The sequence below is a fragment of the Aeromonas sp. A600620 genome (genome assembly GCF_029479985.1).
Lineage (GTDB): Bacteria > Pseudomonadota > Gammaproteobacteria > Enterobacterales > Aeromonadaceae > Aeromonas > Aeromonas veronii_A.
Window position 1 is genome coordinate 1 of record NZ_JAAKXB010000001.1, and the last position, 114,719, is coordinate 114,719.

The window sequence follows — 114,719 nt, forward strand, 5'->3', positions numbered from 1 at the left end:
GAAGGATTCGAACCTTCGAAGGCAGAGCCGTCAGATTTACAGTCTGATCCCTTTGGCCGCTCGGGAACCCCTCCACAAGTGCGAGGCGCATACTAACAGATCTTCCGGTTTTGTGAACCCCCAAGCAGGATTTTTCCATTAAAAGAATTGGATTTGTGGCCGATAACCAGTGAAATCGCCATTTTCGAGAGTTATCTCATGCTGCCCAGTTCAATCCGTAATCACCTGCTCGTCGATGAGGGCCAGTTGGGGCAGCGCCTCAACCGTGACCTGCAACATGGCGATCGGGCGGATTTCCGGTTGCATCTGGCCCTGCTGACCGACGCGGTGGAGGAGCAGCCCTGGTTTGATGCCAAACCGGCGGCGACTTCCCAGAGCCGTGACTGGCGTATGCACTTTGACCTGAGACCGGCAGAGGTGCTGGTGGCTGAAGGGGCTGGGAGTGACTGCAGTGCCATCAATGAGCGGTTGCAAAAGGGGGGAAGCATGGTGGATGTGCGGCTCTGGCTGGCGCTGCAAACACCGCCGCTGGCGGTCAAACAACCGCTGCTGGATGAGGCTGTCTACGACAACCTGTCACCGCTGGCGCGGGAGCGGTTGCAAGGAAAGCTGGCCGATGTGCCGAGGCAGGAGGATCCGCTGGTATTGCTGCCGATCCTCGATCGTTTGCAAGAGGGGGTGGATACCCGGTTGCACTGGCTCAGTTGATGGCGCCTGTTCACTGGTGTAACGCGATGCTTGTCGGAAAATCACAGGCAACAAAAAGGCGGGTAACCCCGCCTTTATGCTCTTTGGAATTTTTAGCCTTGCGGCATGCTATCAAGCGTCAGCTTCATCCGGTTGCGGCTGTTCTTTGAGCGCGGCATTGGCACGACGGGCAATCGGCTTTTCGGTGTGACGGTTGAGTTGGCGCTCCAGTTTTTGCCCCAGTTCGTTGATGGCGGCGTAGAGATCCTCATGCTCTGCCTGGGCAAACAGTTTGCCGTTGGGGATGCCAGCACTGGCTTCGACAGTGAACATCAGACGCTCTTTGGAAACAATCACATGGGGTGTGATGAGAGGCACCTGAAGACGTTCGAGCTTTTCAAAACGGGATTCGATGCGCTCGCGGATAGCCGGGGTGATGTCGATGATTTTGCTGGTAATTTCGATTTTCATATTGGCCCCCTTCGGGTCGTCTTGCTTGTGTCTTCACCTTCAGATTACTCATTGGTAAAGATTGAAATGTGATCCATGTCACATAACACTCCCTTGGCTATTCAGCAACTTATAAATTGTGATCTTTTCCGGTTTCGTGCCAAAAACAGCTTGAGCTCCATGAAACTGGCAGGCAGTATGACGGGAATAGGATCGTTTCTGTCCCTTCTTGGCAGCACTTCGTGTCGACCTCATGTCCGGTTTCCACTGCTTGATATCGCATGTTTGTACTCTTCCCTCGCAACCTCTGATCTCATGAGCGGATGCAGGGGGCGTTGCTATGCCTGATTGGACATCAAACGTGGTTGGTTGTTGTGTTGGAGTGGTAAATGAAGCAGCAGGCCACGCAAGTCATGTGGTTTTTCGATCGGCAACATGATCAGTGGAGTCTCTCTGATCAGGGGGCCTACCAGCAGTGGCAAGGGGAGGGCAATCATCCCTGGGCCGCTCGCCTGTTACCGGAAGATGAGGCAGGCTTTGCCGACTTTCTTGTCCGGCTTCATGAATCACATCTGCCTGAACAGTTCATCGGTCATCTGAAAGATGATCAGGGGCAGCTCAACCATGTGCTCTGGAGTGGCCAGTTTGTGCCCACCCAGCAGATCTGCTGTGGCTGGCTGGCCCCTCTTGATACCGCCAACAGTGCTGTCTCCTCCCTCAATCTCTCTTTGCCATTGCTGCAAACCACCCTGCTCACCCAGTTGGCGCAGGCGCTCTCTGCCCGCACCGGGCTCGATTTCTTCAATACCCTGGCCAGCCAGCTGGCCCATATCCTCAAGGTGGATGCGGTCTGGGTGGGTGAGTTGTGCGGTGCCGACCGGGTCAAAGTGCTGGCCGCCGACGGGCTGGCGCAGAAGGACTATCCGCTGGCGGGATCCCCCTGTCAGGAGCTCTACAAGCAAGGGGCCATCTGTTTCGAGGTGATCGACGAGTCGCAGGAGTATCAACCCTGGCTGGCGGCCGGGCAGACTTACTACGGTCAGCCGCTGTTTGATGCCAGAGGCCAACTTCTGGGCCATCTGGCGCTGCTCTATTCGGCTCCGGCAGATACCAGCAACCTCACCTCGGTACTCAATACCTTTTCGGTACGGATGGTGGCCGAGCTGGAGCGCCTGCAATCAGATGCCCAGATGCGCCTCTCTGCCGTTGCATTCGAGACCCACGAAGGGATCATCATCACGGATCCGGGGTTCAAGATCCTGCGGGTCAACAACGCCTTCAGCCAGATCACCGGCTTTGACAGCCAGTCGGTGCTGGGCCTGCATCTGGAAGAGGATCTCTGGCCCAATCTGGGGGGGCTCGGCTACGAGCTCAATACCCTCAGCCGCTGGCAGGGGGAGACCCAGCGTCGCCATGTCGATGGTCACACCTATCCCCAGTGGGAGATAGTGACGCCGGTGCAGGACGAGAAGGGGGTGATCAGCCACTTTGTCATCTGTTTTGAGGATATCTCCGAGCGCAAGGCGGCCGAGCGGCGCATTCAGGATCTCGCCTATTACGACGAGCTGACCGGATTGCCCAATCGCCGTCAGCTCCACGAGACTCTGGTGCAGGCCTTCAACGAGGCGACCCGCGATGGCTTGATTGGCGCGCTGCTCTTTATCGATCTCGATCACTTCAAGACCATCAACGACTCCCTCGGCCACGCCACCGGTGACTGGCTGCTCAAGGAGGTCGCCGCCCGTCTCAAACGGTTGGTGCGACAGGGGGATTGTCTGGCCCGCCTCGGTGGTGACGAGTTTGTTCTGTTGCTGCCATCGCTCTCGGCCAGCCCGCCCCAGGCGGAGATGCAGGCCGATATCATTGCCGAGCGGCTCATCACCGAGATTGCCGCTCCTTATACCTATGTGGGGCAGGTGCTGCACATCGGTGCCAGCGTCGGCATTACCCTGTTTCCGGATCGGGAGCAGGGGGTCGATGATCTGCTCAAGCAGGCGGATACCGCCATGTATCAGGCCAAGTCCGCTGGCCGCAAGACCCGTCGCTTCTTCGATGCCTCGATGCAGCAGCAGGCGGATCGCCGTCTGCTCATTCACAACGAATTGCGCAACGCCCTCAGCCAGCAAGAGCTGACCCTCTACTATCAGCCCCAGCATATGGTCGATGGCGGCGATATCATTGGTGTCGAGGCGCTCATTCGCTGGCAGCCAGCCGGTCGCTCGCTGGTCTCGCCGGCCGAATTTATTCCCATTGCCGAGGAGACGGACCTGATTGTCGATATCGGCAACTGGGTGCTGCACGAGGCGTGCGCCCAGTATGTGCTGTGGGAGGAAAACGGCATCCACATTCCGCAGATCTCGGTCAACGTCAGTGCCAAGCAGTTCCATGCCACCGATTTTGTCGAGCGGATCCACGATGTGTTGGCGCAAACCGGCATGGATCCGGCCTGCCTCAATCTGGAGATCACCGAGTCCGTGGTGCTGGGTCATGCCGAGGACACCATCAGCAAGATGACCGAGCTCAAGGAGCTCGGCATCAGCTTTGCCATCGACGATTTTGGCGCCGGTTACTCCTCCCTGAGCTACCTCAAGCGGCTGCCTGCCGATGAGCTCAAGATCGACCGCTCCTTCATTCAGGACATCCCGAAAGATGGCGACAACATGGCCATCGTCGAGGCGGTGATCGCCATGGCTCGACATATGGGGTTCAACGTCACGGCGGAAGGGGTGGAATCCCGCCAGCAACTGGAGTTTCTCAAGGCGCAGGGGTGCAGTTTCTATCAGGGCTATCTCGCCTCCAAGCCGCTGCCGGTGCCCTATCTGGAGAAATATGTACAGCGGCTGACCAGACCGGAGCAACTGCGTGAAATGCAGCTGAGCGAGGCAGAAAAATAGTCCTTGCTCCCCGCTGTAGCGCTGCCCGGCAACGGGTAGAATGAGAGGCAGTAGACCCACCGCCAGCGGGCGGTGTATTGCCCTCAATGGAGATGCTCAGTGAAAGCTGTATGGGGAATTGTTTTGTCGGCGCTGTTCGTGCCGACCCTGATGGCGCAGACTGCCGACCAGACGCTCTACCGTCAGGCGTATGACGCCGTACGGGCCAATGATCAGGCCCGTTTCCAGCAAATTCGTGCCCGGTTGACCCATTACCCCCTGCTCCCTTACCTCGATTACTATCAGCTCGCCTTTCGTCCGGGGGCGGCGGATTACAACGATGTGACCCGCTTTATCCGCCAGCATGGAGATACCCCCCAGTCCAACCGGCTGGAGCGCAGCTATCTGACCTATCTGGCCCAGAGCCAGCAGTGGTCGCAGTTCCTGCGCTTCTATCCGGCCAAGCCGAGCTCCACCGATCTGCTCTGCATGCACTATCAGGCGCTCTATTACACCGGCAAGCCGAAAGAGGCGTTGCAGGGGGCGGGCAAGATCTGGATGAGCGGTCAATCCCGTCCCGATGCCTGCTCCCCGCTGTTCCAGCTGTGGCAGGCATCCGGTCAGCGAACCCAGGAGAAGATCTGGCAGCGGATGACGCTGGCGTTCGAGGCGGAAAACCCCAACCTGATCCGCCACCTTGGCGCAACCCTGGGTAGCGGCTTGCAAAGCTATGGCGATCAGATGGTGACCCTGTTCGAGCAGCCTGCCAAGGCGATGAACCCGGCCTATTTCAGCAGCAATCCTTATTCTCGCAAGCTGCTCTCCCTCGGTTTGACCCGCTATGCCAATCAGGAGCCGGAGTCGGTGCTGCGCCAGCTTGCGCTGTTTCGCAGCCGTTTCGGCCTGACCCAGGCCGAGGTGAAACCGGTAGAACGTGCCATTGCCCGCCGCCTGCTGCTGGATCGCTCCATTGCCCAGCGTAGCTGGGTCGACAGCACGGTGAAAAAGCTGGCGGATCCCGACATTACCGAGCTGCGGGCGCGACTGGCCATCTGGGAGCAGGATTGGCGTGGCCTCTCCGGCTGGGTGAAGATGATGCCGATGGCCCGTCAGAAAGAGGATCGCTGGCGCTACTGGATGGCGCGCTCCCTTGAGGTGCAGGGGCAGCAAAAACCGGCGCGGGATCTCTATCTGGAGACCGCCAACCTGCGCGGTTTCTACGGCTTTATGGCCGCCCAGCGCACCGGCGTGCCCTATCGCATCAAGAACCAGAGCGTCAAGCATGTACCGGACTGGCGCACGGCCAGCCAGCGCTGGCCCTTCCTGTTGCGGGTGCGCGAATTGCTCTCGATGAACGAGATTGCGGCGGCCCGCTCGGAGTGGATCCACAACATGGATCGCAATCCGGTGGCCCAGCGCATCGAGTTTGGTCATATCGCCCTCAATCAGGGGTGGCACGAGCTGGCCATTCTCGCCAGCATTCGCGCCGAAGCGTGGGATGCCCTCGACCTGCGCTTCCCGCTGCCGCTCAAACGCACCTTCTCCCAGATGGCGCAAGAGCGCACCATGAACACCAGTTTGCTCTATGCCATCTCCCGTCAGGAGAGTGCCCTCTATCCGCTGGCCCAGTCGCCGGTGGGGGCGCGCGGTCTGATGCAACTGATGCCTGCTACTGCCAAAGAGACTGCCGGCAAGCTGGGGGTGCCCTATCGCAACGAGCAGCAACTGTTTGATCCGACGATGAATATTCGTCTGGGGAGCGCTTATCTCAAGCGCTTGCTGGATGTCTATGATGGCAACCGGATCCTGGCGGCGGCCGCCTACAACGCCGGGCCGGGACGGGTAAAACGCTGGCGAGAGCAGAGTGACAACAAGCCGATGGACGTGTGGGTCGAGAGTATCCCCTACAAGGAGACCCGCAACTACGTACAAAACGTGTTGTCGTTCGATCTCATTTATCAGCACAAGCTGCAGCAGCCGCTGCGCTTCATGTCGGAGCGGGAGCTCAATCACGCCTATTGAGTCGGGGGCCGCCAGCCGGCCCCTGTTTTCAAATTTCCTTGCTGCCGGGTATCATCGGGTAAGGTTTTGTTACCAAAGGAAACATGCCTGGTGACCTGGCTCCGGGAATTGCATCAGGCCGCAGGGTATACTCAGGCGTCGGCACCGACAGGTTCCCCCACAATAAAGGAATGGATAGTGGCAACGATTAAAGACGTTTCTCAGCTGGCAAATGTGTCTATCTCCACCGTGTCGCGGGTTATCAATAACACGGCACAGGTAGCACCGGAAAAGCGTGAGGCCGTACTGGCGGCCATGAAGGAACTGAATTTTCGACCCAACAGTTTTGCCCAGGCACTGGTCAGCAAGCGTTCCAACTGCATTGGCGTGCTGGTTGGCGACCTCTGCGGCGGCCCCTTCTTTGCCCAGATGATGCGTGGCATCGAAACCATGGTCGATCAGGCCAACAAGTTCACCATCGTCATGTCTGGCAACCACGATATCGCGCGCGAGCGTCATGCCATTCAGGCGCTGCTGCAGCGCCAGTGCGATGCGCTGATCCTCCACAGCAAGGCGCTCCCGGACGAGGAGCTGAGCGAGCTGGCGGCAGGCTCTACCCCCATCGTGTTTATCAACCGTCAGGTGCCGGGCTTTGAGGATCGCTGCGTCTGGCTCGATAACCAGGCGGGGATCACCACCGCGTGCCAGCACTTGCTGGATGCCGGTCATCGCAACATCGCCTTTATCACCTCCGATGATGAAGAGTTTGTCGATGGTCAGCAGCGGATGGCCGGTTACACCCAGACCCTGGCCAGAGCCGGGATCGCCTTTGATCCTGCACTCGTCAGCCGCGCCTTTGCCGACGAAAATGGCGGCTATGTGGCGATGAGTGAACTGCTGGCCCGTGGTGTCGAGTTCACGGCCGTGCTCGGTTTCAACGACGGCATGGTGGCGGGGGCGATCTCTTGCCTGCTGGAGCGGGGTTACAAGATCCCGCAGCAGGTGTCGGTGGTGGGGTTCGACGATATCCCCTACGCCCGCTACATCTATCCCAAGCTCACCACGGTGCGCTACCCCATCGAGGAGATGGGCAGCCGCGCTGCCGAACTGGCGCTGCGCCTGCTCGATCACAAGCCGGTAGACGGCCTGGCGCTCAAGTTTGAAGCCCAGCTGGTGGAGCGTGAGTCAGTCGCCTGACGTGCGTCAAACAGTGAACAACAGTGTGGCCCCATCGGGGCCACACTGTTTTCTGAGTTATCTCTCTAATCCGCCATTTATCCCGCCAGGGCGATCCGCTGCTGGCGGCGTGCCTCCACCCCTTCTGCCACCATATCGAGCAGCCGCCTTGTCTGTTCCCAGCCGATACAGCTATCGGTGATCGACTGGCCGTAGCGCAGCGGTTTGCTGCCGATATCCTGACGCCCTTCGCAGATAAAACTTTCCACCATGATGGCGGCGATGGCATGGCTACCAGCACCCAGCTGGTCGGCAATGTCACGGGCAACCAGCAGCTGGCGGGCATGCTGCTTCTGGCTGTTGCCGTGGCTGCAATCGATCATCAGCCGGGGTGACAGATGATGCTGGCGCAGCAGTTCGCCAGCCTCTGTCACATGATTGCTCTGATAGTTGGGCTGGCGGCCACCTCGCAGGATCAGGTGGCAGTCGGGGTTGCCATGGCTGCGCACCAGTGCCAGCTGGCCATCACCGGAAGGTTGGGTATAGAGGTGGGCCGCCCGGCTGGCGAGGATCGCCTCGACCGCGATCCGGATATTGCCGTCGGTGCCGTTTTTAAAACCAATGGGGCAGGGGAGGGCCGAGGCCAGTTGGCGGTGGAGCTGGGATTCGGTGGTGCGGGCACCGATAGCGCCCCAGCTGATGAGATCCCCCAGATAGAGCATGCTGGTGAGATCGAGAAATTCGGTGGCACAGGCGAGCCCTTCCTGTCCAAGGGCCAGAAGTAACTCCCGGGCCAGCGATAGGCCCTTTTCCAGCCGATCGCTGCCATCGAGGTCGGGATCGAAGATAAATCCTTTCCAGCCGAGCGTCGTGCGCGGCTTTTCGAAATAGGTACGCATCACCAGTTGCAGCTGCTCCCCGTATTGGCCCTGTAGTTCAGCCAGCCGGCCACCATTGTCGCGGGCGGCTGCCGGATCGTGAATGGAGCAGGGGCCGATCACCAGCAGCAGGCGATCATCCTCTCCCTGCAGAATATGGCGGGCTTGCTGGCGGCTGCGTGCGATCTGGCGAGCGAGCCGTGCCGGACAGGGTCTGGCCTTTAACATCTCGTCAGGGGTGGGCAGGGTGGCAAGGGGTGAAGCATTCAGAAGTGAGGTGAACATGAGCGATCCTGATGAAAATGGAAATCTGCATGCTCTTTGCTGTCCAGTGGGGATCTTCCCCTTATTCTCTTGGTTAACAGAGCGCGGGCATGAGCCCGCGCTCTGTTATATCGGCCTTGGCTACTTTAGAAGCGGGCTGAGCCGCTGACGTAGTAGCTGCGACCCGGTTCGACGTTCTGGAAGAGGGTATCTTTCTCTTGCAGGCGCACGTCGGTCAGGTTGTTGATCCCCAGTCGCAGGTCAAAGTTCTCGGTGACCTTGAAGCCGGTGCCGAGATCGAAGGTTTGATAGCTGGGCAGTTTGTGCAGTACGACAACCTTGTTGACGGTCTGCTCGGCAAACTGGGTGCCGGTGTAGGTGGTGCCGACAAAGGCATTTACCCGCTCGGTGGCCTGCCAGGTGATCTTGGCGTTGGCCTTGTGCTCCGGCCGCTCGGGCAGAGCCTGACCCTGATCGCCTTCCGCCTTGAGGTAGGTGTAGTTGGCGCCAAGGTTGATATCGTCGGTCAGATCGAGCTTGCCGGTCAGCTCCAGCCCCTTGGTGGTGGCCTTCTCCAGGTTGTACCAGGTGCGGTCAGTGGAGTTCGGCAACTGCTTGAAGGTGAGCATGTCGTCGATGTCGGAGTAGAAGAGGGTGGCGCTGGTTTCCCAGATCCCTTCTCCTGCGATGACACCCAGCTCGTAGTTGGTGCTGGTTTCCGGCTTGACCTTGTCGCTGCCATAGATGCGGCAGCTGCCGCCGCAGCTCTCGATGCTGTAACCGTTGGAGTACTGGTGCGGCGCCGGTGCCTTGAAGGCCTGGCTGACACCGCCTTTCACTGTCACCACATCGTTCATCTCATAGACCAGATAGCCGCGCGGGGTGAAGTGGCTGCCGTAGATCTCGTGGTGATCGTAACGGCCGCCCAGCGTGAAGGTCAGGCTGTCGGTCAGGCCGATCTCGTCCTGAGCGAACAGCGCCTCCTGGGAGTGACTCTCTTTGCCGCCGATATCCTTGTAGCTCACCGCATCCACCAGCTCCCGATCCAGATATTCACCACCCAGGGTCAGGTAGTGGTTGGCCAGCGCCAGGTTGGTATAGCCCTTGAGGGTCAGGGTGTTCTCTTCCAGCTCCCGCTGTTGCGGGGCAGAGTAGCTGGTGTTGAAGTCGTCGATCTGGGAGCTTTCATAGTTGGCCATGACGGTGGTGTCACCCCAGCTCCAGTTCCCCTTGTGGGTCAGACCAAACAGGTTGCGATCGTTTTGCTGCTGGCGGCTGTGCACCTTGTTGCCGGTTTTGCGGAAGATATCGAGAGGCCGCTCATCCTGGTTGTAGAGGTAATCCAGCTCGAAGCGTTGTTGCTCATCCACCAGCCAGCTCAGGGTAGAGGCGAAGTTGCGGGTCTGTTTGGCTTCGATAAGGGGGATGCCGTCAGCAGCTTCGGTGGGGGTCCAGGCTTGACGGTCATACACCTCGCCGTTCATCCGGATCAGCAGGTTGTCGGTCAGGGGGCCGGTAAAGCCCAGGTTGGTCCTGTGCTGATCGCCGCCATCCTTGCCCTCGATGGCCTTGAAGTCGGCACCAGCCGCCCCTTGCCAGGTTTTGCCCGGCTGTTTGGTGATGATATTGATGACACCACCGATGGCATCGGAGCCGTAAAGTGCTGACATGGGACCACGGATCACCTCGACCCGCTGGATCATGCCAAGGGGGACCGGGGTGTTGTCGAAGTTGCCGCCGCGCCACAGGGCATTGGAGGAGGAGAGGCGTTTGCCATCCACCAGTACCAGGGTGTACTTGCCGGACATGCCACGAATACCGATATCGCTGCGGCCATTGGTGTCCGCTTCAGCCTGAATGCCCACTTCGTGGCGCAGCAGGTCGGCAAGGTCATTGACCGGCGCTGCGGCGATCTGTTCGGCCGTGATGACAGAGATAGAGGCCGGTGCCGAGCGGGTATTGTGCGCCGTGGTGGTGACGGTGATCACCTCATCGGCTTGAGGGGCGTTGCTGGCGGCGATCGCTTGCTGGGTCAGCAGAGTGACGATGGTGGTGGCCAGCAGGCTGGGAGCAATAAAACGGGAGGTTGAGGATTTCATTATTTACATCTTCCATAATATACAAATGATAAGCGTTATCATTATCAAATTGAATTTGCTCCGATCGCAACCCTTTTTTATCGGCGAAGCTCAGTTTCGTTCGTCACTCTCTTTTGACTAAAAAGAAGTTAATGAAATTGATTCTCATTTGTATTGATCGTTTTTTCGCTCCTTGTTAGGATGCCGTTCACCCTGATATCTGGTGAGTCAAATGACTCACCTTAAGTCGTGTCAGGCAGTGATTCATTCCAAGGAGTAGCACCGTCATGTGTGACCATGCACTGGAAGGAGAGTGGCCCGCCACAGCGGTCGGGTTGGATAAAGTGTGCTGTTTTGCCAGCGGTGACAGGGTACTTGTCGCCTCCGGTATCCACGACAGTTTTACCGGCATCCAGCCGGAGACGCTGCTCGCCCATCTGCGTCAGTTGCGCCAGCAGGGGATGATCAATCCCATCGCCATCGGCGCCATTCCGTTTGATACCCAATCCCCCTGGCATCTGGTGATCCCGGCGCAATCGCAGTGGGTCGCAAGGGATGCGATGTTGCCCGCCCGCTGTTGCCAGCTCCATGGCGAGGTGAGTGAAGTGACCGGCTCAGCCCACTATCAGGGGGCGGTGCGGGCAGCGCTGCAGCAGTTTAGCGAGGGTCAGCTTGAGAAGGTGGTGCTGTCGCGCGCCATCGACGTGCAGAGCGCAGAGCAGACCTCCCCTGCACACGCCTTTGGCTCTCTGCTGGCTCAGAATCCGGGTGCCTATGTGTTCCAGATCCCGCTGCCGGAGGGGGAGACCCTGCTTGGTGCCAGCCCCGAGCTGCTGGTATCACGCAACGAGATGGCGGTGGTGAGCAATCCGCTGGCGGGCTCCCGTCCGCGCCTCGCTTTTCCCGATCAAGATGCAGCCAGTGACGAGCTGCTGGGGGCGCAGAAGGATCGCTATGAACATGCGCTGGTGGCCGATGCGGTCGCTGAGGCCCTCGCTCCCTTCTGCCGCGAGCTGGACGTCCCCCCGGAGCCGCAGGTGATCGCCACTCCTATCATGTGGCACCTCTCGACCCGCATCGCCGGGCGGCTCCATGAGCCATCTCCCGTGCTGGCTCTGGCGCTGGCGCTACACCCGACACCGGCGGTGTGCGGCACGCCGCTCTCGGCAGCGCGTCAGGCCATCGCCCGGCTCGAGGGGTACGATCGCCGCTTCTACTGTGGCGCCGTCGGCTGGATGGATGCCGATGGCAATGGCGAGTGGGTTGTCACCATCCGCTGTGGCGTGCTGGCCGGCAGGCAACTGCGACTCTATGCTGGTGCCGGGGTGGTGGTGGGCTCTTCGCCCGAAGCAGAGTGGCAAGAGACCGCTGCCAAGCTTGGCACCATGTTGCGCGCCTTTGGCCTCGAGAGCCGGGAGCCGGAGGTGACAACATGAAGCCGCTGGTACCCTTTACCCCCTGGCCCGCCGAGCTGGCAGCCCACTACCGGGCACAAGGGTGGTGGCGCGGACAACCGCTCACCGCCCTGCTAGATGACTCTGCCGAACGTTATTCCGAGCGCACGGCCCTGATCTGCGGCGAGCGAACCCTCAGTTATGGCCAGTTAAAGCGTGAGGTCGATGCACTGGCGGCGCGGCTGGCCGCGCGCGGGCTGGGTCATGGCGATACCGCGCTGGTGCAGTTGCCCAACTGCGCCGAGTTCTATATCTGCTGGTTTGCCCTGATCCGCTGCGGCGTGGTGGCGGTGCATGCCCTCTACAGCCATCAACGGCGCGAGCTGGTGGCCTTTGCCCGCCAGATTGAGCCCGCCTTGCTGGTACTCAGCCCCTCCCATCCCGGCTTTGCCGGTGAAGCGGGAAGCCTCGTGGCCCTTGATGAACTGGTATCTCCTTCCTGCCAGACACTGCTGTTCGAGCAGGCTGAAGGCTCCGATCTTCAGTCGGGATTTGCATGGCATCAGCCTGACCCCATAGCCCGTGCTGATGGTTCGCCGCCGGCGGCCACTGCACCAACCCCTACACCGACTCCAGCCGATCAGGTCGCTTTTTTCCAGCTCTCCGGCGGCAGCACCGGCACCCCCAAACTGATCCCCCGTACCCACGATGACTATGGCTACAGCGTGCGCCAGAGCGTAGAGGTGTGCGGCTGGGATGAGCGGGTGATCTATCTCTGCGCTCTGCCAGCGCCCCACAACTTTCCCCTGAGCTCCCCCGGGGCACTCGGGGTGTTTTATGCCGGTGGCTGCGTGGTGCTGGCAAAGGATCCTTCCGCCGCAACCTGTCTGCCGCTGGTGCAGCGCCATCAGGTCAACTGGGCGGCGCTGGTGCCACCGGCTCTGGCGCTCTGGCTGGAGGCGGCCAGCCACTATCCGCAGACCTCCCTGGAGTGTGTGCAGGTGGGCGGCGCGCGCCTCAGCCCGGCTCATGCCGAGGCGGTAGCGAGCCGCCTTGGCTGCCGCTTGCAGCAGGTGTTCGGCATGGCCGAGGGGCTGGTCAACTACACCCGCATCGAGGATGACCAGTGGCACATCGTCAATACCCAGGGCCGCCCGATGAGCCCGGGCGACGAGGTCGAGGTGCGGGATAGCGACGGACGCCCCTTGCCAGATGGCGAGTGCGGCGAGCTCTGGACGCGTGGCCCCTACACCTTTCGCGGCTACTTCAAAGCTGATGCCCACAATCAGCGTGCCTTCGACCGGGACGGTTTCTACTGCACCGGCGATCTGGTCTGCCGCTTGCACAGTGGTCATTTGATAGTGGTGGGGCGCAACAAGGATCAGATCAACCGGGGCGGGGAGAAGATCGACGCCCTCGAGATTGAAGAGTTGTTGCTGACCCACCCGGAGGTGCGGCAGGCAGCGCTGGTCGCCATGCCTGATCCCATGCTCGGGGAGCGCAGCTGCGCCTTTCTGATGTGCCGCGAGCCCCTCAATTTGCCCCGCTTGCGCCGTTTCCTGCGCGAGCAGGGGGTGGCCGATTACAAACTGCCCGATCGCCTGGTGCTGGTGGAGCAACTGCCCCACACCCCGGTCGGCAAGATAGACAAACAGACGCTGCGCGAGCAGCTCGCCAAGGAGTGTGCATGACCATTCAATCCCTCGCCGCCTATCCGCTGCCTACCGCCGAGGAGCTGCCCACCGGGCGGGTGAACTGGCCCTTCGAACCGGGCCGCGCAGCCTTGCTGGTCCACGATATGCAGCACTATTTCGTCGACTTCTACGGGCCGGACAATCCGCTGATCAATCAGGTCATCGACCATATCGCCACCCTGATCCGTCAGGCGCGAGCTCTTGGCATGCCGGTGGTCTATACCGCCCAGCCCGCCGAGCAGAGTCAGGCCGATCGGGCGCTGCTCAACGACATGTGGGGGCCCGGGTTGACCCAGGCGCCGGAGCGCCAACCAATCGTTCCGGCGCTGGCACCCGAGCCGCAGGATACGGTGCTGACCAAGTGGCGCTACAGCGCTTTTTGCCGTTCACCGCTGGCCGAGCTGATGGCCGAATGGGGGCGGGATCAGCTGGTGATCTGCGGCATCTACGGCCATATCGGGGTGATGCAGACGGCGGTCGATGCTTTTATGCGCGATATTCGCCCCTTCCTGGTGGCTGATGCCATCGCCGACTTTTCCCGCGAAGATCATCTGCTGGCGCTCTCCTACGTCAGCCGCAATGCAGGTCGGGTGATTACCGTGGCCGAGGTGATGGCGGCCAGCAAACGCCCCCTGACTCGGGAGTCGCTGCGTGCTCAGGTGTTGGCGCGGCTACCCGCCGAGATGCAGCATGAGCAGCCCACCGAGGATGACAACCTGCTCGACTATGGTCTCGATTCGCTGGCTGTGATGGGGCTGGTGGAGGAGTGGCGCCAGCAGGGAGTGGTGGTGGAGCTGGCCGAGCTGGCCCGCACGCCGACCCTGGCCCATTGGTGGGCGCTCCTCTCCCGTCAGCTGAATGTCAGTCAGGACACGGCTTATCAGGTCAACGAAGAGCACGTCAGCGAACCGGAGTGCACCCCATGAGCGAGTGGCAAGGCAGAACCGTCTGGGTAACCGGTGCGGCACAGGGAATTGGCCATGCGGTGGCGCGCACCTTTGCCGAGGCAGGGGCCAGCGTGGTGGCGTTCGATTTGCAACTGGTCGAGGCGCTGCCCGGCAACGTGAAGGGAGTGGTGATCGATGTCAGCGACAGCGAGGCCGTGACCCGCTGCTGCGAACAGCTGCTGGACGAAGGGCTGGGGCCCGATGTGCTGGTCAATGTCGCGGGCGTACTGGCGACCGGCAGGATCGATGAGGTGGATGACGCTCTTTTGCAGCGCACCTTCGCCATCAACACTTTCGCCCCCTTCTACCTGATGCGGGCCCTGACCCCCTGGTTTCAGAGACGGCGCAGGGGCGCCATCGTCAATGTCTCCTCCAATGCCGGTCGGGTGCCACGAGTGGGGATGGGCATCTATGGCGCCTCCAAGGCGGCGCTGACCAGCCTCACCCAAACGGCGGGGTTGGAGCTTGCTCCCTACGGCGTGCGCTGCAATCTGGTGTCGCCGGGCTCGACCCGCACCCCCATGCTGTACGGCATGTGGCAGGAGGGGGAGGCGGCGCAGCAGGAAGGAGAGCTGCGTACCATCGCGGGCCTGCCCGGGCAGTTCAAGCTGGGGATCCCTCTTGGCAAGCTCGGGACACCCGACGAGGTGGCTGCCTGCGTGCTGTTTCTCGCCTCCGATGCCGCCAGCCATATCACCCTGCAGGATCTGGTGGTCGATGGCGGTGCCACCCTGGGGGTCTAGCCCGCGCGCTGCCGATCTGGCAGGCGTGACACTCTCTTTATGGAGGAGGCCAGGCCTCCTCGCTTTTCAGCCATGCGGGCAGGAGCAAGCCGCTGCCCGCTCGATGTTTGCGCAAGGACATTCCCATGGAACAGACAATGGCGATGCGCGCCACCCACCAGCGTGGTGAGCACCCGCGCTGGCCGCTTACCACTGCTCAGGCGGGCATCTGGTTTGCCCAGCAAAAATACCCGCAGAGCCCCGCCTGCAATACCGGCGAGTACTGGCTGCTGGAGGGGGCGCTGGCTCCCCATCACTTCACCCGTGCGGTGCGCCAGACCATCGACGAGATCCCCGGTCTGCACTGCGCTTTTGTTGCCACTGCCGATGGCCCGCAGATGGTGGCCAACCCCGCCTGCTGGCAGCTGGCAGAGCGGGATCTGCGCAGCGAAGCCGACCCGCTTGCGGCCGCGCAGGTCGAGATGCGTGCGCAGCTGGCCGTCCCCTTCAATCTGGCCGGGGGGCCGCTGTTTGCCACCACCCTCTATCGCCTTGGTGAGGGGCGGTGGGCCTGGTTTATCGCCGTGCACCATATCGCCATCGATGGCTTTGGCCTGAGCCTGCTCTGCCAGCGGGTGGCCAATTGGTATGAGGCGCTCTGCGTCGGCGAGCAGCCAGCACCCTGCCACTATGCGACCCAGCAGGAGTTGCTGGCCGAGGAGGTGGCCTATCAGGATTCGCCGCGCGCAGAGCGGGATCGCGATTTCTTCGTGCAGCAGCTGGCCGGGGTGGAGAATCCGGCGTCGCTCTCCCGCCGTCCGGCGCAAGGGCCGGGCCCCACATATCGTCTTGAGCAGCGGCTGGCTGGTCGCCAGTGGCAGGCATTGGTGGCACGGGCGAGTCGTTCGGCCTGTCACCCCTACAGCCTGCTGCTGGCGGCGGTGGCCAGCTATGTGCAGCGGATGAGCGGCGCTGGCGAGGTGGTGCTGGGTATTCCGCTGATGGGGCGGCTGGGCTCAGCAGCGGCCGATACCCCCTGCATGAAGGTCAATGTGGTGCCCCTGCGCATCGAGCTGAGCGGCACCAGCCGGGTAGGGGCGTTGCTGGCACAGGTCGAGCGGCAATTTGCCGCCCTGCGCCGTCATCAGGGCTGCCGTCAGGAGTGGTTGCAACAGCGTCAGCCGGGCCAGCCGCTGTTTGGCCCTCAGGTCAACCTGATGCCCTTTGCCCGTACCCTCAGCGTTGGTGAAGGGCACAACCAGGTTCGTGGCGAGGTGCAGGTGCTGGCGGCAGGGCCGGTGGAGGAATGCGCCTTCTACTTTGCCGAGGAGGCAGGCGCGATGACCCTGACCCTCGAAGCACATCAGGGGCGCTTCAGCCAACAGGAGAGTGAACGTCATCTGGCCCGACTGGTAGCCTATCTGGCCGCCTGGAGTGAGGCGGCTGACGAGACCCCGGCGGTGCGCTTGCCGCTGTTGCTGCCCTGCGAGCAGGCTGAGCTGACGTGCTGGAACCAAACCGACCATCCGTTGCCGACCACTACCCTGAGCGCACTGCTGGCCGAGGGGCTGGCGGCGGCAGATCAGAGCGCCATCGCGCTGGAGTGTGGTGCCGAGCGCTGGAGTGTGGCCGAGCTGCGTCAGCGTACCCGTCAGTTGGCCAGCTATCTGGCGGGAAAGGGCGTGGGCCCCGGTTGTCGGGTGGCGGTAGTGATCCCGCGCTCTCCCGAGCTTATTCTCGCCCAGCAGGCCATCATGGCGGTGGGAGCGGTCTACGTGCCCGTGGATCCGGACTATCCGGCGGAGCGGATCGGCTACATTCTCGCCAGCAGCGATCCTGCGCTGGTGCTGACTAGTCGCACATTGCGGATGCCGCTCGACGTGGCCGCACCACTTGTCTGCCTAGATGCCCCCGGTGTGGCAGAGCAGCTGGCGACGATAGACGTGGTGGCGATAACACCTTGTGATCTGCCAGCCCCCAAACCGGAAGATGCGGCCTACATCATCTACACCTCAGGTTCGACCGGTCGGCCCAAAGGGGTGGTGGTGAGCCACGGCGCCATCGTCAACCGGCTGCTCTGGATGCAGCACATGTATCCCATCGGCCCGGCGGATCGGGTGCTGCAAAAGACCCCGGCCGGTTTCGATGTCTCCATCTGGGAGTTCTTCTGGCCCTTTATGACTGGGGCGCGGCTGGTGCTCGCCAAACCGGGTGGCCACAAGGATCCCGCCTACCTTACCGAGCTAATTGAGCAGGCCGGGGTCACCACCTTGCACTTTGTCCCCTCCATGCTGCAGATCTTTGTCACTCAGGCCGAGCCTGCGCGTTGCAGGGCACTGCGGCAGGTATTCTGCTCCGGCGAGGCGCTGCCCGCGGATCTGGTGCAGCGCTGGTATGGGGCATTTTCAGCCCCCCTGCACAACCTCTATGGCCCGACCGAAGCAGCGGTGGATGTCACCTGGTATCCCTGCCGGGCAGACGAGGCGGTGACCAGCGTGCCCATCGGCTATCCGGTCTGGAATACCAGCATCCACATTCTCGACCCCTGGTTGCAGCCGGTGCCGCCCGGTGTCGCGGGTGAGCTCTGGATCGGCGGCGTGCAGGTGGCGGAGGGCTACTTTGGCCAGCCCGAGCTCACCGCCGAGCGCTTTATTGCCAACCCCTTCGGAGCGGGACGGCTCTATCGCAGCGGCGATCTGGCCGCCTGGCGCGAGGATGGCGCCATCGAGTATCTGGGGCGCCTCGATTTTCAGGTGAAGATCCGTGGCCAGCGCATCGAACTGGAGGAGATCGAGCAGGTGCTGCTGCGCCATCCCCGGGTGGCGCAGGCGGTGGTGCTGGCCCCCGAATTTGCCCCCGGCGATCGTCGTCTGGTGGCCTATGTGGTGGCCGCAGATAGCAGAGATCTGACGCTGGCCGAGCTTACACCTGCCCTTGGCGCCGTGCTGCCCGACTATATGGTGCCGGGGCTCCTGGTAAACCTGGCCGAGCTGCCGCTCACTCCCAATGGCAAGCTGGATCGCAAGGGGCTGCCGCTGCCCGACATGGCGTCGGCGGTGGGTCAGTCACTGCCGAAAACCTTGCTGGAGGAGCGCCTCTGTCGCCTCTTCGCCGAGATACTGGGGCTGGCGCGGGTCGGCGCCGACGATAACTTCTTTGCGCTCGGTGGCCATTCCCTGCTGGCGGCGCAGCTGGTGGTGCGTATTGAAGAGTCGACCGGACAGGCGCTCACTTTGGCCAGTCTGTTCGAAGCGCCGAGCCCAGCCCAGCTGGCGCGTCGTCTTGGCGGCGAGCGGGAGGCGATGCCTATGCTGTTGCCTCTGCGGGCGCATGGTACGCAGTCTGGCACATCGTGCCCCACCCTCTTTTGCGTCCACCCCGCAGGGGGCCTCGGCTGGTGTTATGCGCCACTGGTGCCCCATCTGCCGACCGACATGGCGGTCTATGCCCTGCAGGCGCGGGCGCTCTGTCAGCCGGATGCGCCGCTGCCCGCCAGTTTCGACGAGCTGGCGCTCGATTATGTGACCGAGCTGCGTCGTCAACAGAGCGAGGGGCCCTACTGGCTGCTCGGCTGGTCCCTCGGGGGCATGCTGGTGCACCGGATGGCCGCCATGCTGCAAGAGCAGGGACAGGAGGTGGCCATGGTGCTGCTGCTCGATGCCTACCCGTGCCAGCAGTGGCAGACCCAGCCGTTGCCCGACGAGCAGCGGATGCTCGATGCGCTGCTGCGGATGGGGGGCATTGCGGTTGCGGACGAGGCGCTCGACTCCCTCACTCGCGACGAGGTAGTGGCCCGATTGGGGGCGGAGGGGAGTGCGCTGGCTATGCTCGACGAGCAGGTGGTGATCGCCATGATTGAACTGGTGGGCCACAACAACCGGCTCATCCGTGAGCCGGTCGACTACTGCTACCACGGGGAGGTGATCTTTATCGAGGCGTCAGCCTCTCGCCAGCCCTGGCTGGATGGACGCGGTTGGGAGTCGCTGACAAAAGGGGAGACCCGCTATGAGCGCTTCCCCTGTCTGCATCAGGAGATGGTGCATCCCGACTGGCTGGCAAAGATCGGCGCCCTTATTGGTGAGCGGGTCGATGGGGTCGGGCAGCAACCGCACATCCGGCAGGAAGGGGATGCATGACCCCGGTTGCCGCCATCCGGGAAGCCTTGCAGGCGGGCAAGCTGGTGGGGCTGGGGGAGCCGCACTGGCACCCGGATTTTATCCGGCGCCAGCACGCCTGGCTGTGTGATCCGGCGCTCTGGGGAATCATGACCGATCTGGTGCTGGAGTGCGGCAACCGCCGCCATCAAGGCTTGCTCGATGCCTGGCTGGCGGGTGAGGTGCGCTGGCAAGGGGAGCCGCTGACGCTGGCGCGGCTCTATCCGGTCTGGCTCGACTCCTGTGCCTTTCCCGCTTGGATGGCCCCCGAGTTTCCGGCTCTCTTTTCCGCTCTGCGCCAGAGCAATCTGGCGCGCCCTGCACATATGCGGCTGCGGGTGCATCTCTGCGAGCCCTCGTTCGAGTGGCAGGAGATGAGCCCGGAGCGATGGCAGCAGCACAACAGGGGGCGGGATCAGGCGCTGGCCGACTATCTTCTTGCACTTCCCGCCCGCGGCGTGGTGGTGTTGGCTGGGGCGCGCCATCTGCTCAAAGCCGCAGGGGATCCCCACTTTGCGCAGCCGACGCTGGGTCAGTTGCTGGAGGCGGCAAGGCCGGGTTGGCTGCAGGTGCTTCACCCCTGGCCAATGGTTGCTGGGAAGGGAGATGAGGAAGAGGAGCTGGTGTGCGAGTTGGCCGATATCACAACTGTCGAGCTGTATCCCCACTGGTCGGCGCATCCGCCGCTGGAAACTCTTGTCGACAGGTTGGTGCGCGTGGCTGACCGGGGACGGGAGATGCGAATTTGCCCCACCTTGCTGGCCGAGCCTTGGCGCAGCCGCTTGTTGAGTCGCGCTCACTTGCTGCCAGCTGGCATGGCCCGCCAGCTGCAACATTGGCTGGCGTAACTGCTGGTTGGCGTAACCGCTAACTTGAGTAACAGAAGGGGGAGTAGGCTCCCCTTTTCAATATTTGGCATCCTGCATTCAGTGCTGCAAAGTTGCACCATTTACGGCATACCTTGCCACTCATCGCCGAAAATTCAGCTCCTTCGCTACTTTAAAGAAGTTTCTACTGGTCTTACCTGAGTAAATTCTTTTGCTTTTTATTTAACAAGGCATTTACATCTAAGTGTCACCAGCATCGGTGACGCCTACAACGGCAAGGAGCCAGTTATGACCCATGTCGACATCCCTTTCCTTCGTTACCTCGATGCGGAAGGGTGCCCGGTCGCCACCTTACCGACCTGGCTGGACAAGGCGATACTGCACACCTTTTACCGCAATATGGTGATGGTGCGCAGCTATGACAAAAAAGCGATAGCGCTGCAACGAACCGGCAAACTCGGTACTTTTCCCTCCCATCTCGGCGCAGAAGCCGTGGGGATTGGCATTGGTCTCGCCATGCAGCCGCAGGATGTCTACGTTCCCTACTATCGAGACATGCCCACCCTCTATGTGCGGGGCGTGCCGATGGAGAAAAACCTGCAATATTGGGGGGGGGACGAGCGGGGCAGTTATTTTCTCAAACCCGATGGGACTCCCTCTGAAGATCTCCCCATCTGCGTCCCCATCGCTACCCAGATCACCCACGCCTGCGGTATTGCCTCGGCCTTCAAACTGCGTAATCAACCGCGGGTTGCCGTAGTCACCATCGGCGATGGCGGTACCTCCAAGGGGGATTTTCTGGAGGGGCTCAACTGCGCCGGTGTCTGGCACCTGCCGATGGTCATCATCGTCAACAACAACCAGTGGGCCATCTCGGTGCCACGCAAACTGCAATCGAGCGCTCCTACGCTGGCCCAGAAGGGGATTGGCGCCGGGGTGCGCAGTCTGCAGGTGGATGGCAATGATGTGGTGGCGGTCTACGATGCCGCCCGCAGTGCCGTCGAACGGGCCCGCAGCGGCAAGGGGCCGACCCTGATAGAAGCGGTCAGTTATCGCCTCGGCGATCACACCACGGCCGACGATGCCACTCGTTATCGCGATGGGGCCGAGGTCGAGGCCGCCTGGGCGAAAGAGCCGGTCAAGCGGCTACGCCAGTTTATGCATAGCAAAGGGTGGTGGGATGAGGAGCAGGAGCAGAGCCTGCTGGCGGAGGCTACCCGAGAGGTAGAGCAGGCGGTCGCCCGTTATGAGGCGATGGCGCCCCAGCCGCCGGAGGCGATGCTCGATTATCACTACGCCAGCCTGCCCGCCGAACTCGTGCCCCAGCGCGAGCGAGTGATTGCCAAGGGGATGAAGCAGGAGGTTGGCCATGAGTGAGATCAGTTTGCTGGAAGCGGTCAACATGGCCCTTCACTACGAGATGGAGCACGACCCGGATGTGGTGGTGCTCGGCGAGGATGTGGGGGTCAACGGCGGGGTGTTTCGCGCCACCGTGGGCCTGCGCGACAAGTTCGGTTTCAAGCGGGTGATCGACACGCCGCTGGCCGAGGGATTAATCGCCGGGGTGGCGGTCGGCATGGCCACCCAGGGGCTCAAGCCGGTGGCTGAGTTCCAGTTTCAGGGCTTCATCTTTCCCGGGATGGAGCAGATCATCTGTCAGGCGGCGCGGATGCGAAACCGCACCCGTGGCCGCCTCTCCTGTCCCCTCGTCTATCGCTCCCCGTATGGCGCGGGCATTCATTCGCCTGAACATCACAGCGAGAGCGTCGAGGCGCTGTTTGCCCATATCCCTGGGCTAAGGGTAGTGATCCCCTCCAGCCCGAGACGCGCCTATGGCCTGCTGCTCTCGGCCATCCGCGATCCGGATCCCGTGATGTTTTTCGAACCGGACCGCATCTATCGCTCGATGAAATCCGAGGTGGTGGATGACGGTGTCGGCCTGCCGCTGGATGTCTGCTTCACCCTGCGCCCGGGCCGGGATATCACGGTAGTGGCCTGGGGGGCCTGCATCCAGGAGGTGATGCGGGCGGCGAACCTGCTGGCCGAGCAGGATATCCAGTGCGAGGTGCTGGATCTGGCCACCATCAAGCCGCTGGATATGGAGACCATCCTCACCTCGGTACGCAAGACCGGCCGGTTACTGGTGGTGCATGAGGCGTGTGGCAGCTTCGGGGTCGGGGCCGAAATCGTTGCGCGGGTGACCGAGCAGGCACTTCCCAGCCTCAAGGCGCCACCCAAACGATTGACCGGGGTGGATGCCGCCGTCCCCTACTATCGCAACGAGGCGTATTACCTCATCACCGAGCAGGATATCGCCGATGCCGCTCATCAGCTGATGGAGAACCAGTGGCTATGAAATTTTTCAAATTACCGGATCTGGGTGAAGGGTTGGCCGAAGCCGAGATCGTCGAATGGAAGGTGAGTGCCGGTGATACCGTTGCGGTCGATCAGGTGCTCTTGTCGGTGGAAACGGCCAAAGCGCTGGTGGATGTGCCCTCTCCGGTGGCCGGGGTGATTGCCCGTCTCTGCGGCGCCGAGGGGGATATCCTCCATATCGGTGCGCCGCTGGTGGAGTTCGAGGGGGGCGAAGATGATGGCACCGTGGTGGGCAAGGTGAGCGCCCATCAGCAACATATCGAGGATCACTTCGTGGTGGGGGCCATTGCCCCGGGTGGCGCGCTGGTGCAAGCCATGCCTGCCGTGCGCCTGCTGGCACAAAAACTGGGTCTGGATATCGACCGGATCAAGGGAAGTGGCAGCGGCGGCATGGTGACCGAGCTGGATGTGCAGCAGGCATTCGAGTCACAGCAGAGCAGCGGCAACGAGTTCCTCAAAGGGTCGCGGCGTGCCATGGCCAAGGCGATGGAGCTCTCTCATCAGACTGTGGTGCCGGTCAGCATCACCGATGAGGTGGATTTGCGTCACTGGCGGCCTGATGAGGATGTGACGGTGCGCCTTATCAAGGCCATTGGCGTGGCGTGCCGCGCCGAGCCCTCGATGAACGCCTGGTTTGATGGCGACACCCTTTCACGGCGTCTGTTCAAAGAGGTCAATGTAGCCATCGCGGTGGATTCAAAGCATGGCCTTTATGTGCCGGTGATGGAGAACGTGGCCGAGCGGGAGGGGGCGGATATCCGGCAGGGGCTGGATCGGATGATCGCCGATGTGAAGGCGCGCGCCGTGCCGCGCGAGATGTTGCAGGGGGCGACCATTACGCTCACCAACTTCGGCGCCATCGCAGGCCGCTATGCCAGCCCCATCGTGACGCCGCCGCAGGTGGCCATCATAGGGGCAGGCAAACTGTTCGAAAAAGTGGTGTTCATCCATGGTGAAGCGCGTCCCGTCAGAGCATTGCCGCTGTCGATGACATTTGACCACAGAGCCTGTACTGGCGGGGAGGCGGCTCGTTTTCTCAAAGCGCTGGTCGAAGCGTTGGAAGCAGCGACCTTATAACAGTTTGTGCCCTGCCGTTGGCAGGGCACAAATTTGTTTGCGTAATCTACAAAGCCACGTATAATCCAAACCAGCTTGAAAGGGCGATAGTTATGTCAATGAATACGATGTTTCACATCTTGTCCTGTTGTTCATAAGTTAATCCCGTTTTTTGAGCTTTACCCGCTGAAAAGCATAAGTAATTATTTTGAATACAGGTTTAAAAGATATGTCTAACATGATCACCGGTACCGTTAAGTTTTTCAACGAAACCAAAGGTTTTGGCTTCATCCAGCAAGAAAACGGCCCGGACGTTTTCGTTCACTTCAGCGCCATTCAAGGTAACGGTTTCCGTACCCTGGCTGAAGGTCAGCGCGTACAGTTCTCTGTGACCCAAGGTCAGAAAGGCCCGCAGGCTGAGAACGTAACCGCTCTGTAATTCTTACAGAATTTAAGAAAGCCGTGGTACCTCTGGTGCCACGGCTTTTTGTTTATCTGGCTTCTGCTACTGACTCCCATGTGCTGAATCATGCTGTTATCGCTCCTGCTTGCTGCCACCTTGACTCTGACGTCCGATGCGCCGGTACCGGTTCAATCCGCGATGGAAGCGCAGGTGATCTGCCAGCAATTCGTCCAGGTCCGGATGGGCACTGCACAGCAACCCGATGAGCTGAATGCGCGACTGGTGCCTGAAAGGGAGGGGGAGTGGCTGGTGGATGGCAAAGTAAAAGGACCCGAAGGTCCTTTGCTGTTTGCCTGTCATCTTCACCAAGGGGAGCGCTGGGAGCTACTCAACTTTTCGCTCTGGGCACCACAGCCGGTCAAAGCGGTTTGAGTGCAACCAGCAGATGTTGCAGGTGTTCAACCATGGTCATGCCAAACGGGGTGAGATAGCCGCCATCTTCTGCGCTGATGAGCCCCTGTTGGTGCAGACGGGCTGCCGCCTGGCACAACTCTTCAGACATATCGCTGCGTAATTTAATCCCTAGGCTCATGTTGGCCGGATCAAAGCATGCCAGTATTTTCAAATCGTTCACGAATTCGTTAGAAACCTGGTCGATCCCAATCATGGATTTACTCCTTACGCTAAAGATGTATGCAAACTAGCATCCCCGGATCCACTTTAGTGGGCGCTGGCTCAAATTATTGATCTTTGGCTGGATGCTGCGTTTCAAATGCTGTTTTTTTCGGCGTAATCAGATGGTTGGCTGACAGCTTCGCCAAGGGCCGAGCCGGACCAAACGTGGTAGGATAGGGGAATTCTTTATATCGGACGGTCCATTGGCGGCTGTTCGCCCAGTCCAAGGTATTGCTCATGGTCAAGATCACGCTGGTATCCCTGCTGCATTCACACACCGCCACTTTCCCTGTTTACCCAGTCTCCTTGCTGACCTCCTTGTTGGAGGGCCATGAGGGAGAGGTGTGGCTACCTGCCCGCAAGGGGGGCGACATTACCCATCTTCGCAAACATGCTAAAGGGGCTCGCGCCCGCGAGCTGGCAAATCTCGATGCCGGTTGGTGCGATTTTATATCTGGTCAGGAAGGGGCGACTGCGGAGCTGGATGCGCTGGCCAACTACGACACCGAGATGATGGACAACTTGCAGATGTACTGGCATAGCGCGGGCAAGATCAACAGCCCGATCACAGATAATTTGTTCGAACTTCGTCGCGAAGTGGTGGATGAGGCCCATGGCGAAAAGCTTGCCGCTCTCTGGGAGCAACAACAACAGCAGCGATTTGAGCAGTTGATGAAAAGTGCGGCTGACGGTCGGGATCAACTCTGTTTCGTCGAAGTAGAGTCTGCCTACTGGCTGCGACAGAAGTTGAGCGAGCAACCTGATGTAGAGCTGATCACCCCGACCTTTTAATCCGGTCTGGAAGGTGGGTGAAACGTTTTATTCGCCGCCCTGCTCTATCCTTATGAGCGTTGCTGTTTCCCCGACGGGAGTCAGGAGGCGGCAAGCTGGACAAGCTGACCACAAGATGTGAACATGGCGCCCTTTATCGAGAGAGAGACTTGGCCAATGAGCTATGAACTGAGCGACACCGAGCGCAATGCCGCGCTGCAACTGAACGCTGACTACCGTTACGATCACTTCATCAGCAAGCTGGTCGAGCATGAAGAGCTGTTCGTCCTGACTGACGAGCATGGCGTCATGATGCTGACCACCGACGATGAAGATTGCATCCCGGTATGGCCGCACCCGGAGTACGCCAAGGCGTGGGCCGAAGGCGAGTGGGCCGATTGCAAACCACAGTCCATCACCCTCAAGGTGTGGCTGGAGCGGTGGATTGACGGCATGGAGCAGGACGAGCTGTGTGTTGCCGTGTTCCCGACCCCGGATCAGGAAGGCATCGTACTGGAGCCGGCTGACGTGGCTGACGCCATTGCCGAGAAGCAGGCCAAACGCGGCTGATCACCGAGCTATTCGCAACACCGGTTGCCAACAAAGACCCCGCTATCTGGCGGGGTCTTTGTTTTAGGTCTGTTTGCCAAACGAGTTGTGGCTATCAGGGCTGGCGATAGGTGGTGTCGATGATGGGCTCGGCCGGGAAAGTCTTGCCACTCTTGATGGCTGCCCTGGTCTCGGATTTTAGCTCTTCATCGATCCACAGCAGACCGCCATAGCTGTAACCGCTGTTGTCGCCACCGAGTGGCCAATAGAGCTGCTCGCTCTTGGGCGTTGCTGGTACTTTTGGCAGTTTGATCCAGCGCCATGCCCCTTCCCGGGTGTAGGGCACCTGATACGCAGGCACGAAGCTGGCCAGCTCATAGAGCCGCTGCTGGATCTGCCGTGACAGGGCCGCTTTTTTGGCAAAGTCGAACTCCTTGTCATACTGCTCCACCAAGGCTGTGATGGCGTCGTCATCGATGTTCATGATGTTGTTGGTCTGGGGCTTGTTGGCGTTGACCTTGTGGAAGAACTCCCAATAGGCGGGATAGCGGCTACCCGCCCAGGCCATCCAGGCGCTCTGGTGCTTTTTCTCCAGCATCGATTTGAAACCGGCCGATGCATCCATCAGGTTGAGCTCCAGATTAAGCCCCGCCTTTTTGGCCTCTTCCCGCAGCAGTGTGAGCCGCTGGGCGTGCTCTGCGGTGGTGTAGGTGATGGCGAGGGTCAGTGACTGCCCCTTGTCGTTTTGAAAAATCCCCTGCGGCCCCACTTTGTTAAAGCCTGCCTTGGAAAAGTATTCCCGTGCCAGTTTGGGAGCGAACGGACGGGCCTTGATCTCGCTGTTGGTAAACTCCCCCTGACCTGAGCCATAGCTGTTGAGGCGTTGGTAATCCCCCCGCAGCAGGGTAGCGAGCATTCTGTCGAAATTGAGGGCATGCTGGATGCCGAGGCGAACATCGAGATTGCGCAGCAGCGGATCGGCGGTGTTGAGATAGAGCCCCATCGGCGGTTGCGGGGTCTGGTTGTAGAACCAGCGCCGCTCGATATACCCCTTCTCGAACTCGGCGGTGTTGGTCTTGTCGTGCCACCAGTTGGGGATCACCAGCGGGAAGCTGTCGAGATCGCCGCGCAGGAAGTGCTGCCAGGCGATGTTCAGATCCCTGAGCACCTTGATCTCGATCCGCGCAGGATTGAAGCGATGCTGGAAGTAGCGCTCGTCATCCCCCCACCAGTTTTCAATCCGCTTGAAGGTGACCGATTTGCCCTTTTTCACCTGATCGATCTGATAGGGACCGGTGACCGGCAACACCTTCCAGTTGTACTCCTTGACCCAGTTGGCGGTGAGCTTGATGGCATGGCTCGGCTCCGGGCTGATGGGCAGCGATTCGAGCAGATCCTGGCGGCTCTTTTCGGTGCCGCTGGTGATGGCCAGGGTGTGATCATCAAACTTGGTGATGTCTGCTATCTGGGTGCTGTAGTAGTTGTTGTACCAGGGGTCGTTGATCTCCTTGCTGCGCATCATCTTGAGGGTAAAGAGCCAGTCATCGGCGGTGACCGGCTGGCCGTCTGACCAGCGTGCCTTGGGATTGATGCGAAAATAGAGGGTCTTGTTGTCGGCGCCGAAGGCCCACTCGTTTGCCAGCATTGGCATGGGGTTGCCGGTGACGGGATGAGTGCTCAGCAGTGGCAGGTTGGTTTCCCGCACGTAACCGGCAAAGCCGCCGTTGGAGTCGGGGCCATATTTGCGCAGGGTCAGGGGGAAGCTGGTCATAAAGGTGCGAAAGGTGCCGCCGCGTTTGGCGGCCGGATCGGCATAGAGAGGGTCCTGGTTGTTGCTCTCCCACTTCAAGTCAGCGGGCAGTGTGGCACTCCAGCCAAACGGGCTCCAGCACAGGGTCAGGGTGATGGCGGTGGCGCGAATGATAGGGGGGAGGCGGCGCCCCCCGGCGGTGATGGTCGATGGCATGTCCTTACTCTCCTGAAGTCTGCTTCCTGCAGATCACACACTGGTGATGTCAGTCCCGATGGGGACTGGCTCATCATGAAAATTTTATCCTGTCAGGTCAATGAAATAGCGTAAATGGGCAGGCGCTCATCATGTCGCTCTCTGTGGTTTGAACCAGCGCAGTCGGCTACCCAGCAGATGGACCACAAAGCCGAGCAGCACCAGAGCTGAGCCCAGCCACTGCAAGGGTGTTGGATGTTCATCGAGCAGCAGCGCTGCCGTGACCATGCCGACACAGGGGATCAGCAGGGAGAGCGGTGCCACCTGCGCCACCGGATAGTGCATCAGCAGTCGTCCCCACAGGCCGTAACCCAGCCAGGTCGCGACATACGAGAGATAGAGCACGCACAGCAATCCCTGCCAGCTGAAGTCGCGCAGGCTGCTGGCCATCAGCTCCGGCCCTTCGAACAGCCAGGAGAGGGCGAAAAATGGCAGGATGGGCACCAGACCGCCCCAGGCGATCAGGCTCGGCAGCGTGGTCTGGTAGCGCAGACCAATCTGGCGATTGATGACGTTGCCAAGGCCCCAACAGGCGGCGGCACACAGCGTCAGGATAAACCCGAGCAAGGTCAGGTTGCCTTCACCGTGAGTGGCGATGAGATAGAGGCCGAATCCCGCCAAGGGCAGCGCCACCCAGTGGTGGGATTGCCAGCGCTCCCCCAGCCAGATCATTGCAAAAAGCAGGGTGAACACCACCTGGGATTGCAGCACCAGCGAGGCCATACCTGCGGGCATGCCGAATTTCATGGCACTGAACAAAAATGCGAATTGACCGAGGCTGATGGCGCCGCCATAGGCCAGCAGCCAGCGCCAGGGCATGGCGGGTTTGGGTACCAGCAAGATGGCGGGGAAGACCACGCCGATAAAGCGCAGCGCACCCAGCAGCAGTGGGGGGATCCCCTCCAGCCCCCACTTGATGGCCACGAAGTTAAGCCCCCAGCAGAGGATGACCAGAGCGGCCAGAAACTTGTCTTTGGTGTGCATGCGGTGTCCTTCGGTCTGTGGCCTCTGCCATGAGAGGCCAAAAGAGGACGAGCATACCCCCGCCAGGGTGGGCGCCGTCAAGCCGACCGGCGGGGGAGCAACCCGGCAACGGGGGCCAGGTGCGATTCAGGCAGAGACGCAGTGCACTGTGATGCCGCGTGCGGCCAGGGTGGCCCGCATGGGGGCGGGCAGGGCATCGTCGGTAACCAGCACGTTGATCTGGCCCGGCGCGCCAAGCTGGCTCGGGTGGATGGCGCCAAATTTGCTGCTGTCGGTGATCACCACATTGGTCATCCCCTTGGCCAGCACGCTGTTGACCACGTCGGCCCGCATCATGTCGCGGCCGGTAAAGCCCATCTCGGGATGAAAACCGTCGACCCCGATAAAGGCCTTGGAGAAGTGCACCTGCTCGATGCAGAGGCGCGTGAGCGGCCCCACCACGCTCTCGCTCTGATGCTGGAACAGCCCGCCGAGCAGCACCACCTGAGCCGGGGTATCTTTGAGCAGATGGGCGATATAGCTGCTGATGGTGATGATGGTGACCCGTTTGTGCAGGGCCAGATGGCGCGCCAGCAGGGCGTTGGCGCTGCCCCCCTCGATAAAGACCGTCTCGCCATCCTCCACCAGCTGGGCGGCCCGCTCGGCGAGGCGCTCCTTGAGCAGGTAGTTGATATTCATTCGGGCATCTTGGTCGTCGCTCTCCAGCGCCATGGCCGAGCCGTGCACCCGCTTGAGCAGCCCCTGCTTTTCGAGAGAGGTCAGGTCGTTGCGCACCGTCACCTCCGAGACCCCGGTACGTTGGGATAGCTCGCTCACGCTCATCTTGCGGGCCTGATGGACCAGAGTGAGGATCAGTTGGTGGCGTGGGTTCATTGGACCTCGCTGGTTGACAGTGGATAGCGGCAAGCCACCCCGCGGGTGGCTTGCCGGTCATATAAGGGGCACAGCTGCCCCTGGTGGGGCCCGTCAGAGACTGTGCTCGGTGCGGGCGATGATATCATCTTGCGCATCCGGGGATAAGGCGGTGAAGAAGGCTGAATAGCCCGCCACCCGTACCACCAGATCCCGGTATTGATCCGGATTGGCCTTGGCTGCCAGCAGGGTTTCCCGCGAGACGATGTTGTACTGCACGTGCCACCCCTTGTGCACCTCGAAGAAGGTGCGCAGCAGACTCATCAGCTTGGCCTTGTCCCGCTCGCTCTCGAGGCTGGCCGGGCTCAGCTTCTGGTTGAGCAGCACCCCGCCGAGAATGGCCGCCGTGGGCAGCTTGCCGATGGAGTTGAATACCGCTGTCGGGCCGAGACGATCCGAACCCGACGAGGGGCTGGCCCCTTCTGCCAGCGGCGTGCGGGCATGTCGACCATCCGGGGTGGCCATGGTGGCGGCACCGAACGGCACGTTGGCGGAGATGGAGGAGGTGCCGGCATAGTAGGTACCGCCGATGGGGCCACGGCCGAAGCGGGTGTTGTGCAGCTCCTTGAGCTCGTCGATGTAGCTCTGGTAGGCCTGCACCAGCAGCAGGTCAACCTCGTCCAGATCGTTGCCATATTTGGGGGCTGCATTGGTGAGGCGCTGGCGCAGCTGCTCCCCCTCCAGTCCTGAAAAATCTTGCTCGAGTGCTTCGGCCAGCTCTTGCTGATCCACTATCCCCTGTTCGAACACCAGTTTCTTCAGGGCAGCCAGACTGTTGCCGAGGTTGGCGATCCCCACCTGCAGACCTGAGACCCAGTCATAGACGGCGCCCCCCTCCTTGATGGTCTTGCCGCGCTCGATGCAGTCATCCACCAGGGCGCTGCAGAGGATGTCATGGGCTTGGGCCTCCAGCACGCTGTCGACCACGCAGTCGATCTCGATGGATTTGCGGGTGAAGTAGCGCACCTGCTCATCCCAGCGGGCCATCACCTCGTCAAAGTTGCCAAAGCTCCCTTCCCGCAGTGACTGGGGTTGGGGCAGGAATACCTTGCCGGTGGTGGCATCGCGGCCACCATCGAGGGAGGCCAGCAGGATACGGGCGAAGTTGATAAAGCTCATGCCGGTGCAGCGGTAACCCCACTTGCCGGGCACGGCGGTCTCGATGCAGCCGATGGCGGCGTAATGGTGGGCATCCTCCACGCTTACCCCGAGCTTGATGAACTCGGGGATCACCACTTCGTCGTTGTTGAAGGCGGGCATGCCGAAGCCGCAGCGGATCACCTGAATGCAGGCATCGAGGAAATCCTCGCTCATCCCGGCGTGGTAGCGTACCGAGAGGTTGGGCTGGGTGGATCTCAGCTGGCCGCAGGACTCCAGAATCGCGTAGGAGAGGCCGTTGACCGCGTCATGGGCCGCGCCATCGCGCCAGTTCTGGCCGCCAATGGTGACGTTCTGATAGAGGGGGCTGCCGGCAGAGGCCTTGGAGTGGGTGCCGGAGCGGATCTTGTTCACCTCCAGCAGTTTCAGCCAGCACCCTTGCAGCATCTCGATGGCGCGGGGGCGTGACAGGGATTCTGACAGCTCCACCTCGCGGCGATACCAAGGATAGAGGTACTGATCCATCCGGCCAAACGACACCGAGTGACCGTTGGATTCGATCTGCAGGATGAGCTGGATAAAGTAGCAGAGCTGTAGCGCCTGCCAGAAGGTCTCGGGGGGCTGGTGGGCGATGTGGGCGCAGTTGAGCGCGATGGTCTCAAGCTCGTTTCGGCGCTCGGGGCGAGATTCTTGTGCTGCCATATCATGGGCAAGTGCGGCGTAGCGCGAGATGTGAGCGCTGACAGCATCCAGAGTGATGGCGACGGCGTGCAGGAACTGCTCGCGCTGCAGATCGGCCCAATCCGCCAAATCCAGCCGACTGCGCCGCTCGGCCACCTTGGCCTTGAAGCCATCGAGACCCAGAGTGAGCAGCTCCTCGTAGTTGACCGCGAGGTGGGCATCCCCCGAGGTCATGTTGCCCTCCGCCTTGATGATGCCGCTCTCCAGCAGCGCTTTCTGCTCGTCGGTAAACAGGCCGAAGCAGCGGTCCTGCACCGTCTGGCCGCGCCAGAAGGGGGTGAGGGTGTGGATGATCGCCTTGTCGGTTTCGCTGACCGCAAAACCGGCGCCGGGGCGGTCGGCCAGTTCGTCGATCTCCTTCTCAATCCAGCTCACCGTGTACTCAGGAAACAGTGGCGCCGCCCGCACCTGACTGGCCTGATTGCCGACGATCAGCTCGTCGTGCTTGATCCAGATGGTGCGCTCCTTGAGGTGATGAGCCAGCGCCAGGGCGCGGCGCACCGGCAGCGGCCGGGCGAGATGAGCCTGATAGGCCTCGGTGTAGTGGCGGGCACGCTCGGTGCAGACCGGTGGCTGAACGATGTGGATCAGGCTCTCTTTGTGGGCGCGGATCCGCGGGCTGAGGGTATTGAGGTCGAGCTGGGTCATGATCTTATCCTCTGGTCACAGGGGTCAGCCCCTGACGTTGGGCGTATGCGTGGGCAAAGTGGAGTAAATCGGGGTCGTCGAGCGGTGTCTCCGGCGACTGATAGGGCAGATCCAGCAGGGCATATTTGCCCACGCCTAAGGTGTGGTAGGGGAGGAAGTGGATCTCCTGCACCGTGCCGAGACTGGCTGCGGTGTCGGTGATAGCTTCGATCGATGCACGGTCGGCATTGAAGCCGGGAATGAGCGGCACCCGGATCTGCATCGGCACGCCGTGCTCGGCGAGGCGTTTGAGGTTCGCGATGGGCAGCTCCACCTTGCCGCGGGTCCAGTGGAAGAAACGTTCTTTATCCACGTGTTTGAGGTCCGCCAGCAGCAGATCCAGTGAGGGAAGGCTTTGCTCAATCTGGTGCCAGGGCACATGCAGGCAGCTCTCGACCGCGGTGTGCAGCCCTTCGGCCTTGCAGCGGGCCAGCAGGTTGGCAGCAAATTCGGGCTGCATAAACGGTTCGCCACCTGAGAGGGTGACGCCACCGCCGCTGCGCTCGAAGAAGGGGCGATCCCGCAAGATGGTGTCCATCAGGGTATCCAGGGTTTCATCGCGGCCGCACACCTGCAGCGCTTCGCTTGGGCAGAGGCCGCGCAGCCGTTCCATATCATCGGCCTTGAGGGCAGAACGGCTGAGCTGGATGCCCTCGCTGTCACGCAAGATTGCCGGACAAGCCTGGCTGCAGAGCTGGCATCCCTCGATGCACTGGCGCCGGTCGAGTAGTATGTCCGGCTTGGGAGAGCGGCTTTCCGGGTTTTGACACCAGCGACAGGCCAGCGAGCACCCCTTGAGAAACACCAGGGTGCGAATGCCGGGGCCATCGTGAGTTGAATATCGTTGCAGGTCGAAAATCATACCGCCTCCTTTTGTATTTGCATTCTATTTGCTTTCATTCGAAAGTTGATTTGATTTCGATCAAGCTGTTTGCAGATGTTTTCTCGCTAGAATGGCGACATATTGAACATCCCGTTAAGGAGTTAGAGATGGAGCTGTATCTCGATACCGCCGATGTGGCGGCAGTGCGTCGCTGGTCACGGATCCTGCCGTTGGCCGGTGTCACCACCAATCCTTCCATTACCGCCGCCGGGGGATTGCCGCTCTGTGAGCTGCTGCCCGCCTTGCGCGATGTGCTGGGGCCCAAGGCGCGCCTGTTTGCCCAGGTGATGGCCAAAACCGAAACCGAGATGGTGCGCGAGGCGTTCGCTCTGCGTGAGCTGGACCCGGATCTGGTGATCAAAATCCCGGTATGCGCAGAGGGGCTGGCGGCCATCAAGAGCCTGACCGCCAACGGTGTGCCGACTTTGGGCACCGCTGTCTATACCCCGCTGCAGGGCTGGCTGGCGGCGGTGGCGGGGGCAGAATATGTCGCGCCCTACGTTAACCGGCTGGATGCCCAAGGGGGCGATGGCATCGCCACCGTGCAGGAGTTGCAACAGCTGCTTGCGCTGCACGCGCCGAACAGCAAGGTGCTGGCGGCATCGTTCCGTACCCCGCGCCAGGCGCTCGACTGCCTGCTGGCGGGTTGCCGGTCCATCACTCTGCCGCTCGATGTGGCGGAGCAGCTGATGAACGTGCCAGCGGTGGATGCGGCGCTGGTGAAGTTCGATCAGGATTGGCAGCGCGCTTTCGGTCGCTGATTGCCTGATTGCAGTGACAGATGGGGGAGGGTGAGGAGACGCAGGAGGGGATTGGGATTGACCGACTAGACTTGTAATAGGCAGTCAGATGCGCTGGCTGCCTTGCGATCTACCGGAGGTATCCCATGAGCGACCATCTGCTGCTCCCCCATGGTGAAGATCTGCGACGTGCGGTGCGCTGGCTCAGTGAGCACCACCAGTACGATATCGCCGCCATCGAAGAGGCCAGCCTGCGTTTCGATCTCTCGCCGTTGGATGAGGAGTTTCTGATCCGGCACTGGCTCGATAGCCAGCGCCAGTCGTGAGGACAGAGTTAGAAGAAGTTGGTGAGGTTGATGCCAAACTCTTTGGGGTCGACCGTGCACTCGATGCTCTCCTTCACACTCGATCTGGCCAGATCCAGCCACTGCACATCGAGGTAGTGGCGCTGGGAAGCGTGATAGATCACCTTGACCACCGGCTTGAGCGGCTGCTGCTCGTTGCGCTGCATCACGATGGCCAACCGCTGGTTTGAAAGCTGTACCAGCGTTCCCACCGGATAGACCCCCATGCACTTGATGAACTTGGTGACCAGTTCGGCATCGAAGTGCTGGTTGACTCCCTTTAGCAGAATGCGAAAGGCCTGGGTGGGTTGCATGCCAGCCTTGTAGACTCTGTCGGCAGTTACTGCGTCATAGACATCGACAATACCGCTCATGCGGGTATAGAGGGAGAGTTCATCCCCTTTGAGCCTTAGTGGGTAGCCAGTACCATCGAGCCGCTCGTGGTGGTTGGCGGCTACTTCCAGCATGGTTGGGGTGATGCCGGGGGTATTGCGGAGAATGTCGTAGCTATGCACCACATGCTGGCGCATGATGGCAAACTCCTCATCGGTCAGCTTGCCCGGTTTGTTGAGCACCTCGTCCGGCGTCATGATCTTGCCCACGTCGTGCAACAGCCCTCCCAGAGTCAACTCCTTGAGCACGCTGCGCTCCAGTCCCAGATAGCGGCCGAAGTTGGCCAGCAGGATGGCCACGTTCATGGAGTGCTCCATCAGATAGGCATCCTTGGCACGAATACGGGCCAGGCAGAGCATGGCATCGCCATGGGTGAACATGGTGTCCACCATCTCCTCGGCGACTTCGGCGAGCGGGGTGATGTTGATGGGTTCACCCGCCTTGAGCTGACGAATGAACTTGCCTTGCAGCTCGCGCGCCTCCTGATAGAGGCGGCGGATCTTCAGCTCCTGCCCTTCGCCGTTGGCCCCGACCCGGCGTCCTGCCTGAGCACTGTTGGCATTGAGGTCAGGGGAGGTGATGGCGTCACTCTCGGTACTGCCCAGCTTGCTGCGGGCCAGATCGATGCGTACCGTGAGCACCCCCTGACGCACCAGATTGGCAATTTGCGCCACACTGGTCACCATGCCCATCCGGGCAATCTCCATCCCACCTGTCTGGCTGGCGATAGCAATGACATACATGCCGGGTTTCAGCTGGTTGACGGGAATGACGGGGTAGGATGCTTGAGACTTCATGAGGGCTTCCTGACTCTTATTATTATGAGTATCGTGCGGATGGATTGCACCCGAGAAGTGTAACATCGGATGACCAGTTCGTCATAATTGGCAACCCCTTAACAGTGGCGTTGTCGCCCCCGCCCGATATAATGACGCCCCTTTACTTGTTGGACTCCGAGGTTGTGAATGCGGCTTGATAAATTTCTGTGCGATTGTTCCGATTTGACCCGCTCGCTGGCAGGCAAACTGATCCGTCAGGGTGAGGTCATGGTGGATGGCATTGTGGTCAAGCAGCCTGCCTTTCATATCAATGAGCAGAGCCAGATCGAGTTTGACGGCGTGCTGCTGACGCTGGAGCAGCGCAACCGTTATTTCATGCTGCACAAACCGGAAGGGTATGTCTGCTCCAACGAGGATCCGGATCACCCGACCGTTTTCTTCCTGATGGATGAGCCGGCGATGGGCAAGCTGCACGTGGTGGGGCGCCTTGACCTCGATACCACCGGACTGGTGTTGGTGACCGACGATGGTCAATGGTCCCATCGCATCACCTCGCCGCGTCGCGAATGTGCCAAAACCTATCACGTCTGGCTGGCCGACCCGGTGAGCCCGGATGCAATCGAGTTGTTCGCCGAAGGGGTCTACCTGCGCAACGAGACCGATAAAACCCGTCCAGCCCAGCTGGAAATTCTCGGTGAGTGCGAGGCCAGGCTGACAATTCACGAAGGCAAGTACCATCAGGTCAAGCGGATGTTTGCCTCCATCGGTAACAAGGTCGTTGGCTTGCATCGCGAGCGGATTGGCGGCCTGACGCTGGATGAGACGCTTGCTCTCGGTGAATACCGTGAGCTGACCGTTGACGAGATCGCCCTGTTCTGATCAAGCTTGTTGCCGGGTGTCAGTGAGTACTGAAACCCAGCACCAATGCCGTACCCAGGGTGGCAATCAGTGCCCCCACCCAGGCGGCAATGGATGGCCGCTCCCCCGAGTGCCACCACAACAGTGGCAGCAGCAGTACCGGCGTGGTGGAGGAGAGAATGGCCACCATGCCAACCTCGCCCTGCCGTAACGCAATCAGGATCAGCGTCATGCCTAGCGTCATCGCCAGGAAGCCATTAGCGATGATCATAGCTAGGACCCTACGGTTGATAGGGTTTAACGGACGTGCGATAGGCATTCCTGCCAGTCGCAAGCTGCAGTGTGCCAGCAACGCGGTGGCCATTCTGACCCCGGACGCGCTGACGGCATCGACATTGCCGCTCATCATCACAGGTTTGGCGATGATCACACCGAGACTCTGGCAAAGCGCAGCGGTGAGACCCAGCGTGATGCCTATTCCCAGGCCGCCACGGATCTGCTCCCACTCGTTATTGTTGCTGCGCCTGCCAAACAGGATCGCCAGCATCACGCCGACAAAAACCAGCAAGGCACCCAGCAAGCGCCATCCGGTCAGTGGCTCATTAAACAACCAGAGCCCCAGCATGGCTGAGAAGAGGGCATGACAGGAGAAGAGCAGGCCGCTGCGTCTTGGGCCCATCCTGTTCATGCAGGCATAGAGCGCCGTATCACCAATAAAAATGCCGATAAGTCCGGAGAGGGCGAGCAGTGGAAGTGTGCCGGCGGTGAGGGTTTGCCAGCCGCCGCTGAGCAGGCTGATGCTGCCGAGCATCAGGCTGACCAGAAACATGCGCCAGCGGCTGTAGGCAAATGCGCCGAGATGACGGGCCGGTTTGACCGAAATCAGCGCTGCAATTGCCCATAAACTGGCCGAGGCGAGGGCCAGCCACTCATAACCCATAAAAACTCCTGAAAAAAATCTCCCGAAAGACTCCATCTCCCGGGCAAGCCCGATACAATACGGGGCGTTTTCGGGGATAACAAGCGCGGCATCAGGCATTCATAAGGCGAGCCGTCGGCCTTCCCCCTCCTGCAGTAGTTTTATTCGAGGTTTTGTCATGAGGTCTGGTTTCTTCCCCACGCTGGCGCGACGCTGGCTCCCCCCCCTATTGCTTGCCGCGCTGGCCGTTCCACAGGCTCATGCAACAGCCGTTGTACAGCAGCCTCCTGTGGCCGACCGGCAGATGTTGGTCAAAGGCAATGGTGCCGAACCGGAATCCCTTGACCCGGCACTGGTGCGCTCCGGTTTTCCGGGGGAAGCCGTGTTGGTCGATCTTTTTGAAGGGCTGGTCAGTGAGGATGGCCAGGGGCATATCGTCCCGGCTCAGGCTCAGCGCTGGGAGGTCAGTGAAGATGGGCTGGAGTGGCGATTTTTCCTGCGCCCCCAACTGAAGTGGTCCAATGGCGAGCCGCTGGTGGCCGCTGATTTCGTCTATGCCTGGCGCCGTCTGCTCGATCCGGCCATCAACTCCCCTTCTGCCGGATTGCTGTTGGCCATGGGGATCAACAATGCGCAATCCATCTATGCCGGCGCACTGGAGCTCGACAATCTTGGCATTGAGGCGCAAAGCGATCAGATCCTGAAAGTCACCCTGGAGCGGCCGGTTCCTTATTTTTTGCAGTTAATAAGTCAGCGTCCCTTTGTACCGGTCAATCGGCAGGTGATAGCCCAGTTTGGCAAACAGTGGACCGAGCCCGGCAAGCTGGTGAGCAATGGGGCGTATCGTTTGGCTAGTTGGGTGCCTAACGAGAGACTCGAAGCCGAACGCAATATCCACTACTGGGACGATCGCCACACTCGCATCGGGCGAGTCACCTACCTGCCTATCACCTCGCAACATGCGGAGCGGTTGCGTTATGAGGCCGGTGAAATCCAGCTGACCAACAAGGTCTCCCTCGGCTATTACCAGAAGATGAAGCGCGGATCCCCGGAGCGGCTCTGGGGCTTGCCGCTGTTTGGTACCTATCTCTATGCATTCAATTTGAAACGCCCGGAACTGCAGGATGTGCGGGTGCGTCAGGCGCTCTCCATGGCGGTTGATCGACTGCAGCTCATTGAATCGGTGAGCGGGCAGGGTGAACAGGCGGCATGGTCGCTGTTGCCGGAGATGCCAGGTTACCCCCGGGTGGTATTGCCTGTCGCGCTTGAAGATATGCCGACCCGTCAGGCCAAAGCGGCTGCACTGCTGTCAGCGGCCGGGTATAACAGCGCTAATCCACTCAAGCTGAGCATTACCTACAACAGTGCCGACACCCACAAGCAGATGGCAATGGCCATTGCTGCCATGTGGCAGAAGCTGGGGGTACAGGTCACCCTCAACAGTCTGGAGTGGGGCGCCTATCAGGTGGCCAAGGATAGCGGTGATTTCCAGGTGGCCAGAAGTTTCCTGTTTGGCGATTACGTGGAGCCGTCAGCCATATTGGGCAGCTTCCGTTGTCAGGATCTGCGCAACGAGAGCGGCTACTGCAATCCCGATTTTGATCTGCTGCTGGAGCAGGCTGCCAATACGCTGGACAGTGCGAGTCGGGTTGAATTGTACCGGCATGCCGAACAGTTGCTGCTTGAAGAGGCGCCGATCCTCCCCGTGTATCATTACAATCAGATGAGACTGGTTGACCCCACCCTGCGGGGACTGCCCTGCCAGAATTTGAAAGGGACGATTGCCACCAAGGATCTCTATTTCAGCCCGCAGTGAGGAGCATTTCATGAAACTTGCCATCATTTCCGACATCCACGGCAGCATCATTGCGCTGGAGCGGGTGTTGACCCGACTTGACTCCTGGCAGCCGGATCACTATCTGCTGCTCGGCGATCTGCTCAACCATGGCCCGCGTAATCCTCTGCCGGAAGGGTATAACCCGGCGGCAGTGGCTGACAGGCTCAACGAGCTTGCGCCACAGATCATCGCGGTGCGGGGCAATTGCGATTCCGAAGTGGATCAGATGCTGTTGCGCTTTCCCATCACCGCCCCCTACAACCAGTTGCTGATCGATGAGCGGCGCTGGTTTGTCAGCCACGGTCATCTTTATCGCCCGGACGAGGTACAGCTACCGGCGGGTAGTCTGTTCCTGAGCGGCCACACCCATGTACCTGTGCTGGAGTGGCAGGGGGAACGGATATTGATGAACCCGGGGTCAATCGGTTTCCCGCGCGGCGAGCTGCCAGCCAGTTATGGAAGCTATGAGGATGGGGTACTGCGCGTCAACGCGTGTGAGGATGGGCGGGAGTTGTTGCGCCTCGCGCTTTAAAACGGAGAGCAAAAATGCAAGGCCTGATAAGAGATGTCAGGCCTTGATACCGTAGGAGCGGGTGCCAGAGCGAGTATTGCCTTTGGCGTCATAGGTCAGGCTGTTGCGATCACGCAACTGACTCAGAAAGGTTGCCAGACGACGGTTGGAGACGATGCTCAATTCAAGCAAGCGACCGTTGATATCATTTTGTGCCTGGCAGGCATCCAGTTTTGCACGAAGCTGCGCCATCTCGTCGGGATAGGCTGCCAGCTGCAGTGCCAGTTCCGGCATCTCTGCCAGTGTCTTGTCCAGAGTTTCTATCGCAGCAAGCAACTGCTGTTTGCGCTCGGTCAGTGCAGGCAGGGCCAGTGCCTGATGCTGCTCGAGCAAGCTGAACTCCTCTTCCAGAATGCCTTGCATCTGGCTGAGGTAATCATCTTGGGTGTGCAGTAACGAAGGTAAGTCCATCATCCCAGAACTTTGTCCAGATTGGCCTCGAAACTGAACATCTTCTTGGCTACAGCGTCGCTGTTAACCTGATATTCGCCACTCGCGACGGCTTTTTTCAGTCGTTCAACCTTGCTCTCGTTGCCGGTTGAGGCGGTATTGAGGTTCTGTTGCATTTTTTGCAATTGTTGCGCCTCACTGGTCAAGGAGACGGAGTCCAGCTTGACAGTGGTCGCTTTGTTTTCGGGCGATGAGGTGACTGACTTGCTGCCTGTCCCTTGGCTATTAGCGGTATTTTGCAACCGATTATTCGCCAAGTTGTTGATATTGTTGATGGCCATTTTAGTTACCTTCGTCTGCTTTAAGGTTTGCTTACCTGTTTATCGGTGCGGCAGCTCAAAACTTTAGAAAAAAAATTGTTCAGGCTCCGGATATCAAAAAGTGACCGATGCGGCACCGACTGCTGTGACTTTACCTTCCACCGTTTTGCCGGAGCGAATATTGACGAGTTTGATGATCTCTCCGAAACTGCCATCTTGCAAGGCTCGGGCCATGGTTTTGATCTGGAAGTTGCTGTTTTCGGCTGTCAGGGTGACCTGATCCCCTTTACATATCACGCAAACCTGGCTCAAGCGGATGGGCTGTCCCGGTTTGATCTCCCGCTTGCTGCGTACCCCAATCAGAGGGGCCGGGTTGGTCAGATAGTCACCACGGATCAGGGTTTGATCCTGAAACGCCACTACCAGCTTGCTTTCATTCAGCAGATCCCCTTTGGTAATGGGGTCGGTGACAGTAACAAAGGGTTTTTGAATACTGACCCTTACCGGTAAGTAGACATCCCAGGGTTTTTCTTCCTCACACTTCATGTAAACAGTTGTATTACGACGAATTTCCATTTTTGCTGGCAAGCTGATGGTCAACAGATCATCGCAACGGGTTAGCGGGAGTCTCTCATCAAGGGTCGCGGCAGTGACCTCTGCTCTGGCATCCAGCGGCAGATCGAGTTGACCATAAACGAACTCTTGTGCCTGCTCTCTCAGATAGGTTGTGACATCCGAGGCATGGCTCGAGGATATGCTGCCAAAAAAGAGGCTGATGAGTAAAAGTCGGTTAATCATTTTCGCTCGTCGGTCGATAAGTTGTTCACGCATATCACCATATTTAACTATGATTGCTTCAGAATCTGTTTGTTGTCACATCGATAGTCTGACGCAATCCATCACGCATGCATGATTAATGCCAAGCGTTTTTAGGGAGTGTTTATGGCCAGTATCCTGGACTCGGTCAACCAACGTACCCAGCTAGTGGGGCAAAACCGGCTGGAATTGTTGTTGTTTCGTCTCAATGGACGTCAAAGATTTGGCATCAACGTATTCAAAGTGCGTGAAGTGTTGCAGTGCCCCCCCTTGACCGTGATGCCCAAGTTGAACTCCTGTATTCGCGGAGTGGCTCATATTCGTGGCCAGACTATCTCGGTCATCGATCTCAGCATGGCAATGGGCAAGCGCCCCATTGAAGATTTGAGCAAGTGCTTCATTATCATCTCCGAGTACAACCGCTCCATTCAGGGTTTTTTGGTGCACTCGGTCGAGCGCATCATCAATATGAACTGGGAATCTATCCTTCCTCCCCCCAAGGGGGCTGGTCGCATCAACTATATGACGGCGGTTACCGAGGTTGATGGCGAGTTGGTCGAGATCCTCGACGTTGAACGTATTCTCAACGAAATATCTCCGGTTTCTACTGAGGTCAGCCAGGAGCTGGTGGAGGCCAGTGTCGAGCATCCGACCTTGGGACGTCCCGTATTGGTTGCTGACGACTCTTCGGTTGCGCGCAAACAGGTACAGCGTGCGCTGGAGGCGATCGGAGTTGAATGCGTGCTGGCAAAAGATGGCCGCGAAGCATTGAACATGCTGCTGGAGATGACCAAAAATGGCCCTATCAAGGATCAGATTGCGCTGGTGATTTCCGATATCGAAATGCCCGAGATGGATGGCTATACATTCACTGCCGAGATCCGGAATAATCCCAATCTCAAAGATTTGCATGTTATTCTGCATACCTCGCTCAGTGGTGTATTTAACCAGGCTATGGTGCAAAAAGTTGGTGCAAACAACTTTATTGCCAAGTTCCAGCCTGATGAATTGGCCAAAGCCGTACAAAACGCACTCTAATTTAAAGAAGAACAGCTGCATGAAGACACTTTCGGATGACTTATACAAACAGTTCAGCAACTTTCTTGCGGTTCAGAGCGGGATCGTGCTGGGTGATAACAAACAGTATCTGGTGAAGAGCCGTCTTTCACCTTTGATGGCACAGTTTGGCATCGAGAGTCTGTCTGAACTGGTCACCCGTGCAATGAGTGTACGAGAGCGTGACCTGAAAATGGCGGTTGTTGATGCGATGACCACTAACGAGACCCTCTGGTTTCGTGATACATATCCGTTCCAGCTGCTGACCGACAAGATTTTTCCTGAATTGGGCAAAAGTGGTCGCCCTGTCAAGATTTGGTCTGCTGCCTCATCTTCGGGACAGGAGCCATATTCTATCGCCATGACGGCGCTGGAGCAGCAGATGAAGAAGCCGGGTACCTTGCCCGGTGGAGTGCAGATTGTCGGGACAGACATATCGACTACCATGCTGAATCAGTGCAAGGAAGGGGTATATGACAGTCTGGCTTTGGCACGCGGATTGTCGCCAGAGCGCAAGAAGATGTTTTTTGAGCCCTATGGTGACAACAAAATGCGGGTGGTAGAGCGAGTCAGAAAATTGACCACCTTCCGGCCGCTCAATCTGCTGGAGAGTTATAGTCTGCTCGGTAAATTTGACATCATTTTTTGCCGTAACGTGCTTATCTACTTTGCACCGGAAGTGAAGTCAAAAATCCTCAACCAGTTTGCATCCAGCCTCAATCCTGGTGGATACCTGATGCTGGGAGCGTCGGAATCGCTGGCGGGTTTGACTGACCGATTCGAGATGATTCGGTGCAATCCCGGAATTGTTTACAAGGTCAAATAACGTTGCAGCCCATGGTATTCAATGAGTTGTGATTGGTGACATTGTTTATAAGAGAAGGAGGCACAGTGCCTCCTTCTCTCTTTATGGCTCCATTCTTATAGCTCCATTCGTGATGGCATTGCGCCATGTTCCTATCTATCGCGCAGCAGATCCTTGCACTCCGTCTAAAGGCTTTCATAGCTAGGCTCGACAACCTGGCAACATTTTGAAAATCGTCTGGCACATCTCTTGCAAGCAAAATATACCAAGCAGGAGGTGTGCTATGGCTTTTTCATTCGACAAGGCATTTGGTATCCATCAATACACGCTGGGTGTTCGCGCCAAGCGTGCCGAGGTGTTGTCCAGCAATATTGCCAATGCGGACACGCCAGGTTTTAAAGCAAGGGATATCAACTTTGCACAGGCATTGCAGGATGCCCAGCATAAACAGGGTTTTGGCCTGGTAACAACCAGTGAAAAGCACTTTGCCTTGAATATGGATGCCCCCGGTACTGTTCAATACCGCAATCCGTTGCAGCCTGATACGGGTGATGGCAACACGGTGGATGTGCAGCAGGAGCGGAGCGAGTTCTTGCGCAACAGTCTGGAGTACCAAACCTCCCTGGAATTTATGAATCGCAAGATCAGTGGCCTGCTTAAAGCCCTGAAAGGAGAGCAGTGATGAGTTTGTTCAAGGTCTTTGATATTGCCGGCTCGGCCATGAGTGCGCAGTCCGTGCGTCTCAATACGGTTGCCAGCAATATGGCCAACGCGGACAGCGTAAGCTCCAGCGTGGAAAACACTTACCACGCAAGGCGGCCAATTTTTGCCGCTCAGCTCGATCAGGCCATGTCAGATAAGCAGGGATCGGTCGGCGTTGAGGTGAAGGGCATTGTCGAGAGCAAGGCTCCACTGCTCAAGGAGTACAACCCTAACCACCCGATGGCGGACAAGGATGGCTTTATCTTCAAACCGAACGTCAACATGGTTGAAGAGATGGCTGACATGATCAATGCCTCGCGCAGCTACCAGACCAATGTACAGGTTGCAGATTCGGCCAAGAAGATGCTGCAGCAGACGCTCCAGCTTGGCAAATCCTGATAGGAGGGATGCAACATGGTCGACACCACAAACAGTGTGAACGGCATTGGCCGTACCACGACCCAGACCACAGGCACCACAACGACGCCGAAGAAAGAGCTGGATCAGGCTTCGTTTATGAAACTGCTGACCATGCAACTATCATATCAGGATCCCTTCAAGCCGGTGGACAATGCCCAGATGCTCTCCCAGATGGCTTCCATGTCTACCTCGGAGGGGATCAGCAGTCTGTCTACCCAGATGGGCAAGCTCAATGAGCAGATGATCTCCAGCCAGGCTCTGCAAGCATCTTCTCTGGTTGGCCAGAATGTACTCTTGCCCAGCAATGTGGGCTATCTGGACAAGGAGGGCCCTGTTTCCGGTGTCGTTCAGGTTGGCACGACCAATCAATACGCGGGTGTCAAGATTATCGTTGAAGACGAGGCGGGTCAGGTCATCAAGGAATTTAGCCTGGAAGGAGAACAGAAGGGCAATGTGGAGATCGCCTGGGATGGCACTGACAAGGCGGGCAACCGGGTCAAGCCAGGCAAATACGTGATCAAGGCCAGTGGCAGTGTGGATGGCAAGGCAGAAACTATTCCCACATACGCTTATGGCAAGGTCGACAGCGTTGCCCTGGGGAATGCAACAAATCCCACAATGCTTAATTTGAAGGGACTGGGGAGCACCCTGCTGAGTTCCGTCCTGCAAATATCAGGCACCAATCCAAACCAGACGGCTACTCCGTCAAAAACCACGTCGACAGCATCGATCTAAGGAGCTGGATATGTCATTTAACAATGCCTTGAGCGGTGTCAACGCGGCACAAAAAGACTTGAACGTCACCGCTAACAACATTGCGAACGTCAATACAATGGGCTTTAAAGAGTCCCGTGCCGAGTTTGCGGATGTCTACGCCAACTCCATCTTTGTCAATGCCAAGACTCAGGTCGGTAACGGTGTGGCGACCGGTGCTGTTGCCCAGCAGTTCCATCAGGGTGCGCTGCAATTTACCAATAACGCGCTGGATTTGGCCATTCAGGGGAACGGCTTCTTTGTCACCTCTGATGGTTTGACCAACCTGGATCGCACTTACACCCGTGCCGGTGCATTCAAGCTCAATGAAAACAGCTATATGGTCAACAATCAGGGCCACTATCTGCAAGGCTACGAGATCAACGCCGATGGCACACCCAAGGCGGTCAGTATCAATGCGACCAAGCCGATCCAGATCCCTGATCGGGCGGGTGAGCCGATCAAAACCAGCAAGATTGATGCAAGTTTCAACTTGCCTTCCACCGCATCGCCCCTGCCTGCAGGTAATGGTGCGGGGGATGCCTCCACCTTTGACCCTAAGGATTCCAAAACCTACTCCTCATCCACCTCAGTGGTGATTTATGACTCGCTCGGTGAACCTCACACTATCACCCAGTATTTTGTCAAAGAAGCAGATCCAGCAGACCTGACCAAGCCAGCTAGCCCGACAGCTTGGCGCATGTATCTTTATCAAGGTGACAAGCCGGTCGATATCGTCGGAGGGGTGACGCCAACAATGGCCACAGGGTTGAATCCTGCACCTGCCGGTGCCCGAATTACCTTTGGTGCCGATGGTAAAATGATTACTCCGACCACACCGGCAAACATCCAAACGGAGCAGTTGGGGGCAGCAGGAGCGGGAATTATTACCAATGGTGCGGATCCTACCCAGCAGGTAGATATCACTTTCGGCACTGTGACCCAATATGCCTCACCGTTTGAAGTCAACAAGTTGTCACAGGATGGTTCCACTGTCGGCCGTTTGACCAAGGTCGAGATCACGCCGGATGGGATTGTCTCTGCAACCTACAGCAATGCCACCACCATCAAGGTAGCCATGGTGGCCATGGCCAAATTTGCCAACTCGCAAGGGCTGACCCAGGTGGGTGATACTTCCTGGCGGCAATCCCTGCTCTCCGGCGATGCTTTGCCGGGAACGCCCAATTCAGGCACCTTCGGTACCATCAAATCGTCGGCGCTGGAGCAATCCAACGTAGATTTGACCTCCGAACTGGTTGATCTGATCACTGCCCAGCGTAACTTCCAGGCGAACTCCCGCTCTCTGGAGGTCAACAGTTCGCTGCAGCAGACCATCTTGCAGATCCGTTAATTCCTCTCAGGCGACGGGGCACCTTGGGTGCCCCGTTTTTTTATCGTTCTCTACTGTCGAATGGCGTGGCATTCCCCTTCTGTTGGCATCCAAATTGCAGTTCTGCTGTCAGAGTCATCTGTTTGACGGAGAATCCCATGGATCACCTGCTTTATATCGCCATGTCCGGGGCCAAAGAGAACATGAACAGCCTGGCTGTTCGCGGTAATAACCTCGCCAATGCCAATACCACCGGCTTTAAATCCGATTTCGAGCAGGCCCGCAGCATGCAGGCCTTTGGTGAGGGGCTGCCCAGTCGGGTATTTGCCATGACGGAACGTCCCGGCCAGAACCTGCAGCATGGCATGTTGATGACCACGGGGAGGGATCTTGACGTGGCGGTGGATGGTCCCGGCTGGATTGCGGTGCAAGATCCGAAGGGGGGGGAGGCCTATACCCGTATGGGAAATCTGCAGGTCAATGCGACTGGCAACCTGCAGACCTCTACCGGCTTGAACGTCGTGGATGACGGTGGTCAACCCATCGTGCTGCCAATGCCGATGGAGAAGCTGGAGATTAACCGGGATGGCACCATCAGTGGCCGTCCTGAAGGGGCCGCCGCGAATTTGTCGGAAGATTTTCAGCGGATCAAACTGGTTAACCCGGCCGCCGATGCGGTAGAGAAGGGCCAGGATGGGCTTTTTCGGCGCAAAGATGGCCAGAATGAGCCTGCCTCTGCCAACGTTGGCCTGATCGCCGGCTCCCTGGAGGGGAGCAATGTCAATGTGGTGGATGAGATGACCAACCTGATCCGGTTACAACGACAGTTTGAAACCCAGGTCAAGATGATGAAAACGGCCGAAGAGAATGACGAGGCCCAAACCCAGTTGCTGCGTATCAGCTAATCAAGGAGTTACCTATGAATCCTGCACTCTGGATCAGCAAGACCGGGTTGGATGCTCAGCAGACCAATATTTCGGTCACCTCGAACAACCTGGCGAACGCCAGCACCGTTGGTTTCAAGAAATCGCGGGCCATTTTCGAGGATCTGCTCTATCAAAACATCAATCAGCCCGGCGGCCGTTCGTCGGCGGATACCGAGTTGCCCTCCGGCTTGATGCTTGGCGCGGGCGCCAAGGTGGTGGCTACCCAGAAAAACCACAGTCAGGGCAACGTACAGACTACGGATAATTCGCTGGATCTGATGATCAGTGGCCGTGGCTACTTTGAAATTCAATTGCCCGACGGCAGCCTGGCCTATACCCGTAATGGGCAATTCACCCTTAACAGCGAAGGCACCATAGTGACGCCGGGTAACGGTTATCCCCTGCAGCCAGAAATCCAGATCCCGGAAAATGCCCAGAGTGTCACTGTCGGCACTGATGGTCAGGTCTCGGTACAGCTGAAGGGGGATGGTGCTTCTCAAGTGGTCGGACAGATCACCCTGTCAGATTTTGTCAATGCCAGTGGTCTGCAGCCGATGGGTGAGAACATGTTTCTGGAAACCCAGTCCAGCGGTGCAGCCATTCAGGGAACTGCAGGGGCGGATGGCATGGGGGTCTTGAAGCAAGGGATGCTGGAAAGCTCCAACGTTAACGTCACCGAAGAGCTGGTGAATCTGATCCAGGCTCAGCGGGTCTACGAGATGAACTCTAAAGTCCTCTCTGCGGTGGATGGCATGATGTCCTTCCTGATCCAGCGGACCTAATGGGGAGAGCCATGATGAAAAGCGTATGGATACTGGGGTTGCTGGTGTTGGGGGGGTGTAGCAGTACTCCCAATACACCCAGGCCTGATGACCCCGAGTTTTCCCCCGTATACGGGGAGTCGGAGCCAGTCTCGGTGAGACCGACAGGTGCTATTTTTCAGCCGGATCAGGTTAATGGCATCTATTCGGATATCAAGGCGCACAAGGTGGGTGACATCATCACCATCGAGCTGGCCGAGTCCACTTCCGCCTCGAAGAAGGCAAATACCCAGAGTGGCAAGGATAACAAGTTTAATCTGGATCCGGTGACGCTGGGGGGCGTGCCTGTCACTGCCAGCCCCTATGATCTCTCCGCATCCATCGCTCAAAACAGTGCCTTCAAGGGGCAGGCCAAGGCGGATCAGAGCAACAGCCTGCAAGGCAATATTTCGGTCAGTGTGGCCAAGGTACTGCCCAATGGCAATCTGCTGGTACGGGGCGAGAAGTGGATCATGCTCAACAATGGCAATGAGTATATCCGTATCACAGGTCTGATTAGACCGGAGGATGTCACCTCGGATAACAGCGTGTCATCCCAGAAAGTGGCGAATGCCCGTATCTACTATGGTGGTACCGGCGATCTTGCCAATACCCAGGAACAGGGATGGCTTACCAGCTTTTTCAATGGTCCATGGTGGCCGCTCTAGGAGATGTTATGAAGTCACTCCGTTTGGTTACTCTGCTCTGCTGTCTACTGCCTTTGGGGATGGCGAATGCCGCCCGGATAAAGGACATCAGCTCAGTAGAGGGGGTGCGTAGCAACCAGTTGATCGGCTACGGTCTGGTCGTGGGTCTACCCGGTACCGGCGAGAAGAACAACGCCTTTACCGAACAGACCTTCCGCACCATGCTCAACAACTTTGGTATCAAGGTACCGGACAACATCAAACCCAAGATCAAGGATGTGGCGCCGGTGGCAATCCATGCGGATTTGCCGCCGTTTGCCAAGCCGGGCCAGACCATAGACGTCACTGTTTCTGCCATCGGTGAGGCCAAGAGCCTGCGCGGTGGTACGCTGCTGCAGAGTTTCCTGAAAGGGCTGGATGGGCGGGTCTATGCGGTCGCGCAGGGCAGCCTGGTGGTCGGCGGGTTGGGGGCCGAGGGGGCTGATGGCTCCAAGGTGGTGGTCAATACTCCGACCGTCGGCCGCATTGCCAATGGTGCCACCGTAGAGCGAGAGGTGCCCAATGCCTTCAGCCAGGGTGACACCATCACCTTCAATCTCAATCGCCCCGATTTTACCACCGCGCGTCGGTTGGCCGATGTGGTCAACGATCTGGTGGGGCCCAATACTGCGCAGGCACTCGATGCCACTTCGGTCAAGGTTTATGCCCCACGAGATCCGGGTCAACGGGTCTCCTATCTGGCGACCATCGAGAACCTGGAGGTGGATCCGGCCAACGAGGCGGCCAAGATCATCGTCAACTCCCGCACCGGCACCATCGTTATCGGCAGTCAGGTGAAGCTCAAACCGGCGGCCATCAGCCACGGAGGCCTGACGGTGACCATAGCCGAAAACCAGCAGGTTTCTCAACCCAACCCGCTGGCGGGGGGCGAGACCACGGTCACCAACAACTCGACCATCAATGTCCAGCAGGAGCCCGGGCGGATGTTCAAGTTTGATACCGGTGCGACTCTGGACGATCTGGTCCGAGCGGTCAATCAGGTCGGGGTCGCCCCCGGTGATTTGATGGCTATCCTTGAGGCGCTGCAGCAGGCAGGTGCCATCGAGGGGCAACTGGTCATATTGTAACTGGCGGCAAGTGATTGCCACGGGTGGCAATGAGGTAAGCAAAATGGCGGAGTTTGACACCAACAGCGGCATGAATCTCGGGGTGGTGCAGGATATCAAGAACCTGGACCGTCTGCGCCAGATGAGCCACAGCAAAGAGGGGCAGGCCGAGGCACTGCAGGGGGCTGCGCGCCAGTTCGAGTCAATCTTTACCCAGATGTTGTTTCAGAGCATGCGTCAGGCCAACGGGGTGTTGACTCAGGACAACCCGATGAACAGCAGCTATACCCAGTTCTATGAAGGGATGCTGGATGAACAGCGAGTGGCAGACATGTCCAGCAAGGGGGGGCTTGGATTGGCTGACATGGTTGCCAGGCAGCTCTCACCGGCGACATTTGTCCATCAGGATGGCCGGGTGCTCAAGATGCCGCAACGGACGGAACGGGTCTATAAACCCTACGAGCCACCCAAGGCGGCTGCTACTGATTTGATCTCGGCATCAAAAGTTGGCAAAGATTTTGCTGAAAAAGAGATGACCGAGGGGGTCAAGGAGAGCCACGCACTCACTATGCCCCGTCGACCGCACCGCAGCATTCCGCCCATGGGACGTATGGCCAGCGAAGAGGGCAGTGCCGCCAGTAGTGGGGGCAAAGAGTTCGATACGCCGGAAGAGTTCGTTCATCGCCTGATGCCGCTGGCCAAGAAAGCGGCCGACAAGTTGGGGTTAAGCCCGGCGGTACTGGTCGCTCAGGCGGCACTGGAGAGCGGCTGGGGCAAACGGGTGATCAAGGATGGTGAAGGGCAGATGACCCATAACCTGTTTGGCATCAAGGCCGATCCTCGCTGGGAAGGGCCCAAGGCGGTAGTCAGCACCCTGGAATATGAAGAGGGTGTGGCGTCCCGCCAGAAAGCGGCGTTTCGTTCCTATGGCTCGTTTGAAGAGAGCTTCAACGACTATGTGGACTTTCTCACCTCCGGTTCCCGCTACAAGGGGGCCCTGGCCAGAGTGGACAGTCCGGATCGCTACTTCGAGGCGCTGCAACAGGCGGGTTATGCCACCGACCCGCACTATGCCAGAAAACTGAAACAGGTATTGCGCAGTGATGCCATTGCCCGATACAACGAGATGGAGCTGTAACATATGGCAAGCGATCTGCTTGGAATTGGTACATCGGGCGTGCTGGCACAGCAGCGCCTGCTGCAGAGCACCAGTAACAATATCGTAAACGTCAATAGCCAGGGCTATGTGCGTGAGCGTACGCTGGTGTTTACCAATGCCATCGGTCTTGGCACCGGTGACATCAGGACCGAGCGGGTAATCAACAGCTATATGCAGGGAGAAGTGCGTCGCGATACCTCTGCCTTTTACGCATCCCTGACTCATTACGAGCAGCTGGCCGGCGTGGATCGCCTGCTGGGAGACAGCAGCAATAGCGTAGGGGAGACCATCACCTCTTATTTCAAGTCCTTTCATTCGGCAAATGAATCACCCGCCGAGATCGGTGGCCGCAAGGTAGTGATGACGGAGCTGAGCGGTATGGTGAACCGCTTTCACACACTCTCGGCCCAGCTCGACAAGCAGAGCGATACCCTCAACACCCGTATTGAAGATGAGACCAAGCAGGTCAACAGTCTGCTCACCAGCATCAATGATCTCAACCAGGCGATCATCCGTACTCAGGGGTCTCCCGAAGAGAACCTGATGCTGTTTGATCAGCGTGACGAGGCGATCAGGCAGCTCTCCGAGAAGATGGATATCCGTACCGTAACCCAGGCTAACGGCAGCGTATTGGTCAATATGAGCACTGGTCATTCGCTGATCCTGGATGGGGGCGTTGCCCAGTTCAAGGTGGTGGCGGGCGATCCCGATTCCCGTGATCAGGAGTTGCAGCTGACTCTTGGCGACAATCAGGCTCTCATCGATCACGATACCTTCGGGGGGGCCATGGGAGGGCTGTTCAAGGCGCGTACCGACCTGGAGCCGACCAAGCGTGAACTGGGCCAGCTGGCCGTTGCGATGGCGGATGCCATGAACCAGCAAAACCGTCTCGGGATGGATCTGGACAACGAGTTGGGCAGCGATATTTTCACCCTGCCAACCAGCAAGGGATTGCCTTATGGCGACAACACAGGGTCGGTCGGAGCGAATGTCAGCTTTGTACCCGGCAAAGGAAGCTCTGTAACCCCCTTCGACTATGAAGTGCGCTTTAGCAGTGCGAGCGGATATGAAGTGTTCTCGCTGGACAAATCTGGTAATCGCACCTCTGTGGCGACGGGCACCACGCCGCCAGCAACGTTTGAACTGGCTGGCCACGGGATCTCGATCGATCTCACCGGTACGCCAGCGGCAGGAGACAAGCTGCTGCTGCAACCAACCAAGGGGGCTGCTGCCGGGCTGGCTCAGCAGATCAACCGGCCGGAAGACCTGGCCTTGGCTGCACCTCTCAAAGTACAGAAGACTACCAACAACATCGGCAGTGCAGACATCAAGCTCGATGGCATCTTCAATACCGGAACGGGTTCCGGTTTTGGTACCAACAGCCTGGATCCCGCCGCTCCCCAGATCGTCAAGATCGGCAATAACGGCAATTATGAGGTGTATGCCGGTGATGGCACTACCTTGATCGGTGTCGCGCCGGCAGCCAGCAAAGGGCAGAATTTGATGGCCTCGATAGTAAACCCCTTTCCGGGTGGGCCTGCGGTCTACAGCAACCCGAAACAGAGCCCGGGCTACGAGTTCAGCATTACCGGCACGGTAGAACAAACCGACAGCTTCCAGCTTAGTTACAACACCAATGGTTTTGCTGATAACAGCAATGGTCTGGCAATGGCTGAGTTGCAGAACAAGGATCTGGTACGCAAAAGCACCAATGGTGGTACCACCAACGACAAGATGACCTTTAACCAGGCTTACTCCGGGTTGGTGATGGAAGTGGGTAACAATACCAGTCAGGCAAAAACCCTGCTCAAGGCTAATGAATCCAAGCTGATCCAGAGTACCGGGATCTACGAGAGCGTCTCCGGGGTCAATCTGGAGGAGGAAGCGGCCAATCTGATCCGTTTCCAGCAATCTTACGCGGCATCCGCGCAGGTGGTCAGTACGGCCAAAACCATCTTCGATACACTGCTTTCGTCCGTGAGGTAACGTCATGCGCATCACTACAAACATGATCTACGATCGGAATCTTTACTCCCTCACCAATACCAACGAGCGACTGGACAAGGCCTATCAGCAGCTGCAAACCGGCAACAAGTTTCAGAGCGCCGGTGAGGATCCGGCAGGCATGAGCCAGAAGATGGCGCTGACCAAAGAGATTGAACTGTTTAAACAGTACGGGGTGAATGGCAGTTTGCTGCAGAACAGTCTGGGGCATGAAGAGACGGTATTGGACTCTCTCAATACTGCGATGCTCAGTGCCCAGACCCTGATCCAGAAATCCAATAATGGTGCCATTAGCCTGGATGACCGAAAGGCCATTGCCAGCGAACTGGAAGGGTTGCAGCAGCAAATGTTTGACCTGATGAACAGCAAGAACTCATCGGGTGAATTTATTTTCGGGGGCAATCAGAGCAAGACCCAGCCCTATGTGAAAGATGCCAACGGTAAATACATTTATCAGGGAGATCCTGGCCAGCGAAATATTCAGGTATCGCCCACAGTGCAAATTGCTGCCAATGACTCCGGACAGGATCTGTTTGAAATCGTAGCAACCAGAAGAACCGCCAGTGCCACCAGTGCGAATATCAAGGTAGGGGTCGGGGATCAGGGGGATTTTGATAATTTCTATAAATCCAGTTACGACCCGGCACTGCCCAGCAACACCTACACAGTCTCCACCACAATTGGCCCGCCCGATACCTATGATATCAAGGATGCGGGTGGCAATACCCTGCAGACAGGTAATTACACTCCCGGTACCAAAATACCGTTCAATGGTCTCGAACTGACACTGGATCAGCCTGCAGGTGGTGCAGCACAGCAGTTTGCTCTCAATCCTCCCAAGAATGACAACGTGTTGAACGGGATGTCAGACTTCATTACGGCTCTGCGTGATCCCAATATTTCAGCCGAGAGTTTTGAGCAAAAAGTGGCCGATGCCACCGTTCATATGAAAAATGCCCGTTTGAACATTGATCATGGGCTGGGTGAACTGGGTGGCCGGATGAACAGTCTGGAGCAGGTGATGGGTTCCAACGAGGGGTTGAGCACCCTCAATGCCGAGGCGAGAGCCAAGGTGTCGGAAGCCGATCTCTATGAGGTAATTTCAGCCCTGTCAAAAGAGGATGCGGCATTGAGTGCCTCGCAGCTCTCGTTCAGCAAAATAAGTCGTCTGACGCTATTTGACTATATTCGCTAAGAAAAGGCCCCTATGGGGCCTTTTTGCTATGCATCCCCGGCAGAGTTCCCCTGATATGTTCCGACAATTGTAACAAGCTGTTGCCATACCCTGTTTCCTGGTTGAGGCGGGGTTGACCTCCCTGCGGGATTGGATAATCATGCCGCCCGCACAACAGAGGGTTGTGCATATTATTTGCAGCATCTCGTTAGGCGAGGCTCCTGTATAAACACAGGCCACTGATCTCACGACGTCCAGAGACGCCCAAGATCAGGACAGTTTTCATCGGATTAAGGTGTAAACCCAAGTGGCTTCCGGCATGCCGGATACGTTATGCAGTGCTAAAGCTGGTACGTGGGGATGATGACACGCCGAACGGCGTCATTTCCTGCCTATTACTCGTCAATCAAATTGCTGTTTTCTTTCAGACAGCGAACGGTCTCCGCTCGCGCTCAGGCTTGCCTGAAATCACATGAGGTTCTTTGTGATGAAGAAAACACACACCATTCTCAACCGTCATCAACTGCTCGATCTCGCCAGCCTGCAAGGCTGGCTGGAACACAATCTGGATCCGGTTCAGCGCGCCGATCAGCTGCTGACCCTGCGTCCGGAAGAGCTCAACTGCATCTTTGACACCTTGCCTGCGTCAGAAGGGGCAGAACTGATCGCTTCTCTCTCCGCAGAGAGTGCCGGTCGCCTTTTGCTGCGGCTGCATGGCAGCATCGTCAGCGTGTTGCAGGAGGCTATTCCCCGTCGCGAAATGGTGGCTATCCTGCGCAAACTGAGTCGTCAGGATCGCACCATGTTGCTTGCTCGCTTCCCGACCCAGGCGCAGGCCATCTACTACTCACTGCTGGATTGGCCGCCTGAGTCCGTCGGGGCCAATATGCGCCACGAGTATCTGGCAGTGAGCGAACAGGATTCCGTCGGCAAGGCCAAGCAGCTGATCCACGATGCCTGGGACAATGCCCAGCTGTTCCGCCACATCTATGTGGTCAACGTGGATGGCCGTCTACAGGGGAGTATCTCGCTCAAGAGCTTGCTGATTGCTGACCCCGAGGCCAGTGTCGCTAACCTGATGGACCGGGAGACGGTGCGGATCAACGCTCGGGCTGATCAGGAGCTGGCGGCGCGCCTGCTGATCGACCGCGACCTGTCGGTATTGCCGGTCGAGGATCAGGGGAGACTGGTCGGTATTTTCCACGTCGATGATGCCGCCGACATTCTGGAGCTTGAATCCACCGAGGATGCCGAGATGCAGGGTGGCTCATCACCGCTCGATACCCCTTACTTGCAGGCGACGCCCTGGCAGCTGTGGCGCAAACGGGTGGGCTGGCTGCTTATCCTGTTCGTGGCGGAAGCTTACACCGGCACAGTGTTGCGGGCATTCGAGGAGCAGCTGGAAGCCGCCATCGCGCTGGCCTTCTTCATTCCACTCCTGATCGGTACTGGCGGTAACAGCGGCACCCAGATCACCACCACCATAGTACGAGCCATGGCGGTCGGGGAGGTGAGTCTGCGCAATCTCGGCACAGTGCTGAAAAAGGAGCTCTCCACCGGTCTGCTCATCTCGGGTGCCATTGCCATGGCGGCCTGGGTACGGGCATGGAGTCTCGGCGTCGGTCCCCAGATTGGCATGGTGGTGACCTTTACTATCATCGCCATCGTGCTCTGGAGTGCCACGGTCGCATCCATTATTCCCATGGTGCTGCGTCGTTTCCGCATCGATCCGGCGGTGGTCTCTGCACCCTTCATCGCGACGCTGGTGGATGGTACCGGCCTTATCATCTACTTCGAGATGGCCAAGCTGTTGTTGCCCGAGTTGCAGTAACCGGGAGATTGAGATGCAAAAGGCAGCCAGTGGGCTGCCTTTTGCATTTATCTTTCCGGTTTAGCCGAGTTGGAACAACAGTGGCCAGCCCTGCTCCTGGCAATAACGATGCTCTTTCTCCAGATTCTGCATCAGGAGACGGTTCTCCTCGCACCAGTCAATCGGCAGGGTCACGACCAGCTGATCCCCTTGTACCGCGACTTTCCACTCGGGCAGCAGGTTGTCCTGGCGCTTGTGGTGAGCGGCGACTGCGAGGCGCAAGATGCGGATGCAACGCAGCACCGTTTGCATGTCGTGGTTGGGCAGGGGAGGCAGCTCGGAGAGCTTGAGCCCCTTGCGCTGAAAGCGTACCAGCGCAGCCAGCAGCGCCTGATCGTCCTGGTTGAAGCCAGGCAGGTCGGTGTGTTGCAGGATATAGGCGGAGTGGCGGTGAATGCCGCTGTAGTTGATGGCAAGGCCAATTTCGTGCAGCCGCGCCGCCCAGCCGAGGATGGCGCGATAGGGCTCTATCTCCATCTGCCAGGGCTTTTGCAAGGCATCAAACAGGGTCAGCACGCTCTGCTCCACCCGGGCTGCTTGTTTGCGGTCCATCCGGTAGTGGATGCCTAGCGCCTGTGCGGTACGTTCGCGAATATCGTGGTGCTGCAAGCGCTCCTCGAATTCGTAAAGCAACCCTTCGCGCAGAGCACCGTCAGAGTAGTCGAGTCGCTCGATGGGCAGCGAGGTAAACAGCCCGAGCAGAATGGCGACCGCGGCGGCAAACACCTCCTGACGCTCCTCGGTCAGCCCCGCCAGTTTGAGGTTATCGACCCGCTTGCGTTCGATCATCAGGGCTTTGAGCTGTTCCAGCCCCTCCAGCGTAATGCTGCCGTCAGTCAGCCCTTCACCTTGCAGAACATCCCGAACCGTACGAATGGAGCCTGAGCTGCCAAGGCAGCTCTGCCAGCCCAGCTTGCGGTACTGGTTGACGATGGGGGCGAGCTGGTGCTGCGCCTCCAGCACGGCATTGGTGAAGTGCTTGTCGCTCAGCTTGCCGCTGGCAAAGAAGCTCTGGGTAAAGCTGACGCAGCCCATCTTGCGACTGGTAAGGGCCTTGTGTTCAAACCCTTCACCGATGATGAGCTCGGTGCTGCCGCCGCCGATATCGATCACCAGTACCTGGCCCTCGATATGCTGGGTATGGGCAACCCCCTGATAGATGAGTCGCGCTTCTTCCTGCCCGCTGATGATCTCGATGGGGTGGTTGAGCACCTTGGCTGCTTCACTCACAAATTCGCGGGCGTTGCTGGCGCGGCGCAGGGTATAGGTACCTGCGATGCGGATCTGATCCGGTTTGATGTTGGTGAGCCGCTCGGCAAACAGTGACAGGCAGGCGAGGCCGCGTTCCATCGCCTCCGGGCTCATCCGCTTCTGCTCATCCATCCCTTCCGCCAGCCGCACCCGCTCCTTGATGCGATCGACGATGCGAAAACGCCCTTCGCTCAGATGGGCGATCACCATGTGAAAACTGTTGGAGCCGAGATCCACGGCGGCATAGAGACTATTGTCCATTGTTTGACTCGATACGTTTGAGATAGTCGTAAATCGCCACCTGAGAGCGGATCTTGCGGCGGTTGCCCCGCTTCACATATTCGTTCTGCTGGTCGGCATCAATGACCCGCGCCTTGCAGGTATCACTCAGTTGTAGCTCGAGAATGTCCATGATGCGCTGCTTGAGCCGCTCGTCATAAATGGGGGTGCCCACCTCGATCCGACCGTCGATGTTGCGGCTCATCCAGTCGGCGCTGGAGATATAGAGCTGGGGGTTGCCCTTGTTGTGGAACACCATCACCCGCGGGTGCTCGAGGAAGCGGTCGATGATGCTGATCACCTTGATGTTGTCACTGAGACCCGGTACGCCCGGACGCAGGGCGCACATGCCACGGATGATCATCTGGATCGGTACTCCCGCCTGCCCGGCGGCATAGAGGCGGTTGATGAGATCCTTGTCCACCAGATTGTTGATCTTGAGGATGATGCCGCTCGGCTGGCCCGCCTTGGCGTTGGAGAGCTCGTTGTCGATGAGGCGATAGAGCTGACGGCGGCTGTTGATGGGGGAGACCAGCAGGTGGTTGAATTTGTAACGCTTATAGGGGTACTCGATGTATTCAAACACCCCTTCCACTTCGGCGGTGATATCCGGATTGCGGGTCAGCAGCGAGAAGTCGGTGTAGATCTTGGCGGTCTTCTCGTTGAAGTTGCCGGTGCCGATATGGGCATAGCGCACCGCCTCGCCATTTTCGTGGCGGGTGATGAGGCAGAGCTTGGAGTGGATCTTGAGGCTCGGCACCCCGAACACCACCTTGACCCCGGCATCGGTGAGAATATTGGCCCAGTCGATGTTGGCCGCTTCGTCGAAGCGGGCACGCAGCTCGACCACCACGGTCACCTTCTTGCCGTTGTTGGCGGCATCGATGAGGGAGTGGATGATCCGCGACTTCTTGGCGACCCGGTAGATATTGATGCGAATGGCGCTGACCGCCGGGTCGAACGCCGCCTGGCGCACCAGCTCGGTGAAGTGGTGGAACTTGTGGTAAGGGTAGTAGAGCAGGATATCCTGCTTGGTAATCGCATCGAAGGCGTTGACGAAGCCGTCAAAATCGCGGCAATCCAGGGCCGGCAGCTTGGGGTTTTCCAGATAGTCACGACCCACGTTGGGGAAGCCGATGAAATCCTTGAAGTTATGGTAACGCCCACCCGGCATGATGGCGTCGTAGGAGCTGATCTGCAGCTTGAGTTTCAGGAAGCTTATCATGGCAGCGGGCATCTCCCGCTCGTAGACGAAGCGCACCGGCATGGCGGTGAGGCGCTGCTTCAAGCCGTCACTCATCTTGTCCACCAGGCTCAAGTCCAGCTGGTCGGAGAGATCATATTCGGCATCCCGGGTCAGCTTCACCGCATAGGCGGCAATCTCGTCGTAGTCGAAGAAGCCTTTGAAGATCTCGTCGAGGCAGAAGCGGATGACGTTATCCAGAATGATGATTTGCTTCTTGCGGCGGGTCCCTTCCGGCGGCAGCTGGAAGAAGCGGGGCAGGTCATCGGTCGGCACTTCGACCAGGGCGTACTGGATCACCTGACCGTTCTTCTTCATCTCGATGGCCAGATAGGTGTACTCATCCTTGAGGAATTTGACCGGATTGACCTCTTTGTTGAGCAGGATCGGGATGATGTGACGCAGCACCTTCTCCTTGAAGAAGACCCGCAGCCACTTCTGAATGGCATCGGAGAGCTGGTTCTCGTTGACCAGGAAGATGTTGTGGCGAGCGAGCGCAATCAACAGCTCCTTGTAGGTGTTGTCGAACGCTTCACCGAGCGCCATCACTTTTTGCTGGATGGCGCGCAGCAGCACTTTCGCTTCATCGTCGCCACCATGTACTTCATTGATGAGGATGCGACGCTTGACGTCCGATACCCGTACCTTGAAGAACTCATCCTGGTTGGAGGAGAAGATCCCCAGAAAACGAACCCGCTCGATAAGGGGCACCGTCTTGTCCATTGCCTCTTGCAACACCCGTTCATTGAATGAGAGCCAGCTCAGCTCTTTCTCTTCATACTGCTTGTCGGTGCTCATCTTGTGCCTCTGTTTCAGGTCGCGTCTGCGCGGCAGTTATGGCGTTAATATATGACAAATAAATGACAGTATTGTTACTGCTCGCTGAACCCTTCGTCGATGTCGACCACCAGATCGTCGGAGAGGGATTCCAGCGCGGTGATGAGGGTATCCATCGCGAGCCCCTCGGGCAGGGCAACCAGCGCATGGGCATAGAAGAGCGGGGCGCCGGAGTGGGGAGCCGGTTCACAGCCGGTGGTGAGATCGGCCACGTTGATCTCGAGCTGGCGCAGGATGCTGGCAACTTCGTGGACGATGCCGGGGCGGTCGTTGCCGGTCACTGTCATCATGACTTGATGGGCTGGCTCGGTGGTCGGTGTCCCTTCGGCAAAGCTGATGGTCAGACCCGGTAGCAGGGCCAGTGCTTCGCACAGGCTGCGATAGTGCTCATCGGGGACAGAGACATGGAGGATACCGGCAAACTGGCCCGCCAGTTCGCTCATGGCGCTGCCCAGCCAGTTGCCCTGTTCGCGGCTGATGACAGCTGCCAGACTCTCGACGATCCCGGGTTTGTCTGCACCGATCACGGTGACCACCAATTGCTTTTGCATCCTGCTCTTCTCCTTGAAATGGGATTTCTTGCTCTATCCCTATTGTGCCTGCTGGAACTGGTCATATGAACCCCCGCCTGCTGACAAATAGATAAAAAGACGGGACTTTTCACTTTCTATACACGGGTCTGCTGCCTTGCTCCGTGGCGGCTGTGGTAAAGTAATTCCCCTTTCGTGTCGTGAACTGGATCGTGCTCTCATGAATACCCTTGTCCTATCGGGATTGTTGTTGCTGGCGCTGCTTGTGCTGGCGATCTTCTGGAGCAGAGGCAGACAGCAAAAGCGCCTGCCCTATGATGTGCAGGAGACCCTGTTCAGTCCCGCCGAGCGCTCCTTTCTCGGGGTGCTGGATCTGGCGGTGGGTGACAAGGCCCGGGTCTTTGCCAAGGTGCGGGTGGCCGATGTGCTGACGCCGCAGGCCGGGATCGGCAAAAGCAAATGGCAGCAGTACTTCAACAAGATCAGCGCCAAGCATTTCGACTATCTGCTTTGCCACCCTTCTGATCTCTCCTTTATCTGTGCCATCGAACTCGATGACAGCTCCCACCGCCATCAGAAGCGCAAGGCGCGGGATCTCTTTCTGAAAACCGCCTGTGACAGTGCCGGTCTGCCGTTGCTGCAGATCCCGGCAAGTGCCAGCTATCTGGTGGAAGAGCTGCGCGAACAGATCTTGCCGCTGCTGCTCAAAACCAGCGAACCCTTGATTGACGATCTGCCGCACGGGGCGCGCCGCGAGCCGACGTTCAACCCTCTGCTGCTGGACGGCGTGGATGTCGGTGCCGGGATGCGTGGCCGCACTGCCCATGCCGAGGCTGTCTCGCCCTCGTCGCTCCACGAACCTGCCATCCGGGCCAAGGGGATGGTGGAGACACCACAGAGTGAGGGTGAGCTGGTCGATGGACTGTTCGCCGATGTAGAGGAGGACGAGGAGCTCGAGGTGCAGCATTGCCCCCGCTGCGATGCGCCGCTGGTGGAGCGGGAGGCGAAAAAAGGCCCCCACGCCGGTCGACTCTTCCTGGCCTGTAGTCGTTTTCCCGCGTGTCGTTATGCGGCGCCGCATCACCACCACAGCCACTGAGTTCATCTGACCGTATTGCATGCTGCCCTCTGACGAGGGCAGTTTTCTTTCCGCCATTGGCGGCGTTTGCTAGCGGCGCCAATGCAGAAAATTCCTCGGCAAAATTTATCTAATCTCCCGTTTCTATCGATACACTTAGCCTGAATACGACAATTTTTGACAATGTGTCGGTTTTTTGGCACTTTGTGTGCCTGCAAAAAGACAGTCAGTAGCTGTTTTATTACTAAATAAAACAATAAGTTAGTTCAGGATATCGCGAGGGATGGATATGGTGGAGATGGGCGTGTTGATTGTTGATGCCGATGCGCAGCGGCGCCAGCAGTTGGGAACCGTGCTCACGTTTATGGGGATCCTGTGGCAGGATGTCGCAGAAGGGGACCTGGATGTCGCCATCGAATCTTCTGGCCCACTGCAAGGGGTGCTGGTGGGTGAACTGGCAGGTCGCACCTTGCCCGAGTTACTTGCCGCTTTCCCTCGTACCCCCTTTATCTCGCTGGTTGAGGCGGAACTGCCCAACAGCAACTTTATCGGTGTTGCCCAGGCCCCCTTTACCTATGAGTCGCTGACTCGTCACCTGCACTTCTGTCAGGCTTTTGTCTCTCTCCATCCCCGTCAACAGACCCACGACAAGGGGCAGACGTTGCTGCGTTTGCTGGTGGGCAAAGGGAAGGGGATCCAGGAGGTTCGCCGCCTCATCAGCCAGGTGGCCGAGACCGATGCCAACGTGCTGATCCTTGGTGAATCGGGAACCGGCAAAGAAGTGGTGGCCCGTGCCATTCACGAACTCTCGGCCCGCAGTAGTGGCCCCTTTGTGCCTATCAACTGTGGTGCCATTCCTGCCGAGTTGCTTGAGAGCGAACTGTTCGGTCACGAGAAGGGAGCCTTTACCGGCGCCATCGCAGCTCGTCGCGGTCGTTTCGAGCTGGCGCAGGGGGGCACTCTGTTCCTCGACGAGATTGGCGACATGCCGATGCCGATGCAGGTCAAACTGCTGCGGGTATTGCAGGAGCGGCTGTTCGACAGGGTCGGTGGCGGCAAGCCCATTCAGGCCGATGTGCGCATCATTGCGGCGACCCATCGGGATCTGGAGGCATTGATCCGCAGTCAGGGTTTTCGTGAAGATCTCTACTACCGCCTCAACGTCTTCCCCATTGAGACCCCGCCACTGCGGGATCGCATCGATGACATTCCGCTGCTGCTGCAGGAGTTGCTCAACCGTCACGCGGAGCAGCACCACAGTGTGATCCGTCTGACCCAGCGGGCGCTGGAGTCGCTGATGCAGTACCCCTGGCCGGGCAATGTGCGCGAGCTTTCCAACCTGCTGGAGCGGCTGCTTATCCTCTACCCGCAACAGATCGTCGATGTGGCGGATCTGCCGAGTCGTTATCGTCTGTTGCCGAGCGAGCCGCGGGATGAGCGGCTGACCGAGATGGATGAGCGGGATGCGCTGGCGGCGGTGTTCCAGGAGCCGCCGGAGCTGGATCACCCCCTCGCCTCTGCCCGCACCATGCAACTGCCGGAGGAGGGGGTCAATCTCAAGGAGATGCTGGCCGACCTTGAAGTGGAGCTGATCCGCCAGGCGCTGGAGTCGCAGGACGGGGTGGTGGCCCGCGCCGCCGATCTGCTCGGCATGCGCCGTACCACCCTGGTAGAGAAGATGAAAAAGTACGGGATGAGCAAGGACGTTTAAGGGTCAAAGCCTTGACGTTAACATGCAATCTATTGTTTTAATTAACATATTTTAGTGGCATGGAAATTGAATGACCTGACCAAATAGCCAGTTTGAGGTCAGGTTTATGACGATCCAGCAGCAGGACATGCCACTCCAGTCCCACGAAGTGAGCCAGCTCTATGCCATCTTCAAGGCGCTCCCCACCGGGGTGTTGCTGCTTGACGGGGCTGGGGTGGTCACCCGCGCGAATCCGGCAGCCATCTCCCTGCTGGGGGAGCCGTTGGAAGGAGAGCTCTGGCGCCGCATCATTGCCCGCTGTTTTGAACCACGTGAGGATGATGGCCACGAGATCTCCCTGCGCGATGGACGACGGGTCCAGCTTTCTACCCAGCCGCTGCCGGATCAGAGCGGCCAGCTGGTCTTTATCAATGACCTCACTGAAACCCGCAAGCTTCAGGATCGCATCAACCACATGAAGCGGCTGTCGGCGCTGGGCAATATGGCGGCTTCGCTCGCCCACCAGATCCGCACTCCGCTCTCCGCCGCCATGCTCTATGCCGCCAACCTGGCCAACCGTACCCTCAAGCCGGAGTCCCGCAGCCAGTTTCAGCAAAAGCTGATGGCCCGCCTCCAAGATCTGGAGAAGCAGATCAACGACATCCTGCTGTTTGCCCGCAATGGCGACAATCAGGTGGTCACCCCCATCTCGGTACAGGGCTTGCTGGCTGAAGTGCAGGCTGGTGCCGAGGCTTTCTGTCAGCAACAGGGCTGCGAACTGCACATAGAGGCGCCGGAGCCCGATCTCTGCCTGCTGGCCAACAGCAGCGCACTGGCGGGCGCCATCAACAACCTGATCGCCAATGCCCAGCAGGCGGGGGCCACGTCACTCTTGGTCAGCGCGGTGCGCAGTGGTGTCCGGGTGGAGATGCGTGTCATCGACAATGGCAAGGGGATCCCTTCTCACCTGCTTGGTCAGGTATTCGAACCCTTCTTTACCACCCGCTCCCAAGGCACTGGCCTCGGGCTGGCGGTGGTGCAATCCGTCGTGCGTGCCCATCAGGGGGAGGTCGGTGTGGCCTCGGTTCCCGGTGAAGGCACCTGTTTTACTCTGTCGTTCCCCCTGCATCAGCAGCAGGTGCAACTTGGAGGTGCAGCATGAGCCTTGTTAAGGAGCTGTGCCTGCCGAGAGGGAGCCATATCAATGCGGCCAGGTTGGCTGTCGTGGGAGGTGTAGCATGACTCAGGCCCGGATCCTGGTTGTAGAAGATGACAATGGCCTGCGCGAAGCGCTGGTGGATACCCTTTTGCTCGGCGGTTATGAGTGCCGCGAAGCGGACAGCGGCGAGCGTGCTCTGCTGGCCCTCTCCCGTCAGCCGTTTGACATGGTGATCTCCGATATCCAGATGGGGGGAATGGACGGCCTCACCCTGCTGGCTACCATCCGCCAGCAATATCCGCAGATACCTGTGTTGCTGATGACCGCCTACGCCAATATCGACGGCGCGGTGCGCGCCATGCGCGAAGGGGCCATCGACTATCTGGCCAAGCCCTTTTCGCCGGAGGTGCTGCTCAATCAGGTCAGCCGCTATGTGCCTGCTCAGAAGGTGGAAAAACGTGCCGTGGTCTACGGGGATCCCAAAACTGCCGAGCTGTTCCAGCTGGCGACCCGGGTGGCCAGAAGCGAAGCGACCGTGATGGTGACCGGCCCGAGCGGGACGGGTAAAGAGGTGCTGGCCCGTTACATTCACGACAACTCCAGCCGCGCCGAGCAGCCTTTCGTCGCCATCAACTGCGCCGCCATTCCGGAAAACATGCTGGAGGCGACCCTGTTTGGCTACGAGAAGGGGGCTTTCACCGGTGCGGTACAGGGGTGCCCGGGCAAGTTCGAGCAGGCGCAGGGGGGCACCCTGCTGCTTGACGAGATCACCGAGATGGATCAGGGGCTGCAAGCCAAATTGCTGCGGGTGTTGCAGGAGAAAGAGGTGGAGCGGCTCGGCAGTCGCAAGATGATCCCGCTGGATGTGCGGGTCATCGCTACCAGCAACCGGGATTTGAAAAAAGCGGTGCAGGATGGTCTGTTCCGCGAAGATCTCTACTATCGCCTCAACGTCTTTCCGCTGCGCTGGTCTGCCCTCTGTGAGCGGCCCGGCGACATTCTGCCGCTGGCGGAGCACCTGCTGGCACTTCATGCCAGTCAGCAGGGGCTGCCGACACCACAGTTGACAGATGCCTCGCGGGAGCGGTTGCTGGCCCACCCCTGGCCCGGCAATGTGCGGGAGCTGGATAACGTGGTACAGCGCGCCCTCATCCTCAGCCCCGACGGGATCATTGATTGTGACCACCTCATTCTGGAGGAGCTGGACGAGCAGGAGATGGAGTTTGTCAGCGTGGAGCGCAGCTATGGCGGCGATCGCCTCGGCAGCGAGCTCAAGCAGCAGGAGCACCAGATCATCCTCGACACCCTGCAAGATTGTAACGGCAGCCGCAAGGCGGTGGCCGACCGACTCGGCATCAGCCCGCGCACTCTGCGCTACAAGCTGGCCCAGATGCGGGAGGCGGGGATCGACCTGCCAGCCTGAGGCAGCGGCAAGAGAACCGTCATGGTGTGGGGGCTGTCATGGTCTTGACGGCCCGGCTCGATTATCATGGGGCCCTTGGCGCTTTGAGCCTGGGCCCTGTTTTTATTGGTAAAACAGGGGACCGAGCCTTAATAAGGGACCCCTATGATCTCTCATCGAAAACTCGAAACCGTACTGAACCATCTGCTCGAACCGCACGCCATCAAGGATTACTGCCCCAACGGCTTGCAAGTGGAGGGGCGCGAGCGCATTCGCAAGGTGGTGACCGGTGTCACCGCCAGTCAGGCGCTCATCGACGCGGCGGTGGCTGCCGATGCCGATGCCATTCTGGTCCATCACGGCTACTTCTGGAGCGGTGAACCGGCCCAGATCACCGGTATGAAGCAGCGTCGGCTCAAGACCCTGCTGACCCACGATATCAACCTGTTTGCCTACCATTTGCCGCTGGATGTCCATCCCGAGGTGGGTAACAACGCCCAGCTCGCCAAGCTGCTCGACATCAAGGTGCGTCGCGGTCTGGAGCCGTGGAACAGCAAGAGCGTCGCCATGGTGGGCAAGCTGGAAGAGCCGATGAGCGGCGCCGACTTTGCCAAACTGATTGCCGAACGCCTTGGCCGCGAACCACTCTATTGTGGCGACAGCGGCCCCGAGCTTATCCGTTCCGTGGCCTGGTGCACCGGTGGCGGTCAGAGCTACATCAATCTGGCGGCGGAGCAGGGCATCGATGCCTTTATCTCCGGTGAAGCCTCCGAGCAGACCATTCACACCGCTCGCGAGATGGGGATGCACTTCTACGCTGCTGGCCATCACGCCACCGAGCGTTACGGCGTCAAGGCGCTGGGGGAGTGGCTGGCGACCGTGCACGGGCTGGATGTCACCTTTATCGATATCGACAATCCGGTGTAGGGTCGCTTGGCCGAGTAATCCGACCTAACCGCTGCTATCGTGCGGTAGGTAGAAATGACAAGGGAGGCTTAAGCCTCCCTTGTTGTATCTGACATGCAGTTGTTAGCGGTTACTCGCAGGCGTAACCCGCGGGGCCCAGCAGGGCGCCATCCAGTTGCACGGCGCCGTCTACCATTTGCAGCCTGCCTTCGCAGAACCAGCGTACCACCAGCGGGTAGATGCTGTGCTCCTGCGCCTGTACCCGTGCCGCTACCTCCTCCGCCGTGTCCCCTTCAAAGATGGGCACGCGGGCCTGCAGGATCACCGGGCCCCCGTCCAGCTCTTCGGTCACGAAGTGGACACTGGCGCCGTGTTCACTGTCACCGGCATCTATGGCGCGCTGGTGGGTGTGCAGGCCCTGATACTTGGGCAGCAGGGAGGGGTGGATATTGATCATCCTGCCGGCGAAATGGCGCACCAGATCGCCGCTCAATATCCGCATAAACCCGGCCAGCACCACCAGATCCGGCTGATAGTCTGCCATCAGCGCCAGCAGGGCGGCGTCATACTCCTCCCGGCTGGCAAACTGCTGCTGGGCCAGAATGGAGGTCGCCACGCCAGCTTCTTTGGCGCGAACCAGACCATAGGCATCGGCCTTGTTGCTGATAACGCCGACCACTTCACCGGCAATCTTGTCGCTGGCGCAGTGGTCGAGGATCGCCTGCAGGTTGCTGCCGCTGCCAGAGATTAGGACGAGGATCCGCATCATTTGATGACGACCTGCTCCTCACCGTCTGTTGCCTTGGCGATATGACCGATGTGCCATGCGTTCTCGCCTTCCGCTTTGAGCAGGGTCAGCGCCTTCTCCAGCTGATTGGCAGGCAGGGCGATGATCATGCCGACACCGCAGTTGAAGGTGCGATACATCTCGTGACGGGTGACGTTGCCAGCCTGCTGCAGCCAGCTGAACACCGCCGGCCACTGCCAGCTCTGCTCGTCGATCACCGCTTGAGTATTGGCAGGCAATACGCGGGGGATATTCTCCCAGAAGCCACCGCCGGTGATGTGGGAGAGGGCGTGGATCTCGCACTCCTTGATGAGCTTGAGCACAGGTTTCACATAGATGCGGGTCGGCTCCAGCAGGGCGTTGGCCAGGGTGGTGTCACCCAGCGGCTGATGCACGTCGGCTTTGGAGACTTCCAGAATTTTACGGATCAGGGAGAAGCCGTTGGAGTGAGGGCCGCTGGCGGCCAGGGCGATCAGGGCATCCCCTTCACCGATCTTGCTACCGTCGATGATTTCGCTCTTCTCCACCACACCGACGCAGAAACCGGCGATGTCGTAGTCTTCCCCTTCATACATACCCGGCATCTCGGCGGTCTCGCCGCCCACCAGGGCACAGCCTGACTGCTCGCAACCGGCACCGATCCCGGTGACCACCGCGGCCGCGGTGTCCACGTCCAGCTTGCCGGTTGCATAGTAGTCGAGGAAGAACAGCGGCTCGGCGCCCTGTACGATCAGGTCATTGACGCACATGGCCACCAAATCGATGCCCACGGTGTCGTGCTTCTTCAGGTCGATGGCCAGCCGCAGCTTGGTGCCCACACCATCGGTACCGGAGACCAGTACCGGCTCCTTGTAGCCCGCAGGGATTTGACACAAGGCCCCAAAGCCGCCAAGACCACCAAGGACTTCAGGACGACGAGTGCGCTTTGACACGCCCTTGATACGTTCAACCAGTGCATTGCCGGCATCGATATCTACGCCAGCATCCTTGTAGCTCAGTGAGGTTTTGTCAGTCACGAGTATTCCCCGTCATGTAAAGAAGTGGAGGGTAAAATTCGGGGCGTATTCTAACAGTGGCGGTGAAAAACCAGAAAGGAAATCGTTTGCGCGTTTTTGCGCGGAAATGCTCTACAAGCGGTGGCTTTTGTTGTATGATTCCGCGATTTTTTTGCGGCAGGTTAGAGGAGATAATAATGAAAGTCGTTGAAGTCAAACACCCCCTGGTCAAACACAAGATCGGTCTGATGCGTGAAGGCGATATCAGCACCAAGCGTTTCCGTGAACTGGCCAAAGAAGTGGGCAGTTTGTTGACCTATGAAGCGACCTCTGACTTCGAAACCGAGAAGGTTATCATCGATGGCTGGAATGGGCCAGTAGAAGTTGACCAGATCAAAGGCAAGAAGGTAACCGTCGTACCCATCCTGCGTGCTGGCCTTGGCATGATGGATGGCGTGCTGGAGCACATGCCGAGCGCCCGCGTCAGCGTGGTCGGTATCTACCGCGATGAAGAGACCCTGCAACCGGTTCCCTATTTCGAGAAGATCGTCAGCAACATCGAAGAGCGTCTGGCGCTGGTCATCGATCCGATGCTGGCCACCGGCGGCTCCATGATCGCCACCATCGATCTGCTGAAGAAGAAAGGCTGCCAATCCATCAAGGTGCTGGTACTGGTTGCCGCGCCGGAAGGGATCAAGGCGCTGGAAGCGGCTCACCCTGACGTAGAGCTCTACTGCGCTTCTGTCGACCAGGGGCTGAACGAGAAAGGCTACATCGTGCCGGGTCTGGGCGATGCAGGCGACAAGATCTTCGGTACCAAATAAGTTTATGCCTTGACCCGCTTCCCATGTGGAAGGGGTGATCGGAGCCGGCGCATCGCCGGCTCTGCTGTTTGTGGCCGCTTGTGCCAGCCTTGCCGCAGGATGCGCCTTGCCGCTACCATAAGCACACTCTCCCATTTCGAGACTCTGTTCATGTTCAAACGTGTTGTGACCGCCCTCTGCTGCGGCTTGTCATTCATGGCTTCGGCCGCTCAGGTGACCGACCTCTATCAGGGCAAGGCCCCGACCAGTGGTGACATGGTGGCCGCTCAGGGGCAGGCACTGGGTCAGGTGCTGATCAAGGTGACCGGCAAGCGTGACATCCTCACCCAGCCGGTGGTGGTCAAGGCGCTGGCGGCCCCGGGCGACTATGTCAAAAGCTATGGTTATCAGGATCAGGACTTCGTCAAGTATCTGAAAGCCGAGTTCAAGAGTGACAAGGTTAACAGCCTGGTCTCCGAGAGCCAGTTTGCCCTGCTTGGCCCGGCGCGTCCCCAGATGGCGATCTGGCTGGTGGTGGATCAGGGGGAGCGTCGCCTGCTGGCGGATCAATCCAGCGATGGTTGGGCGCAAGCCTTGCGCGAGCAGGCCCAGACGTTGGGGCTGCCCATCAGCATTCCGCTGATGGATCTCGATGACAACATGGCGGTCAGTGCCACCGACGTCTGGGGACGCTTTGCCGACCCGATTTTGCAGGCAAGCCAGCGCTATGGCGCCGAGATGGTGGTGCTGGGCAAGCTGACACCAGAAGGTGACAAGTGGAGCATCGATTGGGGACTCTACGGCCCCAAGGCGGCCGGTGAAGTGGCCGAGCTGACCCGTGGCAATAGCACCGGCACTCAGGCCGAAGTGGCGCAAGGGTTTGCTGATACCCTAGCGGCCTGGCTGGTGAAAAACTACGGTGCCCGTATCTCGGGTCCGGCAACCAGCCAGACCCTGGTGGTAGATGGCCTCTCCGAAGTGGACAGCATGATCGCCGTGCAGAAGATGCTGCAGGGGATGGCCAACGTCAGCAAGGTGGCGATCGGCAAGCTGGAGGGGGACCAGGTCACCTTCAACTTTACCCTGCAAGGAGATCTGGCCGAGCTGGTACGGGCGCTGCAGCTTGAGAGTCGTTTGCGCAAGGTTGACGATAATGGCAGCGGTTTGCGTTACCAATGGTCGCAGCCCTGATTTTATAAGGCTTTTGTAGACCGCCCAGCTTGTCCGGGCGGTTCTCTATCTGCCTTTGCGATGATACACTTAGCCACAAATGTCACAGTCAAAGCCCAACGAGTGAAGCAACCGGCCCAACTGTCTTTAGCCGTACAACTACCGGATGATGAAACCTTCGTCAGTTTTTATCCCGGCAACAATGCTCATCTGATCACCGCCCTCAAGAATGCGGCCATCGGTCAGGGATCGCCTTTCCTCTATTTCTGGGGAGCCAAGGGATCCGGACGCTCTCATCTGCTCCATGCCACCTGTGCCGAGGTCAATGCCCGCGATGCGGCGGCGGCCTATCTCTCCCTCGATCAGTTTGAACAGCTCGATCCCAGCATGCTCGATGCCCTCGAAAGCCTGCCGCTGGTCTGTCTCGACAGCCTCGAGGCGATCGCCGGCAATGCCGTGTGGGAGCGGGCGCTGTTCGATTTCTACAACCGCTGGCAGGAGAAGGGCGAGGGGACGCTGGTGGTCACCGGCTGCAGCGCACCGCGTAAACTGGGACTGCAACTGCCGGATCTCGCTTCGCGCCTCGACTGGGGTGTCAGTTTCCATCTCGAAGAGCTGGATGATGAAGGCAAGCTCAGTGCCCTGCAGCTGCGTGCCGAGCTGCGGGGCTTCAAATTGCCCATCGATGTGGGCCGCTTCCTGCTCAACCGACTCTCCCGCGATATGCGAACCCTGCTCACCACTCTCAATCAGCTCGACAACGCCTCATTTCGCGCCAAGCGCAAGCTCACCATTCCCTTTGTCAAAGAGATCCTCGAGCTCTGATCCTCTCTGCGGTGTGCGGTTGTGGCCTGACTTTCGTTTGAATGGCAGATAAAAAGAAACCCCGACATCAGGCCGGGGTTTTGCTATCTCAAGGGGGCTCTGTCTATCAGTGGAACTGATCTTCTTCGGTAGAGCCGGTCAGTGCGGTCACCGAGGATTGGCCACCCTGAATCACGGTAGTCACCTTGTCGAAGTAACCGGTACCGACCTCCTGCTGGTGGGCCACGAAGGTGTAGCCACGGCTGGCGGCAGCAAATTCCGGCTCCTGCACCATCTCGACGTAGTGCTTCATCCCTTCGCCACGGGCGTACTGGTAGGCCAGTTCGTACATGTGGAACCACATGTTGTGGATACCCGCGAGGGTGATGAACTGATACTTGTAGCCCATGTCGGAGAGCTCCTGCTGGAAGCGGGCGATGGTGGCATCGTCCAGATTTTTCTTCCAGTTGAAGCTCGGGGAGCAGTTGTAGGCCAGGATGCGATCCGGGAACTTGGCCTTGATTGCTTCGGCAAATTTACGCGCTTCGTCCAGATCCGGCTTGGCGGTTTCACACCACACCATGTCGGCGTAGGGGGCGTAAGCCAGACCGCGAGCGATGGCCTGATCGATACCGGCACGCACCTTGTAGAATCCTTCAGCAGTGCGCTCACCAGTCAGGAAGTCTGCATCGTACGGGTCGGCGTCGGTGGTCAACAGGTCAGCGGCGTTGGCGTCGGTACGGGCGATCACCAGGGTGGTGGTGCCGCACACATCGGCTGCCAGACGGGCAGCAACCAGCTTCTGCACCGCTTCCTGAGTCGGTACCAGCACTTTGCCACCCATATGACCGCACTTCTTGACCGAAGCGAGCTGATCTTCGAAGTGCACGCCAGCGGCGCCCGCTTCAATCATCCCCTTCATCAGTTCGAAGGCGTTCAGCACACCGCCGAAACCGGCTTCCGCATCAGCCACGATCGGCAGGAAGTAGTCGATAAAGCCCTCATCCTGAGGTCCTACCTTGTTGGCCCACTGGATCTGGTCGGCACGGGCGAAGGAGTTGTTGATGCGCTCCACCACGGACGGTACCGAGTTGGCCGGGTAGAGGGACTGATCCGGATACATGGTGGAGGACAAGTTGTTGTCCGCCGCCACCTGCCAGCCGGAGAGGTAGATCGCCTCGATCCCCGCCTTGGCCTGCTGCACTGCCTGACCACCGGTCAGGGCGCCGAGGCAGTTGACGTAGCCTTTCTTGGCGTCGCCGTGGATCAGACCCCACAGCTTGTCGGCTCCACGCTGGGCCAGGGTGTGCTCTGGCTGCAAGCTGCCGCGCAGGTTCACCACATCTTCGGCGCTGTAGCCGCGCTTGATCCCTTTCCAGCGGGGGTTTTCCGCCCAGTCTTTCTCGATAGCCTGGATCTGTTGCTCACGGGTCAGTGCCATATCAGTTCCCTCTTTCATTGATTTCACGTTTCCATTGACTTGTTATTGGCGAGCCCCGCTGGGGGCCCGTGATTCAGAGCCGCTCGTAACCGGGCAGCGTCAGAAAATCGATCAGGGTATCGGCGCAGGTGATCTCTTCCATCAGATCTCTTGCCTCGGCAAAGCGTCCTGTCTGCCAGCGAGCTGTGCCCACCTCGGCTTTGACCACTTCCAGCTCCTCGGCCAGCATTTGGCGGAACAGCTCCTTAGTCACCACCTTGCCGTTCGACAGGCTCTTGCCGTGGCGTATCCACTGCCAGATGGAGGTGCGGGAGATCTCGGCGGTGGCGGCATCTTCCATCAGACCGTAGATGGGGACGCAGCCGTTGCCGTTGATCCAGGCCTCCAGATATTGCAGGGCAACCCGGATATTGGTGCGCATCCCCGCCTCGGTGCGCTCGCCCTCACAGGGGGCCAGCAGGTCGGTGGCGGTGATGGGGGCATCCTGCTCGCGCAGCACGCCGATCTGGTTCTTGGCGCCAGCCGCAATGGTGGCATTGAACACCGCCATGGCGGTATCAGCTAGGCCAGGGTGGGCGACCCAGGTACCATCGTGGCCGTTGTTGGCTTCGCGCTCCTTGTCGGCCTTGACCTTGGCGAAGACCTGCTCGTTGGCGGCAGCGTCCTTGGCCGGAATAAAGGCGGCCATACCCCCCATCGCCAGCGCACCCCGCTTGTGACAGGTCTTGATCAGCAGCCGCGAGTAGGCGGAGAGGAACGGCTTGTCCATGGTCACCACCTGACGATCAGGCAGTACCCGATCCGGATGGTTCTTCAAGGTTTTGATATAGCTGAAGATGTAGTCCCAGCGGCCGCAGTTCAGCGCAACGATGTGATCCTTCATCTGATAGAGCAGCTCATCCATCTCGAATACGGCTGGCAGGGTTTCAATCAGCACGGTGGCCTTGATGGTGCCACGGGGCAGACCGAACTTGTCCTCGGTCCAGGCGAACACTTCGCTCCACCAGCGCCCTTCCAGATGGCTCTGCAACTTGGGCACGTAGAAGTAGGGGCCCGAGCCTTTGGCCAGCAGCGCCTGATAGTTGTGCAGGAAGTAGAGAGCAAAATCGAACAGGCCACCGGGGATCGGCTCGCCATCGAAGGTGACATGTTTTTCCGGCAGGTGCAGACCGCGTACCCGGCAGATGAGCACCGCCGGATTGTGGGTCAGGGTGTAGGCCTTTCCTTCCGGACTGGTGTAAGAGATGGTGCCGTTGACCGCATCTCGCAGGTTGATTTGGCCCTCGATCACCTTATTCCAGGCGGGAGCCAGTGAATCCTCGAAATCCGCCATGAACACCTTGACGTTGGCGTTGAGGGCGTTGATCACCATCTTGCGCTCGACCGGGCCGGTTATCTCCACACGGCGGTCTTGCAGGTCGGTGGGAATACCGCGAATGGTCCAGTCACCTTCACGGATGTGGGCGGTTTCCGGCAGGAAGTCCGGCAGCTCGCCGCCATCGATACGGGCCTGGCGTGCCACACGTTGTTTCAGCAATTCCCCTCTTTGGGGAGCAAAACGTTCCACCAGTTCGGAGACCAGAGCCACCGCGTCCGGCGTCAGAATTTGCGCGTATTCGGGTAGCATCTCGCCCTGGATGCGAAGGCGGGCGCTGCAGTGGGTCTGAGCCGGTGCCGACATAAGGTTCACTCCTTTGAGAATTACATTTTGAACTTACTAACTACGACTAAAGTCGAATCCCTGTTCCTGAAACGTTCCCGCAACAACGGGGTAACACGATTGATAAGGTGCGAAATATTGTTGAATACGTCAACAGTTTTTTTTAAACGACTGTTTTTTCGATATAGTTAAGTTGATGTTTTTTATTGTTTTATTGGATTGGTATAAAAGCTCTACGCAGATGGTTATGCTCCTGCTTTTTCCCATCGGACAACGGCTAATTTGGGCCGTTACCCTGCCCCTCATTTTGTAACTTATTACGTAATAAAATTACAAATGCAAAAACAAATCCCGACCTAACTCCAGGCTGTGCCAAAACAGCCGTATAAAGCGCGTTTGAATGTGGTAATGAATGTTTTGCTAATGCTAGACCTGATTGGTGAACGTGCGTTTTAAACTTGGTGTGGTGATGCAGGCTCTGTTGGCACCAGCGGTTGCAGCGATAGAAAGTGAAGCGCAATAACGTAGGTTTGTATCAGTTGTCGGGGGGAATGCCGGAGAGGGAAGGGGGAGACACATTAGTCAATAATACTGCCATCCTTGATAGAATTAGCAGTTTGTCGTTTTTTGCAGATTTCTCGCCAAGGGCCTGAAACTGAGTGCGTTGAACAGGCGATGTGCTGGTGATTGAGCGGCCATCTGGCCGGGCTCAATAGTCATCATCCGGTTCGGCCAGATCGATCACATCCAGCTGGATGACCTGTTCGTCTTCGCTTTCGGTGTGGCAAGGGGTGTCATGAGGAACGGAATAAAGTGTAATGGCGGGTGCGAAATCGGTGTTCTGGTTCATGCCTGGTCCTGTGTTGCACGCAAGCCGGACAGTGATCCCTTCACTCGTGTTTCCACCTCCCTGTGTTGTCTACCGGCGGAAAGTTGCGCATCTTAATGAGTTCGGCAAAAAGATTCAAGTGGTTCTGGGTGTTTTTTGTTCTTGGTGAGCTGGCATCGTCAGAAGGATAAATCGGAAGCAAAAAAATAGCCCAGTCGTTTGACTGGGCTATTCTCGGGGAAAATGGTCGGTGTGAGAGGATTCGAACCTCCGACCCTCTACACCCCATGCAGATGCGCTACCTGGCTGCGCTACACACCGACGGAGTCAGACTCGGCTGACGGGGAGGAAGTCTAATAGCATGGCCAAACGGGTGCAACTCCTTTTTTATCATAGAGATGCCGATTGCTTCTTTATTGCTCAGTCGGGATGCGGCTTGGGTCTGACGTGCAGATTTGGCATAATCGCTGCCCTGTCACCGCTAGCTATCATGCCTGCTATCTATGGAATCATCTGACAGGTATGGATAGCTGGAATGTAAAAAGCACAATTGAACAATATAAAGAGGGGATGGGCGTGAAACCATCAGAGGTCCCAGAAACACTGGGTCAGGCTCCGAGTCAGACCGCGCAGGATGAACAGTGGATGCGCCATGCTATGGCATTGGCCGCCCGGGCCGAAGGGATTGGCGAGATCCCGGTCGGTGCCGTTCTGGTGCTGGATGGTCAGGTGGTGGGCGAGGGGTGGAACCGCTCCATCAGCGAACACGATGCCTGTGCCCATGCCGAGGTGATGGCAATTCGGGCAGCGGGCCAGCAGCTTGCGAACTACCGCCTGCTCGACACCACACTTTATGTGACGCTGGAACCCTGCTGCATGTGTGCCGGTGCGCTGATCCATAGCCGGGTCAAGCGGGTGGTTTACGGCGCACGTGATCTCAAGACCGGTGCTGCGGGGTCGGTGTTCGAGATCTTGCAGGACCCGCGCCACAACCACAGTGTCGAGCTGACCGGCGGTGTGCTGGCCGATGCCTGCTCGGCCCAGTTGTCGGCCTTCTTCAAGCGTCGCCGCGCCGAGAAAAAGGCGGTCAAACTGGCGCTGCAACAATCAAACGATGCCCTTTCCTGAATGATTTGGGGGCAGCACAGGCTGCCCTTGCTGATTATTCTCACAAATATCTCTTTATAAACAATATATTGTGTTCACTTTCCCTCGAAAGGACCCCCGCCCATTTTTCCACTAGCAACCTCGGTTAAAGCGCTCTCGATGTAACAAAACTGTCATGCAACCGCCATATAATGCCGCCAAGCCTAGCTTACATTGAGGTCTTGCATGTCATCGGAATCGTTAAACCTGGTCATGGCGGGCAGTAGAAAACGCCGGATCAAGGATAAATTGGCCAAATATGGCGTCACCACAGGCGGAGCCCTGGTACTGGTGGCGCTGCTGCTTATCTTCTTTTATCTGCTCTATGTGGTGAAACCCATCTTCAATGGCGCCTCCATGGAGCCAACTGCCTCATTTACCCTGCCTGCCGCAGGGAAGACCGCCTGGCTCGGCGTGGAAGAGCAGAACGAGATCGGCTATCGCTTCAGCGATAAAGGACTGGTCAACTTCTTCGCGGTGCAGGGAGATGACAAGATCAAGGTCGGGCAATCCCTTGGTCATGCTGAGGTCACCGGTGATGTCACTGCGGTGGCGCCACCGTCCCCTGGTCAGAAGCTGATCGCCTACGGTTTCGCCGATGGCAAGGCGCAGGTCGTCCAGCCTGCGTTCAAGGTCTCCTATCCCAACGATGTGCGGGTGATCGAACCCAGTCTGCAATATCCCTTTGGCGAGGAGCCGGTAGTGGTCGATCCGCAGGGCAAAGCGCTGCGTGCCATGGTGTTTGAGGCCACCAAGGACAAGATGGCGACCGCCGCCGTGACCGAAGATGGTCGTGGCGTACTGATGGTGATGAGCGGTGAGGAGAACTTCCTCTCCGGCGAGATTGAGTGGAGCAGTGAGAACTACACCATTCCGTCCCTGCCGCGCCATGTGGATCAGATGCTTTTGACCCCCAATCTGCGGATCCTCTTTGTGCGGGAAGGCAATCGTCTCTCTGTCTATGACATTCATGACCTGAGCAATATATCCGTGCGCAATGTGCTGGAGATCAATGCGCCAGATGCCAACGTGACCCGGGTCGAGCTGCTCTCCGGTGCCTCCTCCCTGCTGGTGGGCAACGACAACGGCATCATCTCCCAGTGGTTTGAAGTGGCAAAAGATGGCAAACGCCAGTTCACTCAGATCCGTGACTTCAAGGGCGATGGCGCGGTGGATCTTCTGACCCCCGAGCACTATCGCAAAGCCTTCATCAGTGCCGACAAGGACGGCATCATCAGCTTCTTCCACGCCACTGGCGAGACCAAGCTGCTGACCGAGACGGTGGAAGGGGGTGAACTCTCTGCCCTGGCCATCTCCCCCCGTCACAACCTGTTGCTGATGCAGCAAGGGGAGACCTTCAAGCTTTTCTCGGTGGAGAACGATCACCCCGAGGTGACCTGGTCGGCCCTGTGGCAGAAGGTATGGTATGAAGGGTATCCTGAGCCCCAGTATGTGTGGCAATCCACCTCCGCCAGCAACGACTTTGAAGCCAAGCTGAGCCTGGTGCCACTGGTATTCGGTACGCTGAAAGCCTCTTTCTACGCCATGGTGTTTGCGGTGCCGCTCGGCGTGGCCGGTGCCATCTATACCGCCTACTTCATGTCGGCGGGGCTGCGCAAATACGTCAAGCCGACGGTGGAGATCATGGCGGCGCTGCCGACCGTTATCCTGGGCTTCCTGGCGGGTCTGTGGCTGGCGCCCATCATAGAGGGGGCGCTGCCCGGGGTGATCCTGCTGTTGATCCTGCTGCCGATGGGGATGCTGCTGACTGCGCTTATCTGGAACTATCTGCCGGAGCGAGGCAAGTCCTGGCTGCCGGAGGGGTGGCACGCCATCCTGCTTATTCCAGTGCTGCTGCTGATTGGCTGGGGGGCCTTCGCCCTGAGCCCGCTCATCGAGAATGCCTTTATGCACGGTGATTCGCGCATCTGGCTGACCCACGAAATGGGTATCAAGTTTGACCAGCGCAATTCGCTGGTGGTCGGTATCGCCATGGGCTTTGCGGTCATCCCCACCATCTTCTCCATCGCCGAAGATGCGGTCTTCTCGGTGCCCAAGCATCTGACCCAGGGCTCGCTGGCGTTGGGGGCTACCCCGTGGCAGACCCTGAGCCGGGTGGTGATCCTCACTGCCAGCCCGGGCATCTTCTCGGCGGTGATGATGGGCCTTGGCCGTGCCGTGGGCGAAACCATGATCGTACTGATGGCTACCGGCAACACCCCCATCATGGACTTCTCCATGTTCCAGGGGCTGCGTACTCTGGCCGCCAACATTGCGGTGGAGATGCCGGAGTCGGAAGTGGGCAGCTCCCACTATCGGGTACTGTTCCTCGCAGCCTTCGTCCTGTTTGTGTTCACCTTTATGTTCAACACCCTGGCCGAGTTTGTCCGTCAGCGGTTGCGTGAAAAATACAGCTCGATGTAAGGGGCGGCTCTGTAATGGACAAGGAATCGACAATGGGTAAGTGGTTTAAATCAGGGGCCCCCTGGATCTGGATGACCGGCGGAGCCGTCAGCCTGAGTCTGGTGGCGGTACTGGGTCTGCTGCTGCTGATCGGATGGCGTGGTCTGGTCTACTTCTGGCCGCACCCCATCTATGAGTGGCAGCTGGAGGACGCCAGCGGCAACAAGAGCGTGCTGATCGGCGAGATCAACGATCGCGAGCTGGTGCCGGTGGAGCGACTGCGCGCCGCAGGTCTGCCGCTGGAGGGGGAAGAGCGCGAGCTGCTGACCCGCTATCTGGTCAAGACCGGCAACCGTGAGTTCGTCGACCTCGATTTTCGCTGGGTACTGGAGACGGACATCAAGTCCCAGAGCCAGCCAGCCGAGCTGGCCATGGTTGAGCGTGCCACCAACGGTAACTTCTACGGTTATATCGTCGGGGTAAAAGAGGATGGCCGCGAGCTGACTTCGGATCTGCATCCTGCCCTGCAGCGGGTGCTGGCGAGAGCCAATGCCCTCTCCGAACAGGCCAACGATCTGCAAAAAGGGGACATCGGCAGCATCAACTATCAGCTGGAGCGGCTGCGCCTGAAAGAGCGCAAGGCCGAGCTGGAAGAGAAGCTGACCGATCAGCTGAAAGCTCAGCTGGAGCGTGAACGTCAGGCCCTTAACGATCGTTATCAGGTGCTGGAAAAAGAGCTCTTCTCACTGCGCAGTCAGGCTGACCGGGACAGCATCACCGTCAAGGATATGCGTGGCGAGCTGGTGACCATGCCCATGTCCAGGGTACTGGATGTGGTATGGCCCAACGACATGAGCCTGCTGGCCAAGGTGGGTCACTGGTTCCACCAGATCGGCAAGTTTGTATCCGACGATCCCCGTGAGGCGAACACCGAGGGCGGCGTCTTCCCGGCCATCTTCGGCACCGTCTTCATGGTGTTCCTGATGGCGATCATCGTGACCCCGCTCGGCGTGGTGGCGGCGGTCTACCTGCACGAGTACGCAGGCAAGAACAGCCTGACCAAGATCATCCGCATCGCGGTGATCAATCTGGCGGGCGTGCCCTCCATCGTCTACGGCGTGTTTGGTCTGGGCTTCTTCGTCTACACGCTCGGTGGCTCGCTGGATCAGCTGTTCTACCCGGAAGCGCTGCCGAGCCCGACCTTTGGTTCACCTGGCGTGATTTGGTCGGCGCTGACCCTGGCTATCCTGACCCTGCCGGTGGTGATTGTCTCCACCGAAGAGGGGCTGGCGCGGATCCCGAGCACCATCCGTCAGGGCTCGTTGGCACTGGGCGCCACCCAGGCCGAGACCTTGTGGCGCATCGTGCTGCCGATGGCGAGCCCGGCCATCATGACCGGCCTTATTCTGGCGATTGCCCGTGCAGCCGGTGAAGTTGCGCCGCTGATGCTGGTGGGGGTGGTGAAACTGGCACCGACCTTGCCGATGGATGGCAACTTCCCGTATCTGCATGTGGAGCGCAAGTTCATGCACCTGGGCTTCCACATCTATGACGTCGGCTTCCAGAGCCCCAACGTCGAGGCGGCCCGCCCGCTGGTCTACGCCACCTCCTTCCTGCTGGTGACGGTGATCGTGGGCCTGAACCTGACCGCTATCGGTATTCGTAACCACTTGCGCGAGAAATTCCGGTCGCTGGAGCATTAATCCGGCGCCGCATGAGTGATACAAGAGTGAGATAACAGAGGGGCGGCCGAGCGCGAGCCGCCATCTCTCTGCACCAATACGTGAGGGGCGCCGGCAGCAGTCCGGCCACTCCAGATAGATTTTGAGGTAACAGATGATCAACGTAACGACCACGTCTACCCAGCACACCGCGCTGGACCTGCTCAACCTGACCCCGGAGCAGACCGCGCTGGAGGTGAAGGATCTCAACCTGTACTACGGCAGCAAGCAGGCGCTGTTCAACGTCAACATGAAGATCCCCAAAGGGCAGGTTACCGCCTTTATCGGCCCGTCAGGCTGTGGCAAATCGACCCTGCTGCGCTGCATCAACCGGATGAACGATCTGGTGGAGATCTGCCGCATCGAGGGGGAAATCCAACTGCACGGCCACAACATCTATGACAAGAGCGTCGATGTTTCCGCCCTGCGCCGTCAGGTGGGCATGGTGTTCCAGCGCCCGAACCCGTTCCCCAAGTCCATCTACGAGAACGTGGTCTATGGTCTGCGCCTGCAGGGGATCAACGATCGTCGCACTCTGGATGAAGCGGCCGAGCGCTCCCTGCGCGGTGCGGCCCTGTGGGACGAGGTGAAGGATCGTCTGCACGACAACGCCTTCGGTCTCTCCGGTGGTCAGCAGCAGCGTCTGGTGATTGCCCGCGCCATCGCCATCGAGCCGGAAGTGTTGCTGCTCGATGAACCGACCTCGGCGCTCGACCCCATCTCCACCCTCACCATCGAGGAGCTGATCAACGAGCTCAAGAGCCAGTTCACCGTGGTGATCGTGACCCACAACATGCAACAGGCTGCGCGCGTGTCGGATCAGACCGCCTTCATGTATATGGGCGAGCTTATCGAGTACTCGGATACCAACACCATCTTCACCACCCCGGCCAAGAAAAAGACCGAAGATTACATTACCGGTCGTTACGGCTAAGGAGAGGAGAGGATGAATCTCAGCAAACAGATTGGCAGTCGCTTCCACGGCTAAGGCATAATCGGAGCAATCAAGGATTATTTGTATGGACAATATGAACCTCAATAAACACATCTCCGGTCAGTTCAATGCCGAGCTTGAGAGCGTGCGCAACCAGGTGCTGGTGATGGGCGGCATGGTGGAGCAACAGCTCACCGACGCCATCGCGGCGATCCACGATCAGGATCTCGATGCTGCGCGCAAGATCGTGGCCAACGACCACAAGGTCAACGCGATGGAAGTGGCGATCGACGAGGAGTGCACCCGCATCATCGCCAAGCGTCAGCCGACTGCCTCCGACCTGCGACTGGTGATGGCCATCATCAAGACCATTACCGATTTGGAGCGTATTGGCGACGTGGCCGACAAGATCGCCCGCATGCTGACTGACAACGCCAACAAGCCGCAGCCGCCACTGGTGTCGCTGGAGAACATGGGCCGTCGAACCATCAAGATGCTGCACGATGTGCTCGATGCCTTCGCCCGCATGGATCTGGATGCGGCGCTGGCGGTCTACAAGGAAGATGACAAGGTAGACCGGGAGTACGAGTCCATCATTCGCGAGCTGATGACTTACATGATGGAAGACCCCCGCACCATCCCCCAGGTCCTCAACGTCCTGTGGGCGGCGCGGGCCATCGAGCGGGTCGGCGATCGCTGCCAGCACATCTGCGAGTACATCGTCTACTACGTGAAAGGCAAGGATGTGCGCCACACCAAGGCGGACGATCTGGGCACCTTGCTGGGCAAGGGCTAACCGGAAGTGAATAAAAAGGCGCGTGAAGCGCCTTTTTTTGTTGCATAACTGGTCGGAGTAAGATAAAGCCCCCAACTGGCTGTTTTCTGATAGAATACTCCCCCTGTGTGAGTCCCGGATGGGTTCACGGTCCGGTCTCCCGGGCCCAGTTTGCCGTCTTGTGCTAAGGCGGGTGTAGCAATAGGTTAATCATGAGTTTTGCCGATAGTTTGTTCTTTTTAATGCTGCTGGTTGGCGGCAGTGTGTTCTTCTCCCTCTCCGAGATCTCTCTCGCCGCGTCTCGCAAAATCAAATTGCAGGTGATGGCGGATGAAGGTAATCGCCAGGCCGAAAAGGTGCTGGCCCTGCAGGCCCAGCCGGGCAACTTTTTCACCGTGGTGCAGATTGGCCTCAATACCGTCGCCATTCTGGGCGGTATCCTGGGTGAGTCTGCCCTCAACCCCGCCATCAAGGGGATTGTCTCCCAGTTCTACCAGGGACCCTGGCTTGGCGAGATCAGCTCTGGTGCGTCCTTCGTGTTCGTCACCGGTATGTTTATCCTGATCGCCGATCTGATGCCCAAGCGTCTGGCCATGATCATGCCCGAGCAGATTGCCGTGGTGGTGGTGCGCCCCATGCTCTTCTTCGTCACCCTGCTGATGCCGCTGGTATGGATTTTCAATGGTCTGGCCAATACCCTGTTTCGCCTGATGCGCGTCTCCACGGTGCGCAACGACGAGATCACCTCCGATGATATCTATGCGGTAATGGATGCCGGTGCCGAGGCTGGAGTTATCCAGCGCGAGGAGCATCAGCTCATCGAGAACGTGTTCGAACTGCAGTCACTCTGCGTCACCTCCGCCATGACGGCTCGAGAGAGCCTCATCTACTTCACCCTGCAAGAGGATGAAGAGGACATCAAGGCGAAGATCGCCGAACACCCCCACAACAAGTTTCTGGTCTGTGACCACAACCTCGACAGCATCAAGGGCTTTGTCGATGCCAAGGAGCTGCTGATCCGCGTCATCAGCGGCCAGAGCATCGATCTCAACAGCGGCTCGCTGGTACAAAACGTCATCATCATTCCCGATACCCTGAACCTCTATGAGGCGATGGAGTACTTCAAAAATCATCGTGGCGACTTTGCCGTGGTGATGAACGAGTACGCGCTGGTGGTGGGGATCGTCACCATGAACGACCTGATGAGCACCGTCATGGGCGAGTGGGCGACCCACGTGGTGGAAGAGCAGATCGTCCAGCGCGACGAGAACTCCTGGCTGGTGGACGGGGTCACCCCAATCTCCGACGTGATGCGCGCCTTCGATATAGAAGAGTTCCCCGAGAACCAGAACTACGAGACCATCGCCGGCTTTATCATGTATATGCTGCGCAAGATCCCCAAGCGCACTGACTCGGTCAAATACGCCGGTTACAAGTTCGAAGTGGTCGATATCGACAGTTACAAGATTGATCAGCTGCTGGTTACCCGGGTCGAACCGGCTGTGGCCGAGAAGCCAGCTCAGGAATCGTAAAAGGAGCGACATAAGAGTCATGAAGATGCAGTCTCATTCCCGTGCGCTGGCCTGTGTCGCGCTCGCCCTGGCACTGGGTGCCTGTAGCCAGAGTGCGCCGCGCAAAGCCACAGTGGCAGCCAAGCCGGTAGCCCCCAAGCCTGCCGTGGTCGTGCCGCAGCCGGATCCCGATGCGGTGGTGCAAAGCGGGATGGCAGAGCCGAGCCCGGTTTTTGACGAGCAGTATCACGGTCCGGATCAGGGGTCGCTGGAGTCGGTGACCGCCCTGTTTGCCCGTGGCTACATCGAGTCCGCCATGCGCGAGACAATGCTGGCAGCGGTGCACAACGACTATCCGCTGCTCGGCATGCGGGATGTGCGGTTGACCGATCCGGTCTCCAAATTCCTCACCTCCGAGCATGCGGCCACTACGGCCCATGACTACCTCTATGCGGGTGTACAGCGTCGCCTCGGTCGTCCGCTAAGCCCTGCCCAGTGGGAGCAGATCTGGCGCGGTTTGCCGCAGCAGGGTCGGGTCTCCGACTGGGTCAAACAGATTAAGCGAGTGCTGGCCGGGCGTTAAGTTACCAGCGGATCAAGATTGTGATGAGGCCACCTTAGGGTGGCCTCTTGCATTTCTGCGTTTGCCTCGCCGTTTGCACGCTGATTTCTGCTGATACTGATTGCCGCCCGTGGCGCTTTGCTTTATCTTGTTTTGGCCATCTAAACATCTATATGTTTTTATGGCTGAATGGTAAAAGGGCTTCCCAGGATGAAGCAGGACGATCTGCAGCGATTCGATGTGAAACCGCAGATCAACAAAACAAACAGATAAATACGCAAATAAACAACGCACATAACTAAGAGACACGACAGATGGAAACCAGGGAATTGTGGGTGCTGGATGGGGGCATGGGGCGCGAGTTGGCACGGCGGGGGGCACCGTTTCGTCAACCCGAGTGGTCGGCGTTGGCCTTGATGGAGGCGCCAGAGACGGTGCGTGACGTGCATCAGGCCTATGTAGCGAGCGGAGCCCGGGTCATCACCACCAACAGCTATGCGCTGGTGCCGTTTCATATCGGCGATGAGCGTTTCTTTGCCGACGGGGAGGGGTTGGCAGCGCTGGCTGGTCAGCTGGCCCGCGAAGTGGCTGACGAGCAGAAGGGCGCCGTGCAGGTGGCGGGTTCTCTGCCACCGCTCTTTGGCTCCTACCGTGCCGACCTGTTCAAGGCGGACAGGGTGAACGAGCTGGCCACGCCGCTTATCCGGGCGCTATCCCCTTATGTGGATATCTGGCTGGCCGAGACCATGAGCCTGATTGCCGAGCCACTGGCCCTGAAAGCGCTGCTGCCTGATGACGGCAAGCCTTTCTGGGTCTCCTTCACACTGGAAGATGAGGCGCCGGGCAACGAGCCGCGACTGCGCTCCGGCGAACAGGTGGCTGATGCGGTTAGCGCGCTGGTGGCGGCCGGAGCCGATGCCATCCTGTTCAACTGCTGTCAGCCCGAGGTGATTGAGGGGGCGCTCGAGGTGGCCAGCGCCCGATTGCAGGCGCTGGGCCGCGCTGACATTCGCCTCGGTGCCTATGCCAACGCCTTCCCGCCGCAGCCCAAAGAGGCCACCGCCAACGACGGACTGGACGAGATCCGCGCCGATCTGGGGCCGCTGGATTATCTCGGCTGGGCCGAGCGCTGGCGCGGGGCCGGGGCGAACTTGATCGGCGGTTGCTGCGGTATCGGCCCCGAGCATATTCAGGCGCTGAGCAGCCGGTTGCGCTAAGGAGCTTCCATGAAAGAGAGCAAGATCGGGCTCTGGTCCCTCACCGCGCTGGTATTCAGCTCCATGGTGGGGGCGGGGATTTTCAGCCTGCCCCAGAACATGGCCGAGGTGGCGGGGGCGCGCGCCGTGCTGATCGGCTGGGGCGTGACGGGTGTGGGCATCCTGGCGCTCGCCATGAGTTTTCTCTATCTGTCGCGACTCAGACCGGATCTCGACGGCGGCATCTACAGCTACGCCCGCGCCGGTTTTGGCGATCTGGTGGGCTTCTTCTCCGCCTGGGGGTACTGGCTCTGCGCCACCATCGGCGTGGTGGGTTATCTGGTCATTGCCTTTGCGGCGCTGGGCAGCTTCGTCGATACGCCGGAGCAGGTCTGGTTTGGTGAGGGCAACACGCTGGCAGCGTTTGTCGGCGAGTCCTGCATCCTCTGGGCGGTGCACCTGCTGGTGGCCCGCGGCGTGCAGCAGGCGGCGCTGTTCAATCTGGTGGCGACCCTGGCCAAGAGCCTGCCGCTGCTGCTGTTTATCCTGTTCGCCTGCTACTGGTTCGATCCGGTCACCTTCGCGGCGGATCAGCAGGGTAGTAGCCTGGCGGTGCCGGTTTCCGAGCAGGTGCGCAACACCATGCTGATCACCCTCTGGGTCTTCACCGGTATCGAGGGGGCAGCGGTGCTGTCGGCCCGCGCCAGAAACCGGCGAGATGTGGGCACGGCCACTGTGCTTGGCGTGGTATTGGCGTTGCTGCTCTATGTGCTTATCTCGGTGCTGGCGCTCGGAATATTGAGCCGACCCGAGCTGGCGGCGCTGCCCAACCCCTCCATGGCAGGGCTGATGGCCAAGATGACCGGCTCATGGGGCAAGCTGCTCATCAGCGTGGGCCTTATCGTCTCGGTGCTTGCCTCCTACGTGAGCTGGACCCTCTTCTCGGCCGAGGTGCCGTTCAGCGCGGCACGCCACGGCGCGTTTCCTGCTATCTTCCGGCGCCAGAACCGCAACGGGACGCCTATCGCATCGCTCTGGCTCACCAGCTTGACGGTGCAGACTTGCCTGCTGCTGGTGTGGCTGCTCGGCAAGGGCTACACCAGTTTGCTGCTTATCTCGACCTCGATGATTTTGGTGCCTTACCTGCTGATCGGGCTGTTTTTGCTCAAGCTTTCGTTCAGCAAGGAGGGAGAGTGTGGGCAGGGCCGAGGCCTGATGCGGGCAGTGGCGCTGGTGTCGAGCGGTTACGGCTTCTGGCTGCTTTATGCCGCCGGGGTGGAGTATCTGCTGCTGTCGTTGTTGCTCTACGGGCCGGGCTTGCTGCTGTTTCTCTACAGCCGTCGTCAGCTGGGCACAGATCTTTGTCTGAGCGGCCGCGAGCGGCTGTTGGCCGGTGTGACCTTGCTGAGCCTTATCCCCGCCGTCTGGTCGTTCGCCAATCTCTGACATCGAAGATGTGACTGATCATAAAAGAGAGCGCCACTGTGGCGCTCTCTTGTTATCAGGAGTTGGTTATCAGGGAGTTGCTATTCGGGGCGAAGGTTCAGCGGCTGGCAGGCCCGGCCGGTTTGCCAAACAGCACCGCGAGTTTTTGTCGCCAAGGCTGGCCACGGGCGTCATGCAACATGTCGCGCCACTCGTGGAAGGTGAGGGTGAGGGGGTTGAAGCTGTGGATCGGCTTGGTGATGCCAAAGCGGCACGGTTCGGCCGGATCTTCTTCGACAAAGGTGCCGAACAGTCGATCCCAGATGATCAGCACCCCGGCAAAGTTGCGGTCTATGTACTTGGCGTTGCTGGCGTGGTGCACCCTGTGGTGGGAGGGGGTGTTGAAGATCCACTCAAGTCGGCCGAGTTTGCCCACTACCTGGGTGTGGACGAAGAACTGAAAGCCCAGGCTCAGCAGCACGGTGACGACCACCGCCTCGGGCGGGAAGCCGATGACAATCATCGGGATCCAGAACAGCCACATGCCGGAGATCGGGTACATCAGGCTCTGGCGAAAGGCGGTGGAGAGGTTGAGCCGCTCCGAGCTGTGGTGCACCACGTGGGAGGCCCACAGCCAGCGAACATGGTGGCTGGTGAAGTGGAACAGCCAGTAGCAGAGATCCTGCAACAGGAAGAGCAGCAATACGCTCCAGAAGGTGAGCTCGATGTCGAACAGTCGCCAGCCCCAGAGGGTGTCATACAGATAAGCAATGGCGATGGCCGCCAGCGCATCGCCCCCTTGGTGCATCAGGGCCAGCGCGGCGTTGGCCAGCAGATCTTTCCACTGGTAGGTGGCAGTAGGAAAGGCCGCGCCATGTTTGCGCAGATAGAGCATCTCCCAGCCGATAAAGGCCAGAAAAACCGGGGAGAGGTAGAGCAAAAGCAGTTGCACATCCATATGCGGCCATCCATTCAGAGCAATTGCTCTTCAGCATAAAGGATGAAAGCAATATTTCATTAACATTTTCTAGCCATCTTGCCCGATGGCTCTGGCGGGTTTGCAGTGAGGCCGCAATTCAATCTGATGGATGGTGACCGCTGACTATGCTTGATGCAGATTGACCGTCAGAGGATTGGGCGATGCGTGTCTGTGTTTATCTGTTGCTGGGATTTTGCCTGCTGGCCCAGGCCAAAACCCGTGTTGAAATTTTGGCCGATGCCAACTATCCCCCCTACTCCTGGCAGGAGGGGGAGGAGGTCAGGGGGATCTATGCCGATATTATCCGCGAGGTGACCACCCACATGAGTGGTTATGAGGTGGTGCTCAAGCCCATGCCCTGGCGGCGCGGTCTGAGCATGGTGGAACAGGGCAGCGCCTTCGCCATCTTTCCGCCTTACTACCAGCCCGACAGTCGTCCCTGGATGTGGCCTTACTCCCAACCGATGCTCGACGAGGAGCTGGTGGTGATGTGCGGCGCCAGTGTTGCGGTCAATACCCCGCAGGCCAGGTTTCCGCTCGACTATCACGGTTTGCGCTTTGGTATGAACGCCGGCTTTGCCGTCGGCGGAGATGCCTTCTGGCAGGCGGTGAAGGAGAAGCAGATCGATGTGGAGGAGGTGAAAAGCAATCGGGAGAACTTGCTCAAGATTGTCCGAGGTCGGGTCGATTGCACCATCAATGACCGCCTTTCCCTGCTTTATGAACTGCTGAACATGATCAAGGGAGAGCAACTGGCGGTGGCCGATATGTCACTGCTCAAACAGGGGCCGGTGCTCAGCAAGGAGCAGGGGTTCCTCGGCTATAGCCGCAAGGGGGAGTATCCCTACAAACAGGCCTTTATCGAACAGTTTGACAAGGAGCTCTATCAGCTCAAGAAACGTGACGGGGTGAAAGTGATCGTGGAGCGCTATCTGGGAAAGTCCCCGCGCTGAGCCGATGAGATGGGGACTCGGGTTCAGCTGGGTTGAGTCTGCTCCAGCGTCAAGTACAAAAAGAGGGACCCTGCGGTCCCTCTTCGTTTATCCAGAAGAGCGTGTTGGCTACAGCACCTGACTCAGGAACTGGCGCAGACGCGGGGAGGGGGGATTGTCGAAGAAGTCGGCGGGTTTTCCATCCACCAGCAGTTCGCCACTCTCCATAAAGAGCACCCGATCCGCCACTTCCCGGGCAAAGCCCATCTCGTGGGTCACCACCACCATGGTCATTCCCTCGCGGGCGAGCCCCTTCATCACATCCAGCACCTCCCCCACCATTTCGGGATCCAGCGCACTGGTGGGCTCGTCAAACAGCATGATGCGTGGCTGCATGGCGAGCGCCCGGGCAATGGCCACCCGCTGTTGCTGGCCGCCGGAGAGCTGGGAGGGGTAGCTCTTGGCCTTGTTGGATAGCCCTACTTTCAACAGCAGGGTTTTGGCGCGATCTTCGGCCTCTTTGCGCGATAGCCCCCGCACCTTCTGAGGGGCGAGGCAGATGTTGTCCAGCACCGTCAGGTGGGGGAAGAGGTTGAATGACTGGAACACCATGCCCACCTCTTCCCGCAGCTTGTTGACATCGCCGGGCTCGGTCAGGCAAATGCCGTCGACTTCTATGTTGCCGTCGTTGATGGTCTCCAGCTGGTTGAGAGTGCGCAGGAAGGTTGATTTGCCGGAGCCGCTGGGGCCGACGATCACCACCACTTCCCCTTCTGCCACCTCGGTACTGACGTTTTTCAGGGCATGCACTTCACTGCCGTAGAACTTCTCTACACCGGTCGCTTTGATGATGGGATCAGTTGCTTTTCGCATATTTTACCTCGAGACGGCGCACCACAAAGGAGAGAGTACCGGTCAGTACCAGATAGAGCAGGGCCACGGTGAACCATACCTCGAACGGACTGAAGGTGGAGCTCACCACCTCGCGCCCCGCCTTGGTCAGGTCGGTGATGGAGATGACCGAGACCAGCGAGGAGTCCTTGATCAGGTTGATGAACTGGCCTGCCAGCGGTGGCAGCACCCGCTTGAACGCCTGCGGCAGGATGACGTAGCGCATGGTCTGGGCCGAGGTCATACCCAGGCTGCGGCCCGCCTCCATCTGCCCCTTGTGGATGGAACTGATACCGGCGCGGACGATCTCCGCCACATAGGCCCCGGTAAAGACCGCCAGCGCGGCGACCCCGGCGGTGAAGCGGTCGAGGTTCAGCACGGTACCGATAAAGAAGTAGACGATGAAGATCTGAACCAGCAGCGGCGTGCCGCGGATGAGCTCAACGTAGGTGATGGCCAGATTGCGCAGGGCGGGGTTGGGGGAGAGGCGCGCCAGTCCGGCCAGGGTGCCGAGCAGGATGGCGAAGATGCCCGCCACCAGCGAGAGCTTGACGGTGACCCAGACGCCCCAGGCGATGGGGCCTGCGGTCCAGCTCAGTTGGGTGTCGAGGGTATCGCCACGAAAGACGGTATCCCCTTCGGCGACTTGTACGCCGGTACTGGCGATGGCTTGCCGCACATTGGGGTCGAGATCGTCTTGCAGAAACAGCTTGTCCTTCTCGGCCTCGCTGGTGCCCGCCATCACGGTGCCGTCAAATTCGGCCAGATTCTTCTGCTCCGCCTGATAGGCGATGTATTGGGGAATGCGTTCCCAGCGCCAGGTGTAATCCACTGACTGGACAGCCTTGTAGATGCCGAATACGGCAACCAGCAGCATCAGCAGGAAAACCCCATGCCAGAGTAGCTGATTGGGTTGTTTTTCCATCTGTCTTGTCGGTTTGGGTGTGTGCACAGTCACAACCTCTTCTCGTTATTGTGTGGGGAGCTGCGTGGTGCAGGGGCGGCATGTGCCGCCCCCCGGAGGTTATTTGAGCTGATTCAGCCAGGCGTTGGATTCGAACCACTTCTTGTAGAGACGGTCGTAGCTGCCATCGCCCTTGATCTGGCGCAGGTAGTTGTTGAACCAGTTGAGGGTGTCCTGATCCCCTTTGCGGATGGCCCAGGCCAGCGGCTCGAAGGTGAACGGCTTGTCGAGGTGCACCACGGCGCCCTGATTCTGGGAGGCGAAAATAGCGTTGTAGGGCAGGTCATAGACGAACGCATCGACCTTGCCGTTGATCACTTCCAGCTTGGCGTCATCCTGAGTTTCAAACTGCAGCAGGGTGGCTTTGGGGATCAGGCGCTTGACTGCCTGCTCGCCGGTGGTGCCGAGCTTGACCGCGATCTTGTATTTCGGGTCGTTGAGATCGGTGAAGGATTTGATTTCGCCCGCCTTCTCTTTGCGCAGGACGATGGTCTGGCCGACCACGATGTAAGGATCGGCGAAGTTGACTCGCAGGTTGCGCTGGGGAGTGACGGTCATGCCGCCCATGATGACGTCGAACTTGTTGGTCAGCAGCGCCGGAATGATGCCATCCCAGGCGGTGTTGACGAACTCGACCTTCACGCCCATCTCTTTGGCGACCATCTTGGCGAGATCCACATCAAAGCCGATGTACTGGCCCTGCTTGTTGGTCATCTCGAAGGGTTGATAGCCGGCATCAAAGCCGACTCGCAGCACGCCGCGTTCGAGCACGGCATCCACGGTGGAGGTAGGGGCTGGGGTCGGGGCCGCTGTGGCGATCCCGCAAAACAGCAGGGTAGAAAGAATCAGTTTTTTGATCATAAGTGACGTCTCTGTCGGTGGTGTGTTCGGCCTTGAACCTGATCCCGTGCGACTCCGTGGCACAAGAGACTGCTGCATCCGGCAACAGGCAAGACAGGATGAATGTCTTGAGCGGGACAAAAGCCCCATATGAGATGCTATGAATAGTGGTTGAGTGAAAAATGTACCAAAAACAGATTGTGTCAGAAGACTCAACAGGTTAGAGACATTTATTGCTCATGACTTCATTCATAAAATCACACGAAAACAACATATCTATCTAATGGGGTGGGTTCAAGCCCAAATTATGCCCAAGACATTTTGTTACAAAGCCAGGGCGCCGCTTGCGGCTCTTATTGCACCGATAAGCTCCATAAGAGACTTTTTTCAGGGGCGGAGACAAATACGTATTGATGGGATATCACGCTCATTGCGCTGTTTGTCAGCAAACGAACGGGCTTTATTATGAAAACCATCAAGTCCCACTGGGTCTTGGCAAACGCTTCTCATATACTCAGTTACCCTCTCTGCATGGCTTTGGTATGGACGCCTCACTACTGCTTAAGCTGGATATTTTTACCTTGATGATCATGGCCTTGTGTGGCTATTGTCTCGGTTTCCTCACTCTTACCATCATTCGTGTTACCCACAACGATATTCCCGGTGTCGGGGTCTGGTGGTGGTCCAGTCTGTTTGCCATGCTGGGTCAGGCGGGATTTGCCAGTCTGCTGCTGACCCCCACCCCCTATGGCTCCTGGGTTGGCAATGTCTTTCTGATTTTTCATGTGTCGCTGCTGCTGGTTGCCCAGCGCTGTTTCTTCCGTCAATCGCCAGGCTGGCCTGCCTGCTGGGGATTCATCCTGCTGTTTGCCGCCATTATGACCTGGTCGGTCGCCATCGATGGCCGGATTGCTGTGCGGGTGATGATCAGCAGCGCCACCTTCCTCGTGCTCAGTACGCTCATCATCTGGCAGCTCTGGCGGCACGGTCGACCCGATTATCAGGTGGCAGTCTGGGTACTGATTGGCCTCAATCTGGTACTGATTGCCATGACATTGATGCGGATGTTTACCGTGTGGGGCGAGGTGATCGAAAGCCCGTTCCAGCGTCAGCTGTTCAACGTGTTGCCCTATGTCTCCATGCTGGTGGGCAGCTCCATGCTTACCTTCGGGGTGCTGCTGCTCTGCAACCAGCACCGGGCGCTGGAGCTGCGCTATCAGGCCAGTCATGACCCGCTGACCGGCTTGTTCAATCGCCGTGGTTTTATGGAGCGTCTGGCCCGGGGACGCCCTGCACAACAGGGGGCGTTGGTGGTGCTCGATCTGGATGACTTCAAGCAGATCAACGATCGGCATGGTCATGAGGTGGGTGATCGGGTGCTGGAGCGGGTCGGGTTGGCACTGCGCGAGCTGGAGGGGGTATTGGCGGGCCGCTTTGGGGGTGAGGAGTTTGTGCTGCTGTTTCGCCATGTCGCCGCGGACGAGGCCATCGCCCGTTGCCAGTCACTGCGGGTTCAGCTTGCGGCCAGCGAGGTGGAGGGGATCCATATCACCGTCAGCATGGGTATTGCTTACTGGCAGGGGGAGTGGCACTTTGACAGCCTGTTCAGCCGTGCGGATGACGCTCTCTATCGGGCCAAGCGGGAAGGAAAGAACCGGGTCTGTCAGGCTGCCTGATGCAGGAATAGGTTCAGGAATAAAATCAGGGCGCGGTGATCCGCGCCCTGTCTGCTTGCCGGATATAGCTCGTTAGCTGCCACCCGCTAATCTGCATTCGCTTGAGGGGGTCTCGGTGCCTGCGCCTTGAGGAAGGGGAGCAGCAGCAGGGCCGAGATACCTGCCGCCACCGAGATCACCACGAAGAAGCCGTTCCAGTGCCAGATCTCCATCACCTTGGCCAGCGGATAGCCTGACAGCGCCGCCCCCATGTAGGCAAACAGGCCGACAAAGCCGGTGGCGGCCCCCGCCGAGTTTTTGTGGGAGCACTCCGCCGCTGCCATGCCGATCAGCATCTGGGGGCCAAACACGAAGAAGCCGATGGTAAAGAAGCAGGCCGCCTGCATCACATAGCTGAAGAAGGGCATCAGCCAGAGCGATCCCACCGCCAGCAGGATCCCCACCGCAAAGATCAGGTTCATCGGGCCACGGTTGCCGTTGAACAGCTTGTCCGATCCCCAACCCGCCACCAAAGCGCCGATAAAGCCCCCCACCTCGAACATGGAGATGGCCGAGTTGGCGCTCATCAGATTGAAGCCGCGCTGCTCGGTCATGTAGAGGTTGCCCCAGTCATTGATGGCGGTGCGCACCACATAGACCAACACGTAGCAGCAGGCGAGCAGCCAGATATAGGGGTTGCCCAGCACATATTTGCGCAGGATCTGGCGATGGGAGAGGCCCGCATCCTGAGTCTGCTGGGCCAGCTCCATGGCATCCTTGCGCCACTCGCCCACCGTTGGCAATCCCATGGCACTCGGGGTATCCCGCAGCCGCCAGCAGAGGAACAATCCCGCGATGATGGCGATAAGGCCGGGCACTATCATGCCGTAGCGCCAGCCATGTTGCAGGGCGATGGTGCTGACGATAAGGGGGATGAGCGCGCCGCCGACGTTGTGAGCTGTGTTCCAGGCCGACCACCAGACTCCGCGCTCGGTACGCGAATACCAGCTGGTAAGCAGCTTGGAGCAGGGGGGCCAGCCCCAACCTTGGAAGAAGGCGTTGGCGACCCAGAGGGTGGCAAACATCCAGAGTGCCGACGAGAGGCCGAACAGGATGTTGATAACGCCGGTGGCCATCAGTCCGACACCCATAAAGTAGCGCGGGTTGGCGCGGTCACTGATGATGCCTGAAAAGAACTTGGAGCAGCCGTAGGTGATGTAGAACAGGGTCCAGAGCATGCCGATGTCGGACTTGTCCAGCATGCCGCTCGCCAGCATGTCCGGCATGGCGAAGTTGAAGCTCTTGCGGGTGAAGTAGAACACCGCGTAGCCCAGATACATGGTCAGCAGCAGGTGCAGCCGCCAGTGGCGATAGGTGGCGTCGATCTCGGCCTGATCCCGGATAAGGGGCCGGTGCGGCGCGCTTCTCATAAAACTCAGCACTGGCAGGCCCTCTGGTGGTGATTAGCCATGACTCTCTTCCCGTCTGCGACTGGGCAGGTTGACCGTCAGCTGAGTGCCGTGGATGCAGGAGAGTTGCAGATTGCCCCCTAGGGCCTGTACCCGCTCGCGAATGCCGAGCAGGCCATAGCCCTGTTGCGGGCGGCTTTCCGGCAAACCGCGGCCATCATCTTCCAGCACCAGTTGCAACTGCTCGCCGTAGGCCCGAGCGCGAATGGTGACCGAGTGGGCGTTGGCATGTTTGACCACGTTGTTGAGCCCCTCCTGACAGACCCGAAACAGGGTGACCCGCTGGGCATCCGAGAGATCCCCATCCGCCAGCTGCCACTCCAGACGGGTGACGATGCCGTGACGCTCCAGCTCCAGCTCTCTGAGCAGTGCCCGTACCGCCTGTTCAAGAGTCATGTCGTCGAGTTGGCGCGGGCGCAGCCGCCCGAGCAGACCGCGCACCGCGTCGTAGATCCCGAGCGACAGTGTGTCGATCAGGGCGCTGCTCTGGCCCACCCCGGCATTATCGGGGGCGAGGCGGCGTACGATCCCGGCTTGGGTACGAATGGCGGTGATGGTCTGGCCGATGTCGTCGTGCAGCTCGCGCGCTACCTCCTTGCGGATGCTCTCCTCGGTCTCCAGCAGCCGCTCGGTGAGTTGGCGATTATGGGCGAGTTGGCGGGTCAGCGCCTGATTGAGTTCGCGCTGGCGCTGGATCCCGGCACCCAGCAGCAGGCCGGTAAGGCTCTGGGCCAGCAGGGAGAGCAGCAGATCGAGAGGGTGATCGTGCCAGGCCTGACTGGCCAGCAGGGCGATGGTGTTCATCAGGGTGGCGAGCAGCGCCCCTTGCCAGCCGTAGCGCCACGCCATGGCGATGATGGGGATGGCCAGACAAAACGGGGTGAAGCGTACCAGCGAGTTGGGCAATCCCAGTTGCAGCCAGAGGCTCAATACGAACAGCAGCAGATACCAGACCAGATGGCGAAAGCGCCACTCCACCGGCTGATCCACCAGCGCAGGCCCCAGCGGCACCCAGGTGGCGCGGGTGAGGTAGTGCCAGATCAGCATGCAGGTGGAGGTGAGGGTCAGACCGCCGGTCAGGCTGAGCAGCAGGGCCGAGAGGCCATCTTCCCCGGCCAGATGCCAGAGCAGGGCTTGCAGCAGCGCCGCCGCCGTGACGGTGGCGAGCAGCAGCAACAGTTGCTGCCAGTCGTTGCGCACCTGCTGGCGACGGGCAATCAGCAGCGGTAGCAGGGTCAGCAGACTGCCCGCGACCAGCCAAGGCCAGTGGGGCAGCCCCACTTCCAGATTGAGCCAGTAGAGCAGCAGCCCTTCGCACAGCAACAGCGGCGGCCAGTAGTGGCCGGGACTTTGCAGCAGCAAGCCAAGGCGCAGGCCGAAGGGGAAGAGCAGCACCGCCAGCGCCGGGCCGCCCGCCAGATGCAGGCTGATGCTCCAGAGGCAAAACCAGCCGGCGGCAAAGATGAAGCAGGCCGCCAGCGCGATGGCGACATAGCTGGCAAAACGGGAGATCACCAGCTATCCAGCATGCGGTGGGCCAGCTCGACGTTGTTGCTGACCTTGAGCTTGTCCATCAGGTTGGCGCGATGGACGTGAACCGTCTTGGGGGAGAGGCCAAGTTGCTCGGCGATGGCTTTCACCTCCAGCCCCTGTGCCAGCAACTGGGCAATCTCCCGCTCCCGATTGGTGAGGGGATCCCGGCTGCTGCTGGCCAGTTTCTGGGCGATGTCCGGTGTCAGATAACACCCCCCCTGGGCGGCGGTACGCACCGCGGCGATCAGCTCGTCCGGACTGCAGCGCTTGGAGAGAAATCCTTTGGCACCGGTTTGCAGCGCCTGCTCGATGAGGGCGGGGCTGTCATGCACCGAGAGCATTACCACCGCGAGACCGGAGGGGAGCTGCTTGAGCAGATCCAGCCCCGATTGGTCGGGCATCGAGATGTCGCAGACGCAGACTCGCGCCCCGCTGCCGGGCAGACCGGCAAGGGCGTCGCTGGCGGAGCCGAATTCGGCGACCACCTGCAGATCGGGCTCCAGATTGAGCAGTTGGGCAAAACCGGATCGGACGATCTGGTGATCGTCGATGAGGGCAATGTTTATCATGATGTCAGCCTGAAATTCGGTGCGTCATGACCATGACGCGGCCAACAAGATACCTGCCCCCCGAGTCAGGCTCAAGCAGCAGCAGGAAAAGGGGCTAAAAACCGGGGGGCAAGGTGCGCAAAGCTTGATCGGGATCAGCTTGCAAGGGCGAGCAAGCGGGCTGATCAACAGGGGGATGACCAGCCCGGGGGACTCAGCGGTGCAGCTCGCCGGCGCGCTCCGGCTGATAAACCACGTCCAGAATTTCGACCTCGATGGTGCGACCGGCCGGGCCTGGCCAGGCGATGCTGTCGCCCACTTTCAGACCGAGCAGGGCGCTGCCCACCGGCGCCAGTACCGAGATGTTGCTCTCGTCGCCCTTGGCATCGCGCGGGTAGACCAGGGTGAGGCAGAACTCGTTGCCGCTGCTCTGCATCTTGAAGCGTACCTTGCTGTTCATGGTGACCACGTCCGGCGGCATGTCGGCCGGTTCGCGGATCTCGGCGCGGTCCAGCTCCTCTTGCAGGGCGAGATGCTGCGGGTGGTTGCCGAGCAGTTGTTCGATACGGTCCAGATCAAGGCTGGAGATAACCAGATGAGGTTGTTTCATAAGATATTCCTTATCAATAGCGGATAGGCCCATACCGGCGGGTGCAGGTTGGCCATCACGCAAAGTGTTACAAAAATGGATTCAACAGGTTCAATCGATTGAAAATGCCATGCCCCCAAGCGACTCGCGGCCGAAGGAGCGAGGCGGGGGCTCAGCAGGGTGTGAGCAAATGCGAGGAAATAGCGAGTATTTTCATGGGGCTACCATAACCATTCTGGCCGGCCTTGGCAACCGTGATTGAGTGACTACTCAGGAACCTGATAGTTGTACTGACGGATGATCCGCGCCAGTGTGCCATCATGGCGCATCTCGTCAATCACGGCTTGCCAGCGACGCCCTTCGGTGAAGGGAAAATCCTTGCTGGCCGCGATAAATAACTGGGTACGCATCAAGGATTCGCCTTTTACTATCTCATCGATGGAAAATCCGCCCGTCTGCTGGTTGTAGAGGATGACGTTCCAGGCTGCGACCCAGGCATCGATGCGTCCTCGTTGCAGTTTGAGGGCATTGAGGTCTTCGGTGGCGACGGTTTGGCTGGCGAGATTCAGCCTCTGCTTGAGCAGATACTGGCCGAAGGAGTGACGCAAGGTGCCCACCTTGAGTGAAGGAAGCGCGTTTATCATGAGCGGGGTGGGATGCTTGTGGCGATTGCTGACAATGAGGAACTCTTCATCAAGGATGGGGGAAACCCAGTAGTAGAGATGCTCCCGTTGAGAGCTGCGTACTGGCGGTATCAGCAGTACATCCTTGCGATGGGCGGTTTGGGTGAGGGCTCGGGCCAGCGGCATCAACTCGATGGTGAGCGGTTCTTTAAGGCGTCGCGCGGCCTCTTCCATGATCTCGATGGCGACACCGCTTGGTTTGCCGTGAGAGGAGCGAATGACGTAAGGGGGCAGCTCGGCCGCCACCAGCACAATAGCCTGGGCACCGGTGTGTACCAGCAACAACAGCAGTGCAAAAAAGGGCAGGCAGAGAGCGCGCATCAAGGTCGTGAGCCAGAGTCGAATATGCAGAGTGTAACATTCCTGCCTGCGTTGTCGTTGGGCTCGCTGAGGGGTTGGGATCTCAGTCGAAGAAATCGCGCAGATCGCGCACTTCGTAATCAGCGAGTTGCTGCCAGGGAAGCTGAGCAGGCAGCTTGCGCAGGGTTACCTCCATCCGGTAGCTGCGATAGCCGTCGAGACTGGCCGATTCGACCACCAGCGGGATCTGCCACTGACTCGACCAGAGAATGCGGGTTCGTTGCTGCCCTTCGCGCTTTTCATACCAGCGGGCCTGCTCGGGGGCGGCCTCATCCAGCGGGGTCATCCCCTCGAGCAGCACTGGGTTGACGAGATGGCGGATCCGCAGCCAGTCGGGCTTGAAGGCCACCTGGCCATACTCTTCCACCGGCACTTCAACCAGCTGGTTGTGCCAGCTGTCGGCATAGCGCAGCTGAAGTTCACCCTCATCACTGCGGCTGACCCAGCGGGCCGCCATCTGGTGGGTAAAGTGCTTGTGGCCGGGGGTGGCGTCGTGAGTGGCATGATAGGCACGGGCAAGGGGGAGGGGAATGAGCCGCTGGCTCCACACCTGATTGCCCACGCGCAGCCACTTCTCTTGCCAGACACTCTCTCTGGCGATGCCATCGCTGCCGGTGTTCCGGTCGTGATAGCTGATCCGGGCGGCGAGATTCGGGGGCGTGTCGTCAGCATGCAGGGGGAAGGCGAGGGTGCTGCCAAGCAGCCATAATGAAAGCAAAAGTCGCATCATCATCTGTCGCTCGAAAGAGCCGGGGCCCGGGTCGCTGAGTCGATTGCTCAGATGCACCCGGGCCCCTGCTGCTTACAGGCCGAGCGCCTCCCGCAGTTTGCCAAACACCTTGGTGTTATCCAGCGTGCCTTTGAAGCGGTTGCTGCCGGCGCCATCGGCAAACAGCATCACATCGCCGCCGCCGTGGGTTTCCGATGTGAGTTTGACGCCGGTCTCCTGCAGATAGTCATTAGCCATCACCTGATCGCTGGTGAGGACCGGGCGTACATCGGGGCGGTTGGGGCCGTTACCGAACACCAGGGTGGTGAAGGGCTTTCCATCCACGTCGTTCTGGGTCGAGCCATCGCCATTTTTCACCAGATCCAGCACCGGATTGCCCTTGGCGGAGTAGCCGTTAATGGTCATGGTGTGGTCATGGTCGGCGGTGACCACGATCAGGGTATTGCTGAGATCCACTTTACCCAGCGCCGTCTTGACCGCCTCATCCAGTGCCACCGCGTCGGTGAGCGAGCGCTTGGCGTTGGTGCCGTGCAGGGCATGATCGATCCGGCCGCCTTCTACCATCAGGAAATAACCCTGACTGTTCTTGCTCAGCAGGTCGATCGCCTTGGCGGTCATTTCGGAGAGGGACGGCTGGGTATTGGCAGCCCCTTTGGCGACCCGATCCAGCTCGTAGTCGAGGTGGGATTTGCTGCTGAACAGACCGAGCACCTTGCCGCTGGTGACCTTGGCCAGTTCACTTTGGGTGGTGACATAGCTGTATCCCTGCACCTTCATCTCGGCGGTCAGGTCGCGGTTGTCATTGCGACCGCCCTTGTTGCTGGCGCTGTAGGGGGTCCAGTGGTTGGCACCACCGCCCATCAGCACATCGACCCCATCCCCCAGCGCCTGGTTGAAACCTGCGCCCCCCGGAACAGCTTGTGCGGCGATGTCATAGGCGGCATCCCGATGGCAGATGTGGGCGTAGGTAGCCGCCGGGGTCGCGTGGGTCAGCTCGGTGGTAGTGACGGCCCCGACCGATTTGCCTGCCGCCTTGGCCAGCTCGAGAATGGTGGGCACCGGCTTGCCGTTATCGCTGCTGCAATTGTTGACGGTTTTGTTGCCATTGACGTCTTTGCCGGGGGCGACGGCTTTGGTGTCGCTGCTCATGGCGATCACCTCGTTGTTCATCTTGACCCCGGTGGTGTAGGCCGCCATGGAGGGGGCCGAGTCGGTGGTCTGGGCATCGTTGGAGAAGGTCTTGATGCGGGCACTGCGCGGCAGTTTCATCATCTCCAGATTGCCCTCTTCTCCCACCTTGAACAGGCGGGTGGCGGTGAGCACGGTGGGCCCCATGCCATCACCGATAAAGAGAATGACGTTTTTGGCATCAGCGGCCTGTGCCTGGGAGGTTGCGCCCAGCGCACTGAACAGGGCTGCGCAGACCAGCGTGTGCTTGATGGATGTGTTCATCTGTTTGCTCATGAAAGTGCTCCTTACAGCTTGGCCGCAGCCTTGATCTTGCCGAACACGGCGGTGTTATCGAGTGAGCCATGGAAGCTGTCAGCCCCCTTGCCGATGGCGCCGAGGAAGACATCTGTGCCGCCGTGGGTCTCGTTGCCGATCTCGCCTACCTTGACCACCACTTCCTGGTGGTAGTCATTGGCGGAGACGGTGGCGTCGTCGAGCGGGGCGACGCTGCTGCGCGGGCCATCCACCCGGTTGTAGCCGTTGCCAAAACCTATGATGGTGTAGGGCATGCCCTCGCTATCCTTGCTTGGCTCGCCAGTCTCGTAGTTCTTCACCAGCCCGAGTACGCCGGGGTTGTCGGCGGTGGTCTTGCCGGTGCGCTTGGCATAGCCGTTGAGCACGAGCGTGTGGTCGTGATCGGCGGTGACCACGATCAGGGTGTTTTTCAGCTCGGGGTCGCTCTTTTTCACCTCGTCGATGGCGGCCTTGATGGCGTTGTCGAAGGCGATGGTGTCCTGCAGCGCCCGCTTGGCGTTGGTGTCGTGCAGGGCGTGGTCGATGCGGCCCCCTTCCACCATCAGGAAGTAACCCTTCTCTTTGCCCTTGAGCTGCTTGATGGCGGCCAGGGTCATCTGGGCCAGTGACGGCTCGCTGGCGGGGCGGTCCAGGTCATATTTCATGTGGCTGGAACCAAACAGACCCAGCAGCGGCTTGCCCGCATCGGCCTTGTTCAGCTCATCCAGATTGCTGGCAAACTGGTAGCCCTTGGCCTGCATTTCGCTGATGAGGTTGCGGCCATCCTCCCGCTTGCCCTTGTCAGCTTTGGGCAGGAAGAAACTGCTGCCGCCACCGAGCACCACATCCAGCCCCTCCTTGAGGGCGCTGTTGTAGCCTTTGCCGCCCGGCACCAGCTGGACGGCGATATCTGCCTCCAGATCCCGGTTGCAGATATGGGCATAGGTAGCCGCCGGGGTGGCGTGGGTTACCCGGGTACTAGTCACCACGCCGGTACCGCGGCCATCGGCTTTGGCCAGCTCCAGCAGGGTGGTCACCGGCTTGCCGGCGCTCTTGCTGCAGTCACTCTCATAGGTGGCGTCGCCGTCCATGCTGATGACGCCGTTGTTGCTCTTGACCCCGGTCATGTAGGCCGCCATTGAGGGGGCCGAGTCAGTGACCTGGGCATCGTGGGAGAAGGTCTTGATAAAGGCCGTCTCTGGCAGGGTATCGATGGTGAGATCACCCTCTTCGCCGACACCGTAGATGCGGGCCGCCGTCAGGGTGTTGAGGCCCATGCCGTCACCGAGGAAGAAGATGACGTTGGTGGGTTGGGCTGCGGGCTTGGTCGCCACCGTGTCATTGTCTGATTTGCAGCCGGCAGCCAGGGCGGCGCCGATCATCACTGCAAGTCCTGCCATTTTTCTCATTGGGGTTCGCTCCTTGTAAAACCTGAGCGCAGCCTAGAGGGGGCAGATGACACTTTTACTGACTATCGGTGACGGTTGTGTGAAAAAGTGATGAAAATGTTACACTATATCAATGTGTTATCTATCAATTGAGCCAGTTGGTCCGGTCGCTTCCGGCAAGGTTGCTCCGCCTCGGCGGTTTGCTGATTTGATGAGGTGATGGTTAGAATGACCTGTCAAAAGAGGCCCGCAGCAGGTAAAATGCGCCCCCTTCGTTCGATGCCCGCGGCAGAGCGCCTGTTGTTCCATGCGCGCGCCCGCAGCCCCCACAGAGAGTAACGGATATGTCCATCAACTGGTTCCCCGGTCACATGCACAAGGCCCGCAAAGAGATTGCCGAGGTCATGCCCCAGGTCGATGTGATCATCGAGATGCTCGATGCCCGCATCCCCTTCTCCAGCGAAAACCCGCTGGTGCCCGAGCTGCGTGGTGATACCCCGGTGATCAAGGTGCTGAACAAGGCGGACCTCGCCGATCCGGCGATCACCGATCTGTGGGTGGCGCACATGGAAAAAGAGAAGGGGATCAAGGCGCTGCCGCTGACGCAACAAGAGCCGGAGAAGATCAAGCAACTGCTGACTCTCTGTCACGAGATGCTGCCGGAGCGCAATTTTGAGCTGCGCGGCGTGCGGGCGATGATCATGGGGATCCCCAACGTGGGCAAGTCCACTCTGATCAATACCCTGGCGGGGCGCATCATCGCCCGTACCGGCAACGAGGCGGGGGTGACCAAGTCCCAGCAGCGGATCAAGCTGGATAACAACGTTATCCTGACCGATACCCCAGGTTTCCTCTGGCCCAAGCTCAACCCGCCCTCCTGTGGTTATCGTCTGGCCATCACAGCGGCCATTAAAGACACGGTGTTCGACTATGCCGATATCGCCATGTTCGCCGCTGACTACTTCATCAAGGCCTATCCGGAGCGGATCAAGGCGCGCTACCAGATTGACGAGTTGCCCGAGACCGAGATCGAGCTGCTGGAGATGATCGCCCGCCAGCGGGCGTTTATGCGCAAAGGGGGGCTGGCCGACCTGCACAAGGCGTCCGAGATCTTGATTAACGAGTTCCGCTCCGGCTTGCTTGGCCGCATCTCGCTGGAGACGCCGGAGATGGTGAGCGTCGAGATTGTCGAAGCTGCCGCAGAAGCCGAGCAAAAAGCCAAAGAGAAGGCCGAGCGGGAAGAGGAGCGTCAGGCCCGCGCCCGTCGCAAGTACGCCCGCAAGCGTCAGAGATAATTATCCTCAGGCGTCCCGAGCTTGCCTGACAACGAGCGAGCTTGTGTGACCGAGAGGACAAAACACGAAGAGGCGACCCAAGGGTCGCCTCTTCTGTTTTATCTGGTGAAATGCCGCCCACTCTGATGGGGTGTCCGCGCTATAAGCCATGCCATCAACCAAAACGGTGGAGCGCCGCCTCAAACAGCGACATATGAAGCGGGATCAGCTGTTGCCAGTCGCGGCGATAGCCGCCACCGGGTACAGCGGCGACAGGCAACCCATGCTTGATTGCACAGTCAAATACCATGGCATCGCGCAGGCGCACCCCTTCATCGCTCAGGGAGAGATAGCCAAGCTCGTCGGCATGATGCACATCGACGCCCGCCTGATAGAGGATGAGATCCGGCGAATAGAGGCGCAGTGCCAGTGAGAGTGCCTGTTGCAGTGTGGTGAGATAGGCATCGTCCGTCATGCCGCTTGGCAGCGGAAAGTCGAGGTGAGAGGTGGCTTTGTGATGGGGAAAGTTGTGCTCACCATGGAGGGATAGGGTGATGATATCGCGCCGTCCAGCGCACAGGGCCGCACTGCCATCTCCCTGATGCACATCGAGATCGACGATCAGCACCTGTTCACAGTGCCCCTCGTCGAGGCAAGCCTGGGCCGCAATCACCAGATCGTTGAACAGACAAAAACCGCTGCCGTGATCCCGGTGGGCGTGGTGGTAGCCACCGGAGATCTGCAAGCCGCAGCCCTGCTCAAGTGCATAGCGGCTGGCGGCAATAGTGGCACCCACCGAGCGCAAGGTGCGCTCCATCAGCATGGGTGACCAGGGAAAACCGATCTTGCGGATGGCGCGCTCTTCAAGTTGGCCACTCAGGGCCGCCGCGACATAATCAGCATCGTGAATGCGACAGATTTGCTCCCGGGTGGCCGACGGCGCTTCGCCAAGGGGGTAACCCTGCACCTGCAAGCGCTCAAACAGCCCCTGATACTTGGCCAGCGGGAAGCGATGGCGTTCGGGCAGGATCAGGGAGGAGTAGAGGGGGTGATAGAAAATATGCAGTGACATCAGGGCATTGTTCCATCGATGCAGAGATGAACCTGGATATGAAAAAGGGGAGCCAGGCTCCCCTTGTCATTCCCGACGGGTCAGGATGATGTTTCCGGATTACTGCTGCTGGATAACCCAGATCTGGAAGGCTTTGCGGGTTTCCGCATCGGCCTTGTTGTACCAGTTTTGCAGCTGGGTCAGGGCTTCCGGATTGCTTTGCGCCTTGCTGGGCGCGGCTTGGGCCGGTGCGCTGGCGGCAGCCATCACGGCAGCAGAGGAGACGGCAACGGTTTTGGGCTGGTTGAAAGCTTTGCCCATGTTGATCAGCTCTTGCTGATAGTCACGGGTCAGCTGGAAGCCCTCTACTTTCGGCATTACGAACTGTTCACTGCTCACTTGCTGGCCACTGACCTTGTCTTTTAGCACCACTTTCTGATCTTTCAGGAACTGTTTGGCTTCTGCTTCATTGCGGGGCTTTTTATAGTCCAGCACCAGCTGCTGATTGTCGGCTGCAGTGAAGTTCAGCACCAGCGGCTCGGCGGTCACCAGCTTGATTTCGTTACGGCTGGAGTAGTTGCCTTCAAAGGCGACGACCAACTGGTGCTTGCCGGCAGAGAGGGGGAAGGTGCTGGTTTTGTCGAGCAGCTGGGGGTTGATGGATTGGCCATCAATCAACTGCACGATGTAAGGGGTGGATACTTCCAGTTTGGCATCAGCCAAGGCGCTAGCGGCCCACAACAGACCAGCCAGCGCCGGTACCAGAACAGTCAGTTTCATTTCATCTCCTTGAACAGTCAGGCGATTGCCCACTGAAAACAGGGGCTCATTTTTACAGGTTTGGTCTACTGCGGCAATGGCTCTTTCTGGTGGTCAACGTTCGCGCTGCTGTCAGTTTGTTTATCAATAGAGGCTGACATATTTATTCGATCCGACGCGTGAACGGGGGGAGGGCATCAAGTAACCCCTTGCCATAACGTTTGGTCAGTAGACGTCGATCAAGAATGGTGACCCGCCCCCGATCGGCCTCTTTGCGGATGAGGCGGCCACAGGCCTGGATCAGTTTGCGCGATGCTTCTGGCACCGTCAGTTGCAGAAAGGGGTTGCCGCCTCGCTGCTCCACCCACTCGGCGGTAGCCTCCTCGACCGGTGAGTTGGGCACCGCAAAGGGGAGTTTGGTGATCACCAGATTGGTGAGATAGTGACCCGGCAGATCCAGTCCCTCCGAGAAGCTGCCGGTACCAAACAGGATGCTGGCCTGACCGCCATCGCATTTCTGCTTGTGCAGGGTGAGCAGTGCATTGCGGGAGGCTTCCCCCTGCACCAGCAGTGACAGTCCCTTGGCTCGCAAGCCAACGGCCACCTCATTCATCTGGCGGTAGGAGGAGAAGAGCACCAGACTCGCCTCCTTGCCCGCCAGAATACGTGGCAGCACGCTGATGAGTTCATTGGTAAAGGCTGGTGAGTTGGGTTCGTGCTCCATCTTGGGCAGATAGAGCTCGGCTTTCTGGTAGTCAAAGGGGGAGCGCAGGCGCAGATAGCGGGTACCGTCGTGCTCCTTGAGCCCCACCTGATGGCGAAAATAACTAAAGGAAGAGAGGGCGGTGAGGGTCGCTGAGACCAGTACGGCACCTAGACATTTCGACCAGAGCCACTCCTCCAGCAGATAGCCTACCTCAATCGGTGAGGCGTGCAGCCAGATATCGCCGTCATCGCTCTTGGCCATCCAGCGGGCGAGCGGGGTTTTACCGGTCGGCACATGGCGCCCCAGCATCTCCCACAGGGCGCAGAAACTCTCCAGCCGTTGCAGATGAAAACCGCTCTCGGCCAGCAGGGGTTCGGCCTCCTTGCGGCGGATCTCGCCATCTTTCAGCGCTTCACCTATGGCCCCCTGCATCCGATCCAGCGCCCGCAGCGCCTTCTTGCTCGACTCCTTGAGATTCTCCGCCAGCATGGGTAGGGGATCCGGCAATACCCCTTCGACGAAGCGGTAGTGGGGTTCCGTGCCAAACAGCCGATCGTTGGCGCTGAGCCACTGCTCGACCGCCTTCAGATCGGGCTGGATGGTGGCCAGCGCATCCTGCAGTTTGAGTTGGGGGTCGAGCAGGCTCTCCTTATTAAGAGTCCGCGCCAGCTTGCCTGCACTTTGTACCAGCTTCTCCAGCCAGCGGCGCGAGCCTTTGACGCTGGCCGATGCCGCGCCGTGATCCCGGGCGATGCTGGGCAGGTGATGGGCCTCATCCAGCACATAGATGCACTCATCAGGGGGCGGCAGAATGATGCCGCCGCCCATGGTGAGATCGGAGAGCAGGAGTGCATGGTTGACGACCAGCACATCGGCGCTCTCCATGTCGTTGCGGGCGCGATGAAAGGGGCAGTGCTGGTGATGGCTTAGCGCCTTGTTGCAGGTGTGGCGGTCTGCGGCGATGCGATCCCAGCAAGTGTCGGGAATGGGCTCCGGCCAGTTGTCCCGATCCCCGTCCCACTTGCCATTGGTGTAGGTCTGCCACAGCGCCTGGTAGCGATCCTTGTCGCTGTCCGATGGTTTGGATTTGCTCAGACTGCCAAAGTCGAGCTCGAAGTTGGCCATCTCGGCGCCACTGGCTGCCTGCTCCAGCAGATGCTCGCAACAGTAGCGTTGACGCCCCTTGACCAGCATAAAGCGAAACGGCAGCTCGCTGTGGCGGTGGTAAAAAGGAAGGTCTTTGTGGATCAGCTGCTCTTGCAGGGCCACTGTGGCGGTGGAGATCACTAGCTTCTTCTGGGTGAGTCGCGCCACCGGAATGGCGCCCTGCGCATAGGAGAGGGATTTGCCGATACCGGTGCCCGCTTCGGCAACCAGAATACGGCGTTGTTTGTCGTACTCGCCGGTCAGGGTTTTGGCTATCTCGGCCACCAGAAAGTTCTGCTCTTTGCGCGGTACAAAACCGGGTAATCCATCCGAAATCTGGCGATAGGTTTGACGAATGGTTGCTTTGAGGCGAGTAGAGAGCATGAAGAGAAGGCCAGTTAGGGGTTAATAGAAGGACAAGGATACCCGCAACCCCTCGGTGAGGTCGAGGCAACAGCCATTATCACGGCAGTTTTACGCTGATCAGACCACTTTGGTTGTTTATCAGGTATTTAGCGTTATTTGCATGCAAAATAGACTATTTGAGTCCAAATAATCAGCAGGATTCATTGTAAACGTTTTCCTTTTGCCTTGCCGTCAGGTGAGACTTGGCTCACATTTTTGCCTCCATGACTATGGTTTGCGTAAAAAGTTCCAAGTTTTTTCATTGCGGTTCAAAAAATCCGGTGCTAGTCTCGGCGGCATAGTGATGCAAAGAACATCGCTAACACAGGGAATAACAACAACTTAGTGTTTAATTACAGTAGGCATTGGAAACTATGAAAAAGACAATTCTGGCTATTGCTATTCCGGCTCTGTTTGCATCCGCCGCTAACGCTGCAGTGATCTATGACAAAGACGGTACCACTTTCGACGTATACGGCCGTGTACAGGCTAACTACTACGGTGAGCACGATGATACCGATGGCGAGCTGATTGGTTCTTCCCGTCTGGGCTGGTCCGGTAAAGTTGCTCTGAACAACACTTGGTCCGGTATCGCCAAGACCGAGTGGCAAGTTGCTGCTGAAAACTCCGACAAGGGCAGTGACGGTAAGTCTAGCAAGTTCGATGCTCGTCATATCTATGCAGGCTTTGACGGCACCCAGTACGGTAAAATCATCTTCGGTCAGACCGACACTGCTTTCTACGACGTACTCGAGCCGACCGATATTTTCAACGAGTGGGGCGATGCGGGTAACTTCTATGACGGTCGTCAGGAAGGCCAGGTTATCTACTCCAACACCTTCGGTGGTTTCAAAGGTAAAGTTTCCTACCAAACCAATGACGACGTAGCGGTCAAGATCACTGACGTTGGTCAGAAGGTCAAAGAAGATGCCATCTTTGGTTCCGACGTTAAGCGTAAGAAAGCTTATGCCGTTGCCGCCGGTTACGATTTTGACTTCGGCCTGGGCTTCAACGCCGGTTATGCCTACTCCGACCTGCAAAACAAAGTTAATGGTCAGACTGGTAAGAAAGACGAGTGGGCTATTGGCGCGCACTACGCTATCAATGGCTTCTATTTTGCCGGTGTTTACACTGAAGGCGAAGTGAAGAACAAGAGCCTGGGTCTGAAAGATGACGGCCGTGGTTACGAGCTGGCTGCTTCTTACAACGTAGATGCTTGGACCTTCCTGGCTGGTTACAACTTCAAAGAAGGCAAGGCCAACGCTCAAGCTGCCGGTTCTACTTACAAGGATCTGGTTGACGAGACCCTGCTGGGTGTTCAGTACGCTTTCACTCCGAAGCTGAAAGCTTACACCGAGTACAAGATCCAGGGTATCGAGAAGCATGACGACGAGTGGACTGTTGCTCTGCAGTACAACTTCTAATAAGTTGAACAAGAGTAATATCCAGGCTTGAGTCTTTGACCAGGCTACAAATGGCCGAGATAATTTCTCGGCCATTTTCTTTTTTGGCGACAGCGGATTGGCGCCATGATAAATCGCCGGATTGCTGTGTTAAGTGATCTTTGGCAAACCATTTGTCTCGGTTAATCTCTCCTGCTTCCTGCTTCCTGCTTCCTGCTTCCTGCTTCCTGCTTCCTGCTTCCTGCTTCCTGCTTCCTGTTTATCTCTTTGATGGGGAGTGCACCGTTCTCCTTTGCGTCGTACAGCCTTGCTCGCAGCAGTTTGGTTTGACCGTTAGAGTCTGGCAGCCCTTGCAAGGGGCGGTGCTATTTGCGCGGATTGCGTGGATATTGAGGGGGCATACTTGCTGGATGTGAGGCAGCGCCAGGGGAGGGTATTGAGGCCAGTCAGCTGTGGGGGCTCGACGTAGGGCCGAGCGTGACTGACGTCAGTGTTTAAATCGGTAACAAATAAAATGGGAAGATGCCCAGGCATCTTCCCATTCTGGCGATATGAGGTAGCTGCTTTTGCAGGATCAGCCGTGTTGGCGGCGGTCGTTGGCCTGGGCGAGCAGCATGCGGCTTTCACGCAGGAACTGGTCGGCATGCTCGCCGAAGAAACCGGAAACTTGCGAGAATGCGTTGATGAAACCGTCCCTGTCTCCTCGCTCCAGCAGCCCCAGCGCTTCGCCGAAGTTTTGGTAGTAGCGACGGATCATCGCCAGGTTCTGCGGTGACGACAAAATGATGTCGGCATAGAGGTGGGGATCCTGGGCAAACAGCCGCCCCACCATGGCGAGCTCCAGCCGGTAGATGGGGGAGCTCAAACTCAGCAGGCGATCCAGATTGGCTTGCTCCCGGGAGAGGTGCCAGCCATAGGCAAAGGTGGCGAAGTGACGCAGTGCCTGAATGAGGGTCATCGCCTCATCGTGGGCCTTGGCTTCCACCTGTTGCAAGCGGGCGCCCCAGATGGTCATCTGCTCCAGCAGCCATTGGCTGGCGGCGGGGTCACGACCCTGGCAGCAGACGATCACCTGCTTGGCGAGACTCGCCACATCCGGCCCGAACATGGGGTGCAGTCCCAGTACCGGCCCCTGATGTACCGCCAGCATATGTTCGAGCGGCGCCGCCTTCACGCTGGTGACATCGACCAGCAGGCAGTGGGCGGGCAGGTTGCCGAGGCGATCGATGATCTGGCAGGTGATATCGATGGGCACCGCCACCATCACCAGACCGGCTCCGGTGAGGATCTCGTCAGCGCGCGGCCAGTCGGCTTGTTCCAGCGTCTCGACCCGATAGCCTGAGAGGCTGAACATATGGCCGAACAAGCGGCCAAGCTGGCCCTGACCACCGATGATGACCACCTTGCCAAGATCCGGCTTTATGCATTTGAAGCCTGTATCTTTCTCGCTAGCATAAGATTCGCGCATCACCCGGCGCAGCACGTCTTCGATGAGATCGCCGGGCACCCCCAACTGCTCGGCCTCGGCGCGGCGGCGGGCCAGCATGCTCGCTTCCCGCTCCGGTGCATAGATGGGCAGGCCGTGGCGGCTCTTTACCTCACCCACTTCTCCCACCAGGGCCAGACGGGCGGCCAGCAGATCGATCAGCTGCTTGTCCACCGCATCTATCTTGTCCCTGAGTACATTCAACTCTTCAGCCATATCCAGTCCCTGCTGGCGCCGCGAGCGGCGGCGCCCTGAAATTCAAGATGCAACAAGGTATCACGGCGTGAGCGGTTTGATGCCACCACTAGTGATACCTCGATTGTTCAATAGGTTACGACAAGATACCACGGCTTACCGTGCAGTTCTGCCCTTGAGAGGCCCAGCCAGCTGGCTGTGGCAGCGGGCCAGCAGCGCGTCCGTGGTCTCCCAGTCGATGCAGGCATCTGTGATGGAGACGCCGTAGCGCATGTCGCACTTGGGCTGTTCGCTGGACTGGTTGCCCTCGAACAGGTTGGATTCGAGCATCACCCCTATGATGGAGCGGTTGCCCTCCTGGATCTGGTGGATGACGTTGTCGGCCACCTTGGGCTGCAGACGGTGATCCTTGCTGGAGTTGCCGTGGCTGCAATCCACCACCAGGCCGGGCAGCAGGCCCGCTTTCTCCAGCGCCTCTTCCGCCAGCGACACGTTGACCGAATCGTAGTTCGGGTGCTTGCCGCCGCGCAGGATCACGTGGCCATCCGGGTTGCCCTGGGTCTGCAGCAGCGCGACCTGGCCCTGCTGGTTGATCCCCATGAAGGCGTGGGGGCTGGAGGCCGCCTGCAACGCATTGATGGCGGTGCCCAGGTTGCCGTCGGTGCCGTTCTTGAAGCCGACCGGCATGGAGAGGCCGGACGCCATCTCCCTGTGGGTCTGGGATTCGGTGGTGCGGGCACCGATGGCCGACCAGGAGAAGAGCTCGGCCAGGTATTGCGGGCTGATGGGGTCGAGCGCTTCTGTGGCCAGGGGCAGCTCCAGCTCGGCGAGCCAGCAGAGCAGCTCGCGGGCCCGGTGCAGCCCCAGCTCCACATCGAAGGTGCCGTCCAGGTTCGGGTCGTTGATAAAACCCTTCCAGCCGACCGTGGTGCGCGGCTTTTCAAAGTAGACCCGCATGACAATGTAGAGAGAGTCCTGATAGGCATCATGCAGCGCTTTGAGTCTGGTTGCGTACTCTTTGGCGGCGTCCATGTCGTGGATGGAGCAGGGACCACAGATCACCAGCAGACGGTGATCGCGACGGTGGATGATGTCGGCGATGGTGTTGCGGGCCCCTTGCACGAATGCCAGCGCACGATCGGAGATGGGCAGTTTCTCCTTGAGCTGGGCAGGCGTGATCATCACTTGTTCGGACTGGATATGTATATTGTTCAGGGGATCTCGTTGCATAGCCTCTTCGCCTCGTCAGAGTCAGCACACTGGTTTTGATACTACCAGCTGTAATTTTAAGTTTACGAAAGTACCGCTTTCGTTACGAATGGTCATCACAATACCAAGTAAATGCCAACTTTCAAGTGTGAATATGGAATTTAATAGCCTTTTGGCAATATGAAAGTACTGCTCATCGCCAAAGGTTTGGATTAACTGCCAAATTTGTCCATGAAAAGCTACTGCTGTAATTATATATTTACAGCCTAAAAAGGGGAGGTCGAATGGCGGGGGGCAAGTGGCTATAAAAAACGGGAGCCTGCAAGGGCTCCCGTTTTTTGTCGCGATAACAGTGCTGGTCGGAGAGTTATGCCGGTACGGCCTGCTCTACAGCCTGCTTGCGCGCCGTTTTTGCCAGTGCATCCAGCATGGGCTTGGTGACCAGTACGATCCCCTGTTCGGATCGGTGGAAGCGGCGGGCATCTTCATCGGCGTTCTCACCGATCACCATCCCTTCCGGCAGCTTGCACCCCTTGTCGATCACTACCCGACGCAGCCGGCAGCCGGCACCGATCTCCACACCCGGGAAGATCACGGCTTGATCCAGAGTGCAGAAGGAGTCGACTCGTACATTGGTGAAGAGCACCGAGCTCAGGATGAAGGAGCCGCTGACGATGGTGCCGCCCGAAAACATCGAGTTGATGGTCATGCCGTGCTGACCGTTTCTGTCCTGCACGAACTTGGCGGGAGGGGTCATGTTCTGGCTGGTCCAGATGGGCCACTCCTGATCGTAGATATCCAGCTCCGGCGTGACGGAGGCGAGATCCATGTTGGCTTCCCAGAAGGAGTCCACGGTGCCCACGTCGCGCCAGTAGGGACGGCGATCCGGACAGCAACCGACACAGGACATGCCAAACGGGTGAGCGAATGCAGTACCCTCTTTCACCACGCGGGGGATCACGTCCATGCCGAAATCGTGATGGGACTGTGCGTTGGCAATGTCCTCTTCCAGCAGTTGGTAGAGATATTCGGCATCAAAAATATAGACGCCCATGGAGGCCAGCGCGGTGTCGGCCTTGCCCGGCATGGCTGGCGGGTTGGCGGGCTTTTCGACGAAGGCGTTGATCTTGCGATCATCATCCACAGCCATTACCCCGAAGGCGCTTGCTTCACTGCGTGGCACCTCGATGCAGGCTACAGTCACCTTGGCACCCATATTGACGTGGTCGAGCAGCATGGCGGCGTAATCCATCTTGTAGATGTGATCGCCTGCCAGCACCACCACATATTTGGGGGCGTGATCGCGGATGATATCCAGATTCTGGTAGACCGCATCGGCGGTACCTCGATACCAGTTCACCTCATCCACTCGCTGCTGGGCAGGGAGCAGATCGATAAATTCGTTCATCTGGTAGCGCAGGAAAGACCAGCCGGACTGGAGATGGCGCAACAGGCTGTGGGATTTGTACTGGGTCACGACACCGACCCGACGAATGCCGGAGTTGATGCAGTTGGAGAGCACGAAATCGATAATGCGGAATTTGCCGCCGAAATGGACGGCAGGCTTGGCACGGTTGTCGGTTAACTGTTTGAGGCGACTACCCCGCCCTCCTGCGAGTACCAGAGCCATGGTCTCGTTCAGCAACTGTCTGGCTTTTGCTGTATTGGCAGGTTGTAACAACATCTCATATCCCTTTGTAGATAAATCACTACAATGTTGCCTCCTTTGAACCCTCAAGAAAGTGCTTTCAGTCACATTTCAGGGTTTTTGACGTAATAAAATGACCTTTTTGTTATTAAAAATGACGGATTGATCCGTCATTGCTTTCAATATGGTCAGTTGTCAATTGAGGCGACTTGGCCAGTAACAGGAGCGACGGGGATTGGCGGGGGAGGGTAGAAAAAGCCCCTGCCAATGGTTGGCAAGGGCATAGTTGGTAGAGGCTCGATTAGCCGACTCTGGATAGCAAGGGTCAGGCTGCGTTGGCCACTGGCTCCTCGCTCTTTTTCTGATAGGCCTGCGGGGTGAGGCCCAGCAGCTCCTGCACGGTCGAGGCAACGGTAATAGAGGAGACGGTGCCTACCAGGATCCCGGCAAACAGGGTGAAGGAGAAGCCGTAGAGAGCGTCACCGCCAAACAGCAGCAGCGCGCCCACGGTAAACAGGGTGGTGCCCGAGGTGATCATGGTGCGACTGAAGGTTGCCCTGATGGCCACATCGGAGCATTCGTGGATGCCCATCTGGGTACGCGAGCTCAGCAGATCCCGCAACCTGTCCGAGATGACGATGCTGTCGTTGAGGGAGTAGCCGATCACCGCCATCAGACCGGCGATGATGTTCAGATCGAATTCGATCTGAAAGAGTGACAGCAGCCCCAGCGCTACGATAGCGTCATGGACCACCGAGAGCAGGATGCCGATGGCCTGACGCCACTCGAAGCGAAACGCCAGATAGGCCGACATCGCCAGCGAAGCGACCAGCACGGCCAGCATACCCTGCTGGAACAGCTCGGCACCCACCTGAGGACCGACGATGGTGGTGCGCAGCAACTCGACCGGCATCCCCAACTGCTGGGTCAGCATGGTGGCGAGATCTGCCGCGGGCCAGGGCAGTTCGTGGGGAGGCAACTTGATCAGCCACTCGCCGGGAATACCGGCCGAGCTCAGCTCAACGGCTCCCGCCAGCGGGGAGACCAGCATGGCATTGAGCTCATGGGCCTCTTTCAGGGTCTGGATATGAAACTCCAGCAGGATCCCGCCGGTAAAATCGAGCCCCAGTGTCAGGCCGTTCACCAGCAAGATGGCGACGCTGGCCACGGTCAGCAGGATGGAAGCCCACAGGCCGATATAACGCCAACGGGTCAGCCCCATGGCAACGATCATTCTCAACATAATTCTCTCCTTGGCCAGCCAGCATCAGGCTGTTGGCCCATCACGACGTGTCGCGACACGCCGGGAAATAGTGTTCTGCTTTGGCCGCTCCGGCCATATCCATGGCCGATGGCGCAGCCAAAGCCGCTCATCAGAGGGATTGCTGTCCCGTTACACCTTCAGCGTGCGCTCGTTGCTGCGTCCCCACAGGGGATTGATGATGGCGCGCGTTCCCCAGATCCCGGTGATCATGCTGGAGAGCAGACCCAGAATGAGGGTGATGGAGAAGCCCTGCAGCGGCCCGGAGCCGATGGAGTAGAGCACCACGGCGCAGATGAGGGTGGTGATGTTGGCATCGAAAATGGTGTGGAAGGCCGAGCGATAGCCAAAGTCGATGGCGTTGGCCAATGAGCCCCCTTCTCGCAGACGGTCCCTGATCCGCTCGAAGATCAGCACATGGGTATCCACCGCCATGCCCACCGTCAGCACCAGACCGGCGATCCCCGGCAGGGTCAGCACGGCGCCCGGCAGCACTGCCAGCATGCCGACCTGCATCAACAGGTTGGCGACCAGCGCCGTGATGGCAACCCAGCCGAATTTGCGGTACCAGGCCATCATAAACAGCATCATGCCTGCCATGCCGAAGGCC

General features: G+C 58.9%; 100 protein-coding genes, 1 tRNA gene and 1 riboswitch (1 of these 102 running past the window's edge). Of the genes, 57 read left to right on the top strand and 44 right to left on the bottom strand.

Translation table 11 applies throughout. The features are described 5' to 3' along the window. Positions 1–198: 198 nt before the first annotated feature. Entirely contained in the window at positions 199–708 is a 510-nt protein-coding gene (locus G5533_RS00005; protein WP_441254247.1) for a VC2046/SO_2500 family protein, read from the top strand. Between the two features lie 111 nt (positions 709–819). Here G5533_RS00005 and hpf read toward each other — a convergent pair whose 3' ends face one another. Further along, on the bottom strand, positions 820–1,158 hold the full coding sequence (gene hpf, locus G5533_RS00010; RefSeq protein WP_005334257.1) for a ribosome hibernation-promoting factor, HPF/YfiA family: 339 nt from the start codon (positions 1,156–1,158) through the stop codon (positions 820–822). A 368-nt stretch (positions 1,159–1,526) separates the two neighbouring features. Here hpf and G5533_RS00015 point away from each other — a divergent pair, with 368 nt between their 5' ends. The 3 genes from G5533_RS00015 to G5533_RS00025 all read left to right on the top strand — a co-directional run bounded on the left by G5533_RS00015 (position 1,527) and on the right by G5533_RS00025 (position 7,208). Next, the gene (locus G5533_RS00015) at positions 1,527–4,031 is read left to right on the top strand and encodes a putative bifunctional diguanylate cyclase/phosphodiesterase (protein WP_441254248.1); all 2,505 of its coding nucleotides are present in this window, start codon (positions 1,527–1,529) and stop codon (positions 4,029–4,031) included. A 99-nt stretch (positions 4,032–4,130) separates the two neighbouring features. Continuing rightward, positions 4,131–6,032: a transglycosylase SLT domain-containing protein gene (locus G5533_RS00020; protein ID WP_040066126.1), complete on the top strand. Its 1,902-nt coding sequence runs from the start codon at positions 4,131–4,133 to the stop codon at positions 6,030–6,032. Positions 6,033–6,209: 177 nt separating this feature from the next. After that, positions 6,210–7,208, top strand: coding sequence for a LacI family DNA-binding transcriptional regulator (locus G5533_RS00025; protein ID WP_040066127.1), 999 nt, complete (start codon positions 6,210–6,212; stop codon positions 7,206–7,208). 77 nt (positions 7,209–7,285) lie between these two features. On the opposite strand, the gene G5533_RS00030 is transcribed toward G5533_RS00025, so the two are convergent. Both G5533_RS00030 and G5533_RS00035 read right to left on the bottom strand, forming a co-directional pair. After that, the gene (locus G5533_RS00030) at positions 7,286–8,350 is read right to left on the bottom strand and encodes a 3-deoxy-7-phosphoheptulonate synthase (protein ID WP_421311997.1); all 1,065 of its coding nucleotides are present in this window, start codon (positions 8,348–8,350) and stop codon (positions 7,286–7,288) included. Positions 8,351–8,475: 125 nt separating this feature from the next. Beyond that, positions 8,476–10,428, bottom strand: coding sequence for a TonB-dependent receptor domain-containing protein (locus G5533_RS00035; RefSeq protein ID WP_441254249.1), 1,953 nt, complete (start codon positions 10,426–10,428; stop codon positions 8,476–8,478). Positions 10,429–10,694: 266 nt separating this feature from the next. Here G5533_RS00035 and G5533_RS00040 point away from each other — a divergent pair, with 266 nt between their 5' ends. The 11 genes from G5533_RS00040 to G5533_RS00090 all read left to right on the top strand — a co-directional run bounded on the left by G5533_RS00040 (position 10,695) and on the right by G5533_RS00090 (position 24,412). Then, positions 10,695–11,843 (top strand): isochorismate synthase, encoded by a 1,149-nt coding sequence (locus tag G5533_RS00040; protein ID WP_441254250.1) that lies wholly within the window; start codon positions 10,695–10,697, stop codon positions 11,841–11,843. Next, positions 11,840–13,492 (top strand): (2,3-dihydroxybenzoyl)adenylate synthase, encoded by a 1,653-nt coding sequence (locus tag G5533_RS00045; RefSeq protein WP_421254864.1) that lies wholly within the window; start codon positions 11,840–11,842, stop codon positions 13,490–13,492. The genes G5533_RS00040 and G5533_RS00045 overlap by 4 nt, the downstream gene beginning before the upstream one ends. Further along, positions 13,489–14,421, top strand: coding sequence for an isochorismatase family protein (locus G5533_RS00050; protein WP_204379577.1), 933 nt, complete (start codon positions 13,489–13,491; stop codon positions 14,419–14,421). The genes G5533_RS00045 and G5533_RS00050 overlap by 4 nt, the downstream gene beginning before the upstream one ends. Then, positions 14,418–15,185 carry a 2,3-dihydro-2,3-dihydroxybenzoate dehydrogenase gene (gene dhbA, locus G5533_RS00055; protein ID WP_317113709.1) on the top strand — a complete coding sequence of 256 codons (768 nt, stop codon included), beginning with the start codon at positions 14,418–14,420 and terminating at the stop codon, positions 15,183–15,185. The genes G5533_RS00050 and dhbA overlap by 4 nt, the downstream gene beginning before the upstream one ends. Before the next feature lie 125 nt (positions 15,186–15,310). Continuing rightward, on the top strand, positions 15,311–19,300 hold the full coding sequence (locus G5533_RS00060) for an amino acid adenylation domain-containing protein (RefSeq protein WP_441254251.1): 3,990 nt from the start codon (positions 15,311–15,313) through the stop codon (positions 19,298–19,300). Continuing rightward, entirely contained in the window at positions 19,297–20,166 is an 870-nt protein-coding gene (locus G5533_RS00065) for a hypothetical protein (RefSeq protein ID WP_421254861.1), read from the top strand. Before G5533_RS00060 ends, G5533_RS00065 begins: the two co-directional genes overlap by 4 nt. A 267-nt stretch (positions 20,167–20,433) precedes the next feature. Beyond that, entirely contained in the window at positions 20,434–21,522 is a 1,089-nt protein-coding gene (gene pdhA / locus G5533_RS00070; protein ID WP_041209832.1) for a pyruvate dehydrogenase (acetyl-transferring) E1 component subunit alpha, read from the top strand. Continuing rightward, positions 21,515–22,501: an alpha-ketoacid dehydrogenase subunit beta gene (locus tag G5533_RS00075; RefSeq protein WP_021231077.1), complete on the top strand. Its 987-nt coding sequence runs from the start codon at positions 21,515–21,517 to the stop codon at positions 22,499–22,501. Before pdhA ends, G5533_RS00075 begins: the two co-directional genes overlap by 8 nt. After that, positions 22,498–23,598 (top strand): dihydrolipoamide acetyltransferase family protein, encoded by a 1,101-nt coding sequence (locus G5533_RS00080; protein ID WP_421254860.1) that lies wholly within the window; start codon positions 22,498–22,500, stop codon positions 23,596–23,598. Before G5533_RS00075 ends, G5533_RS00080 begins: the two co-directional genes overlap by 4 nt. Before the next feature lie 208 nt (positions 23,599–23,806). Further along, on the top strand, positions 23,807–24,016 hold the full coding sequence (locus G5533_RS00085; RefSeq protein ID WP_005302803.1) for a cold-shock protein: 210 nt from the start codon (positions 23,807–23,809) through the stop codon (positions 24,014–24,016). A gap of 90 nt (positions 24,017–24,106) precedes the next feature. After that, on the top strand, positions 24,107–24,412 hold the full coding sequence (locus G5533_RS00090) for a hypothetical protein (protein WP_421254859.1): 306 nt from the start codon (positions 24,107–24,109) through the stop codon (positions 24,410–24,412). Here the strand turns inward: G5533_RS00090 and G5533_RS00095 are convergent. Continuing rightward, complete coding sequence (locus G5533_RS00095) at positions 24,399–24,647, bottom strand: TIGR02647 family protein (protein WP_005334209.1); 249 nt, start codon at positions 24,645–24,647, stop codon at positions 24,399–24,401. The two genes, G5533_RS00090 and G5533_RS00095, sit on opposite strands and share 14 nt — an antisense overlap. A gap of 73 nt (positions 24,648–24,720) precedes the next feature. Then, the gene (locus tag G5533_RS00100; RefSeq protein ID WP_227340851.1) at positions 24,721–24,894 is read right to left on the bottom strand and encodes a hypothetical protein; all 174 of its coding nucleotides are present in this window, start codon (positions 24,892–24,894) and stop codon (positions 24,721–24,723) included. On the opposite strand from G5533_RS00100, the gene G5533_RS00105 reads away from it, so the two are divergent. Further along, positions 24,893–25,447, top strand: a complete 555-nt coding sequence (locus tag G5533_RS00105; protein ID WP_227340850.1) for a hypothetical protein — start codon at positions 24,893–24,895, stop codon at positions 25,445–25,447. The genes G5533_RS00100 and G5533_RS00105 overlap by 2 nt on opposite strands. A gap of 156 nt (positions 25,448–25,603) precedes the next feature. After that, a complete protein-coding gene (locus G5533_RS00110) occupies positions 25,604–25,996 on the top strand; it encodes a DUF2750 domain-containing protein (RefSeq protein ID WP_227340849.1) in 393 nt (130 codons plus the stop codon). Between the two features lie 94 nt (positions 25,997–26,090). Here the strand turns inward: G5533_RS00110 and G5533_RS00115 are convergent, their stop codons facing one another. The 5 genes from G5533_RS00115 to G5533_RS00135 form a co-directional block, all read right to left on the bottom strand. Then, a complete protein-coding gene (locus tag G5533_RS00115) occupies positions 26,091–27,941 on the bottom strand; it encodes an extracellular solute-binding protein (protein ID WP_216979081.1) in 1,851 nt (616 codons plus the stop codon). 129 nt (positions 27,942–28,070) lie between these two features. Further along, positions 28,071–28,964 (bottom strand): EamA family transporter, encoded by an 894-nt coding sequence (locus G5533_RS00120; RefSeq protein WP_441254252.1) that lies wholly within the window; start codon positions 28,962–28,964, stop codon positions 28,071–28,073. A gap of 126 nt (positions 28,965–29,090) precedes the next feature. Continuing rightward, the gene (locus G5533_RS00125; protein ID WP_441254253.1) at positions 29,091–29,837 is read right to left on the bottom strand and encodes a DeoR family transcriptional regulator; all 747 of its coding nucleotides are present in this window, start codon (positions 29,835–29,837) and stop codon (positions 29,091–29,093) included. Positions 29,838–29,930: 93 nt separating this feature from the next. Then, on the bottom strand, positions 29,931–32,363 hold the full coding sequence (locus tag G5533_RS00130) for a formate C-acetyltransferase/glycerol dehydratase family glycyl radical enzyme (RefSeq protein WP_441254254.1): 2,433 nt from the start codon (positions 32,361–32,363) through the stop codon (positions 29,931–29,933). A gap of 4 nt (positions 32,364–32,367) precedes the next feature. After that, complete coding sequence (locus tag G5533_RS00135; protein WP_441254255.1) at positions 32,368–33,264, bottom strand: glycyl-radical enzyme activating protein; 897 nt, start codon at positions 33,262–33,264, stop codon at positions 32,368–32,370. A gap of 128 nt (positions 33,265–33,392) precedes the next feature. On the opposite strand from G5533_RS00135, the gene fsa reads away from it, so the two are divergent. Both fsa and G5533_RS00145 read left to right on the top strand, forming a co-directional pair. Next, positions 33,393–34,046, top strand: a complete 654-nt coding sequence (gene fsa / locus G5533_RS00140) for a fructose-6-phosphate aldolase (protein WP_441254256.1) — start codon at positions 33,393–33,395, stop codon at positions 34,044–34,046. A gap of 125 nt (positions 34,047–34,171) precedes the next feature. Beyond that, positions 34,172–34,351 (top strand): hypothetical protein, encoded by a 180-nt coding sequence (locus tag G5533_RS00145; RefSeq protein ID WP_216954119.1) that lies wholly within the window; start codon positions 34,172–34,174, stop codon positions 34,349–34,351. Positions 34,352–34,359: 8 nt separating this feature from the next. Here G5533_RS00145 and G5533_RS00150 read toward each other — a convergent pair whose 3' ends face one another. Then, entirely contained in the window at positions 34,360–35,559 is a 1,200-nt protein-coding gene (locus tag G5533_RS00150; protein WP_421235711.1) for an HD-GYP domain-containing protein, read from the bottom strand. Positions 35,560–35,727: 168 nt separating this feature from the next. On the opposite strand from G5533_RS00150, the gene rsuA reads away from it, so the two are divergent. Continuing rightward, entirely contained in the window at positions 35,728–36,420 is a 693-nt protein-coding gene (gene rsuA, locus G5533_RS00155; protein WP_421208144.1) for a 16S rRNA pseudouridine(516) synthase RsuA, read from the top strand. Positions 36,421–36,439: 19 nt separating this feature from the next. Here the strand turns inward: rsuA and G5533_RS00160 are convergent, their stop codons facing one another. Continuing rightward, a complete protein-coding gene (locus tag G5533_RS00160; protein ID WP_421208145.1) occupies positions 36,440–37,339 on the bottom strand; it encodes a DMT family transporter in 900 nt (299 codons plus the stop codon). 157 nt (positions 37,340–37,496) lie between these two features. On the opposite strand from G5533_RS00160, the gene G5533_RS00165 reads away from it, so the two are divergent. Both G5533_RS00165 and yfcE read left to right on the top strand, forming a co-directional pair. Next, positions 37,497–39,134: a peptide ABC transporter substrate-binding protein gene (locus tag G5533_RS00165; RefSeq protein WP_421235709.1), complete on the top strand. Its 1,638-nt coding sequence runs from the start codon at positions 37,497–37,499 to the stop codon at positions 39,132–39,134. Between the two features lie 10 nt (positions 39,135–39,144). After that, a complete protein-coding gene (yfcE, locus tag G5533_RS00170) occupies positions 39,145–39,687 on the top strand; it encodes a phosphodiesterase (RefSeq protein ID WP_441254257.1) in 543 nt (180 codons plus the stop codon). 36 nt (positions 39,688–39,723) lie between these two features. Here yfcE and G5533_RS00175 read toward each other — a convergent pair whose 3' ends face one another. The 3 genes from G5533_RS00175 to flgA form a co-directional block, all read right to left on the bottom strand. After that, entirely contained in the window at positions 39,724–40,140 is a 417-nt protein-coding gene (locus tag G5533_RS00175; RefSeq protein WP_040066163.1) for a flagella synthesis protein FlgN, read from the bottom strand. Further along, the gene (flgM, locus tag G5533_RS00180; RefSeq protein WP_005344518.1) at positions 40,137–40,457 is read right to left on the bottom strand and encodes a flagellar biosynthesis anti-sigma factor FlgM; all 321 of its coding nucleotides are present in this window, start codon (positions 40,455–40,457) and stop codon (positions 40,137–40,139) included. The genes G5533_RS00175 and flgM overlap by 4 nt, the downstream gene beginning before the upstream one ends. 93 nt (positions 40,458–40,550) lie before the next feature. Beyond that, entirely contained in the window at positions 40,551–41,234 is a 684-nt protein-coding gene (gene flgA, locus G5533_RS00185) for a flagellar basal body P-ring formation chaperone FlgA (RefSeq protein ID WP_421204980.1), read from the bottom strand. Positions 41,235–41,378: 144 nt separating this feature from the next. On the opposite strand from flgA, the gene G5533_RS00190 reads away from it, so the two are divergent. From G5533_RS00190 to mgtE, 14 genes are all read left to right on the top strand, one after another. Beyond that, entirely contained in the window at positions 41,379–42,290 is a 912-nt protein-coding gene (locus tag G5533_RS00190; protein ID WP_005344523.1) for a chemotaxis protein CheV, read from the top strand. Positions 42,291–42,309: 19 nt separating this feature from the next. Next, positions 42,310–43,134 carry a CheR family methyltransferase gene (locus G5533_RS00195; protein WP_005344525.1) on the top strand — a complete coding sequence of 275 codons (825 nt, stop codon included), beginning with the start codon at positions 42,310–42,312 and terminating at the stop codon, positions 43,132–43,134. A 262-nt stretch (positions 43,135–43,396) separates the two neighbouring features. Further along, the gene (flgB, locus tag G5533_RS00200; RefSeq protein WP_005344526.1) at positions 43,397–43,795 is read left to right on the top strand and encodes a flagellar basal body rod protein FlgB; all 399 of its coding nucleotides are present in this window, start codon (positions 43,397–43,399) and stop codon (positions 43,793–43,795) included. Next, positions 43,795–44,214 carry a flagellar basal body rod protein FlgC gene (gene flgC, locus G5533_RS00205; protein ID WP_005344527.1) on the top strand — a complete coding sequence of 140 codons (420 nt, stop codon included), beginning with the start codon at positions 43,795–43,797 and terminating at the stop codon, positions 44,212–44,214. Before flgB ends, flgC begins: the two co-directional genes overlap by 1 nt. A gap of 15 nt (positions 44,215–44,229) precedes the next feature. Further along, the gene (locus G5533_RS00210) at positions 44,230–44,970 is read left to right on the top strand and encodes a flagellar hook assembly protein FlgD (RefSeq protein WP_216954111.1); all 741 of its coding nucleotides are present in this window, start codon (positions 44,230–44,232) and stop codon (positions 44,968–44,970) included. 10 nt (positions 44,971–44,980) lie between these two features. Next, positions 44,981–46,339: a flagellar hook protein FlgE gene (gene flgE, locus G5533_RS00215; RefSeq protein WP_421173084.1), complete on the top strand. Its 1,359-nt coding sequence runs from the start codon at positions 44,981–44,983 to the stop codon at positions 46,337–46,339. A 137-nt stretch (positions 46,340–46,476) separates the two neighbouring features. Continuing rightward, positions 46,477–47,223 carry a flagellar basal-body rod protein FlgF gene (flgF, locus tag G5533_RS00220; protein ID WP_005344530.1) on the top strand — a complete coding sequence of 249 codons (747 nt, stop codon included), beginning with the start codon at positions 46,477–46,479 and terminating at the stop codon, positions 47,221–47,223. Between the two features lie 14 nt (positions 47,224–47,237). After that, positions 47,238–48,026 carry a flagellar basal-body rod protein FlgG gene (gene flgG, locus G5533_RS00225; RefSeq protein WP_216954109.1) on the top strand — a complete coding sequence of 263 codons (789 nt, stop codon included), beginning with the start codon at positions 47,238–47,240 and terminating at the stop codon, positions 48,024–48,026. Between the two features lie 14 nt (positions 48,027–48,040). Then, positions 48,041–48,712 (top strand): flagellar basal body L-ring protein FlgH, encoded by a 672-nt coding sequence (gene flgH / locus G5533_RS00230; protein ID WP_421254880.1) that lies wholly within the window; start codon positions 48,041–48,043, stop codon positions 48,710–48,712. 8 nt (positions 48,713–48,720) lie between these two features. Further along, the gene (locus G5533_RS00235; protein WP_216954108.1) at positions 48,721–49,818 is read left to right on the top strand and encodes a flagellar basal body P-ring protein FlgI; all 1,098 of its coding nucleotides are present in this window, start codon (positions 48,721–48,723) and stop codon (positions 49,816–49,818) included. A gap of 43 nt (positions 49,819–49,861) precedes the next feature. After that, positions 49,862–50,935, top strand: a complete 1,074-nt coding sequence (gene flgJ / locus G5533_RS00240; RefSeq protein WP_421204658.1) for a flagellar assembly peptidoglycan hydrolase FlgJ — start codon at positions 49,862–49,864, stop codon at positions 50,933–50,935. Between the two features lie 3 nt (positions 50,936–50,938). Further along, positions 50,939–52,942, top strand: coding sequence for a FlgK family flagellar hook-associated protein (locus G5533_RS00245; RefSeq protein ID WP_421254855.1), 2,004 nt, complete (start codon positions 50,939–50,941; stop codon positions 52,940–52,942). Positions 52,943–52,946: 4 nt separating this feature from the next. After that, a complete protein-coding gene (gene flgL, locus G5533_RS00250) occupies positions 52,947–54,155 on the top strand; it encodes a flagellar hook-associated protein FlgL (RefSeq protein ID WP_216954104.1) in 1,209 nt (402 codons plus the stop codon). 176 nt (positions 54,156–54,331) lie between these two features. Next, a riboswitch (M-box (ykoK) riboswitch) is annotated at positions 54,332–54,501 on the top strand. A gap of 120 nt (positions 54,502–54,621) precedes the next feature. Next, entirely contained in the window at positions 54,622–55,965 is a 1,344-nt protein-coding gene (gene mgtE / locus G5533_RS00255; protein ID WP_216954102.1) for a magnesium transporter, read from the top strand. A 60-nt stretch (positions 55,966–56,025) separates the two neighbouring features. On the opposite strand, the gene ppx is transcribed toward mgtE, so the two are convergent. From ppx to G5533_RS00270, 3 genes are all read right to left on the bottom strand, one after another. Beyond that, positions 56,026–57,516 carry an exopolyphosphatase gene (gene ppx / locus G5533_RS00260; RefSeq protein WP_441254258.1) on the bottom strand — a complete coding sequence of 497 codons (1,491 nt, stop codon included), beginning with the start codon at positions 57,514–57,516 and terminating at the stop codon, positions 56,026–56,028. Beyond that, on the bottom strand, positions 57,506–59,575 hold the full coding sequence (gene ppk1, locus G5533_RS00265) for a polyphosphate kinase 1 (RefSeq protein ID WP_005350671.1): 2,070 nt from the start codon (positions 59,573–59,575) through the stop codon (positions 57,506–57,508). Before ppk1 ends, ppx begins: the two co-directional genes overlap by 11 nt. A gap of 74 nt (positions 59,576–59,649) precedes the next feature. After that, positions 59,650–60,165, bottom strand: a complete 516-nt coding sequence (locus G5533_RS00270; RefSeq protein WP_441254259.1) for a glycine cleavage system protein R — start codon at positions 60,163–60,165, stop codon at positions 59,650–59,652. Positions 60,166–60,364: 199 nt separating this feature from the next. On the opposite strand from G5533_RS00270, the gene G5533_RS00275 reads away from it, so the two are divergent. The 5 genes from G5533_RS00275 (at position 60,365) to G5533_RS00295 (ending at position 66,400) form a co-directional block, all read left to right on the top strand. After that, positions 60,365–61,243 (top strand): DUF2726 domain-containing protein, encoded by an 879-nt coding sequence (locus G5533_RS00275; protein WP_270904533.1) that lies wholly within the window; start codon positions 60,365–60,367, stop codon positions 61,241–61,243. A 268-nt stretch (positions 61,244–61,511) separates the two neighbouring features. Continuing rightward, the gene (locus G5533_RS00280; RefSeq protein WP_216954401.1) at positions 61,512–62,933 is read left to right on the top strand and encodes a sigma-54 dependent transcriptional regulator; all 1,422 of its coding nucleotides are present in this window, start codon (positions 61,512–61,514) and stop codon (positions 62,931–62,933) included. Positions 62,934–63,039: 106 nt separating this feature from the next. Further along, entirely contained in the window at positions 63,040–64,074 is a 1,035-nt protein-coding gene (locus G5533_RS00285; protein ID WP_216954098.1) for a sensor histidine kinase, read from the top strand. A 76-nt stretch (positions 64,075–64,150) separates the two neighbouring features. After that, the gene (locus G5533_RS00290) at positions 64,151–65,494 is read left to right on the top strand and encodes a sigma-54-dependent transcriptional regulator (RefSeq protein ID WP_108614389.1); all 1,344 of its coding nucleotides are present in this window, start codon (positions 64,151–64,153) and stop codon (positions 65,492–65,494) included. 144 nt (positions 65,495–65,638) lie between these two features. Continuing rightward, positions 65,639–66,400 carry a Nif3-like dinuclear metal center hexameric protein gene (locus tag G5533_RS00295; protein ID WP_139472862.1) on the top strand — a complete coding sequence of 254 codons (762 nt, stop codon included), beginning with the start codon at positions 65,639–65,641 and terminating at the stop codon, positions 66,398–66,400. A 109-nt stretch (positions 66,401–66,509) separates the two neighbouring features. Here the strand turns inward: G5533_RS00295 and purN are convergent, their stop codons facing one another. Both purN and purM read right to left on the bottom strand, forming a co-directional pair. After that, positions 66,510–67,148, bottom strand: a complete 639-nt coding sequence (purN, locus tag G5533_RS00300) for a phosphoribosylglycinamide formyltransferase (RefSeq protein WP_421204661.1) — start codon at positions 67,146–67,148, stop codon at positions 66,510–66,512. Then, complete coding sequence (gene purM, locus G5533_RS00305) at positions 67,145–68,182, bottom strand: phosphoribosylformylglycinamidine cyclo-ligase (protein WP_441254260.1); 1,038 nt, start codon at positions 68,180–68,182, stop codon at positions 67,145–67,147. The genes purN and purM overlap by 4 nt, the downstream gene beginning before the upstream one ends. 176 nt (positions 68,183–68,358) lie before the next feature. Here purM and upp point away from each other — a divergent pair, with 176 nt between their 5' ends. From upp to hda, 3 genes are all read left to right on the top strand, one after another. Continuing rightward, a complete protein-coding gene (upp, locus tag G5533_RS00310; RefSeq protein ID WP_005334115.1) occupies positions 68,359–68,985 on the top strand; it encodes a uracil phosphoribosyltransferase in 627 nt (208 codons plus the stop codon). A gap of 150 nt (positions 68,986–69,135) precedes the next feature. Then, complete coding sequence (locus tag G5533_RS00315; protein ID WP_441254261.1) at positions 69,136–70,155, top strand: DUF2066 domain-containing protein; 1,020 nt, start codon at positions 69,136–69,138, stop codon at positions 70,153–70,155. Positions 70,156–70,257: 102 nt separating this feature from the next. Next, entirely contained in the window at positions 70,258–70,959 is a 702-nt protein-coding gene (hda, locus tag G5533_RS00320; protein ID WP_013723920.1) for a DnaA inactivator Hda, read from the top strand. A 106-nt stretch (positions 70,960–71,065) separates the two neighbouring features. On the opposite strand, the gene aceA is transcribed toward hda, so the two are convergent. The 4 genes from aceA to G5533_RS00340 form a co-directional block, all read right to left on the bottom strand. Next, on the bottom strand, positions 71,066–72,379 hold the full coding sequence (gene aceA / locus G5533_RS00325; RefSeq protein WP_421204663.1) for an isocitrate lyase: 1,314 nt from the start codon (positions 72,377–72,379) through the stop codon (positions 71,066–71,068). Between the two features lie 73 nt (positions 72,380–72,452). After that, a complete protein-coding gene (gene aceB, locus G5533_RS00330) occupies positions 72,453–74,060 on the bottom strand; it encodes a malate synthase A (protein ID WP_421208160.1) in 1,608 nt (535 codons plus the stop codon). 688 nt (positions 74,061–74,748) lie between these two features. Continuing rightward, positions 74,749–74,889 carry a hypothetical protein gene (locus tag G5533_RS00335; RefSeq protein ID WP_421204665.1) on the bottom strand — a complete coding sequence of 47 codons (141 nt, stop codon included), beginning with the start codon at positions 74,887–74,889 and terminating at the stop codon, positions 74,749–74,751. A 223-nt stretch (positions 74,890–75,112) separates the two neighbouring features. Continuing rightward, a tRNA-Pro gene (locus tag G5533_RS00340) sits at positions 75,113–75,189 on the bottom strand. Positions 75,190–75,444: 255 nt separating this feature from the next. Here G5533_RS00340 and tadA point away from each other — a divergent pair. The 9 genes from tadA (at position 75,445) to G5533_RS00385 (ending at position 86,562) form a co-directional block, all read left to right on the top strand. Next, a complete protein-coding gene (gene tadA, locus G5533_RS00345) occupies positions 75,445–75,996 on the top strand; it encodes a tRNA adenosine(34) deaminase TadA (protein ID WP_421208161.1) in 552 nt (183 codons plus the stop codon). Between the two features lie 204 nt (positions 75,997–76,200). Further along, positions 76,201–78,438 carry a phosphate ABC transporter permease gene (locus tag G5533_RS00350; RefSeq protein WP_421254852.1) on the top strand — a complete coding sequence of 746 codons (2,238 nt, stop codon included), beginning with the start codon at positions 76,201–76,203 and terminating at the stop codon, positions 78,436–78,438. 32 nt (positions 78,439–78,470) lie between these two features. Next, entirely contained in the window at positions 78,471–80,120 is a 1,650-nt protein-coding gene (gene pstA, locus G5533_RS00355; protein ID WP_042012620.1) for a phosphate ABC transporter permease PstA, read from the top strand. 133 nt (positions 80,121–80,253) lie between these two features. Further along, entirely contained in the window at positions 80,254–81,072 is an 819-nt protein-coding gene (pstB, locus tag G5533_RS00360) for a phosphate ABC transporter ATP-binding protein PstB (protein ID WP_005334102.1), read from the top strand. Between the two features lie 85 nt (positions 81,073–81,157). Next, positions 81,158–81,868, top strand: coding sequence for a phosphate signaling complex protein PhoU (phoU, locus tag G5533_RS00365; protein WP_236346667.1), 711 nt, complete (start codon positions 81,158–81,160; stop codon positions 81,866–81,868). A gap of 191 nt (positions 81,869–82,059) precedes the next feature. Next, positions 82,060–83,379 carry a hemolysin family protein gene (locus G5533_RS00370; protein ID WP_441254262.1) on the top strand — a complete coding sequence of 440 codons (1,320 nt, stop codon included), beginning with the start codon at positions 82,060–82,062 and terminating at the stop codon, positions 83,377–83,379. A gap of 19 nt (positions 83,380–83,398) precedes the next feature. Next, on the top strand, positions 83,399–83,941 hold the full coding sequence (locus tag G5533_RS00375) for a hypothetical protein (protein WP_069555291.1): 543 nt from the start codon (positions 83,399–83,401) through the stop codon (positions 83,939–83,941). Between the two features lie 293 nt (positions 83,942–84,234). After that, entirely contained in the window at positions 84,235–85,137 is a 903-nt protein-coding gene (locus G5533_RS00380) for a homocysteine S-methyltransferase family protein (protein ID WP_421235707.1), read from the top strand. A gap of 9 nt (positions 85,138–85,146) precedes the next feature. Further along, positions 85,147–86,562: a basic amino acid/polyamine antiporter gene (locus tag G5533_RS00385; protein ID WP_441254263.1), complete on the top strand. Its 1,416-nt coding sequence runs from the start codon at positions 85,147–85,149 to the stop codon at positions 86,560–86,562. Between the two features lie 97 nt (positions 86,563–86,659). Here G5533_RS00385 and G5533_RS00390 read toward each other — a convergent pair whose 3' ends face one another. Next, positions 86,660–87,499, bottom strand: coding sequence for a sterol desaturase family protein (locus G5533_RS00390; protein ID WP_441254264.1), 840 nt, complete (start codon positions 87,497–87,499; stop codon positions 86,660–86,662). A 182-nt stretch (positions 87,500–87,681) separates the two neighbouring features. Between G5533_RS00390 and G5533_RS00395 the strand changes: the two genes are divergently transcribed. Beyond that, positions 87,682–88,473 (top strand): substrate-binding periplasmic protein, encoded by a 792-nt coding sequence (locus G5533_RS00395; protein WP_005344593.1) that lies wholly within the window; start codon positions 87,682–87,684, stop codon positions 88,471–88,473. A gap of 108 nt (positions 88,474–88,581) precedes the next feature. Here the strand turns inward: G5533_RS00395 and G5533_RS00400 are convergent, their stop codons facing one another. From G5533_RS00400 to G5533_RS00410, 3 genes are all read right to left on the bottom strand, one after another. Then, positions 88,582–89,325: an amino acid ABC transporter ATP-binding protein gene (locus tag G5533_RS00400; RefSeq protein WP_441254265.1), complete on the bottom strand. Its 744-nt coding sequence runs from the start codon at positions 89,323–89,325 to the stop codon at positions 88,582–88,584. Then, positions 89,309–90,268: an amino acid ABC transporter permease gene (locus G5533_RS00405; protein ID WP_441254266.1), complete on the bottom strand. Its 960-nt coding sequence runs from the start codon at positions 90,266–90,268 to the stop codon at positions 89,309–89,311. Before G5533_RS00405 ends, G5533_RS00400 begins: the two co-directional genes overlap by 17 nt. A 99-nt stretch (positions 90,269–90,367) precedes the next feature. Then, positions 90,368–91,168, bottom strand: a complete 801-nt coding sequence (locus tag G5533_RS00410) for a transporter substrate-binding domain-containing protein (protein WP_441254267.1) — start codon at positions 91,166–91,168, stop codon at positions 90,368–90,370. 521 nt (positions 91,169–91,689) lie between these two features. On the opposite strand from G5533_RS00410, the gene G5533_RS00415 reads away from it, so the two are divergent. Further along, positions 91,690–92,823, top strand: a complete 1,134-nt coding sequence (locus tag G5533_RS00415) for a GGDEF domain-containing protein (RefSeq protein WP_421312044.1) — start codon at positions 91,690–91,692, stop codon at positions 92,821–92,823. A gap of 86 nt (positions 92,824–92,909) precedes the next feature. Here G5533_RS00415 and G5533_RS00420 read toward each other — a convergent pair whose 3' ends face one another. From G5533_RS00420 to G5533_RS00455, 8 genes are all read right to left on the bottom strand, one after another. Beyond that, complete coding sequence (locus G5533_RS00420) at positions 92,910–94,244, bottom strand: MFS transporter (RefSeq protein WP_421254846.1); 1,335 nt, start codon at positions 94,242–94,244, stop codon at positions 92,910–92,912. 21 nt (positions 94,245–94,265) lie between these two features. Further along, complete coding sequence (gene uhpB, locus G5533_RS00425) at positions 94,266–95,786, bottom strand: signal transduction histidine-protein kinase/phosphatase UhpB (RefSeq protein ID WP_421254845.1); 1,521 nt, start codon at positions 95,784–95,786, stop codon at positions 94,266–94,268. After that, positions 95,783–96,373 carry a transcriptional regulator UhpA gene (uhpA, locus tag G5533_RS00430; protein ID WP_120414557.1) on the bottom strand — a complete coding sequence of 197 codons (591 nt, stop codon included), beginning with the start codon at positions 96,371–96,373 and terminating at the stop codon, positions 95,783–95,785. The genes uhpB and uhpA overlap by 4 nt, the downstream gene beginning before the upstream one ends. Before the next feature lie 193 nt (positions 96,374–96,566). After that, positions 96,567–96,962 carry a nucleoside diphosphate kinase regulator gene (rnk, locus tag G5533_RS00435; RefSeq protein ID WP_185227373.1) on the bottom strand — a complete coding sequence of 132 codons (396 nt, stop codon included), beginning with the start codon at positions 96,960–96,962 and terminating at the stop codon, positions 96,567–96,569. Between the two features lie 245 nt (positions 96,963–97,207). Then, positions 97,208–97,945 carry a substrate-binding periplasmic protein gene (locus G5533_RS00440; protein WP_158111102.1) on the bottom strand — a complete coding sequence of 246 codons (738 nt, stop codon included), beginning with the start codon at positions 97,943–97,945 and terminating at the stop codon, positions 97,208–97,210. 82 nt (positions 97,946–98,027) lie between these two features. Beyond that, a complete protein-coding gene (locus G5533_RS00445) occupies positions 98,028–98,714 on the bottom strand; it encodes a hypothetical protein (protein WP_441254422.1) in 687 nt (228 codons plus the stop codon). Between the two features lie 72 nt (positions 98,715–98,786). Further along, positions 98,787–100,178, bottom strand: coding sequence for an alkaline phosphatase (locus G5533_RS00450; RefSeq protein WP_421254843.1), 1,392 nt, complete (start codon positions 100,176–100,178; stop codon positions 98,787–98,789). A gap of 11 nt (positions 100,179–100,189) precedes the next feature. Continuing rightward, positions 100,190–101,587 carry an alkaline phosphatase gene (locus G5533_RS00455; protein ID WP_005334065.1) on the bottom strand — a complete coding sequence of 466 codons (1,398 nt, stop codon included), beginning with the start codon at positions 101,585–101,587 and terminating at the stop codon, positions 100,190–100,192. A 323-nt stretch (positions 101,588–101,910) separates the two neighbouring features. On the opposite strand from G5533_RS00455, the gene ylqF reads away from it, so the two are divergent. Continuing rightward, positions 101,911–102,861, top strand: a complete 951-nt coding sequence (ylqF, locus tag G5533_RS00460; RefSeq protein ID WP_421208174.1) for a ribosome biogenesis GTPase YlqF — start codon at positions 101,911–101,913, stop codon at positions 102,859–102,861. A gap of 154 nt (positions 102,862–103,015) precedes the next feature. Here ylqF and G5533_RS00465 read toward each other — a convergent pair whose 3' ends face one another. The 3 genes from G5533_RS00465 to dinG all read right to left on the bottom strand — a co-directional run bounded on the left by G5533_RS00465 (position 103,016) and on the right by dinG (position 106,886). Beyond that, a complete protein-coding gene (locus G5533_RS00465; RefSeq protein WP_421254842.1) occupies positions 103,016–103,912 on the bottom strand; it encodes a histone deacetylase family protein in 897 nt (298 codons plus the stop codon). A gap of 99 nt (positions 103,913–104,011) precedes the next feature. Beyond that, on the bottom strand, positions 104,012–104,671 hold the full coding sequence (locus G5533_RS00470; RefSeq protein ID WP_441254268.1) for a YccT family protein: 660 nt from the start codon (positions 104,669–104,671) through the stop codon (positions 104,012–104,014). Between the two features lie 142 nt (positions 104,672–104,813). Next, positions 104,814–106,886 carry an ATP-dependent DNA helicase DinG gene (gene dinG / locus G5533_RS00475; protein WP_421254840.1) on the bottom strand — a complete coding sequence of 691 codons (2,073 nt, stop codon included), beginning with the start codon at positions 106,884–106,886 and terminating at the stop codon, positions 104,814–104,816. A gap of 395 nt (positions 106,887–107,281) precedes the next feature. Between dinG and G5533_RS00480 the strand changes: the two genes are divergently transcribed. Beyond that, entirely contained in the window at positions 107,282–108,331 is a 1,050-nt protein-coding gene (locus tag G5533_RS00480) for a porin (RefSeq protein WP_088869706.1), read from the top strand. Between the two features lie 553 nt (positions 108,332–108,884). Here G5533_RS00480 and tyrA read toward each other — a convergent pair. The 5 genes from tyrA to secD all read right to left on the bottom strand — a co-directional run. Continuing rightward, positions 108,885–110,012, bottom strand: a complete 1,128-nt coding sequence (gene tyrA, locus G5533_RS00485) for a bifunctional chorismate mutase/prephenate dehydrogenase (protein WP_421204677.1) — start codon at positions 110,010–110,012, stop codon at positions 108,885–108,887. A gap of 135 nt (positions 110,013–110,147) precedes the next feature. Beyond that, positions 110,148–111,221 (bottom strand): 3-deoxy-7-phosphoheptulonate synthase, encoded by a 1,074-nt coding sequence (locus tag G5533_RS00490; protein WP_421204678.1) that lies wholly within the window; start codon positions 111,219–111,221, stop codon positions 110,148–110,150. 346 nt (positions 111,222–111,567) lie between these two features. Beyond that, on the bottom strand, positions 111,568–112,884 hold the full coding sequence (glgC, locus tag G5533_RS00495) for a glucose-1-phosphate adenylyltransferase (RefSeq protein WP_216954048.1): 1,317 nt from the start codon (positions 112,882–112,884) through the stop codon (positions 111,568–111,570). 289 nt (positions 112,885–113,173) lie between these two features. Then, the gene (secF, locus tag G5533_RS00500) at positions 113,174–114,091 is read right to left on the bottom strand and encodes a protein translocase subunit SecF (protein ID WP_257690224.1); all 918 of its coding nucleotides are present in this window, start codon (positions 114,089–114,091) and stop codon (positions 113,174–113,176) included. Between the two features lie 150 nt (positions 114,092–114,241). Next, positions 114,242–114,719, bottom strand: partial view of a protein translocase subunit SecD gene (gene secD, locus G5533_RS00505; RefSeq protein ID WP_257690225.1) — the end only. The gene runs 1,325 nt beyond the window's last position; the window shows 478 of its 1,803 coding nt (coding positions 1,326–1,803); its start codon lies beyond the right edge, outside the window; it ends in the stop codon at positions 114,242–114,244.

What these genes read in the sequence shown, in the direction of transcription:
- G5533_RS00195 (WP_005344525.1), top strand. Translation starts at nt 42,310, where the DNA reads ATGAAGACACTTTCGGATGACTTATACAAACAGTTCAGCAACTTTCTT.
- flgF (WP_005344530.1), top strand. Translation starts at nt 46,477, where the DNA reads ATGGATCACCTGCTTTATATCGCCATGTCCGGGGCCAAAGAGAACATG.
- pstB (WP_005334102.1), top strand. Translation starts at nt 80,254, where the DNA reads ATGATCAACGTAACGACCACGTCTACCCAGCACACCGCGCTGGACCTG.
- G5533_RS00470 (WP_441254268.1), bottom strand. Translation starts at nt 104,671, where the DNA reads ATGAAACTGACTGTTCTGGTACCGGCGCTGGCTGGTCTGTTGTGGGCC.
- G5533_RS00210 (WP_216954111.1), top strand. Translation starts at nt 44,230, where the DNA reads ATGGTCGACACCACAAACAGTGTGAACGGCATTGGCCGTACCACGACC.
- aceB (WP_421208160.1), bottom strand. Translation starts at nt 74,060, where the DNA reads ATGTCGGCACCGGCTCAGACCCACTGCAGCGCCCGCCTTCGCATCCAG.
- G5533_RS00410 (WP_441254267.1), bottom strand. Translation starts at nt 91,168, where the DNA reads ATGATCAAAAAACTGATTCTTTCTACCCTGCTGTTTTGCGGGATCGCC.
- ylqF (WP_421208174.1), top strand. Translation starts at nt 101,911, where the DNA reads ATGTCCATCAACTGGTTCCCCGGTCACATGCACAAGGCCCGCAAAGAG.
- G5533_RS00270 (WP_441254259.1), bottom strand. Translation starts at nt 60,165, where the DNA reads ATGCAAAAGCAATTGGTGGTCACCGTGATCGGTGCAGACAAACCCGGG.
- G5533_RS00280 (WP_216954401.1), top strand. Translation starts at nt 61,512, where the DNA reads ATGGTGGAGATGGGCGTGTTGATTGTTGATGCCGATGCGCAGCGGCGC.
- phoU (WP_236346667.1), top strand. Translation starts at nt 81,158, where the DNA reads ATGGACAATATGAACCTCAATAAACACATCTCCGGTCAGTTCAATGCC.
- G5533_RS00145 (WP_216954119.1), top strand. Translation starts at nt 34,172, where the DNA reads ATGAGCGACCATCTGCTGCTCCCCCATGGTGAAGATCTGCGACGTGCG.
- G5533_RS00415 (WP_421312044.1), top strand. Translation starts at nt 91,690, where the DNA reads ATGGACGCCTCACTACTGCTTAAGCTGGATATTTTTACCTTGATGATC.
- G5533_RS00385 (WP_441254263.1), top strand. Translation starts at nt 85,147, where the DNA reads ATGAAAGAGAGCAAGATCGGGCTCTGGTCCCTCACCGCGCTGGTATTC.
- G5533_RS00005 (WP_441254247.1), top strand. Translation starts at nt 199, where the DNA reads ATGCTGCCCAGTTCAATCCGTAATCACCTGCTCGTCGATGAGGGCCAG.
- G5533_RS00100 (WP_227340851.1), bottom strand. Translation starts at nt 24,894, where the DNA reads ATGAGCAATACCTTGGACTGGGCGAACAGCCGCCAATGGACCGTCCGA.
- G5533_RS00050 (WP_204379577.1), top strand. Translation starts at nt 13,489, where the DNA reads ATGACCATTCAATCCCTCGCCGCCTATCCGCTGCCTACCGCCGAGGAG.
- hpf (WP_005334257.1), bottom strand. Translation starts at nt 1,158, where the DNA reads ATGAAAATCGAAATTACCAGCAAAATCATCGACATCACCCCGGCTATC.
- yfcE (WP_441254257.1), top strand. Translation starts at nt 39,145, where the DNA reads ATGAAACTTGCCATCATTTCCGACATCCACGGCAGCATCATTGCGCTG.
- G5533_RS00370 (WP_441254262.1), top strand. Translation starts at nt 82,060, where the DNA reads ATGAGTTTTGCCGATAGTTTGTTCTTTTTAATGCTGCTGGTTGGCGGC.
- upp (WP_005334115.1), top strand. Translation starts at nt 68,359, where the DNA reads ATGAAAGTCGTTGAAGTCAAACACCCCCTGGTCAAACACAAGATCGGT.
- dinG (WP_421254840.1), bottom strand. Translation starts at nt 106,886, where the DNA reads ATGCTCTCTACTCGCCTCAAAGCAACCATTCGTCAAACCTATCGCCAG.
- G5533_RS00065 (WP_421254861.1), top strand. Translation starts at nt 19,297, where the DNA reads ATGACCCCGGTTGCCGCCATCCGGGAAGCCTTGCAGGCGGGCAAGCTG.
- G5533_RS00350 (WP_421254852.1), top strand. Translation starts at nt 76,201, where the DNA reads ATGTCATCGGAATCGTTAAACCTGGTCATGGCGGGCAGTAGAAAACGC.
- G5533_RS00160 (WP_421208145.1), bottom strand. Translation starts at nt 37,339, where the DNA reads ATGGGTTATGAGTGGCTGGCCCTCGCCTCGGCCAGTTTATGGGCAATT.
- purN (WP_421204661.1), bottom strand. Translation starts at nt 67,148, where the DNA reads ATGATGCGGATCCTCGTCCTAATCTCTGGCAGCGGCAGCAACCTGCAG.
- G5533_RS00075 (WP_021231077.1), top strand. Translation starts at nt 21,515, where the DNA reads ATGAGTGAGATCAGTTTGCTGGAAGCGGTCAACATGGCCCTTCACTAC.
- flgB (WP_005344526.1), top strand. Translation starts at nt 43,397, where the DNA reads ATGGCTTTTTCATTCGACAAGGCATTTGGTATCCATCAATACACGCTG.
- G5533_RS00120 (WP_441254252.1), bottom strand. Translation starts at nt 28,964, where the DNA reads ATGCACACCAAAGACAAGTTTCTGGCCGCTCTGGTCATCCTCTGCTGG.
- G5533_RS00130 (WP_441254254.1), bottom strand. Translation starts at nt 32,363, where the DNA reads ATGACCCAGCTCGACCTCAATACCCTCAGCCCGCGGATCCGCGCCCAC.
- G5533_RS00285 (WP_216954098.1), top strand. Translation starts at nt 63,040, where the DNA reads ATGACGATCCAGCAGCAGGACATGCCACTCCAGTCCCACGAAGTGAGC.
- G5533_RS00030 (WP_421311997.1), bottom strand. Translation starts at nt 8,350, where the DNA reads ATGTTCACCTCACTTCTGAATGCTTCACCCCTTGCCACCCTGCCCACC.
- rnk (WP_185227373.1), bottom strand. Translation starts at nt 96,962, where the DNA reads ATGAAACAACCTCATCTGGTTATCTCCAGCCTTGATCTGGACCGTATC.
- G5533_RS00095 (WP_005334209.1), bottom strand. Translation starts at nt 24,647, where the DNA reads ATGATTGGGATCGACCAGGTTTCTAACGAATTCGTGAACGATTTGAAA.
- flgL (WP_216954104.1), top strand. Translation starts at nt 52,947, where the DNA reads ATGCGCATCACTACAAACATGATCTACGATCGGAATCTTTACTCCCTC.
- G5533_RS00295 (WP_139472862.1), top strand. Translation starts at nt 65,639, where the DNA reads ATGATCTCTCATCGAAAACTCGAAACCGTACTGAACCATCTGCTCGAA.
- G5533_RS00040 (WP_441254250.1), top strand. Translation starts at nt 10,695, where the DNA reads ATGTGTGACCATGCACTGGAAGGAGAGTGGCCCGCCACAGCGGTCGGG.
- G5533_RS00045 (WP_421254864.1), top strand. Translation starts at nt 11,840, where the DNA reads ATGAAGCCGCTGGTACCCTTTACCCCCTGGCCCGCCGAGCTGGCAGCC.
- glgC (WP_216954048.1), bottom strand. Translation starts at nt 112,884, where the DNA reads ATGTTGTTACAACCTGCCAATACAGCAAAAGCCAGACAGTTGCTGAAC.
- flgM (WP_005344518.1), bottom strand. Translation starts at nt 40,457, where the DNA reads ATGGCCATCAACAATATCAACAACTTGGCGAATAATCGGTTGCAAAAT.
- aceA (WP_421204663.1), bottom strand. Translation starts at nt 72,379, where the DNA reads ATGGCACTGACCCGTGAGCAACAGATCCAGGCTATCGAGAAAGACTGG.
- G5533_RS00455 (WP_005334065.1), bottom strand. Translation starts at nt 101,587, where the DNA reads ATGAGAAAAATGGCAGGACTTGCAGTGATGATCGGCGCCGCCCTGGCT.
- dhbA (WP_317113709.1), top strand. Translation starts at nt 14,418, where the DNA reads ATGAGCGAGTGGCAAGGCAGAACCGTCTGGGTAACCGGTGCGGCACAG.
- G5533_RS00275 (WP_270904533.1), top strand. Translation starts at nt 60,365, where the DNA reads ATGAATACCCTTGTCCTATCGGGATTGTTGTTGCTGGCGCTGCTTGTG.
- G5533_RS00440 (WP_158111102.1), bottom strand. Translation starts at nt 97,945, where the DNA reads ATGCGCGCTCTCTGCCTGCCCTTTTTTGCACTGCTGTTGTTGCTGGTA.
- ppk1 (WP_005350671.1), bottom strand. Translation starts at nt 59,575, where the DNA reads ATGAGCACCGACAAGCAGTATGAAGAGAAAGAGCTGAGCTGGCTCTCA.
- G5533_RS00090 (WP_421254859.1), top strand. Translation starts at nt 24,107, where the DNA reads ATGCTGTTATCGCTCCTGCTTGCTGCCACCTTGACTCTGACGTCCGAT.
- G5533_RS00450 (WP_421254843.1), bottom strand. Translation starts at nt 100,178, where the DNA reads ATGAGCAAACAGATGAACACATCCATCAAGCACACGCTGGTCTGCGCA.
- G5533_RS00135 (WP_441254255.1), bottom strand. Translation starts at nt 33,264, where the DNA reads ATGATTTTCGACCTGCAACGATATTCAACTCACGATGGCCCCGGCATT.
- uhpA (WP_120414557.1), bottom strand. Translation starts at nt 96,373, where the DNA reads ATGATAAACATTGCCCTCATCGACGATCACCAGATCGTCCGATCCGGT.
- G5533_RS00245 (WP_421254855.1), top strand. Translation starts at nt 50,939, where the DNA reads ATGGCAAGCGATCTGCTTGGAATTGGTACATCGGGCGTGCTGGCACAG.
- G5533_RS00235 (WP_216954108.1), top strand. Translation starts at nt 48,721, where the DNA reads ATGAAGTCACTCCGTTTGGTTACTCTGCTCTGCTGTCTACTGCCTTTG.
- G5533_RS00150 (WP_421235711.1), bottom strand. Translation starts at nt 35,559, where the DNA reads ATGAAGTCTCAAGCATCCTACCCCGTCATTCCCGTCAACCAGCTGAAA.
- flgA (WP_421204980.1), bottom strand. Translation starts at nt 41,234, where the DNA reads ATGATTAACCGACTTTTACTCATCAGCCTCTTTTTTGGCAGCATATCC.
- flgG (WP_216954109.1), top strand. Translation starts at nt 47,238, where the DNA reads ATGAATCCTGCACTCTGGATCAGCAAGACCGGGTTGGATGCTCAGCAG.
- mgtE (WP_216954102.1), top strand. Translation starts at nt 54,622, where the DNA reads ATGAAGAAAACACACACCATTCTCAACCGTCATCAACTGCTCGATCTC.
- G5533_RS00395 (WP_005344593.1), top strand. Translation starts at nt 87,682, where the DNA reads ATGCGTGTCTGTGTTTATCTGTTGCTGGGATTTTGCCTGCTGGCCCAG.
- G5533_RS00175 (WP_040066163.1), bottom strand. Translation starts at nt 40,140, where the DNA reads ATGATGGACTTACCTTCGTTACTGCACACCCAAGATGATTACCTCAGC.
- G5533_RS00015 (WP_441254248.1), top strand. Translation starts at nt 1,527, where the DNA reads ATGAAGCAGCAGGCCACGCAAGTCATGTGGTTTTTCGATCGGCAACAT.
- tyrA (WP_421204677.1), bottom strand. Translation starts at nt 110,012, where the DNA reads ATGGCTGAAGAGTTGAATGTACTCAGGGACAAGATAGATGCGGTGGAC.
- G5533_RS00335 (WP_421204665.1), bottom strand. Translation starts at nt 74,889, where the DNA reads ATGAACCAGAACACCGATTTCGCACCCGCCATTACACTTTATTCCGTT.
- flgE (WP_421173084.1), top strand. Translation starts at nt 44,981, where the DNA reads ATGTCATTTAACAATGCCTTGAGCGGTGTCAACGCGGCACAAAAAGAC.
- G5533_RS00080 (WP_421254860.1), top strand. Translation starts at nt 22,498, where the DNA reads ATGAAATTTTTCAAATTACCGGATCTGGGTGAAGGGTTGGCCGAAGCC.
- G5533_RS00290 (WP_108614389.1), top strand. Translation starts at nt 64,151, where the DNA reads ATGACTCAGGCCCGGATCCTGGTTGTAGAAGATGACAATGGCCTGCGC.
- G5533_RS00115 (WP_216979081.1), bottom strand. Translation starts at nt 27,941, where the DNA reads ATGCCATCGACCATCACCGCCGGGGGGCGCCGCCTCCCCCCTATCATT.
- G5533_RS00445 (WP_441254422.1), bottom strand. Translation starts at nt 98,714, where the DNA reads ATGATGCGACTTTTGCTTTCATTATGGCTGCTTGGCAGCACCCTCGCC.
- G5533_RS00060 (WP_441254251.1), top strand. Translation starts at nt 15,311, where the DNA reads ATGGAACAGACAATGGCGATGCGCGCCACCCACCAGCGTGGTGAGCAC.
- G5533_RS00480 (WP_088869706.1), top strand. Translation starts at nt 107,282, where the DNA reads ATGAAAAAGACAATTCTGGCTATTGCTATTCCGGCTCTGTTTGCATCC.
- G5533_RS00315 (WP_441254261.1), top strand. Translation starts at nt 69,136, where the DNA reads ATGTTCAAACGTGTTGTGACCGCCCTCTGCTGCGGCTTGTCATTCATG.
- G5533_RS00190 (WP_005344523.1), top strand. Translation starts at nt 41,379, where the DNA reads ATGGCCAGTATCCTGGACTCGGTCAACCAACGTACCCAGCTAGTGGGG.
- G5533_RS00390 (WP_441254264.1), bottom strand. Translation starts at nt 87,499, where the DNA reads ATGGATGTGCAACTGCTTTTGCTCTACCTCTCCCCGGTTTTTCTGGCC.
- flgH (WP_421254880.1), top strand. Translation starts at nt 48,041, where the DNA reads ATGAAAAGCGTATGGATACTGGGGTTGCTGGTGTTGGGGGGGTGTAGC.
- G5533_RS00165 (WP_421235709.1), top strand. Translation starts at nt 37,497, where the DNA reads ATGAGGTCTGGTTTCTTCCCCACGCTGGCGCGACGCTGGCTCCCCCCC.
- G5533_RS00085 (WP_005302803.1), top strand. Translation starts at nt 23,807, where the DNA reads ATGTCTAACATGATCACCGGTACCGTTAAGTTTTTCAACGAAACCAAA.
- rsuA (WP_421208144.1), top strand. Translation starts at nt 35,728, where the DNA reads ATGCGGCTTGATAAATTTCTGTGCGATTGTTCCGATTTGACCCGCTCG.
- G5533_RS00110 (WP_227340849.1), top strand. Translation starts at nt 25,604, where the DNA reads ATGAGCTATGAACTGAGCGACACCGAGCGCAATGCCGCGCTGCAACTG.
- G5533_RS00105 (WP_227340850.1), top strand. Translation starts at nt 24,893, where the DNA reads ATGGTCAAGATCACGCTGGTATCCCTGCTGCATTCACACACCGCCACT.
- pstA (WP_042012620.1), top strand. Translation starts at nt 78,471, where the DNA reads ATGGGTAAGTGGTTTAAATCAGGGGCCCCCTGGATCTGGATGACCGGC.
- flgJ (WP_421204658.1), top strand. Translation starts at nt 49,862, where the DNA reads ATGGCGGAGTTTGACACCAACAGCGGCATGAATCTCGGGGTGGTGCAG.
- G5533_RS00405 (WP_441254266.1), bottom strand. Translation starts at nt 90,268, where the DNA reads ATGGAAAAACAACCCAATCAGCTACTCTGGCATGGGGTTTTCCTGCTG.
- fsa (WP_441254256.1), top strand. Translation starts at nt 33,393, where the DNA reads ATGGAGCTGTATCTCGATACCGCCGATGTGGCGGCAGTGCGTCGCTGG.
- G5533_RS00490 (WP_421204678.1), bottom strand. Translation starts at nt 111,221, where the DNA reads ATGCAACGAGATCCCCTGAACAATATACATATCCAGTCCGAACAAGTG.
- G5533_RS00465 (WP_421254842.1), bottom strand. Translation starts at nt 103,912, where the DNA reads ATGTCACTGCATATTTTCTATCACCCCCTCTACTCCTCCCTGATCCTG.
- G5533_RS00400 (WP_441254265.1), bottom strand. Translation starts at nt 89,325, where the DNA reads ATGCGAAAAGCAACTGATCCCATCATCAAAGCGACCGGTGTAGAGAAG.
- ppx (WP_441254258.1), bottom strand. Translation starts at nt 57,516, where the DNA reads ATGGACAATAGTCTCTATGCCGCCGTGGATCTCGGCTCCAACAGTTTT.
- G5533_RS00375 (WP_069555291.1), top strand. Translation starts at nt 83,399, where the DNA reads ATGAAGATGCAGTCTCATTCCCGTGCGCTGGCCTGTGTCGCGCTCGCC.
- G5533_RS00035 (WP_441254249.1), bottom strand. Translation starts at nt 10,428, where the DNA reads ATGAAATCCTCAACCTCCCGTTTTATTGCTCCCAGCCTGCTGGCCACC.
- flgC (WP_005344527.1), top strand. Translation starts at nt 43,795, where the DNA reads ATGAGTTTGTTCAAGGTCTTTGATATTGCCGGCTCGGCCATGAGTGCG.
- pdhA (WP_041209832.1), top strand. Translation starts at nt 20,434, where the DNA reads ATGACCCATGTCGACATCCCTTTCCTTCGTTACCTCGATGCGGAAGGG.
- G5533_RS00125 (WP_441254253.1), bottom strand. Translation starts at nt 29,837, where the DNA reads ATGAACCCACGCCACCAACTGATCCTCACTCTGGTCCATCAGGCCCGC.
- secF (WP_257690224.1), bottom strand. Translation starts at nt 114,091, where the DNA reads ATGTTGAGAATGATCGTTGCCATGGGGCTGACCCGTTGGCGTTATATC.
- G5533_RS00380 (WP_421235707.1), top strand. Translation starts at nt 84,235, where the DNA reads ATGGAAACCAGGGAATTGTGGGTGCTGGATGGGGGCATGGGGCGCGAG.